Genomic DNA, 111890 nt, shown 5'->3' on the forward strand with positions numbered 1-111890 from the left:
GGCGCGCGGCCTTCGATGATCGCCACAACCCCGCTGCGGGCGATGCCTTCGTGGATTTCAGTGACGCCAAATTCCTTCAACCTTTCAACAACAAAGGCCGCGGTCTTAAAGCAATCCAGCCCCAGTTCGGGATGCTGATGCAGATGGCGGCGCCAGGTTTTCATCTCTTCGGCAGAGGCGGCGATGGAATTTACGATAGGCATGGAAATCTCCCGGTGGTCTTTGCGCGCACCATGCCCCTGACACAGCCTGCGCGAAAGCCCCAAGGATGCATTTCCCGCCGTTGCATCGCGCATTGCGCAAATCGGCGGCAGCGCCCTGCTGGACTCCCCCGCGCCAATCCCCCACATCTGTGCCACGCCAGACAGGAGAGCCCGATGACCGATCTGATCCACGATCCCAAAGGCGGCATGCCCCGCCTGCTTGAAATCATGCGCCGCCTACGCGACCCCGATGGCGGCTGCCCATGGGATCTGGAACAGGACTTCGCCTCCATCGCGCCCTACACCATTGAAGAGGCCTATGAGGTCGCCGACGCCATCGAACGCGAGGCATGGGACGAGCTGAAGGGAGAGCTGGGCGATCTGCTGTTCCAGTCAGTGTTCCACGCGCAGATGGCCAGCGAAAAGGGCATATTCACCTTTGACGAGGTGGCCGACACCATGTCGGACAAGATGGTCGCCCGCCATCCGCATGTCTTCGGCGACGAAACCCGCGACAAATCCGCCGCCCAACAGACCGCCGATTGGGAAAAAATCAAGGCCGCCGAACGCGCCGCCAAAGCGCAAAAAGGCGTGCTAGACGGGGTGGCCATGGGGCTGCCGGCGCTTTTGCGGGCGGTCAAGCTGCAAAACCGCGCCGCGCGCGTGGGCTTTGACTGGCCGGATTCGGGCGACGTTATGGACAAGCTGCACGAAGAGCTCGACGAGATCCGGCAGGCCACCAACAAAGACGAACAATTCGAAGAATTCGGCGACATGCTCTTTGTCGTCGCCAATCTCGCCCGTCATCTCGACATCGACCCCGAGGCCGCACTGCGCGCCGCCAACACAAAATTCACCCGCCGTTTCAAATACATCGAAGACGCGCTCGCCGCTCAAGGTCGCAGCCCGAACGACAGCGACCTGACAGAGATGGACCGGCTTTGGGACGCTGCGAAACAGGCGGAAAAATCCTGACTGAAAAAATCGACTGTTGACCGAACACTTTTTGTCAGGTTTACAGGCGCCAATCTAAATATCAGGAGAACAGACATGTTTCTGCGCGCCACCACAGCTCTGACCCTCGCGGCCATCGCCGCCCCGGCTCTCGCCCAAGAGGTCAACGTCTATTCCTACCGCCAGCCCGAGCTGCTGGCGCCGCTGACAGACGCTTTCACCGAAGAAACCGGCATCAAGGTCAACGTCGCATTCCTTGAAAAAGGTATGGTGGAACGCCTGCAGGCCGAGGGCGCACGCTCTCCCGCCGATCTGGTCTTCACCGTGGATATCTCGCGCCTGAACGCTGTGGTCGAGGCCGGCCTGACCCAGCCCGTCACCTCCGACGTGCTGACCGAAAACGTCCCCGCCGCCTACCACGACCCCGAAGGTCACTGGTGGGGCCTGACCACCCGCGCACGCATCGTCTACGCCTCCAAGGACCGCGTGGATCCGTCCGAGGTGACAACCTACGAAGATCTCGCAGACCCCAAATGGCAGGGCCGCATCTGCATCCGCTCCGGCACCAACGCCTACAACGTGGCGCTGGTCTCCGCGATGCTGCACCACCACGGTGAAGAATACACCAAAGAGTGGCTTGAAGGCGTGAAATCCAACCTCGCCCGCAAACCCCAAGGCAACGACCGCGCACAGGTCAAGGCGATCTGGGCCGGCGAATGCGACATCTCCGTGGGCAACACCTACTACATGGGCAAAATGCTCGAAGATGACGAACAGAAAGAATGGGCAAGCGCCGTCAACGTCCTGTTCCCCACCTTCGAAGAGGCCGGCACACACGTGAACATCTCCGGCGTCGCCATGACAGCCGCCGCCCCGAACAAGGAAAACGCGCTGAAGATGATGGAATTCCTGTCCTCCCCTGCAGCACAGGAAGTCTACGCCGAAGCCAACTACGAATACCCAATCGCACCGGGCACCGAAGCGATTGACCTGGTCAAAGGCTGGGGCGAGTACACCGCCGACGACGTCAACCTGATGACCCTCGCCGGACTGCGCGGTGACGCGCTGCGCCTGATCGAAGAAGTCGACTTCGACGGCTGATCGAAGCCACACCCAGAACGACCAAAGGGCGCCTTCGGGCGCCCTTTTTGCATGCTCTCGGTCGCGCGCCCGCCCGCGCCCAGAACGCCCCGCTACACGCTTTTCCTTGGGCAAAATACCTATTCCAGCGGCGCCGCTTAACGCAACAGCAGACATAAAAAACGGCGGCTCCCGTCATGGGAACCGCCGCTGTGTCTGTCTCGACGAAACCGCTTACTGGGCTTCGGAGATGAATTTGACCGCGTCGCCGAAGGTCTGGATGGTTTCGGCTGCGTCGTCGGGAATTTCGATGCCGAATTCTTCTTCGAACGCCATGACCAGCTCGACGGTGTCCAGCGAGTCTGCGCCAAGGTCATCGATGAAGGAGGCCGATTCAACAACCTTGTCTTCTTCGACGCTCAGGTGCTCGACGACGATTTTCTTCACGCGATCTGCGATGTCGCTCATATTCTTTCCTCACAAGTCAAGGGCTTGCGCCCAGATTTGCCCGACCCCAGGGCGGACGTTACTTTGCCCGAAGGGGCGGCTCGATCATCCGGGGACTCCCCCGCGCCGGACAGCGCAAAACGCCAGCCGACATGAAATCTGAGGGGCCTATAGCACAGGCAACGGGGATGGCAAATGCTTTCCCACGCCGCCGGGCCACACCCCCTCAGAGGCGATTATAACATGGCCATGCCACCGTTGACGTGCAAGGTCGTGCCCGTCAAGTACCCCGCCTCTGCGCTGGCCAGAAACAGAACGGCTGCGGCGATCTCTTCAGGCGTGCCCATGCGACCCGCCGGGATCTGGCCCAGAATTGCGCCCTTCTGGTCGTCGTTGAGCTTGTCGGTCATCGCCGTCTCGATAAAGCCCGGCGCCACGGCGTTCACAGTGATGCCGCGCGACGCGACCTCGTAGGCCAGCGATTTGGACATGCCGATCATGCCCGCCTTGGCGGCGGCGTAGTTGCCCTGTCCGGGGTTGCCGGTCGCGCCCACCACGGACGAGATATTCACGATACGGCCCCAGCGGGATTTCATCATGCCGCGCAGCACGCCTTTGCACAGACGGAAGGTCGAGGTCAGGTTGACCTCCAGCACACTCGCCCATTCCTCTTCGGACATGCGCATGAACAGGTTGTCACGCGTGATGCCTGCGTTGTTTACCAGGATATCGACCGCGCCCATCGCCTCGACCGCCTGCTTGGGCAGCGCGTTGACGGCCTCTGCGTCGGACAGGTTGCAGGGCAGCACATGAGCACGCTCGCCCAATTCCGCGGCCAAAGCTTCGAGCGGCTCAACTCGTGTGCCCGACAGGCCCACGGTCGCGCCCGCGGCGTGCAGGGATTTCGCAATCTCGCCGCCGATGCCGCCAGAGGCACCGGTGATCAGGGCCGTCTTACCCGTCAGATCAAACATTCTCATCTCCTCTCCGCTTATGCGGTTTATGCCTTCAGGCTTTCGACAGCGGTGGCCACATCTGCAGCACTGCCAATGTTGCGCACGGCTGCGGGTTTGTGGATGCGACGCACCATGCCCGACAGCGCCTTACCTGCGCCGATCTCCCAGAATTCGCTCACGCCTTGGGCCACCATGTACTCCACCGACTCGCGCCAGCGCACGGACCCGCAGACCTGTTCGACCAACAAGGCGCGGATCGTCGTGACATCGCTGACGGCCGAGGCGCGCACATTGGCCACCAAGGGGACTTTGGGTGCGGCGATTTCGACGTCGTCCAGCGCCTCTGCCATCACATCCGCTGCGGGCTGCATCAGGTCACAATGGAACGGTGCCGAGACCGGCAGCAAGAGCGCGCGCTTGGCGCCTTTGGCCTTTGCGATCTCCACCGCCCGTTCTACAGCCGCTTTTGTGCCAGAGATCACCACCTGCGCCGGGTCGTTGTCATTGGCTGCTGCCAGCACGTCACCCTCGGCGGCCTCGGACACCACCTCGCGGACGCCGGCCAGATCCAGCCCCAATACGGCGGCCATCGCCCCCTGCCCCACGGGCACGGCAGCCTGCATCGCCTCGCCCCGCTTGCGCAGCAGGCGGGCAGCATCCGCCACGCTCAGCGATCCCGCCGCCGTCAGCGCGGTGTATTCGCCCAGCGAATGGCCTGCGACATAAGACGCGGCATCAATGGTGACGCCTTCGGCCTCCAGCGCGCGAAGGGCGGCAATGGATGTCGCCATCAGCGCAGGCTGTGCATTGGCCGTCAGCGTGAGGGTTTCGATCTCGCCCTCCCAGATCAGGCCGGACAGGTTTTCGCCCAAGGCGGCGTCGACCTCGTCAAAGACGGCCTTGGCTGCGGGATAGGCCTCTGCCAGATCCCGGCCCATGCCGATGGTCTGGGCGCCCTGCCCGGGAAAGATGAAAGCGCGGCTCATGCCCCTCTCCTTTACGTATCGTCGTCAGGGACTAGCCCTTAACGGTCCCGCCCTTGCGGCGCAACGCGTAGCGCACGCCGCATGTGCAAACACGCGGATTGCAGCAAGCAGTGTTTCCGCTAAGTCACCCCATGCATCTCAAAGCGGAGCCTCGCCATGCCCCTGACCAATTCCCGCAGCCGCTACGGCATGATCACCAAGATTTTCCACTGGACGATCGCCCTGGGGATATTGCTAATGATTCCGCTGGGCTGGCTGGCGGACCGGCTGCCCTATGAGACAGCCGATCAGCTTGCGCGCAAGGCCACGCTGTTTTCGGTGCACAAGACGCTGGGGGTGACGATCTTCCTTGTGGCGCTGGCGCGGATTGTGTGGGCCGTGACACAGACGAAGCCCGCCCCGCTGCACCCGGACCGCCGGGTCGAGACATTCGCAGCCGAGGTGGTGCATTGGCTTCTTTACGGCTCGCTGGTGCTGGTGCCGCTGTCGGGATGGATCGAACATGCGGCCACGGACGGGTTCGCGCCGATCTGGTGGCCCTTCGGGCAGGATCTGTTCTTTGTTCCCAAAAGCCCCGCATTGGCAGAGACCTTTGCCACGCTGCATTTCATCCTGCAGTGGGTTCTGCTGGGGGCTCTGGTCCTGCATGTGGCGGGCGCGCTGAAACACCACCTGATCGACGGTGATGCCACCCTGCGGCGGATGTGGTTCGGCACGACAGAGGCCTCAGGCCCGCATCACGCGCGCCACGGCTGGGCTGCGCCCCTGTTGGCGGGATTTGTCTGGGCGGCCACTTTGGGCGGGGCGTGGTCCTTGGGCTGGTTCGCCCATGACACCGGCGGCACGTCGGCAGAGCTGGCTCAGGTCGAAAGCGACTGGTCGGTGCGCGAGGGCACGCTTTCCCTGTCGGTGGATCAGTTCGGCAAGACCGTCGAGGGCAGCTTTGCCGAATGGACCCCAGACATCGATTTCGATGACAGCACGGACACCGGCGACAAGGGAAGCGTGACAGTGCAAATCGCCATCGGGTCCCTGACCTTGGGCAGTGTGACCAATCAAGCGCTTGGAGCCGACTTCCTCAGCGCTGAGGATCACCCCACCGCAACCTTTACCGCGCCTATTGTACGGACAGAGGATGGCTATATCGCCGAAGGCACCTTGGCGTTGAAAGACCATGAGGTGCCGGTCACCCTCCCCTTCACGCTGACGTTGGAAGGCGATGTGGCGCAGATGGAGGGACAGGCGGTTCTGGATCGGCGCAACTTTAGCATCGGTGACAGCATGACAGATCCCGCGCAACTGGGGTTCGAAGTCATCATTGATGTGGCGCTGACCGCAGAGCGTGCGGGGGACTAATCGGTCTCGACCCGCCAGCCATTGCTCCACCTCGTGATGCGTGCGCCCACGGGCGCGCGCAGCAGTGCCATCATGCTGTCATCCTTGTTCAGCAGCAGGCCGATAGGTCCGTGGAACAACTGGTCCAAGGGGCGTTCCCCCATCGGGCCATAGGCGCACCAGCCGGTTTCCGCATAGGGGCCGCTGCGCACCGGCGGCAGACAGCGCTGCAGCCAGCTGACCCGTGCGCCTGCCGTCAAAATCGCCGGATCGATGAAGGCATTGGCGAGATACCGCGCCTCTTCCTCCAGCGTGTCGACACGACATTTGCCCACGGCCCAGATATGCCCCGCGTGTATGTCGAACGTCTGGGGGACACCGGCGGGGCGCGCATCATCGGCGTGACAGTGCCACAGACCGTCTGAATGATCGCTCAGTTCCACCCACAAACGTTCCGCAGCCATTCCCGGCTGCCCCGAAGGGGCGAATCCGACCTGCACCCGATCACCGGGTTGCAGTAGTGCCAGCTCTGCCTTCGATGGGGTAAAAAAAGTATAGGGCGCCTCTGCCTTTATCGGATCGGTTTCCACCAGATCCCAGCCGGCGCCACCGTTCCAATCCTCACTCGGGTCGATATCAAACATGCCTTCAGCCTCCTGCCCGGCGAAGACACCACCGCAATGAGGCAAAATTCGGCCCTCTCGCGCCGCGATCTGTCGCGGGTTTTAGACGAATGCCCAAAGCCGCCGCACGCAAACAAAAAGGCCCGCAGAAAACTGCGGACCCTTGCTGGCGGATGTCGCCAAACGATCAGTCGGCTTTCATGGCCTCCACAGAAATCGTGACTTCGACCTCGTCGGACACGTAGGGCGCGAATGCACCGACGTTGTAGTCAGACCGGATCAGCGTGGTGGTTGCGTCAAAGCCCGCCCAGGGCTTGTTCGCCATCGGGTGGTCGCCCATCTGGTTAAGCTTCGCGTCCAGCACGACCTCTTTGGTCACGCCATTCAGCGTCAGATCGCCGGTGATGTTGGCGGTGTCTTCGCCGGTCACTTCGATGGAGGTCGAGGTAAAGCTGACCATCTCGTCTTCTGCCGCGCCAAAGAAATCGTCAGACATGAAGTGTGTGAAACGCTCTTCCCAGCCCGTCATCATGGAGCGCACGGGAAAGGAGACCTCGACCGAGGACTGCGCGGGATTTTCCTTGTCCCAATCAATGGTGCCCTCGAAGCCCGAGAACATGCCCATGCCGGTGGAATAGCCAAGGTGGTTATATGTGAACAGGATCTGGCTGTGGCTGGGGTCGAGCGTATACGCCTCGCCCGCCAGTGCGGAGATGGGGGCCAAGGCCAGAACGGTCGCGAAGAATGCAGATTTCATAAGGGTCATCCCGATTGGAGCTGTTGTGAGCCGCAATCTATGACGGGACGGGTTTCAGGCAATCCGGCGTTGCAACACAGACCCTGTTCCAAAACGAACATGACACCACCAGAGTGTGCGAAAATGCGCCGAGTTTACGGTGCGTCCCGCCCGCAAACGATCATTCCCAACCCCAGCAGCAGCATGAACAAAGACGCCCCGAGTTTCATCAGCAAGACGACACCCCCGCCCACTGCGCCCCCCACGATCCAAAGCCCAAAGGCAGAGACAGCCAAAGCCGTCCCCACGCAAACCAGCACCAGCCGCCAGATCAGATTTCCCGCAGGTGTCATATCCCGTGCGAGGGGATGCGCAGTGTGGATGCTGTCAGATGTCATGGTCATGTCAAACGCCTCTTGCTCGAATATGAACAAGCTGCTTTGAGAATAGGCCGCAACTAAGGCACAGGCGGGGCGATCCCGTGCCCTGCCCCGCGTGCCGAACAGGGGCTTGCACCGCGGGGCAATCCGTGTATATGGGGCGTTCCTTCCGCAAACACGGTTGAACCGCGCGGTCTCTCGTGGGTCGGGCGCGGAAGGTTAGCCCGCCCTTTGAAACGCGCCTTGACAAAAATGGAGCGAACATGCCGCTGTACGAGCATGTCTTTATCTCGCGTCAGGACTTGTCCAACGCGCAGGCCGAAGGCCTGGTGGAACACTTCAGCACCGTTCTTTCGGACAACGGCGGTAAAGTCGTCGAATCCGAATACTGGGGCGTGAAGACCATGGCCTACAAGATCAACAAGAACCGCAAGGGCCACTACGCCTTTCTGAAGACCGACGCACCGTCGACGGCTGTTCAGGAAATGGAACGCCTGATGCGTCTGCACGACGACGTGATGCGCGTCCTGACCATCAAGGTCGACGAGCACGAGGAAGGTCCCTCCGTCCAGATGCAGAAAAAAGACGAGCGTGACGGTCGTCGTGAGCGTCGCAACCGCGACTGATCCCAGGAAGGAGTAAAAGACAATGGCTGCAAAACCGTTTTTCCGCCGCCGCAAGGTCTGCCCCTTCTCGGGCGACAATGCACCCAAGATCGACTACAAGGACACCCGTCTCCTGCAGCGCTACGTTTCCGAGCGCGGCAAGATCGTCCCGTCCCGTATCACCGCCGTTTCGGCGAAAAAGCAGCGTGAGCTGGCCCGTGCTATCAAGCGCGCCCGTTTCCTCGCCCTGCTGCCCTACGCCGTGAAGTAAGGAGCGACTGACATGCAAGTTATCCTTCTCGAACGCGTGGCCAAACTGGGCCAGATGGGCGACGTCGTCGACGTTAAGCCCGGCTTCGCACGTAACTACCTGCTGCTGCAGGGCAAGGCGCTGACCGCCTCCAAGGAGAACATCGCCTCCTTCGAAGCCCAGAAAGCCCAGCTCGAAGCGCGCAACCTGGAAACCAAGAAAGAGGCCGAAGCATTGGCCGAGCGTCTTGGCGGCCAGCAGTTCGTCGTGATCCGTCAGGCGTCCGACGGCGGCAACCTCTACGGCTCCGTCACCACCCGTGACGCCGCTGACGTGGCAACCGCCGAAGGCTTCTCGATCGACCGCAAGCAGGTTCTGATCCGTCAGCCGATCAAGGAACTGGGTCTGCACGACGTCGAGGTGCACCTGCACCCCGAGGTCATGGTGACCATCGCGCTGAACGTGGCGCGTTCCCCCGAAGAAGCCGAGCTTCAGCAATCCGGCAAGTCCATTCAGGAACTGGCCGCTGAAGAAGAAGCACAGGCAGAATTCGAAGTGTCCCAGCTGTTCGACGACATGGGCTCTGCCGCGTCCGATGACGAAGGCGACGCTCCGGCGGCTGAAGAAGCCTCCGAAGAGAACTGAGTTTCTCGAAAATCTTTTGAAAAGGCCGTCCTTCGGGGCGGCCTTTTTTCGTTTGGTCCGTGTCGGCTTTGGGAATTGATAAAGGTCTATGCTTTACCGGTTGATGCATGGGGCGCGCACCGAGGAGATAGCCACACATGCCATTTTTCCGAAAGACGACGTACGATCAACCGATTGAGCGCCGCTACGAACGCCCTGACCTATTGGATATGATCGACGCCACACAGGCCGTGATCCACTTCCGCCCGGACGGGGAAATTCTGTTTGCGAACAAAAATTTCCTCGACGCCTTGGGGTATACCGCCAGCGAGGTTGAGGGCAGCCACCACAGCATGTTCGTCGACGACGAATATCGCGCCTCTGAGGAATACGCCGATTTCTGGAAACGCTTGGGCAGCGGCGAACCGTTTACAAACCAGTATAAGCGAATCACCAAAAACGGTGATCCGATCTATATCCACGCGACTTACTGCCCCGTCCGCGACGATGCAGGTGTGATCCGCCGCGTCATCAAGATCGCGTCAGACATCACCGCGCGTCAGATGGTCATTGACCGCATCAGCGGCGCGCTGACCGCGCTGAGCCACGGGGACCTGTCACAACGCATCCACGGCGAAATGGACCGTGATCTCGAAATACTGGCCCAGTCGTATAACGCTGCCATCGAACAGCTCGCCTCGCTGGTGTCGAAGGTCAAAAACGTGTCCACGACGGTCTACGCCTCCTCTCAGGGGATCAGCACAACCGCCACGAACCTGTCGCGCCGAACCGAAACACAGGCCGCCACGTTGGAGGAAACCGCCGCTGCCATCGAACAGCTGACTTCCAACGCACAATCTGCCGCTGAGAACGCGACAGAGGTGCGCGGGATGGCGAATTCCACAAGTCAAACCGCTGAAAATGGTCGCAAACTGGTCGCCAGCCTGACAGAGGCGATGGAACGGATCGAAAGCTCATCGGACCAGATCGGCCAGATTATCTCTGTGATTGAGGGGATCGCCTTCCAGACCAACCTGCTGGCCCTGAACGCCGGTGTCGAAGCGGCCCGGGCCGGTGAGTCGGGTCGCGGGTTTGCCGTGGTCGCGAGCGAAGTACGCGGCCTTGCACAACGCAGTTCTGAATCCGCGAGTGAGATCAAATCCCTCATTCAAACGAGTTCGCAGAACGTCAAAGCCGGATCGGATCTTGTAAATCGCGCCTCGCATGAGTTTGAGGCCGTCTTCGAAGGCATTACAGGCATCTCATCCAACGTGGAACATATCGCGTCGAACCTACAAATGCAGTCCGATGTCCTGCGCGAGATCAACAGCAGCGTCGCGCAATTGGACACGGTCACGCAGGAAAACGCAGCGACGGTGAATGACATCAGCGGCTCAGGCAAAGAGCTGGAACAGGCGTCAGGCACGCTTGTCGGGGAAGTGTCCTACTTTGCGATCACCCCCGAAGCCGCGCCAGCGATGGAACTGTATCACGACGACATGCGCGCCAGCGGCTAAGAAAAAAGGCTGCCCAAAGGCAGCCTTTTCAAATCGTTGACGGGGAAAGAATTACTCCTCGTCCAGCGCCTCGACAGCTTTCTGCAGCTCGTCTTTGGAGATCTCTTTCTCCGACACTTTCGCCTGCTCAGCGATGTGATCGATGACTTTGTCTTCAAAGATCGGCGCGCGCAGCTGCTGCTGCATTTGCTGGTTCTGGCGCACGAAGTCGAAGAACGCGCGCTCCTGACCCGGGTACTGGCGTGCCTGGTTCATGATCGCTTGGGTCATTTCCTGATCGGTCACTTCGACTTCGGCTTTCTGGCCGATTTCGGCGAGCAACAGGCCCAGACGCACGCGGCGCTCTGCCAGTTTGTTGTGCTCTTCGGTGGGCTCGATCTTTTCGTGATCGTGGCCTTCAACCTCGGGGTTTTCTTCGTGCCACAGCTGGTGCGCGATTTGACCCGCTTCCGCTTCGACCAGCGACGGCGGCAGGTCAAAGGTGACCAGCTCGTCGAGCTTGTCCAGAAGACCACGCTTCATCACCTGACGCGCAGCACCGGCATATTCGGCTTCCAGACGCTCACGAATCTGGCCTTTCAGACCTTCGAGATCTTCCGCGCCAAACTTTTTCGCCAGCTCGTCGTCGATCTCGGCAGCTTTAGGCGCTTTGACTTCTTTGACCTTGCATTCAAACACAGCAGGTTTGCCCGCCAGGTTTTCTGCGCCGTATTCCTCGGGGAAGGTCACTTCGACGTTCTTTTCGTCACCTGCTTTCAGACCAACCAGCTGCTCTTCGAAGCCGGGGATGAAAGAGCCGGAGCCCAGAACCAGCGGGTAATCTTCGGCTGCGCCGCCGTCGAATGCTTCGCCGTCAACTTTGCCGAGGAAGTCGAAAACAACCTGATCGCCGTCTTCGGCGGCGCCGTCTTTGGCTTCGAAATCCTGCGCGGTGGACGCGAGGTTGGCCAACGCTTCGTCAACGGATTCGTCGTCGGCTTTCACAACCAGCTTTTCCAGCTCGACGCCGGACAGGTCGATTTCCGGCACGTCGGGCAGCGCCTCGTAGGACATTTCGACGTTGACGTCGTCGCCTTCTTTCCAGTCCTCGTTGGTCATTTTGACCTCGGGCTGGAGCGCCGGACGATCGCCGGTTTTTTCAAAGTGTTCGTTCATCGCGCCGTCGATGGCTTCCTGCATGGTTTCACCCATGACACGGGGACCGAACTGCTTTTTCAGCAGCGCCATCGGAACCTTGCCCTTGCGGAAACCCTTCATCTCGATGTCGGGCTGGGCTTCTTTCAGTTTGGCGTTGACCTTCTCGTCCAGTTCGGCCGCCGTCACGGTGATGGCGTAGCCGCGCTTGAGGCCTTCGTTCAGCGTCTCGGTGACCTGCATTTTATCTTCCCTCGAATGAAGACGCGCCCCGCGAGGGGGCGCAATTGAATTTGGCACCTTCTATTGCCCGATCCCCTACAGTGCAAGACGATTTGCCGCCGAAGACGGCGGGTTTTCACCGGCAATCGCGGTGTCAAAGGCCCCGTAAGGGGGTTCTATCGCATTTTAGGGAAAAACATGGTGCGGGTGGAGGGACTTGAACCCCCACGCCTTGCGGCGCCAGAACCTAAATCTGGTGCGTCTACCAATTCCGCCACACCCGCATGTCGGCGCTGCTTAGCAAAGCATTTCGGGATGTGCGAGCGAAAAATGCAGGGACTCATAAGGATAGGTTTCACAGAAATTCCGTGACTTTAACCGGACCTTATCGGACACTGGGCGAAAAAACATAAGGCAACCAGAGCAGGACGCCACCCTATGCAATACGATAAGCCCCCGCAGCCTGCGGGCGGGCTTCCCGCGCGCCATCTTGCGCCGGATCAGGCCCTTAATGCACTCCCTTTGGGGACAAACATACTTACGCTCGACGGGGTTCTTCCCGTTGAATACCTGACCCCCGGTGACCGCGTGATCACGCGCACATCTGGCGCGGCAAAGTTGGTCGGCCTGCGCCCGTTTCGCCGCGTCACGGCCACCGTCGGAATAGCTGCGGGCACCTTGGGCAATCAGCGACCCGAACAAGATGCCGTGCTTTGCGCCGCTCAAGAAATTCTGGTGCGGGACTGGCGTGCCAGCGCGTTGTTTGGCGCCTCGCAGGCACTGGTCCCTGTCGCCCGACTGATCGACGGGACCTTTGTTCGCGCATTGGGTTTGCAGGAACTCAAACTGTTCGAACTTGTGTTCGAGCATCCGCAAATTGTCTATGCGGATGGTCTGGAACTGGCGTCTGGCGCGATTGCACGGGCACCTGCATAAGGCGCATTAAAGTGTAGCCAGAACAGCGGGAAGCTGTTCTGGTATATCCTCGGCAATCAGTCCGGGCCCGAAACGCAAGGCCGCCTCGGCATGCAGCCACGCTGCGGTTGAGGCCGCCTGAAGTGGCGGCAGTCCGCGCGCCAGCAGGCCGCAGATGATGCCCGACAGCACATCCCCCGCCCCCGCCGTGGCCAACCACGGGGCATCGCGGTGCCCGTCACCGTTGTGGACGAAACACTGCCCCGTCGAATCGGCAATCACCGTATCGGACCCTTTCAGCAGCACCGTACACCCCGCGCGCACTGCGGCCTGCCGCACCACATCTGTTTTGCTCCTCCCTTCTCTAAGCTGGCTGGACAAGTCGGGAAACAGTTTGGCGAACTCGCCCCCATGCGGCGTCAGCACAACCGCGCCATGCACCATATCGAACAGCGAATCGGGTTTTCGCTGAAACCGTGACAACGCATCCGCGTCCAGCACCGTGGCGCGCTGCGCCTGTAATGCCGTTTTCACCAACTCGCCCGTGGCTGGTCCCAAGCCCAAGCCCGGCCCCAGACAAAGCGCATTGATCCGGGTGTCCTCCAACACTTCGGCCAGGCCAGCGGTCCCATCCAATCCCTTGATCATAATGGCCGTGAGCTGCACCGCATTCTCCGTCACCGCGCGCAGCGGGCATCCAAGCGTGACCAGCCCGGCCCCCACACGCAGCGCACCACGCGCCGCCAGTCGGGCAGCCCCCCCCTGCCCCCGGCGGGCCGCCGACCACGAAAACATGCCCATGATCATACTTGTGCTGATCCGCATGCTTGGACAGATCCGGCAAAATGTCCTGTGTTATTGGCGTTTCGGTCATATTGCCCCCCGATTTTCCGACGCGTCCTGAATATCATCCAACAGGTTGCGGTTTCCTTGCCCGCAAACTGTGTCCGAAGGCATCTCGATCAAGCGCCATGCACGACATGCCGCGCCACCGATTCAATTTCGATTACTTTTTGCGCAACTTGATCAAAAAACAGGACGCGCACATCGATTCAGCATTGCGTCTCCCCCTGCCATCCCCCTACCTGATTGTGACGGCCCATCAGGCATGATCTGCCGATGTCCGACACGGGTAGTGAAGGGGGGAGACCTCATGAAGAAGATCGAAGCGATCATCAAGCCATTCAAACTGGATGAAGTGAAAGAAGCCTTGCAGGATGCTGGCATCCAGGGCCTTTCCGTTGTCGAGGTAAAGGGTTTCGGCCGTCAAAAGGGCCATACGGAACTGTATCGTGGCGCAGAATATGTCGTGGACTTTCTGCCCAAGGTGAAGATCGAGATCGTTCTGGACGATGATCAGGTCGACGCGGCTGTCGAAGCCATCGTTGGCGCGGCCAAAACCGACAAGATCGGCGATGGCAAGATCTTTGTCTCCACCATCGAACAGGCCATCCGCATCCGGACCGGCGAATCCGGCTCTGACGCGCTGTAACCCTTGTTGGTGCGGGCCGCGCGCCACGCACCCCACAACCCAAGAATTTCTGACAGAGAAGGACTGTATAGAATGACCACCAACGCTGATGTTCTGAAGCTGATCAAGGACGAGGACGCGGCCTACGTCGACATCCGCTTCACCGACCCGCGTGGCAAGCTGCAGCACGTGACCGTGATGTCCGACCAGGTCGACGAAGACTTCCTTGAAGAAGGCTTCATGTTCGACGGCTCCTCCATCGCGGGCTGGAAATCCATCGAAGCCTCCGACATGAAACTGATGCCCGATCCCGCATCCGTTTATGTTGATCCGTTCTACGCTGAAAAAACCATCTGCATCCATTGCTCGGTTGTTGAACCCGACACCGGCGAAGCCTACGACCGCGACCCGCGCGGCACCGCGCAGAAGGCAGAAGCCTACCTGAAGTCCTCCGGCATCGGCGACATCTCCTACTGGGGTCCCGAAGCGGAATTCTTCCTGTTTGACGACGTGCGTTTCTCGAACTCGATCAACAAAGTATCCTACGAAGTCGACGCGATCGACGCATCGTGGAACACCGACACCGAGTACGAAATGGGCAACACCGGCCACCGTCCGGGCATCAAGGGCGGCTACTTCCCGGTCAACCCCATCGACGATGGCCAGGACATCCGTTCGGAAATGCTGTCCACCATGAAGCGCATGGGCATGAAAGTTGACAAGCACCACCACGAAGTGGCGTCCTGTCAGCACGAACTGGGCCTGATCTTCGGATCGCTGACCGCCCAGGCCGACGAACTGCAGAAGTACAAGTACGTCATCCACAACGTGGCCCAGGCCTACGGCAAGTCGGCAACCTTCATGCCCAAGCCGATCTACGGCGACAACGGCACCGGCATGCACTGCAACATGTCCATCTGGAAAGACGGCAAGCCGCTGTTTGCAGGTGACAAATACGCAGACCTGTCCGACGAGGCGCTGTTCTTCATCGGCGGTATCCTGAAGCACGCGAAATCGCTGAACGCCTTCACCAACCCGTCGACCAACTCCTACAAGCGTCTGATCCCGGGCTTCGAAGCACCTGTTCTGCGCGCCTACTCCGCACGTAACCGTTCGGGCTGTGTGCGTATTCCGTGGACCGAATCGCCCAAGGCAAAGCGCGTTGAGGCACGTTTCCCCGACCCGTCCGCGAACCCCTACCTGTGCTTCGCAGCCCTGCTGATGGCCGGCCTCGACGGGATCAAGAACAAGATCCACCCCGGCGACGCGATGGACAAGAACCTGTACGACCTGCCGCCCGAAGAGCTGGCCGACATCCCGACCGTTTGCGGCAGCTTGCGCGAAGCGATGGAAGAGCTGCAGGCGGACCACGACTACCTGCTGGCGGGCGACGTTTTCACCAAAGACCAGATCGATGGCTACATCGGCCTGAAAATGGAAGAGATCGAGCTGTACGAACACACGCCGCACCCGGTCGAGTTCGGCATGTACTACTCCTGCTGATCGACGGATCACAGCGACATCAACGGAAGGGCGCCCTTATTTGGGCGCCCTTTTGCGTTGGGCGCGCAGGGAAATACCAAGACTTCTATGGAGTTTGTGCGGACAGAGCTTGCTGCTTTCTTAAAGGTGTTTGGCATGATCGGGGCATTGCCCTTCCATAGGTCCACTCCCCCGCCTGTTTGCCACCGCTGCCGTGATATTGATCACACGGCAAAGCATGCACTTTGCCCCCCATCCCGATTAAAAATACGCGTGATTTGAATGGTTAGAATGCGCCGTATTGCGGGGCTTCCGGCGCGTGAAATGGGCGGTCACAAAGGGGCATCCCTGACCTTCGGACCGCGCCCACCATGTATGCCACCGCCACATTTGTATTCGCCGAATTCAACGCCCCGCGCCTGCCCCGCGTGCTTGATCTGCTCATGGGGATGCTGCGTGCCGACGATGCGGTCCATGGCGAGGTGACATTGGAAACCGAGGCGCGACTGGTCTTTGTCACGGACGGGCTGACGCTGAATTTGTCCCGTACGGAGCAACCGCATCAAAGCGCTGTGACCCTGAGCCTGAAACTGAGGGATAGACGCGCCGCCCCGAAACGGCTCGCGGCGCTGACCTTTGGATTGCTGCAAGCCACCGAGGCGCTGTCCGTGATCTGGCTGGACACCTCTGTGGCCATTCCGCGCAGCATTTTCCTGCGCGATCTGGAGGATTGTCTGGCCGCCAAACCGATCACACCGCGCAGACCGGCACTGGCCTTGCGCCACCGCCGCCCCCCATCGCGACGCATCCGACACAGTGATAAACGCTACGACAGCCATGTCGCCGCCTTCGAGGCGCATCTGCGCCACGCACTGTGCCGATCTGCCAGCTCAGATGAACTGGCGGCCTGTGCGCAATCTCTGCCGATACTGGCGCGCGCTCGCGTGGCGATCACCCATCTGCTTGTCGCCCCGCTTGCGAAAGGATCGCTGGCGTGACGGCAGCCTGTGATCGGCGATAATCCCCCGTTTGCCTTGCGCAATTGGGGATGCGCGCTACTGTCGCAGTACCGCAATGTATCCCGTGGAGACCCCATGCGTCGTATCGCTTCTGTTCTTGGCACCGCGTCCCTGTGCCTGTCCTTCCTGTCCGCGGCTCCGGCCCTCGCCGCCAGCTGCATCACCGAAAAAGGCGCCTTTGGGTCCTACAAGGCAAACCTCGCGCAGCAGGCGCAACAGGCGGGCGTTGGCCAACGCGGGCTGCAAGCGTTGCAGAATGCGCAGCTCTCCTCCATCACATGGCGCTTTGAATCACAGCCCTCGTCCCAGACCGGTGTTTCCTACGGCGATCCCGCGACCTTCCTGGCAAAGCGGACCGGAGGTTCGGCGCAGGCATTTGTGAACGCCGCGCGGTCCAAGCGAAACGCGAACGCGAATCTCTTTAACAGTATCGAGCAGCGTTTCGGCGTGCCCGGGTCGGTCTTGTCCGTCATCTGGGGGCTGGAGACATCTTGGGGCGGCTACCTCGGCAAAACAAAAATCGTCGACGGTGCCGTCACCCTCTCGTCCTATTGCCGCCGCCACCCACGTTTTGAACCCCATGCCGAAGCGGCGCTGATGCTGGTGGACCGTGGCCTGATCACCGCCAACACCCAAGGGGGGCCGTCCGGCGAGCTGGGCCATATGCAATTCCTCGCCGGCAACTGGATGCGCTACGGCGTGGACGCAAATGGCGACGGACGTATCGATCCCTACAACGCGGCAGATGCTTTGGCCTCGGCGGCGAACCTCTTGCGCCAGAACGGCTGGAAGGCCGGACAAGCCTTTGGTGAGGGCACGGCGAATTTCCGTGCGCTTTCGGCATGGAACGACAGCGGCAACTACCAGCGCGCCATCGCCTACGCCGCCCAGCAGGTCGGAAACTAATCTACCAGACCGGCGTGTTTGGCACGCCGGTCCATCTCCCTTTACGAGATCCGGTTTCCAAATTCGGTCAAATGTACACGAATTTACCAGATTTTGCCCAAATCCGAACATGAACGTCCGGCATCCAGATCCTGCAAGGCGCAGAATGCGCTGGTCAGGAGCGTGTCATGAATATTGTCGAGTACCCCTACGCAGGTCTGATTTTGCCGGACAGCAGCCAGCTGGACCCCGGCCCCTATCTGGACAGCGCCGCAGCCGTCTTGGACCGCCTCGACCATATTCCCGGGGCGGTGCCGCATCGCCCCGCCCATGGAAGCAAGGTCTTTGGCCGCCGCTTCGGGATCATCGCGATCCCTGAGGAAGACAGCGACTACGGCCCGCGCATGCTGCTGGAAATCGTGAACACCGACGGGTCTATCCCCACGGATGAACGCGTGGCCACGATTCTGTCTGATGTCGTGTTGGCCTGTCTTGATCACAGCGACGCGGATATTCTCGAATGGTATGCACCCGATGTGCTGCTGGATCGCGAGGACTTTGTCCGCCTGCGCTCCTACGTCTCCCCGCGTCGTATGCCCGACCTTGATCCGGCGATTGAGGATCAGCTGTTTGAAAACGATGCCCTGACCGCATCGCTGGCCGAAACGCTCTACCCCGATGTGGAAGAACCTGCCGCTCCGGTCGAAGAAGATCGCCCCAAGGTCACCGACCGTCTGGCCAAATACCGCATCACCTACGAGCCCGAAGCCCCTGAAAAGCGCCGTATGAGCATCGCAGGGCATCTTCTGACCGGGGTGATCGGGATTCTCTACCTGCCCTTGGCCATCGCGTTGTACATTCTGACGCTTGGGCGCGGTATGGATTTTCGGCTTGTCAGTCAGGCGCTTGTTGTGACGGCTTTGTTCACCGTGCTGTACAACGCGGACCGGCTGAACGGCGTGATGCTGTCCATGACGCACTGACTGATAAGGCATTCCTGAAAAACAAAAAATCGCCCCGAAGGGCGATTTTTGTATGGTGCGGTCGAGAAGACTCGAACTTCCACGGGAGTTACCCCACAGCGACCTCAACGCTGCGCGTCTACCAATTCCGCCACGACCGCACTCTGTCCCAGCTTGGGTAGAGCGGCGTATAAATCAGCCCCCCAGAGATGTGAAGCCAAAAAACGCCCCCATTTCGGATTTTTCGGATCAGGGTGCGCGCGCGTGCTGGCGTTGCGCATTCTGGCCCGAACGACTACATCGCAGGGGCGTCACGCACGAACGATACAGGCAAGGGATTGCACGATGGAATGGAAGATTTCTGACGGTTTGACCCCCTACCCTGATGCGCTGGCCTTTATGGAAGCCCGCGTCGACGCCATCGCCCGTGGCGAGGCGGAGGAATGTGTCTGGCTGCTAGAGCATCCACCGCTGTACACTGCCGGCACCTCCGCCGATGTGGCCGACCTGAAAGACCCCGACCGCTTTCCGGTTTATGACACCAAGCGCGGCGGCCAGTACACCTACCACGGGCCGGGGCAACGCGTGGTGTATGTTATGCTGGACCTGAACAAGCGCGGGAAGGATGTCCGCAAGTTCGTTGAAACACTTGAGGGATGGGTGATCGACACGCTCGCCACCTTTAACCTGACGGGGCATATCCGCTGTGGCCGCGTCGGTGTCTGGATCGAACGCCCTGATCGCCCGCGCACACCGTCCGGCGCGACCGCCGAGGACAAGATCGCCGCAATCGGAATCCGTCTGCGCAAATGGGTCAGTTTTCACGGCATCTCGATCAACGTTGAGCCGGATTTGACGCATTTTAAAGGCATCGTTCCCTGCGGCATCACCGAATTCGGCGTCACCAGTCTGGTCGACATGGGGCTGCCCGTCGGGATGGACGATCTGGACGTGGCGCTGCGCCAATCCTTCGAGGCGCGCTTTCCAGATCCGTCCTGACGACCCGCCCTAGCGCAGGGTCGCGCGGTTGGCGAAAACGTGGGAGAGAATATCCTCGCGCGTCAGACCCATAGCAGCGAGATCCGCATCGGATTTTGACCGCAACGCGGCAATCGCCTCCTTGCGCTGGCGATAGCGACGGTCAAAAGGCGTCTCGAAAATGCGCGACAGCCTTTGACGCAGCGCGGAACCGGTGTTCTGGGCAGAAAACAGATCAACATAAGCCATTTTGATCCCCCCTCGGGATGGTGAGCAGCGACAGGATCAGCGTTACCTTTGCGAGGTGTTGCGCGACAGTCGGGAAACCCTGACCTTTGCCCATGCCCCGAAGGTGCGACCTGATCCGTTAACGGTGTATGAACGCGGGCGCGAAAAAACTGTTCCCGGATACAGATTATCCGGCTGACACGTTGACGTGATACAATTCACGGTAGACTGACCGTTTGACCAAGCGAGGCGCACCCTTGATCAGGCAACATCGCACAGCGACAAGACGCTTGTCGAAACAACACCCCAATTCGCACCATAACCCGCACAAGGTGCGACAAAATGTTTGATCCAGATCAATTCGACGCATGGACGCGCGGGCAGACACCTTCTAAAACGTGGACCGATCACCGGGCGCCCGGCTAGATTCTATCCTCGCGTCCTCGTCTTGAAATTTTAGGAGGCAGACAATGGCAGACGCCGCCATTCACGGCCACGAACATGAAGACAACCGGGGCTTCTTTACCCGGTGGTTCATGTCGACCAACCACAAGGATATCGGGATCCTTTATCTGATCGTGTCGGCGCTGGCCGGCCTGATCTCGGTGACCTTCACCGTTTATATGCGCCTGGAACTGATGGAACCGGGCGTTCAGTACATGTGTATGGAAGGCGCACGTTTCACCGCTGCCGCCATCGAGGACTGTACCCCCAACGGCCATCTGTGGAACGTGCTGATCACGGGCCACGGTATCCTGATGATGTTCTTCGTCGTCATTCCGGCCCTGTTCGGCGGTTTCGGCAACTACTTCATGCCGCTGCAGATCGGCGCGCCCGACATGGCGTTCCCGCGCATGAACAACCTGTCGTTCTGGATGTACTTCGCAGGTACCGCGCTGGCGGTGGCCTCGGTTCTGTCACCGGGCGGCAACGGCCAGCTTGGCTCGGGCGTGGGCTGGGTGCTTTACCCGCCGCTGTCCGTGCGTGAAGGCGGCTACTCCATGGATCTCGCGATCTTTGCGGTGCACGTATCCGGTGCCTCCTCGATCCTGGGCGCGATCAACATGATCACCACCTTCCTGAACATGCGTGCCCCCGGCATGACCCTGTTCAAGGTGCCGCTGTTTGCATGGTCGATCTTTGTCACCTCCTGGCTGATCCTGCTGGCCCTGCCTGTTCTGGCCGGTGCCATCACCATGCTGCTGACCGACCGTAACTTTGGCACGACGTTCTTTGATCCGGCCGGTGGCGGTGACCCGATCCTGTACCAGCACATCCTGTGGTTCTTTGGCCACCCGGAAGTGTACATCGTGATCGTGCCCGGCTTTGGTATCGCATCGCATGTGATCGCGACCTTCTCGCGCAAGCCTGTGTTCGGCTACCTGCCGATGGTCTGGGCGATCATCGCGATTGGTGCCTTGGGCTTTGTCGTGTGGGCGCACCACATGTACACCGTCGGCATGTCGCTGCGTCAGCAGTCCTACTTCATGCTGGCCACCATGGTGATCGCCGTGCCCACAGGGGTGAAGATCTTTAGCTGGATTGCAACCATGTGGGGCGGCTCGATCGAGTTCAAAACCCCCATGCTGTTTGCCATCGGCTTTGTCCTGCTGTTCACCATCGGCGGCGTGACCGGCGTTGTTCTGTCGCAGGCCGGTGTGGACCGTGCCTATCACGACACCTACTACGTCGTGGCGCACTTCCACTACACCATGTCGATGGGTGCCGCGTTCACCATCTTTGCCGGTATGTACTTCTACCTGCCGAAGATGTCGGGCCGCATGTACCCTGAACTGGCTGGTAAGATTCACTTCTGGATGTTCTTCATCGGTGTGAACCTGACCTTCTTCCCGCAGCACTTCCTGGGCCGTCAGGGCATGCCGCGCCGCTACATCGACTACCCGGAGGCATTCGCCACCTGGAACTATGTCTCGTCGATCGGTGCCATGATCTCCTTCTCGTCGTTCCTGCTGTTCTTCGGCATCATTGCCTACACGCTGACCCGTGGTGCGAAATCCACCGTGGCGAACCCGTGGAACGAATATGCGGACACGCTGGAATGGACCCTGCCCTCCCCCCCGCCCGAGCACACGTTCGAGCAGCTTCCGAAACAGGAAGACTGGGACAAGGGCCACGCGCACTAAGCGCCGTGTGACTGAAAATCCAAAAGGCCCCGCCATCCGGCGGGGCCTTTTTTACACCAAGGGCTGATGCGGCGCTTTGACCGTTTGAAGGACGGCGCAGCGAATTTATAACTTCCTCATGCCTTATACTTGGACCACGCCCACCTCTGCGCCCGTTCAGGAACTGCGCCTTTGCCCGCACAACGCCCTGTCGGACAAAGGCTTTGCCGCCATGATTCTCGGGTTCTTTCTGGTCGCCTCGATCCCGCTGATCGCGGTCCTTGGGACGATGGTTCTATGGGGGCTGCTGCCCTTCATCCTCGCCGCGACCGCGGGGCTGTATTACGGGCTGCGCCGCAACAACCAAGACCGGCAAATCCTCGAAACCCTGCGGCTCAGCGCGGATGAGACCGAGCTTTGGCGGCAGAACCCGCGAGGTGATGCGCAGCATTGGCAGGCAAACACCTATTGGGTGACGGTATCCTTGCACGAAAACGGTGGCCCCGTGCCCAATTACGTGACACTCAAAGGCGCAGGCCGCGAGGTTGAAATTGGCGCCTTTCTGTCAGAAGCAGAGCGGAAAGTATTGTATACCGATCTCGTCACCACATTGCGGCGAATAAAGGATGTGTAATGGCTCAGGCACCGGCCACCCCAAAATGGCGCCGCGCGGCATTGTCGATCGCTGCGGGGCTGAACAACACTGGCATGATCAACCGGCTGTCCCCCGTCCCATCGGAACAAGCGGCGATTGATCTGCGCACGGCGTTGCAAGGGCGCGTGCCGCCCCTGCGCAAACAAGTGGTCTTTCTGATTCCATTGGTCGGCCCAGATCAGGTGGGCGATTGGGGGGCTGTCACGGACCGTCTTCGCGCCACGCTGCATTGCCTGCGCGCCCAGAATGACCCCCACTGGCAGGTCATCGTGTGCTGCCAAGTCAAACCGGAGCTGCCGGAGGACCGGCGCATCCATTTCCTGCCGTTCGACGATCCCGAACCGGGCAATGACAAATGGCGCAAGCTGTCTGCCTTGTACAAACAGTTGATGCGGCTCGACACCGGCCCCTGTTATGTCATGTCTTTTGATGCCGATGATCTGCTGCGGCAGGGCGTGGTCAAGGAGATGCTGCGCCGTCAGGCACCAGGCGGCTATCTGGTGCAGTCGGGGCTGGTGATGGATGACAGCACGGGCATCATCGCGCTGGCCGACCAGCGCACGTTGAAGGAACCGATGCGCAAACCCTTCTGGAAGCTGTGCGGCTCCTGCGCGGCCCTTGCTCATGATCCCGATCTGCCGCAATCCGGAGCCTTCCTCGAGGCCATGACCCAGCATGAGCACCGCATGTTCCCCTATTTGGCGCGATTGGCCGGACGGGCGCTCGCCCCTTTGAGCTTTCCTGCTGTGCTGTACGTCTTGAACCATGGCGAGAATTTTGGCGCGCGTCGCGGGCGGGTCAGCTTCAAGACCCGCTTTGTCGAACGGTTCAAGATCGAGGACCGCGACGAACTGGCCACCATCGCCGAGGGGTTCCCCCTGCCGGAAGATGCAGCCGAGAGTGACATGCCCTCTCCCGCGTCTTGAACAAAAACGGCCTCCGAAGGTGCGCTTCGGAGGCCGTCTCATAAATTGTCGCCTCAGCGATCAGGCGGACAAGCGGCCCTTGACCAGCGGACCAACGGCGGCAAAGTCGATCTGTCCGGTGTACTTGCCCTTGAGCACGCCCATCACACGTCCCATGTCGCGGATCGAATCGGCGCCGACCTCGGCCACTGCGTCATCCACCGCCTGCGCCACTTCGGCGTCGGACAGGGGACGCGGCAGGAACTCTTCGATCACAGCGATCTCGGTTTCTTCCCGCTCCGCCAGATCGAGCCGCCCGCCCTCTTCGTAGGTTCTCATGCTTTCACGGCGCTGTTTGACCATGCGGCCCAGAATGGCCAGCACATCGGCCTCTGGCACGCCGTTTTCATTGCCTTCGGCGCGGGCCGCGATATCGCGGTCCTTGATCGCGGCATTGATCAATCGCAGCGTCGACAGACGGGCGCTGTCCTTGTCCCGCATTGCCTGTTTCACGGCCGCATTGACCCGTTCGCGCAATTCCATACCAGCCTGTCTCCGGTGCTGTTGTCACAAAGTCGCAACATACCGTATGGCCGCCCCCCGTGCAACCGCAGCAAAATCTCACCAACCAACTGATATAGTTGTATATTTTAAAACAACCACAGCCCCTTGACCGTGGATGCCTGCCGGATTAGGTTCCGCCGCGTTTGCCCATCAGCCACCGGAGTCGCCCATGTCTGCCGCCAAGTCCGCGCCCACCGCCTGTCTTGCTCTTGCCGATGGGACTTTGTTCTACGGCCATGGTTTTGGCGCCACGGGCCAAGTCACCGCCGAGCTGTGCTTTAACACCGCCATGACGGGCTATCAGGAAATCATGACCGACCCGTCTTATGCCGGGCAGATCGTGACCTTTACCTTCCCGCATGTGGGCAACGTCGGGGTAAACCCCGAAGACGATGAAACCGGCGATCCCGTCGCTGCCGGCATGGTGGTGAAATGGATGCCCACCACGCCGTCGAACTGGCGGTCCGTGCAGGGCCTGTCTGATTGGTTGTCGGCACGCGGCCGCATCGCCATCGGTGGCATCGACACCCGTCGCCTGACCCGCGCGATCCGCCAGTCCGGTGCCCCGCACGTGGCACTGGCCCATGATCCCGAAGGCAAATTCGATATCGAGGCGCTGGTCGCCGCAGCCCGTGGGTTCTCGGGTCTTGAAGGTCTGGATCTGGCCAAAGACGTGACCTGCGCGCAAAGCTACCGCTGGGACGAGATGCGGTGGGCTTGGCCCGAGGGTTACCCCCGCCAGACCGACGCAAAACACAAGGTCGTGGCCATCGACTACGGCGCGAAACGCAACATTCTGCGCTGCCTCGCGTCGGCGGGGTGTGACGTCACCGTCCTGCCCGCTTCGGCGACCTATGACGACGTGATGGCACATAATCCCGATGGCGTGTTCCTGTCCAACGGCCCCGGCGACCCTGCGGCAACGGGCGCTTATGCCGTGCCGATGATTCAGGGCCTGCTGGACAAAACCGAACTGCCGATCTTTGGCATTTGTTTAGGGCACCAGATGCTGGCGCTGGCGCTTGGCGCGCGGACCATCAAGATGAACCACGGCCACCACGGCGCGAACCACCCGGTGAAAGACGTCGAAAGCGGCAAGGTCGAGATCACGTCGATGAACCACGGGTTCGCCGTTGACGGGCAGTCACTGCCCACCGGCGTGATGGAAACCCATGTGTCGCTGTTCGACGGCTCCAACTGTGGCATCCGCATGCAGGATCGTCCGGTCTTCTCTGTCCAGCACCACCCCGAGGCAAGCCCCGGCCCGCAGGACAGCTTCTACCTGTTCGAGCGTTTCGCCGCGTCGATGTGATCCGCTTCAGACCGCTGGACAAAGCGCCCTTCGGGGCGCTTTTTCGTTTTGTTAACCGAGTCGCCAATAGGTCACCACTCAATGGCAGCACATTTAACGGGAGCATTGCGGCGCATCTCCCGCAAAAGCTGCATTTCGTTCTTAATCTATCCCTCGACCGGATGCCCCAGCCTTGCTGACTGCCGTTAACCAACTGGTAACCTTCAAAAAACACGCGCCCGTTCCCGCTTCGTTTCAAATCGGTTAACTGTGCATTAAGCCACAGGGCGCACCATAAGGCATCGTGAGGATTCAGATGCCACAGCTTGCCCCACCTTTCGAAGATGACAGAGCCCCGCTGCGCGATCATCGCGGGCAGCCGGTAAGCCATATTCTGATCGAAAACCGCAAAAGCAGCCCGCGCGTGATGCTGGGCGCTATGGCAGAGGCGCATCGCATCAACCAACCGCTCGCCCGCGTGGTCGAGGCGGAGGCGCTGGCCTCGCCCAAGGATGTGCTGTTGGCGCAGGCCCAGCATTTCGGGGTCATGGTCTTGGACCGCGAGACAACGCCGCCTGCGCCGGATCTGGCCCGACTGCTGCCGGCGGCATTCTGTCTTCAGCATGGGGTTCTGCCTTGGCTGCGGGTGGGCGATACGCTGGTGCTGGCGACGTCCAGACCGGAAGCCTACGATCAGATTGTGCCACTTCTGCCACCCGATATCGGGCCGGTGATGATGGCGCTTGCCTTGGAAGCGGACATTCATGCCGAGATCGGCGCCCGCCACGGCGATGCCTTGGCCCATGCGGCGGAACACTGGGTGCCCGATGACGAAAGCTGTCGTGATCTCAACACTGCCAGCCCGCGCGCCACAGGCTTTGCCGTTCTATGTGGCATGGGCGCGATTGCCGTCCTGATCGCAGAGCCGCGCCTGTTTTTCGCCTGCGCGCTGGCCTTGGCGCTGACCTCGCTGATCATCGGGCAGATCATGAAGGTGGCGGCCTTTGTTGCCGCCCCGCGCCGCCAAGATCGCCAAGTTGCCCGCCTGCCCCGCACAGCGCCCATCGTGTCGATCATGGTGCCACTGTTCCGCGAGCATGAGATCGCCTCGACCCTCGTGGCGCGCTTGTCCCGGCTGACCTACCCCAAGGCGCTTCTGGACGTGGTTCTGGTGCTCGAGGCCACTGATGACACCACCCGAGAGACGCTGCGCCGCACCACTTTGCCCCCATGGATGCGGCGCATCACGGTCCCACCGGGCAGCATTCAGACCAAGCCACGCGCGCTGAACTATGCATTTCATTTCACCCGTGGGCGGATCGTCGGGATCTATGACGCCGAGGACGCGCCCGCCCCCGATCAGATCGAACAGGTGGTGGCGCATTTCGACCGCGCGGCCCCTGATGTGGGCTGTGTTCAGGGGATACTCGACTTCTACAATCCATGCGCCAACTGGCTATCGCGCTGTTTTACCATTGAATACGCCAGCTGGTTCCGCATCCTTTTACCGGGATTGGCACGCATGGGATTTGCCGTGCCGCTTGGCGGAACCACAGTGTTTTTCCGCCGCGAGGCCATTGAACAGGTCAAGGGCTGGGACGCCCACAACGTCACCGAAGACGCAGATCTGGGCATGCGGCTGGCGCGCAAAGGCTGGAAAACAGAGCTGATCCGGTCGGTCACCCGCGAAGAAGCCAACAACAGGTTCTGGCCGTGGGTCAAACAACGCTCACGCTGGCTCAAGGGGTACGGCATCACGTGGTGGGTCCACAGCCGCAGGCCGCGCGCCCTGTGGCGCGATCTTGGGCCGAAACGCTTTTTCGGGTTGCAGGTGCTGTTGCTGGGAACCCTGTTGCAGTTCGCGCTGGCGCCGGTGCTGTGGTCATTCTGGCTGATTGTCGCAGGCTGGCCGCATCCGCTGGACCCCTACCTGACGCGCACCGCGATCCTGTGGCTGACCGGCATTTTCCTGTCGGCAGAGGCATGCACATTTATCCTTGGGGTGGCGGCGCTGGCGCGCAGCCCGCATGCGCGGCTGTATCACTGGGTGCCGACATTGTTCGCCTATTTCCCGCTGGGCACCGCCGCCATCTACAAGGCTCTGTGGGAAACGCTGCACAGCCCGTTCTACTGGGACAAAACCGAACACGGCCATTCTGCCCCCGACCATGTCAGGGCCGACCTGCCGCCGGACACCCATTTGTAGATCAGCCCAGTGTCTCGCGCGTGTCCTGTTTCAGCCGCGTCACAAACGCCACCGAGATATGATCCCGCAGTGCCTGATAGGCGGCATCCTCATTGCGGGCGGCGATGGCATCGACGATGGCCTGATGTTCTGCCAGCGCGTTCTCGCCGCGCCCTTCGGCGGCCAGCGATGTGGTGGCCATCAGCGCCATGGAGCGGTGCACAAGGTCCAGCTGTTGCACCAGAAAGCGGTTGTGCGACGCGAGATGGATCATCTTGTGAAAGCGTCGGTTGGCACGGGCCAGCTCTGCGGGATCGTCCATCAAGGCGCGGTCGTCTTCGACCATGTCATGCAGAACGCGCACCTCTTCTTCGGTGGCGTGACGCGCCGCCAGTCGCGCGGCCAGCCCTTCCAGCTCGGTACGGACCGCATAAAGCTCGGCCATCTGGTTGTGATCAAGGGAGGCCACGATCAGCGATCGCCCGTCGCGCGCCAGCAGGCTTTGGGTTTCAAGCCGCTGCAGCGCCTCGCGGATCGGCGTCCGAGAGACCCCGAACCTGTCGGCCAGCTCGCTTTCAACCAGACGGTCCCCCGGTCGGTATGTGCCGGAATCAATCGCTTCGAGGATCAGCGCATAGGCATCCTTCTGGGGGGGCTTCGGCTGGGCCATGCGGTCTCCTTGTTCGACGCGCCCGAGGTTAGCCTGTCAAATCCCCCGACGACAACCCGCGATCAATTGCGCATCCCGCACAACGTGGCCTATATCGCTGATATGGAACAATTTGATCGCCTGCGCACATGGGTCTTTGACCTCGACAACACGCTTTATCCGCCGCATATGCGGCTCTTTGACCAGATCGAGGCCAAGATGACCCGCTATGTGATGCGGGCCGCAGGGGTCAATGCCGCCGAGGCCGACCACCTGCGCCAGCTCTACTGGATGGAGCACGGCACCACGCTGGCCGGTCTGATGAAAAACCACGGCATCGATCCCGACGCCTATATGGAAGAGGTGCATGACATCTCGTTTGACGTGCTCGAGGCCGATCCATATCTGGCGCAGCAGATTGCCAAGCTGCCCGGCCGCCGCATCGTCTACACCAATGGCAGCGCCCCTTACGCGGCCAAAGTGCTGGAAGCGCGCGGTCTGGCCGCAGCGTTTGACGCGATCTACGGGGTCGAAAGCGCGGCCTACGTGCCCAAACCGCAGGCGCAGTCCTATGACCGGATCTTTGACCTTGCAGGCGTTGCGCCAGACACTGCTGTGATGTTCGAGGATGACCCGCGCAATCTGGCGGTGCCCCACGAACGCGGTATGGTCACGGTGCATGTCGCCCCCGAACCCGCCCCGGCGCCTCATATCCATCACCACACCAGTGATCTGAGCGATTTCCTCGGGCGGGTGCTGACGCGTCTAGGGCTGTAGACCTGCCAAGGCGTCGCATTTCCCCCGCCACCACCGCGCCCTACATATCCCCGCAAGGAGAGCGATCATGGATTATGACATCACGATCTCGGGCGGGGGCATCGCCGGACTGACCGCAGCGGCCGCCTTTGCCCAAGCGGGATTTTCGACGCTGGTGGTGGATCCTGCCCCGCCGGTGACCGACCGCGACGCGGATGGATCGGACCTGCGCAGCACCGCGTTTTTGCAACCGGCGCAAGGGTTTCTTGCGGACATCGGGCTGTGGGCGCGGCTGGCGGATCATGCCACGCCACTGCAGACGATGCGTATCGTTGATGCGGGCGGCCCCGAGCCTGAGCCGCGCGTGACCAAGGATTTCGACAGCGGCGATATCTCCGACAAGCCCTTCGGGTGGAACCTGCCGAACTGGCTGCTGCGGCGGGAAATGGCTGCTCAGCTTGGCGATCTCGCGGGCGTGGATTTCCGCCCCGGCACGGCCACCACCGCGCTGTTCACCCGCGAGGGCGAGGCCCGCGTCTCGCTCTCCGATGGCAGCCGTGTCACCACGCGGTTGGTGATTGCAGCGGATGGGCGGAACTCGCCCATGCGGCAGGCCGCCGGGATCGGCGTGCGCACCACGCGCTTTGGACAAAAGGCGCTGGCCTTTGCGGTCACCCATCCGATCCCGCACAACAATGTCTCGACCGAGATCCACCGCACCGGCGGTCCCTTCACGCTGGTCCCCCTGCCCGACCATGACGGGATGCCATCCTCTGCGGTGGTCTGGATGGATGACGGCCCCAAATCGACGCAGCGCATGCGCCTGACAGAGGACGCCTTTGAGGCAGAGATGTCCGAGCGCGCATGTCACGTCCTTGGACCGCTCAAGCTGGCCTCGCGCCGGACAATCTGGCCCATTATTGCACAGGAGGCGGAACATCTGACCGGCCAGCGGCTGGCGCTGGTGGCAGAAGCCGCCCATGTGGTCCCACCCATCGGGGCGCAGGGGTTGAACATGAGCCTCAAGGATATGGCCACGTTGCGGGATCTTGCGGTGGCATCGCCGGTTAGCTTGGGCGATGCCGCCATGCTGGACGCTTACGCGCGGGCGCGCCACGCGGATATCCGCGCCCGTGTGGCGGGGATATCCGCGCTCAACCGCATCAGTCAGATGTCGAGCCAACCCTTGCGGGACATGCGCGCCAAGGGGCTGGATGCGCTGTACGCGATGGCGCCTGTGCGCCGTTCCTTGATGAAACTGGGGCTTGGCGCGGGGGATTGACCCCGCGCCCGCTGGGTCACAGGACTTGATCAACCACGGCCTTGAGCCGCGCGATTGTGCCGTCCACATCATACAGCTTGTCCAGACCGAACAGCCCGATGCGGAAGGTCGAAAAGCCCTCAGGCTCATCCACCGCAAGCGGGACGCCCGCGGCGATCTGCATGCCCTTGGCGGCAAAGGCCTTGCCCGATTTCACCTCCGGATCATCGGTGTAGCACACCACAACGCCCGGCGCGGCAAAGCCATCGGCTGCGACGCTTTTGACACCCTTTGCGGCGAACAACTCGCGCACGCCGTTGCCCAAGGCCCATTGCGCCTCTTTCAGGCGGGTAAAACCATAGTCGCGGGTTTCGGCCATGGCGTCGCGGAAATCCCGCAGCCCGTCGGTGGGCATGGTCGCGTGATAGGCATGGCCGCCGTCCTCATAGGCGACCATGATCTGGCGCCATTTCTTGAGATCGACAGCGAAACTGTCCGATGTGGTCTCGTCGAGCCGCGCAAGCGCACGCTCCGACATCATCACCAGACCGGCACAAGGCGTCGAGGACCACCCCTTTTGCGGGGCGGAAATCAGAACATCCACGCCGGTTTCCGCCATATCGACCCAGACACAGCCCGACGCGATGCAATCGAGAACCATCAGCGCGCCGACCTTATGCGCCGCCGCTGACAGACGTTTGATATAGTCGTCGGGCAGGATCATCCCGGCAGAGGTTTCCACATGCGGGGCAAAGACGATGGCCGGGCGGGTCTCGGCGATTTTGGCCTCGACCTCTTCGATCGGGGCGGGCTGGAACGGCGCGTCGGGCGCATTGCCGGTCTGGCGCGCCTTCATCACCGTGGTGGTGCCGCCGAAATTCCCTGCCTCGAATATCTGCGACCAACGGTAGGAGAACCAGCCATTGCGCACGACCAGAACATCGGCCCCCTGACCGAACTGGCGGGCGACCGCTTCCATCCCGTAGGAGCCGCCGCCGGGGACCACGGCCACGGCCTGTGCGGCATAGACCTCGCGCAGCATTTCCGAGATGTCGCGCATCACGGTCTGGAACGCGGCGGACATGTGGTTCAGCGAACGGTCGGTAAAGACGACAGAGAATTCTTCCAACCCGTTTGGGTCAACGGTTTCGAGCAAAGCAGACATGCGGTGTCCTCCTTCTTTGGGCATCGACCTACCCCAGCAGGCGCCCCATGGCAAAGGCATAGGATCAGATCAAATCGATCGGTCCGGCGCGCCGTTCCTCGGACAGCATGACATTGGCCTCAAGGTTGCCCACCCCCGGCAGGGTCATGATCCGGCGCCGCAGCACCCGTTCGAAATCTGGGATGTCGCGGGCGACCACGCGCAGGCGGTAATCAAACAGGCCCAAGACATGCTCGACGATCTGCACCTCCGGGATAGCAGAGACCGCGCGCTCGAAATCCTCAAGGCTGACGCGGCCCTTGGTGGCCAGTTTCACGCCCAGAAAGACGGTGACCCCGAAGCCCAGCGCCTCGGTATCCACATCCAGCCGCGATTCGCGAAACACGCCCGCATCACGCAGCCGCTTGATCCGTCGCCAGCAGGCGGGTTGGGACAGCCCGAGGTCCCGGCCCAAGGCCCCTGCCGATGCGCCGGCATCCTGTGCCAGCGCGCGGATCAGCGCACGGTCGGTGTCGTCCAGCGTGATCATAGCGGCAGCGCCTCCGTGTCCTTGACGCGGGCCACATGCATCAGCGCCTCGATGTCATTGATATGTGGCAGGCTCAGCAGGCGGTCCCGATATAGCTGCTGATAATGCGCCATATCCCGTGCGATCACCGCCAGACGCACATCGGTCTGGCCCAGAAAGGTCTGGATCTCCAGCACCTCGGGGACGTCGCGCGCTGCTGCGATGAATTCGTCAAAGGCGCGCGATTGGGTTTTGTCCAACGTCACCCGCAGCGAGACCTCGACCTCCCAGCCCAAGGCGGGCCAGTTGATCACACCGCTGACCCCGCGCAAGATCCCCTTGTCACGCAGGCGTTCCAACCGGCGCGTCAGGGTCGACGCCGTCACCCCGGCACGATTCGCCAGTTCAGAGGCGGCCATATCGGGGTCTGTCTGGTAGTGGCGCAGTATGCGCCGATCCGTGTCATCAAGCATGAAATCTCCGACAACATCCAATCTGACGAATGATATCTCCCCTAATGCGCAAAATTACCAAAATATTGCAACCACTCTCTCGTTCCCCGCGCCTAAATTGCAGGCAATGAACAAACGGGCCGGACCGGCCCCAAGAGGAGAAAACCGATGCGTGTGTATTACGACCGCGATTGCGACGTGAACCTGATCAAGGACAAGAAAGTTGCCATTCTGGGCTATGGCTCGCAGGGCCACGCACACGCGCTGAACCTGCGCGACAGCGGCGCCAAGAACCTTGTGGTTGCTCTGCGCGAAGGCTCTGCCTCCGCCAAGAAGGCCGAAGCCGAAGGCCTGCAGGTCATGGGCATCGCAGAAGCCGCCGCATGGTGTGACGTGATCATGTTCACCATGCCCGACGAACTGCAGGCGGAAACCTACAAGAAATACGTCCACGACAACATCAAGCCCGGCGCGGCGATTGCCTTCGCTCACGGCCTGAACGTGCACTTCGGCCTGATCGAGCCCAAAGAAGGCGTCGACGTCATCATGATGGCCCCCAAAGGCCCCGGCCACACCGTGCGTGGCGAATACACCAAAGGCGGCGGCGTGCCCTGCCTCGTGGCGGTGGACACCGACGCGACCGGCAAGGCGCTGGAAATCGGCCTGTCCTACTGCTCGGCCATCGGTGGCGGCCGCTCGGGCATCATCGAAACCAACTTCCGCGAAGAATGCGAAACCGACCTCTTCGGCGAGCAGGCGGTTCTGTGTGGCGGTCTGGTCGAACTGATCCGCTGCGGCTTCGAGACACTGGTCGAAGCAGGCTATGCGCCGGAGATGGCGTACTTTGAATGTCTGCACGAGGTGAAGCTGATCGTGGACCTGATCTACGAAGGCGGCATCGCGAACATGGACTACTCCATCTCCAACACCGCCGAGTACGGCCAGTACGTCACCGGCCCGCGCATCCTGCCCTACGAGCAGACCAAGAAAGCGATGAAAGAAGTCCTGACCGACATCCAGCAGGGCAAATTCGTCCGCGACTTCATGCTGGAAAACGCGGTTGGCCAGCCCACGCTGAAGGCATCGCGCCGCGCCAACGACGAGCACATGATCGAAGAGACCGGCGCCAAGCTGCGTGGCATGATGCCCTGGATCTCTGCCGGCAAGATGGTCGACAAAGAAAAGAACTGATCCTGAATTCAGGATGTTTGCGAAGGGCGCCCCACAACGGGCGCCCTTTTGCGTCTGCGGATGGATTGCGGTGCCTGCGGGTCGGGGATAGGCACGCGCCATGACACCGGATATCACGCCCCGAAGCTGGGCCATGGTCGGCGTTCTGGGGTTTGTCTGGGGCGCCACTTTCATCTTCGTCGATATGGCACTGCGCGGGCTGCCCCCCTTCTGGGTGGCCGCTGGACGCACCACATTCGCGGCCCTGCTGACCTTTGTGGTCTGGCGCGCATCGGGCGGGCGGCTGTTCCTGACGCCTCAACGGTCCTGGGGCGCGCTGTGTGCTGTGGGCGTGTTGTCGACGGCGATGCCCTTCATGTTGCTCAGCTGGGGGCTGCAATATGTCACCTCCGGCTTTGCCGGGGTCAGCATGGCGGCGGTGGCGCTGATCGTGCTGCCCATGGCGCATTTCTTTTTGCCCGGAGAACGCATGACCCTACGCCGCCTTCTGGGCTTTGCCGTCGGGTTTGCCGGTGTGGTGGTGCTGATCGGGCCACAGGCGTTTGCCTCCAGCGGGGATCCGATGGAGCATTTGGGCCGTCTGGCCTGTCTGGGCGCGGCGGGCTGTTATGCCACCAGCACGGTGACCATGCGTCGCATGCCGCCGGTGGACCCCATCGGCCTGTCAGCGGTTCCCTTGCTGATCGGGGCGTGTTTCGTGCTGCCTGTTGCCTTTTGGCAAGAAGGGACCCCGCCCCTGCCCGATGGCACCACGCTTGTGGTTCTGGCCATTCTGGGGCTGATCCCCACGGCGGCGGCGAACCTGTTGCGGGTGCTGGTCGTGCGCTCTGCCGGGCCGGTGTTCATGAGCCTGACCAACTATATGGTGCCGCTGTGGTCGGTGCTGCTGGGGGCAGTGTTTCTGGGCGAGAGCGTCCCCGCCTCTCTGATCCTTGCCACAGCGCTGATATTGGCGGGGGTTTTCCTGAGCCAATGGGGCGCCTTGCGGCGGCTATTTGGCAAAGGCTGACAGCAAAAAGGGCCCTTGCGGGCCCTTTGGTTTAGATACGCGCGGCGATTACCAGCAGCTGACAAGCACGGTCATATCCGCCGCCAGCGCGGTCATATCCTCAGGGGCCATAACGCTTGCCCCACGACCTGCGGACACTTGAACGCGGTTTGCGCGCAGGAAGTCGAGGATCAGCTCCCCCTTGGCGGCAAAGCTGACATTCTCGGGCAGCACGCGCCCCCCTTCGGTTTCCTTGGGCAGAAGCAGCCCCATGACATGACCGCCCCCGTCGAACACCGGACCGCCCACATCTCCGGGCAGGGCATTCAAAGCCAGCCGTTTGACCGCCTCGTTGCCATCCAGCGCTTTGGTGTCCTCCAACGTGCCAAAGGTCAGCGTGGGCGCGGTCAGAACCCCGCCAAAGCTAAAGCCTGCCACGGCGACCTCGGACTGCAACCGCTGGGTGTCAGTGGTGAACTGCGCCACGCGACGGGGGGACAGACGGTCAACGGGCCGCAGCAAGGCCACGCCCAAACCCGCATCGCTGGCCACGACCTCGGCATCATATGTGCCGTTCAGCGTGACCCGATCACAGCTTTGCACGCTGGCGCTGGAGGCCAGAACATGGCCGTTGCCGTCGACAAAGAAGCCCGAGCCATTGCCCTTGGGCGTGCGCACCTTCAGCCCCGATACCAAATCGACCGCCTGCCCGCTGTCGGACACTTCGCCCGGGTCCAGCACGCCATCAAGCCGTTGATAGCTGTCCTGCATCAGTGCCAGAACACGGCCACGGCGTTCCTCGTCACCGGCGGGCCAGATCAGTGTAAACCCTTTGATCTGACCGTTTTGCAGCCCGACCTCGGTGTGGGACACGATCCGGTCATTGGCACCGGTCAACAAAAAGCCGCGCTGATCGCGCTGGCGCTCACCCTCCAGCGGGACGATTTCCAGCGTCTGCATGATTTCATACAGCCCGTTGAGCGTGCGCGCATCGCCCGGCTGCGAGATCAGCAGCACACGCACCTCTAGGTCAGTGGTCGGCTCGTACAGCGCAAAGGGTGCCTCGTAGCGGTCGAAGGCGACGACATCCAAAGGCATCTGCATGACGATGCCTGCGCGGTTGTCTACGCGGTCGCGCATGCCCAAACCGTCCAGAACCGCATTGTACTGACCCAGAAGCTGCGCGCGCTGCATGGTGGTCAGAACGCCGGTGGCCTCTAGCCCCTGCGCCTGCTGCCATGCGGCCATGGACCGGCGGGTGCCTGCGCCGAACTGCCCGTCGATACGGCCCGCGTAGAAACCGGCCCATTGCAGCGCGACCTGTAAGGCGTCGCGTTCGTCACGCGACAACAGCCGTTCAGAGGCACGCGCCTCTCGTGGGGATTCCGTGTCCACGACCGGCGCGGGCTCTACTACGGGCGCGGGTTCCGCTGCGGGCTCAGGCTCAATCGCGGGCGCTTCGACCGGATCGGGCGTGACCTGCTCCTCAGCCGCGTTGGCGGCCTGGGCGGCCAATGCCTCGGCGGTCAGCTGCTCTAGCGGATCGTCCGTGTCTGTAGCGGCTTGGCCGGTTTGTGCGCCGATGGGAAAGAACTGTCGCCCGTAGACCCGGCTGCTTTCGACGTAGCTGTCTGCCGGGACCGCCCCGGACAAGGCCATCTCGCCAAGGAATGCCTCGGCCTCATTACGGCTGGCAAAGGGGCCAACCGCGATGCCGTACCATCCACCGCCCAGCGAGAAGCCGTTGATATTGTTCAATGTCTGCGAAAACCGCTGAACCGAGGACTGCGCCCCCGACAGCGATGTCCGCGCTTCGACCTGAATATAGAACTGTTCCTGATCCGGCGCGGTCTGCGCCAAAGCGCCCTGCCCGGCGAGCATCATGGCAAAAATAACGGATTTCAAATGGGTCGACATATGCGGCTCGGACCTCTGGTAAAACTTTGCAATCACTAAAGGTATTAACAGAAGTCGCGGGACGTGCACGCGAAAATGACCCTGCGCGCTGATTGACCCCGCGCCTGTTGCCGCCTAATCAGTCGCCAACCGCCCACGAGGGAGCAAGACATGTCAGACAGCCAATCCGCCACCCTGCCCAAACCCAAATCCTTTCAGGAAATCATCCTGCGTTTGCAGACCTATTGGGCCGGAAAGGGCTGCGCCGTGCTGCAACCCTATGACATGGAAGTGGGCGCTGGCACCTTTCACCCTGCCACCACGCTGCGCGCGCTGGGATCGAACGCATGGGCCGCGGCCTATGTGCAGCCCTCGCGCCGTCCCACCGATGGCCGCTACGGCGAGAACCCGAACCGTCTGCAGCATTACTACCAGTATCAGGTGATCATCAAACCCTCGCCGCCGGATCTACAGGCGCTGTATCTGGGCAGCCTCGAGGCCATCGGCATCGACATGACCAAACATGACGTGCGCTTTGTCGAGGATGACTGGGAAAGCCCGACGCTGGGTGCCTGGGGTCTGGGCTGGGAGGTCTGGTGCGACGGTATGGAAGTGTCGCAGTTCACCTATTTCCAGCAGGTCGGCGGCCATGACTGCCACCCCGTCTCGGGCGAGCTGACATACGGTCTGGAACGGCTGGCCATGTATGTGCTTGGCGTCGATCACGTGATGGACATGCCCTTCAACGATCCGCAGTCGCCTATCGCGCTGCGCTACGGCGACGTCTTCCGCCAGACCGAACAGGAATATTCGCGTCACAACTTTGACGTGGCCAACACTGAAAAACTGTTCGAGGACTTCGAAAAGGCAGAGGCGGAATGCGCCGCGATCCTGGATCAGGCACATGTCGACCCCAAGACCGGCAAGCGCATCATCATGGCGCATCCCGCCTATGACCAGTGCATCAAGGCCTCGCATCTGTTCAACCTGCTCGACGCGCGCGGCGTGATTTCGGTCACCGAGCGTCAGGCCTATATCGGGCGTGTGCGCACGCTGGCCAAGATGTGTGCAGACGCCTTTGTCCAGACCGAAGCAGGCGGCCACTCCGCCGAGGCGGCCCCGGCATGAGCGGCAAGGCACTGGTGATCGCGATTGTGGCGGTGTCTTTGATCTTTGGTGCGGTGGTCTACTATTCGCAGATCTACTACTATTATGACCGTGTGCAGGCCACAGGAACGCAAGACGTGATGTTGACCAATGTGGTCACCGGCACGGCCGAGCCGATCCTCTACGACGATTTCCAGGCCATCGACGCCAGCAGCTCTCCGATCCGGTATCGCGCCTGTTTCACCACGTCGATGTCGCTGCCGATGCTGACCGAAACCTACGAGATCTATGAGAACGCGGCCCCGCGCAACGCACCGGGTTGGTTTGATTGCTTTGATGCGGACGCCATCGGGGCCGAGATCGAAGGCGGCGATGCTGTGGTTTTTGCCGGCCAGCGCAACATCGAATTCGGGATCGACCGCGTTGTGGCCATCACCGGCGACGGGCGCGGCTACGTCTGGCACGAGATCAATGAATGCGGTGACAAGGCCTATGACGGCACGCCGCTGGGCGAGGATTGCCCCGCGCAGTAGGGCGATGCTTTCATTTACGGACAGGCTGTGTGGAACCAGACCACGGGTTCGCGCGCTTCTTCTGCAAGCAGCAGGAGAACCCCGATGTCCGAACAAGCCCCGTCTTGGGTCACCCCCGTCATGCGCGCAGGCTACTACGCCCGCGCCGCCGTCTATACCATCGTGGGCGGGCTTGCCTTTATGGCGGCCATTCGCGGCGGTCAGGCGCAGGGCACGACAAACGCCTTGGCCGATCTGCGCAGCGCGCCCTTCGGCGTGGTTGCGCTTTGGGCCATCGCCTTGGGTCTGCTGGCCTATATGGTTTGGCGGCTGGTGGATGCTTTTCTTGACCTTGATGACTACGGCCGTGGGGCAAAGGGCTGGATCGCCCGCATCGGACTGAGTGTCACCGGTCTGATCCACGGCGCGATTGGCGTATCAGTCGCAGCCACGGCGTTGGGTGGCGGCAGCGGCGGCCAAGGCGGCGGCGCACAATCTGCCACGCAGAAAATCATGCAGATGCCCTATGGCCCGTGGCTTGTGGGCGCGGTCGGCGTGATCACCATCGGTGCAGGCGCTTATTACATCCGCAAAGGCTTGGCCGAGAGCTACAAGAAACACATTCGCGTCACCCCCACCACACGCAAGCTCGACCCCGCGATGAAAGCCGGCTGCATCGCCGAAGGCATCGTGGTCGGTCTGATCGGCCTGTCCATCTTGGTGGCCGCCATGACCACCAACCCCAGCGAGGCCGGCGGCGTGGGCGAGGCGCTGCATCAATTGCGCTCCATGAGCTTTGGGCGTGTCCTGTTGGCCATCATGGGTCTTGGCCTGATCGGCTTTGCCGTGGAAAACGCGGTCGAAGGCACCTATCGCACCCTGCCCCGCTTTGACGGTGGCGATGTGATGACGCTGGCCCGCCGCGCCAAGCTCAAGGCCGAGGGCAAACTGCGCGACGCCACCGCCTGATCGCGCACGCGGCCTTGCCCCCTTGGGCCTTCACCGATAGACACCGCAACGAACGAGACACGCGCGCCAGCATTTGGCGCGCTTAGCTGTGGTGAGACGATGCCGGACCTTCTGATCGAACTCTTTTCCGAGGAAATCCCCGCACGGATGCAGGCCAAGGCCGCAGCCGATCTTCAGAAAATGGTGACCGACGGTCTGGTCGATGCCGGGCTGACCTATGCCTCGGCGGCGGCCTTTCACACGCCGCGCCGTCTGGCCCTGACGGTTGAGGGGCTGACCGATCAGTCCCCCACCCTGACAGAGGAACGCCGCGGCCCCAAAGTGAGCGCACCGGACAAGGCGCTCGAAGGGTTCATGCGCGGCGCCGGTGTCACCCGTGACCAGCTGGTCGAGCGTGAGGAAAAGAAAGGCGCGTTCTATTTCGCCACCGTGACGACGCCGGGCCGTCCTGCCGAGGAAATCATCGCGGAGGTTCTGGAACAGACCGTGCGCGGTTTCCCGTGGCCGAAATCCATGCGCTGGGGCGCGGGTAGCTTGCGCTGGGTCCGCCCGCTGCACCGCATCCTGTGCATCCTGACAGATGAAGAAGGCGCGCGCGTTGTCGATCTGGACATCGACGGCATCACATCGGGGCGCACCACCGAAGGGCACCGTTTCCTTGGCGCGACGCCTTTTGATGTCACCTCCTTTGATGACTACAGCACCAAGCTGAAACAGGCGCATGTGATCCTGTCCGCCGAGGAACGCCGCCAGCACATCTGGAACGACGCCACCAACATGGCCTTTGCCCAAGGGCTGGAGGTCGTCGAAGACGCAGGCCTTCTGGCCGAGGTCGCAGGGCTGGTGGAATGGCCCGTGGTGCTGATGGGCGACATCGCCGAGGATTTCCTTGGCCTGCCGCCCGAGGTGCTGCAAACCTCGATGAAAGAGCACCAGAAGTTCTTTTCGGTGAAGAACCCGAAAACCGGCCGGATCGAAAAATTCATCACCGTCGCCAATATGGAGACCACCGACAACGGCGCGACCATCCTTGCGGGCAACCAAAAGGTGCTGGCAGCGCGTCTGTCGGACGCCAAGTTCTTTTGGGAAAACGACCTGCGCGTGGCCAAGACCGAAGGTCTGGGCGCGTGGACGGACCGTCTGTCGAACGTGACCTTCCACAACAAGCTGGGCAGCCAGAAAGCGCGGATCGACCGCATTGCCACGCTGGCAGAGACCCTCGCGCCGCAGGTGGGTGCGGAGCCCGCGCTGGCCCGTCAGGCCGCCGAAGTCGCCAAGGCCGATCTCTCGTCGGAAATGGTCTACGAATTCCCCGAATTGCAGGGGCTTATGGGCCGCTACTACGCGCAGGCCGCGGGTCTGCCCGATGCGGTGGCCGAAGCCTGCCAAACCCATTATTCGCCGCTGGGCCCGTCCGACGACGTGCCCACCGCGCCGGTGTCCGTCGCCGTGGCGCTGGCCGACAAGCTCGACACGCTGACAGGGTTCTGGGCCATCGACGAAAAGCCGACCGGCTCCAAAGACCCCTTCGCCCTGCGCCGCGCGGCCTTGGGCGTGATCCGCTTGGTGCTAGCGAATGATTTGCGGATTGCCCTGACCGAGATGTTGCGCACGGGCCTGTCCGGCAATGGCGCCAACGACGATGCGGTTGCGGCAGACCTCCTCGCCTTCATCCACGACCGTCTCAAGGTTCACCTGCGCGCCGAGGGCGTCAGCCATGATGTGATCGACGCCTGCCTGTCGATGGACGGCAACGATGACCTGACCTTGCTGGTCAAACGGGCACAGGCGCTTGCCGCCGTGATGGCCACCGAGGACGGCAAAAACCTTGTCCAAGGCTTCAAACGCGCCAACAATATCCTGTCTCAGGCCGAGGCGGCCGACGGTGTCGAATACTCCTTTGGCGCGGATGTGAAATTCGCCGAAACGGACGAGGAACGCGCGCTCTTCGCCGCGCTGGACGCGGCTGACGCCAAAATCGCCCCCGCGATGAAGGCCGAGGATTTCGCCGCCGCGATGGAGGCAATGGCCACCCTGCGCGCCCCGATTGATGCGTTCTTCGAGGCGGTTCAGGTGAACTCTGACAACCAGATCGTGCGCCGCAACCGTCTGAACCTGCTGTCGCGCATCCGTCAGACCTGTCTTCTGGTCGCGGATCTGACCCGGATCGAGGGCTAAGCCCCCGCCCGACACCATCGGAAAATGCCGCGCGATTCCGTCGTGCGGCATTTTTTGTGTCACACCTCAGGGGCGCAAAGGGACAGCTTGTCACATCAGTGTCACCCGCTATGCTCCGCGCGAATGACGACAGGTGCTGCGGTGCAGAAAATACCCGATCCCAACGCGGGCGTGACGCTGATCACCCCTTCGGCCAAGATGGCGACACCCACCCATGGCGGGCGGGCCAAATGCCTGCAGCGTCTGGTGCGGTTGGATCTGCCCGTGCCGCGCACCGTGGCACTGTCCTTTGATACGGTGCATGCGATTGCCGCCGGACAATTGCCCGACATTGCACAGATGCTGCAGTCCTTTGACGGCAATGCCCTGCTCTGCGTGCGCCCCTCCTCCGAGGATCCCGATTGGGGCGGCCCGAGCGCTGTGCTCAACATCGGGATGAACGACGACCGGCTGGCGATCCTGTCGCGCGACATCGGGGACGAGGCCGCCGCCGCCCTGTATCTGCGGTTTGTGCAAGCTTATGCGATCCATGTGGCGCGGCTTGACCCCGACCAATTCGACGAGATCGAGGACACCGGCCGCGCTGGCTTGCGCACAGCCTTGCTGGCCTATGAGGATGAGGCCGAGGAACCTTTTCCCCAAGACCCCGCCGTGCAACTGCGCGAGGTGCTGCGGTCCATGGCGCGCGCATGGGAAGGCACGACAGCACGGCTACTGCGACAGGCCAAAGGCGCGCCGGTGGATGCGGGTCTGGGCCTTGTGGTGCAGGAAATGGCGCTGGGTCTGGGGCGAGGCGAATGCGGCTCCGGCGTGTTGCAGTTGGTCAATTCGGAAACCGGCCAGCCGCTGCTGACTGGCCGGTATCTCAGCCAAAGTCAGGGGCGGGACGCGCTGCGCCAACGCCATCGCAGCCTGTATCTGGAACGCGACCCGCGCGGGGCATCGCTGCAGGACGTGGCCCCCGAGGCCTTTGACAAGCTGCTGGCCTATGCGGATCTCATGCGCCAACGCCTGCGCGAGGAAATGCAGATCGAGTTTACGATTCGTGAGGGGGCCGTGCATATTCTGGACGGCGTGCGGGTCGAACGCTCGGCCCGCGCGGCTGTGCGCATTGCGGTGCGTCTGGCCCAAGACGGGATTATTTCCCGCCCCGAGGCTGTGATGCGCATTGAACCCCGCGCCCTGTCGGAACTGCTGCATCGCCAGATTGCCACAGGCTCCGAACGCGATGTGATCGGACGGGGGATCGCGGCCAGCCCAGGGGCAGCCACGGGGCGGATCGTCTTTTCCTCGGCAGAGGCGCAGGCCAGCGCCGCACGGGGCGAGGCCTGCATTCTGGTGCGCCGCGAAACATCGCCGGAGGATATTCGCGGCATGCACGCCGCCGTTGGCGTGCTGACAGAACGCGGTGGCATGACCAGCCACGCGGCGGTGATCGGGCGTGGGCTTGGCCTGCCCTGTGTCGTCGGCGCGGCCCGCATGGGCTTTCAGGTGCAGCAGAAAACGCTGGTGGGGGAACGCGGGCGCATCTTCCACGAGGGCGACGTGATCACCCTTGATGGCACCTCGGGCGAGGTGTTGCTGGGCAGCCCCGAAACCATCGAGGCCACGCTGGACGATGCCTTTCAAACGCTGATGGGCTGGGCCGATGCGGCGCGTGACATCGGCATCCGTGCCAATGCGGACACCCCCGCCGATGCGGCCACGGCGCGCCGGTTCATGGCGCAGGGCATCGGCCTATGCCGCACGGAACATATGTTTTTTGATAGCGAGCGCATCACCCCCATGCGCGAGATGATCTTTGCCGACACGCCAGAGGATCGTCAGGCCGCGCTTGCGGTGTTGCTGCCCATGCAGCGCGCCGATTTCACCGAGCTGTTCCGCATCATGGAAGGTCTGCCGGTCTGCATCCGGCTGTTCGATCCGCCCTTGCATGAGTTCCTGCCGCACACCCGCGCCGGTCTGCGTGATCTGGCCGAGGCTCTGGATCTGCCGGTGTCCGATGTGACCCGCCGCGTCGAGGCGCTGACCGAATACAACCCGATGCTGGGTCTGCGCGGCGTGCGACTGGGCATCACGGTGCCGGAAATCTACGACATGCAGGCCCGCGCGATCTTTGAGGCCACGCTGGACGCCTCGCGCGATGGCGCACCCGTGGTGCCCGAGATCATGCTGCCGCTTGTCAGCGCCAAACGCGAGGTGGAGCTGCTGCGCGCCCGGATTGATGCGGTGGCCGCCGCCGTGCGGGCCGAACGCGGGGCCAGCTTTACCTTCCGGCTGGGCGTCATGGCAGAGACCCCCCGCGCCTGCCTGCGCGCCGACGAGATCGCCCCCCATTGTCAGTTCCTCTCCTTCGGGACCAACGATCTGACGCAGATGACTTATGGGCTGTCGCGCGACGATGCGGGGCGGTTCATGTCTGATTACGTCCAACAAGGCGTCTTTGCCGAGGACCCGTTCCACCGGCTCGATATCGACGGTGTCGGAGAGCTGGTCGCCGCCGGTGTGCGGCGTGGACGGGCGGCAAATTCCGGCGTGACCCTGTCGATGTGCGGGGAACATGGTGGCGACCCCGAATCTATCGCCTTCTGCCGTGAGATCGGCATGGATTACGTCAGCTGTTCGCCGTTCCGCGTGCCCGTGGCCCGGCTTGCCGCCGCCCAACTGGCGCTGCGCGAAGCCGCCATGCAAAAAACGCATGAACGCTAAGCATAGCCTGTCAAAGCATTTTTCAGGGTAAAAGCAACCTTTGGGCGGATATACGCCCAATTTAACAAGACATTTGCCCGGGCAACGTTTACCGATTGTCACAAATTTTGTACAAACCGCGCCGTTCTGACGCTTTCTGCCGGCTCAGAGCGTGATTTTTCTTGACAGAGACCGCTGCTATGTTTCGTGACGTCCTTCGTGCCTTTGGCTTTGCTGCCATGCTTGCCGCCCCTGCCCTGACCGCCCATGCCGACCCCGCGCGCAAAGCGCAAACGCTGGTTTCGCTGGAAACCAAAGCGCTGGCGCGGACCTCGCCCGAGCATCTTCAGGGGCTGGTAACGCCCGTATCCGCCGGGGCAATCGTCGGCGCGGGCCGCATCCAGTACGACCGCAACTGGCTGGCCGCGCAGCCCGTGGCCCACGGCGGCTCTGAATGGGAATGCCTGTCCGAGGCGCTCTACTTTGAAGCACGTGGCGAGACCGTCAAAGGCCTGTTCGCCGTGGCAGAGGTCATCATGAACCGCGTGGCGTCCTCGCGCTTTCCGAATTCTGTCTGTGGCGTGGTCAATCAGGGCACGGGTCGCAAATTCGCCTGCCAGTTCACCTACACCTGTGACGGCCAGCCCGAAAACATCCACGAGCCGCGCAGCTGGACCCGTGTGGGCAAGGTCGCCCGGCTGATGCTGGACGGCGCGCCCCGTCCGCTGACCCAAGGCGCCACCTTTTACCACACCACCGCCGTGCGCCCCAATTGGTCCTCTGCCTTTACCCGCACTGCAAGCATCGGCGACCATCTGTTCTACAAAAACCCACGCTAAGCTGTTCAAATCAAGGCAGTTTGCGCCCAACTGTGCGCTTTCTGCCCACGTCAGGGCGTTTTCGACCTGTGCTGGCTGCGATGCTCCCCTATGGTGGCCGCAATTCGCGACCCACGAAGGAGCCTGACTATGGCCTCTGAAATCCGCCTCGCCTTTGCGCACCCCTCTGAACGCGCCATCGCCACCGCTGGCGATGCCCCCCGCGACCGTATCAGCCTGCGCGATCACATCGTCGAGGTCGAGATCGGCGCCTTTCAGGCCGAGCGGGGCACAAAGCAACGCATCCAGTTCAATGTCGTGGTCGAGGTCGCGCCCTTTACAGGTGCGCTTGACGATGATGTGGACCGCATCCTGTCCTACGACCGCGTCACAGAGGCGATTGCCTTTGAACTGGCCGCCGAGCGCCTGAACCTGCTCGAAACACTGGCCGAACGCGTGGCGGAACGTATCCTGCTGGAACCCCAAGCGCTGCGCGCCTTTGTGCGCATCGAAAAGCTCGACCGTGGTCCCGGCGCGCTGGGGGTCGAAATCGTGCGTGCGCGCGCCGATGTGGCAGCCCATTTGAACGCCTTGGCCGAGGAAACCGCATCGGAACGGCCGCGCCCGCGTGTGGTCTACCTGTCCAATGATGCCATCGACCACCCAGATCTTGGGCAGTGGATCGACGCGTTGCTTGCACGCCGCGCGCCGGTGGTTTTGTGCTGCGGCCTGCCGCCCGAGGCACCCTTGGACACCGGCCACCGCATGACGCAACGGCGCGTTGACCTGCTGGCGATCGAACAAAACGCTTGGCGATTGGCGTCGCGCGATGCGCGGTGCAAGGTCGTGGCCACCCGAACCGAGCTCGACTGGGGCATGCGCAACGGGCAGACCTGCGTCTGGGCACCGTCCAAGATCGTACTGGATTCCACCGATGGCCCCATGGGCGCGGTGCGCGACAGCGCCGCCCTGACCACGTGGTTCGCAGCCGAGATGGAGGCCAGCGACCTGCTGTTCATCGGCGCGACCCTGCCGGATCTGCAAGATACCGCCGGACGTGCCGTCGCCCCGGGCCAGCCCCTGTTCCCACAAGGGGATCAGGGTTGAAAACCCGCCATGAATGGGCCACAGAAACGTGATGAAACGCTACTATCGGCCCATCGTCCGCTTTGACGCCGCTCGCCCCGAAACCGCTCTGCCGCTGGCGGGCGGTGCGGGGTGGTTGTCACAGGCCATCTGTTTCCAGCGCGGCGGTGCTGCGCAAACCGTAGAGGCGCAGGATATTCCCGCAGACTGGCAGGACAGGTTGACGGCGCAGCGTCCGCCGCTCGCCGGTCTGGCTTTGGATCGCACCCGTGTGATGGGCATCCTCAACGTGACGCCGGACAGTTTTTCGGACGGCGGCAGCCTGCATTCCGCCGCCGCAGCCCTGCGCCGCGCCGAGGACATGGTCGAGGCTGGCGCAGATATTCTGGACGTCGGCGGGGAAAGCACCCGGCCCGGTGCGCAGACCGTCCCCATCGCCGCCGAGATCGCCCGGATCGAGCCGGTGATCCGCGCCATCGCCAGCGATATCACCGTGCCCATCTCCATCGACACGCGCAAATCCGCCGTGGCAGAGGCCGCAGTGACCGCCGGTGCGGGGCTGGTGAATGACGTGTCCGGCTTCACCTACGATCCGATGCTGGCGCATTACTGCGCGCGCGAGGGGCTGCCGGTCTGTGTCATGCACACGCTGGGCCCACCCGAGACGATGCAGGACAATATCGCCTATGACGATGTGCTGCTGGACGTGTTTGATTTCCTCGAAACGCAAGTGCAGATGCTGGTCGATCTTGGCCTGTCGCGAGGGCAGATCGTGGTCGATCCCGGCATCGGTTTTGGCAAGACCATCGATCACAACCTGACGCTGTTACGCCATGCCGCGCTGTTTCACGGGCTGGGGTGTCCGGTGCTGGTCGGCGCGTCACGCAAGGGGTTTATCGGAACAATCACCGGGGCATCGCCCGCTGTCGAACGGGTGCATGGCTCTGTCGCCGTGGCGCAGGCCATGGCCGCGCAGGCCATCCAGATCGTGCGCGTGCATGACGTCGCCCCCACGGTGCAGGCGCTCGTCATGCACCGCGCAATTGAAACTGGAGATTTGTCATGACGCGCAAGCTGTTTGGCACCGACGGTGTCCGTGGCACCGCAAACATTCACCCCATGACCGTCGATATGGCGGTGTCGCTGGGCGCGGCTGTGGGCCGTCACTTTCGCAACGAACACGGTGGCGTCCATCGCGTTGTGATCGGCAAGGACACCCGCCTGTCGGGCTATATGTTCGAAAATGCCCTGACGGCGGGGCTGACCTCTACGGGCATGAATGTCTTGTTGCTTGGCCCCGTGCCGACACCGGCGGTGGGTCTTTTGACCGCATCCATGCGCGCCGATCTGGGCATCATGATCTCTGCCAGCCACAACCCCGCCGAGGACAACGGGATCAAGTTCTTTGGCCCCGAAGGGTTCAAACTGTCCGATGCGGTCGAAGCCGAGATCGAGGCCTTGGTGGCCGCCGGCGTAAAGCCCGCGCAGCCACAGAACATCGGCCGCGCCAAGCGGATCGAGGACGGGCGCTTTCGCTATCAGGAACGGGTCAAGGGCACGCTGCCCTCTGGCCTGCGGCTTGACGGGATCAAGGTCGTCGTCGATTGCGCCCATGGCGCCGCCTACCGCACCGCACCCGAAGTCCTGTGGGAGCTGGGCGCAGATGTGATCCCTGTGGGGACCGACCCAAACGGGCTGAACATCAACGCCGATTGCGGCTCGACCAAACCGCAGATGGCGGCCGACACCGTGCGCGCCCACGGAGCCGATCTGGGGATCTGTCTGGACGGCGACGCGGATCGCATCATTCTGATCGACGAGACAGGCACCGTGGTGGACGGCGACCAGATCATGGCGCTGCTGGCCGCGCGTTGGGCCGATGAGGGGCGTCTGGCCGGTGGCGCACTGGTGGCCACCGTGATGTCGAACCTCGGTCTGGAACGGTTCATGGACAGCAAGGGGCTGCGGCTGGAACGCACTCAGGTCGGCGACCGCTATGTCGTGGAACGGATGCGCGAGGGTGGCTTTAACCTCGGCGGCGAGCAATCCGGCCATATCGTGATGACCGATTACGCCACCACCGGCGACGGGCTGATGGCGGGGCTGCAATTCCTGCGTGAAATGGTGCAGTCCGGCAGCAAAGCCTCCGAGCTGACCCGCAGCTTTACGCCCGTGCCGCAGTTGCTGAAAAACGTACGCTTTGCCGCTGGCGTGGCACCGCTGGACGCGGCGCGCGTTCAGGCGGTGATCAAGGATGCCGAGGCCAAGCTGGTCGGCCAAGGGCGGTTGTTGATCCGCAAATCGGGCACCGAGCCGCTGATCCGTGTCATGGCAGAATGTGAAGACGACGGGCTGCTCAATCAGGTTGTCGACGATATCGTGGCAGAGGTCGAACAGGCCGCAGCACCGGCATCGTGAAACAGGGGCCTGCGGGCCCCTTTTTCATGCCCGACGGCGACGGAACGGCCTGCGCAGGGTGATCCACAGATTGCGCAGGAACCACGACAGCACGCCGACTATTCCCCAGCCCGCGACAAAGCCGGTTCCGGCGAATGTCGCCCCCTCGAACGTCGCGGGCACCGCCGGTTCAAACGCCTCGCGTGCGCGGGACCAGATCTGGCGATCGCCCAGATGTGTGGCAAGCTTGGCGCGCATAAAGGGGCCTGCGTTCTGCAAGGCAGACAGATCCTCTGAGAGGTCCTCGAACCGGGTGATGTCGGCCGCCATATTCGCCGCCTGTGTCTTGGCCAGCGGCCCCTCGGCGGCCAGGGCCCCCAGATACAGCGGCAGCGACAGGCCTGCCGCACTGGCATCCGCCTCGTAGCGGGTGATCTGCCGCGACAGCTCGTCCACCGCGCCGCCCAATCGCTGCATGTACTGTTGTGAAAACTCGGGGAATTGCGATGCGCCCAGCGCGCCGGTCAACCCGGCCCCCAGTGCCAAGACCCGTGTGATCATGCCCTGCCCCTTGGTTCGTGATCGCCCTGTCCCTGACTGCCATGCCGCATCGCAGCTGACAAAGAAAAACCGCCGCGCCGGTTCCCCTGCACGGCGGTTTCATCCAAATCACAGGCGCGCTTAGCCCTGCGCGGCCTTGCCGTAGATCTGCGCGATCTTCAGCACCGCCTGTTCGGGCGGCAGCTCCTCGCTTTCGCCGGTGCGGCGGCTGGTCAGCTCGACCACGCCGTTTTTCAGCCCACGCGGACCCACGGTGATGCGCCACGGCAGACCGATCAGATCCATCGTCGCGAACTTGCCGCCCGCGCGTTCGTTGCGGTCGTCATACAGCGGCTCCAGCCCCAGCGCGGTGAGCGAGGCATAAAGCGCCTCGCAGGCGGCGTCGGCCTCTGCGTCGCCTTGCTTGAGGTTCACGATCCCGCAGTGGAAGGGGGTCACGCCCTCGGGCCAGATGATGCCCTTGTCGTCATGGCTGGCCTCGATGATGGCCCCCAGCAGGCGCGACACGCCGATCCCGTGCGAGCCCATGTGCACCGGCACCTGTGCGCCGGTCTGGTCCTGCACCACGGCATTCATCGCCTCGGAGTATTTGGTGCCAAAGTAGAAGATCTGGCCCACTTCGATGCCACGTGCGCTGCGCTGACGCTCTGCCGGGACATCCGCCCAGACGGCTTCGTCATGGGTCTCGTCCGTGCGCGCGTAGCGGCTGGTGAATTCCTCCAGCACCGCCTGACACTGCGCCACATTGTCGAAATCGATCTCGCGGTCTCCGAATTTCAGATCGGTGATCTCGCTGTCATAGAACACCTCGGATTCGCCGGTCTCTGCCAGCACAAGGAACTCATGCGTGTAGTCGCCGCCGATGGGGCCACCGTCCGCGCGCATCGGGATCGCCTGCAGCCCCATGCGTTCGTAAGTCCGCAGATAGCTGACCAGATGCCGGTTGTAGGCGTGCAGCGCGTCCTCTTTGGTGAGGTCAAAGTTATAGCCGTCCTTCATATAGAATTCGCGGCCCCGCATCACACCGAAACGCGGGCGGATCTCGTCGCGGAACTTCCACTGGATCTGGTACAGCGTCAGCGGCAGATCCTTGTAAGACCGCACGTAGGAGCGGAAAATATCGGTCACCAGCTCTTCGGCGGTGGGGGTGAACAGCATGTCGCGGTCGTGGCGGTCGGTGATGCGCAGCATTTCCTGACCATAGGCGTCATAACGGCCGCTTTCACGCCACAGGTCCGCCGCCTGAATGGTCGGCATCTGGATCGGGATGTGACCCGCCTTGGCCTGTTCCTCGTGGATGATGTCCTCGATCTTGCGCAGCACCTTAAAGCCAAGCGGCAGCCAGGAATAGATCCCTGCGCTGGCCTGTTTGATCATGCCGGCGCGCAGCATGTAGCGGTGCGAGACGATCTGCGCCTCGGCAGGCGTCTCCTTGAGAACGGGCAGGAAGTAGCGAGACAGGCGCATGGGAACCTCTGGTATATGTTTCCGGCGGTTTTGCGGGATTAGGGCGCGTTTGGCAAGGTGGGGCGCGTCAGGCCGCTTCGATCAAACGGGGTTCCCAAACGAAGCAAAACAATCCAAAGTTGAGGTGACTTGTTCGGAATTGGATTTTATCATGGCTCGTGTGTTTTATACTTATGTTTGGGGTAGATCAGCTGGAACTGGTGGCCCCCTAATTTTCACCGACAAAGCCAACAGAACCAAAGCCATGCGGAAAGTTGACGAAGGGGATTTCGTCTTCGCGGTGGCGAGCAGAAAACCAGCTGATCCAACCGTCGTCATTCCTGAAGACTTGAAGGGCCGCGTTATCAACGCGTGGCAAGTCAGCAAAACGGCCGCAGATAGTGCAGAATATGGACTAAAAGCAGAGAACTCTTGGGATGCAGACAGCGATGGGAACTATAAATTTCCCTATGCTCTTCAGCCAATTAGGTACTGGCTCATTCAACCTATGCCGGTCTTTAAGGAGCTAGCCGGGTACAGTACGCAAACCCACACGCAAGAAGCCATATCGACAGTACAGGAGGTCGAGGGTGTTCTTGCGGAGAGCTTCATGGATCTTCTTCTAACTTCAGCGCGTGAACTTCCAGTCCAGCTTCCCAAGCAAAAGGTTCTGGATGGACGGATCAAGCAACTGGCGCAGAAACATCCCTTTGTAAAACAGGGCTACACTGTTCTCCCACCGAAAGCACAATTGAACAGCATCTATGTAGCAACTCTCGGCAAAGGTGGAAAAAACCTCAAAATCGGTCATTCTGCAGACCCGGCCAAGCGAGTTGCAGACCTCAACAAATACCGACTCAGTTCCGAAAAGCAGTGGATTTTGACCGTCTCACAACCAATCGGCGATGTCGAAGAAGCCATCGCGATGGAACGTTATCTCGGGCAATTTTTTGCCTCCCATCGCACTGAGCGAAACAACAATGAAATTTTCATCAACCTAGACGCCATGGACGTTGCGCTAGAGATCGCCAAGGCGAAAACAACTGTCAGCTAGAGCATCTAACGAATGCTATGCGCGAAGCTTGACGCCCTCTTGCATCGGAATGCGGCACGGGCGAAACAGGGGCAACATCAGGAGCGCGCGCCATGGCTTTGCCGGTCAGAGAACAACTGAAATACTGGGGGATCGCCTTTGTGGTCCTGTCCGTCGTGCTGTGGTTTCTGGGCGATGTTCTGCTGCCGTTCGTGTTGGGCAGCGCGATTGCCTATGCCTTTGACCCCGTGGCCGACAAGCTGGAGGCCTGGGGGCTGAGCCGTGCTGCCGCGACGGCCGTGATCACCGTGTCCTGCATCGTGATCTTTATCGTGATCCTGCTGCCTGCGGGCAAGCTGATGATCGACCAGCTCACACAGCTCTTTGCCATCGCGCCCGACCTGTTCAACGATCTGCGCAGCTTTCTGACCGAACGCTTCCCCACCTTGATGAGCGAGGGCGGCGCCCTGCATTCGGCGCTCGCCTCCATCGGGGATACGATCAAACAAAAGGGCGGCACTGTGGTGGAGACGGCGCTGACCTCTGTCGGGTCGCTGCTCAACGTGCTGATGCTGTTTTTGATCGTTCCGGTTGTGACCGTCTACATGCTGCTCGACTGGGACAAGATGACGGCCAAGGTCGACGATCTGGTGCCGCTGGATCACAAGGGCACCATCCGCCATCTCGCCCGCGAGATCGACAAGACGCTGGCGGGCTTTATCCGTGGCATGGGGTCAGTGATGGTCATTCTGGGCACCTATTATGCGGTGCTGCTTTGGGCGGTTGGCCTGCAATTCGGTCTGGTGGTCGGGGTGATCGCGGGGCTGCTGACCTTTATTCCTTACGTCGGTGCGATTGTGGGCGGCGGTCTGGCCATCGGTCTGGCGCTGTTCCAGTTCTGGGGCGAGTGGTGGTGGATCGTTGCGGTCTGGGCCATCTTCCAATCCGGCCAGTTCATCGAGGGCAACATCATCACACCCCGTCTGGTGGGCGATTCCGTGGGGCTGCATCCGGTCTGGCTGCTGCTGAGCCTGTCGGTCTTTGGCGCCTTGTTCGGCTTTATCGGGCTGCTGGTGGCGGTGCCTGTTGCCGCGGCCTTAGGCGTCATCGTGCGCTTCCTCGGGCAGCAGTACAAAAGCTCGAAACTGTACCTGGGCTATGCCGGTCAAAGGGCGCCGGGCGATCAATGAGCACACCGCAGCAGTTGCCGCTGCCCCTGCCCGCCCGCGAGGCGCTGGGGCGCGAGGAATTCTTTGTCAGTGAGGCCAACGCAATTGCGGTGGCGCTGGTCGAAGGCTGGGAAAACTGGCCGGCGCGCAAGATGGTGCTGTGTGGGCCACCGGGGTCCGGCAAGACGCATCTGGCGCATGTCTGGGCGCGACTGGCGCGGGCGCGGTTGATCTCGGCGGAACACCTGCCGGGCGCGCAGATCCCTGAGCTCGCCAATGGCGCGGTCTGTGTGGAGGACATCGAAGCCATAGCAGGCAACCGCCCCGCCGAAGAGGCGCTGTTCCATTTACACAATCTGGCCTTGGCACAAGGCCACGCGTTGCTGTTGACCTCGCAGCGGGAGCCTGCGCATTGGCCGCTTGAGGTGGCCGATCTCAAAAGCCGTGTTATGGGGGCGCAGGTGGCCCGCCTGTCCGAACCCGATGACGCGCTGCTGACCGCGCTTCTGGTCAAGCTGTTCTCGGACCGGCAAATCCTGCCCGCGCCGGATGTTCTGGCCTATCTCGCCCGACATATGCCGCGCAACTATGCCACGGCGCGCCGTGTGGTAACCGCGCTGGATGCGGCATCACTGGCCCACCAACGCAAAGTGACGCGCAACATGGCAGCGAGCGTGCTGTCGACCCTTGCGCCCTAGCGCTCCGGGCGGCCCCCGCTTGAGCCTGCCGTGCAAATCGTTACCAATACGAGGCAGCCTCCGCCCCTACGACGGAAACTGTCATTAAGCCGTCGCATTCTCAAAGGCATAAGCCCCCTATGACCCAAGCTGATTTTCTCAAAAGCCCGCTGCCACCCGCTCAGGAATTCCCGGATCTCAACCTGTCCGGACCGGGGCGCTTCTACAACCGCGAGCTGAGCTGGCTGGGGTTCAACTGGCGCGTTCTGGAAGAGGCGGAAAACCCCCGCGTACCGTTGCTGGAGCGGGTGCGGTTTTTGTCGATCTCGGCGGCCAATCTGGATGAATTCTACACCGTGCGCGTGGCAGGCCTGCGCGAGCTGGCCCATGCGGGCAACCACACCCCCGCCGCCGATGGGCTGACCCCGGCAGAGCAATTGGTGCTGATCGACGAGGATGCCCGCCGCCTGATGGCCGAACAGCAGCGCGTCTTGGGCGTCCTAAAGGACCAGCTTGCCGCCGAGGGCATCCACGTCGTCACCCGCAAAGAGCTGACCGAGGCCGACCGCAGCCATCTTAACGAGGCCTACCTCAATCAGGTCTTTCCCGTGCTGTCGCCGCTGGCGATTGATCCGGCGCACCCTTTCCCGTTCATCGCCAATATGGGCTACTGTCTGGCGCTGCAACTGGAGCGCAACCGCGACAAACGCCCCCTACAGGCGTTGCTGCCGATCCCCGCACAGATCGACCGCTTTATGACGCTGCCGTCCGAGGCGGGCACCCACCGGTTCATCCTGCTCGAAGATGTGGTCTTGCTGCATATCGATTCGCTCTTCCCCGGGTACAAGGAAAAGGACCACTTCGGCTTTCGCGTGCTGCGCGACAGCGATCTCGAGGTCGAGGAAGAGGCCGAAGATCTGGTCCGCGAATTCGAGGTCGCGCTAAAACGCCGCCGCCGTGGCGAGGTGGTGCGTCTGACCGTCAGCACCGGCGCGCCCAAAGGGCTGCGCGAGATCGTCATGCGTGAACTGCACGTCACCCCCGACGAGGTGATCGAACTCGACGGTATGGTGGGCGTGGCTGCGACCAAGGAGCTGGTGCTCGACGCGCGCCCCGATCTGCTGTGGCCCACCTTTACCCCGCGCGTGCCGGAACGGGTGCAGGATCACGACGGCAACATGTTCGACGCGATCAAGCAAAAGGACATGCTGCTGCACCACCCCTACGAGACATTCGATATGGTGGTGCGGTTTCTGGCGCAGGCGGCGCAGGACCCCAACGTGGTGGCGATCAAACAGACGCTCTATCGTACGTCGCGGAACTCTCCGATTGTCGAGGCGCTGTGCGAGGCGGCAGAGGACGGCAAATCCGTCACCGCTCTGGTCGAGCTGAAGGCGCGTTTCGACGAGGCCGCCAACATCCGCCAGTCGCGCAGGCTGGAACGGTCGGGGGCCCATGTGGTCTATGGCTTTCTGGATTGGAAAACCCACGCCAAGATCAGCCAGGTGGTGCGCCGCGAGGGCAACAAGCTGGTCACCTACACCCATTGGGGCACCGGGAACTACCACCCGATTACGGCCAAGATCTATACCGATCTGTCGTTCTTTACCTGTGATGCCGCACTGGGGCGGGATGCGGCGAAGCTGTTCAACTACCTGTCGGGCTACGCCATGCCGGAAGGTCTGGAAAATCTCTATATCGCGCCGCATTCGCTGAAATCCGGCATGATCGAGATGATCGAGAAAGAGATCGAACACGCCAAGTCAGGCAAACCGGCGCAGATCTGGATCAAGATGAACTCGCTGATCGAACCGGACATGATTGACGCGCTGTATCGGGCCAGCCAGGGCGGCGTGCAGGTGGACTGTGTGATCCGCGGCATCTGCGGCTTGCGCCCCGGCATCAAAGGTCTGTCGGAGAACATCCGCGTCAAAAGCATCGTGGGCCGGTTTCTGGAACATTCCCGCATCGCATGTTTCGGCAACGGACATGGCCTGCCACATGCGAAATCGCGGGTCTTTATTTCCTCGGCCGACTGGATGGGGCGCAACCTGAACCGTCGCGTCGAAACCGGCGTGGAGATCATGAACGCTACGGTGAAGGCTCAGATCGTGTCGCAGATCATGGCGGCCAATCTGGCAGATACGGCGCAAAGCTGGGTCATGGAACCCTCGGGGCAGTTTGTGCGCCATCAGGTGCCCGCGGGCCAGTTCGCGTTTAACTGCCACCGTTTCTTTATGGAAAACCCGTCGCTGTCGGGGCGCGGCTCTGCCGGGGCCAAGGACGTGCCCAAGCTGACCCATACGGACGACTAATCTCTCTCCGAGATTATTACGTTAGATCAAGGCGGTATCCCAACAGGGTTACCGCCCCTTTTACATCTGCGGCACGGGTGTGGCCCCCTGCCCCAATGGTGCCGTGAAATGACCTCTGAGGGGCCGCAAATCGTTAAATGGAGATTAATGGCTGGGGTGCAATTTCCCTCCTGCACACACCAGTGGCGCGGACGGGTTGAAGCCCAACACGGTCCGCAACGTCAGAAAGACGGTTCTGAAACGCCGGATGACAATCCGGCCCCCCGGGCGCAAAGGCGCCAAGAACCGAAAGGCGAAACTCATGTCGAGTATTCTTACCAACAACGGGGCCACAGCTGCCCTCCAGACCCTGAAGAACATCAACCGCGCGATGGGCAACGTTCAGGAACAGATCTCCACCGGCAAGCGCGTGAACTCCTCCAAGGACAACGCAGCGGTCTGGGCGATCTCCAAATCCATGGAATCCGATGTTGCAGGCTTCAAGAAGGTCTCTGAATCCCTGTCGCTCGGCCAGGCCACCGTGTCCGTGGCCCGTCAGGGTGCGGAAACCGTTGCCGACCTGCTGACCGAAGTGAAAGAAAAGATCGTCTCCGCTCAGGAAGAGAACGTCGACCGCGAGAAGATCCAGACAGATATTGCCGCCCTGCGCGACCAGATTGGCGCCGTTGTGAACGCATCGCAGTTCAACGGCCAGTATATGCTGCAGAACACCGGCACCGAAGAAAACAGCGGCGGTATCAACGTTCTTGCCTCCATCGACCGTTCGTTTGACGGCGTGACCTCGACCGATATCCGCGTCTCCAAGGAAGACCTGACCACCACCGCAGCAGCGGCAGGATCCGTCAGCGTCGATGCAAGCCTTGGCAACACGGTTGTGGCGGGCGAAACCAATGACATCGCCACCTTCGTCGAAGACACCGCAGGCGGTCTGGCAACCGGGAACACCTACCAGTTCACCTCCGGCGGCAACCTTGGTCTGTCGGCAGACGTGGCCTATGTTGCGCGCGAAGGCGACACGTTGGATGATGTCACCTCCGGTCTGGTCATGAAGCTGAACGCACAGGCCATCGAAGACGGAATCGACGTGACCTTCAAACAAGGTGACACAACCGGCACCATCGCCATGACCAACAACACCGCAGCAGACATCGCTGTGGCCGGTGGTGAATTCCAGCAATCCGCGCTGGACGGGTCCGAGAATGACGGCACCATCGGTGGCCGCCTCGAGGTTCTGGCCGATATCGACGTCTCCACCCAGGATGGCGCTGACGCCGCTCTGGCAGTGATTGACGGTCTGATCGACGTGGCCATCGACTCTGCCGCGGCCTTCGGTTCCTCTGAAATGCGTCTGGAAACCCAGTCCGACTTTGTGTCCGGCCTGACCGACGCACTGACCTCCGGCATTGGCACATTGGTCGATGCTGATATGGAAGAAACCTCTGCACGACTGCAGGCACTGCAAGTCCAGCAACAGCTGGGCATTCAGGCGATGTCTATCGCCAACAGCGCGCCGCAGACCCTGCTGAGCCTCTTCCGCTAACGAGATAAAGCGCCCCGAGGGCGCGCGCCGGATGCGTGAAAAACTCCGCAACCGGCGCAGACCTCGGGGAGCTTTCTTCGCCCCTAAGGGACGAAGAGATATCCGCCCCAAAAGACGGGCGGTTCGCAGGCCACACCCGTGGATCTGCACGTGTCAGAAGGCGCTTTCGAAGCCGTACATGCGGCAAAACCCCCGGCGTAAAACGCCAAACAAATGGAAGCGAACAAAATGTCCAGCATTCTTACCAACCCCGGCGCAATGACTGCTCTGCAAACCCTGAAGTCGGTGAACTCCAACCTCAACGATACGCAGAACATGATTTCGACAGGCAAGCGTGTGTCCAACGCCAAGGACAATGCCGCTGTCTGGGCCATCTCGAAGAACATGGAATCCGACGTCGCCGGTTTCAAAAAGATCTCCGAGAGCCTCTCGCTGGGTCTGGCAACGATCGACGTGGCGCGCAAAGGTGCGGAAACCGTCACCGAGCTGCTGACCGAGGTCAAAGAGAAAGTCGTCGCCGCTCAGGAAGAGAACGTCGACCGCGCGAAAATCCAGACAGACATCGAAGCGCTGCGCGATCAGGTGGCTGCGGTTGTCAACGCATCCCAGTTCAACGGCCAGTATATGCTGAGCCACACCAGCGACGCCGCTGACTCTGGCAGCATCAACGTTCTTGCCTCGATCGACCGCGACTCCAGCGGCACTGTCACCTCTACCGACATCAATGTGTCCAAAGAAGACCTTGGCCAGTCCGCCGCTGTCGCGGGCACGGTTTCTGTCGATGCAGGCACCGCCGCAACCGTCAACGTGGGCGACAAAGCGACCGTTGCCACCTTCCAAGAAGACACTGCCGGTGGCCTGTCCGCAGGCAACACCTACCAGTTCACCACCGGTGGCGCGATCGGCTTGACCGCTGATGTGGCCTATGTCGCACGGGAAGGTGACGAACTGGGCGATGTTACCGCTGGTCTGGTCATCAAGCTCAACAAACAGGCCACCGAGGACGGCCTGAACATCACCTTCTCGCAAGGGGCCACCGCGGGCACCATCGAGATGACAAACGACACCGATGCCAACATTTCGGTTGTGGCGAGCGACTTCCAGCAGGCCGCTTTGGATGGCACCCAAGCGGATGGCACCATTGGTGGCCGACTGGAGGAGCTGTCGAACATCGATGTGACCACTCAGGATGGTGCTGATGCGGCTCTGGCTGTGATTGACGGCCTGATCGACATTGCCATCGACTCGGCAGCATCTTTCGGTTCGTCGCAGATGCGTATCGAAACCCAGACCGACTTTATCACCGGTCTGACCGACGCGCTCAGCTCCGGCATCGGCACCTTGATCGACGCTGATATGGAAGAAACCTCTGCCCGTCTGCAGGCACTGCAGGTGCAGCAGCAGCTGTCGGTGCAGGCTCTGTCCATCGCGAACAGCGCGCCGCAGTCCCTGCTGTCGCTCTTCCGCTAAGAGTAGCGCGCGTCCTGATGGGCGCTTTGGAGACGCAATGCATGGCCCGCCTCCGGCGGGCCATGTTGCGTTTCACCACCCGCTATCGGGTGCAATCGCAAAAACACGGCGCGTCAAAAGACCCAAATCGGGTCAAGCGTATAACCCCATGTGATAAATCTCGTTTCTTGACGCCCCTGCCCACCGCACATAATGGTCAGGTAATGGGAGACGCCAAATGAACAGTCACGACGACAGCCACGGCCACTGGGACCCCTTTGGCCGCCCCTTGTTCAACGATCCCCAGGCGCGCGCACTCAGCCGTGTAGGTGTTGTGGATATGGGGTCGAACTCTGTTCGGATGGTGGTGTTCGATGGCGCGGCCCGCAGCCCTGCCTATTTCTTTAACGAAAAGATCATGTGTGGCCTGGGCGAAGGCATGAACCAAACCGGGCATCTGAACCCCGAAGGGCGCGAACGTGCCATGGCGGCAATGCGGCGGTTCAAACTTCTGGCTGACGGAATGGAATTGTCGGACATGTCGGTGGTGGCCACGGCAGCCATGCGCGACGCCACCGACGGCGCCGAATTCCGGGCCGAGGTGGAGGCCGAGACAGGGCTGACCATCCACGTGGTTGACGGCGCAGAAGAGGCCCGGCTTTCCGCGCAAGGTGTGCTTTTGGGCTGGCCCGGGTCCTACGGGCTGGTGTGCGATATCGGCGGCTCCTCTATGGAACTGGCCGAAATTGGCGATGGCCGCGTGGGGCGGCGCATGACATCGGCGCTTGGCCCGTACAAATTGATGGATATCGACGGCGGGGCCAAAGGGCGCGCAGACCATATCAAAAACGAGCTCTCTGCGCTGGCGAATTACATGGGCACCCAGCGCGACCGCCTGTTTCTGGTCGGCGGCAGCTGGCGCGCCATTGCCCGCATTGACATGCTGCGCCGGGACTACCCCCTGCATGTCTTGCACGAATATCGCATGAGTGCCGAAAACGTCCGCGATACCATCACCTTCCTGCAAGACAACGACCACGACAAACTGCGCAAGGCGGCGGGCGTGTCGTCGACCCGAATGTCGCTGGTGCCCTATGCGGCCGATGTCCTGCAGGGGGTGATCGATTGTTTTGAACCCTCGGACATCGCGATTTCCAGCTACGGGATCCGCGAAGGGCTGTTGTATGAACAAATGCCGCAGCAGCTCCGCGACCGCGATCCGCTGATCGAGGCCTGCCGCGTGGCCGAAGCGCGCGACGCCCGCCTGCCCGGCTTTGGTCGGCAGCTTTACGAATTCGTCCTGCCCCTGTTTGGCGAGATTTCCCCCGCGCGCAAACGCCTGATCCACGCGGCATGCCTGCTCCATGACGTCAGCTGGCGCGCGCATCCCGATTACCGGGCCGAGACCTGTTTCGACAACGCGACGCGGGCGAACCTTGGCGGCTTGAAACATTGGGAGCGGGTCTACCTCGGGCTGTCCTTATTGCACCGCTACAAGAACAAGCGCGAAGGCACCCGGTTTGCCGACATGTACGACCTGCTCGACAAGGCCCATCAGGACGAGGCGGAGGTTCTGGGCAAGGCCATGCGGTTCGGCGCGATGCTGTGGACTTTGGAGGCGACCGCCGGACATGCGCGGCTGTCTTGGGATGGCAAGCGTTTGTCACTGGCCTTGGACAGCGACATGATGGCGCTTTATGGCGAGGTCGGTCGCGCCCGCTTCAAATCCTTGGCGCAGGCCTTGGGTGCAGAAGACTACGGTGTCGAAGCGGCCTGAAGGGCCGTTACAGCTCGATCTCTTCCGGCGTCTCACCCACCGGCGCGTCTGGCGCCGGCGGCGTCTTACGGCGGATCACGATGTCCCCGTTATCGCGCATTTCAGGAGGATGGTAGGCTGACCAGTCCTCGACCTCCTCTAGAATATCGCGCAGGGCGGGACCCATTTCTGTCAGAAAATCCTGCATCATCGGCTGGAATTCCCGCATCGCCCCCTGCAGCTCGTCCAGTGTCGGCTCCATCTCGGACATCAGCCCGCGAAAGAACAAGCGTGCCCCTTCTTGCATCAGGTCAAATCCCCCGTCGTCGTCTTGGGCGGCGAGAGGTGACGCGATCAAAAGGCACAGGGCTGCGTGGCGTATCATACACCAAAGGTAACGCCGCGCAGCCAAACCGCAAGGGCGGCGTTCAGATCGACAGATCCAGCGTCACCGGAAAATGGTCCGAGGCGTCAAGCAGCGCCTTGCGCAAGGCGTCATCCTGCCAACACTGCGGGTCGTCGAACGGGTGCCAGATCCGCCAACGTGGCATATGCCGCCTGCGCAGGCCATCAGACACCATGATGTAATCCAAAAGGGCCTGCAGGTACCGCTGCTCATGTTCTAGATAGAACCGCGCGGTCGTTGGCTGGGCGCTGATCCGGCTGACCAAGGCGCGCGAAGCATGCGGATCATACAGCGCATGCGGCGGCTGGCCGAGGATAATCTCCACCGAAGACTTGCCAAAGAGATGTTCGAATTCATCCAGCCCCGGACCGTCGTTGAGATCCCCCAGAACGATCACCTCCTCCCCCGCTTCAAGCAAGCTGTCGATCCTGCGCCGCAGCCAGACCGCCTGCGCCAATTGTTTGCGCCGGTTGGCGATGGACAGGCGCAACACATCCTCGGGCGACTTTGCGCCATGGGGGGCTTTGGATTTCAGGTGCGCACCGATCATGCGGAATTCGGCGCCATCCACCGTCTTTGCCTGCAGCTCTAGCGGTGGTTTGGAAAACCGCACCGCATCGGGCGCCGCGTCCACATCCAGATCAATCGCGAAGACATCGTCGAACCGCGGTGCATCCGGCCCCGCGCCGGGATCATGGGTCACGGACAACACAGCCGGATCGTACATCAGCGCGATTTCCTGCTGCGTGTCATTGGTAAAGCCGGTCACCACCGCCGAGGTCCGCAGGCCAAATTCCTCTGCGAAACGGGACAGTGCGCGGGTGGACGACCGCCGCGCGGAGGTATCGGGGGCCTCGATCACCATGACAGCGTCGGCATCCATGGCACGGAACACCTGCGCCAAGGCGGTGATTTGCTGGCGGCGTGGCAGTTTGCGCCGCGCGGTGATCACATCGTCAACCAGCAACGCCCCGTCATCGTCAAACAGAGCGTCGAACCATTCCACGTTATAGGTTGCGATCCGCACCGATCAGGCTGCCGTCCGGGTCGAGATTTCTTCCCAAGCGCGATTGATGTCGGCCATGCGCCGCTCCGCGATTTTGAGCGCCTCTTCCGGCACGCCACGCGCGATCATCGTATCAGGATGGCTGTCGCGCACCATCTGCCGCCAGTGTTTGCGGATGTCGGGCAGCGGCGTGTCAGGTGTCACCCCAAGCACCGTATAGGGATCGGATGCGCAATCGGGCACCCAACGGGCGCGCAGGCTGCGAAACCGCATCTCGTCCATCTCGAAGGCCTCGGCCACACTGGACAAAAACGCATCCTCCGCCGGATGATACCGGCCGTCGGCCATGGCGATGTGAAACAGGCCTTCCATCACGTCGCACAGAACGCTGTGGTTGTCGTCAAACATTTTGCGGATCCGGCGGGCGTAGTCCTCGAACCCGGCCACATCCTGACGGGCCAGATTGAACACGCGGGCGGCATTCTCTTCCTCTTCGGGGGCGATGCGGAACACCTCGCGAAAAGCCGTCACCTCCGCACGGGTCACAAGCCCGTCAGCCTTTGCCATCTTTGCCGACAGGGCGATGACCGCGATGGTAAAGGCCACCGTCCGCTCTGGCGGGGTGCGCATGCGTTCGAACAAATGGCTCAGCCCCTCGCCCGAGGTAAGCGCCGCCAATGCCTGCGTTATGCGTGACCAAATCGACATAGACCCATATTACCGCGCCGCAGCATGGGTGTCAGGACGTGAAATGTAGAATTTTCGGGAGAACTGTTTACCGCAGCTTAGGGAAGGTGGCGCTCAGGACAGAACGGTGACCCGATCCAGCTCGCGGATTTCGGCACGCAGCCCGGCTGTCCCGTTGGTAAAGCTCACCATCGGCGCATCCAGATATGGCGCCAGCAGGGCCTTGAGCTCATCTGCGCGCGGGTGCCGCACCTCCAGCCCGGTCAGTGCCACGTCGTCTCCGGCAAGGCTTTTGCCCGGCGGCACGGGCACATGCCACTGGATCAGCGCCGGAAACAACCCGTCAAAAGGCAGCAGACCGTCCTCTGGCACAGCCATGGTCCAGCTTAGCCCACCGCGCGTCAGATGCACCGCCCGCCCCGCCATGGGCAAGGCCGCAATGGCCGCATCGATATCGTCGACCGTACAAACCCACTTATCCAACCGCGCAGGGCCCGTAAAATGGTCCAGCCCGAACCAGCGCGCCCCCTCGACCGGCGGGCCAGAGGGATCGATTGCAATGGCTTCGAGATACAGAGCCGGGTTCAGTCCCATCAACTGGTTATGGGTGCCAAACCTTGGATGGGCGCCGCCCCCGCCCATGGTCCGCCCTAGCGTGTGTTCCACATGGGCGATCGCCTCGGCCAAAGTTTCGCCCAGCACAGCGATGTGATCCAGTGTCAGTTTGACCATTCGTTAACCTTCATGAAGCCAAGGAACGATATGTGCGCTTTGCGCCGCTGCAAAGCGCAAAAGTTGCGTTTTCACGTTGAAAATTGCGCCAAACACCCCATTTTGCCACAGAACAATTACACCCAACGGGAGGATACTGGATGCTGCTTCGCGCGCTGGACCGTTTTTTCAGCCACGAGGCGTCAGGGGGCATATTACTGATGCTCTCGGCGATAGCTGCGATGATCGTGGCGAACTCGGGACTTTCTTCGATCTACGATGGCGTGCTTGGCAGTTATTTTGCCGTCACGATCAACGGCGACGGCCTTGAGAAACCGCTGATCCTGTGGATCAACGACGGTCTCATGGCGATTTTCTTCTTTCTTATCGGGCTGGAGCTGAAGGCCGAACTGCTGGAAGGCAAGCTCAAGAACCCCTCGGACGTGGTGCTGCCCGGTGTGGCGGCGATTGGTGGCATGGCCCTGCCCGCGCTGGTGTATCTTGCGTTCAACTACAGCGACCCCGCGACCGTCAATGGCTGGGCGATTCCTGCGGCGACCGACATTGCCTTTGCCCTTGGCGTGCTGGCGCTGGTCGGGGACCGTGTGCCGTCCTCGCTAAAAGTGTTCCTGCTGACGCTGGCCATTCTGGACGACATGGGCGCGATCGTAATCATCGCCCTGTTCTATACCGCCGAGCTAAAGGTCAATTACCTGTTCATGGCGCTGATCCCGCTGGCGGTCATGTGGTATCTGAACCACAAGCGCGTGCACCGCTACGCCCCGATTCTGATGCTGGGCGTCATTTTGTGGGTGCTGGTGCTGAAATCCGGTGTTCACGCGACATTGGCCGGTGTGGTCACGGCGTTCTTTGTCCCGCTGAAGGACAAGTGGGGCAAATCCCCGCTGCATTCGCTGGAACATAACCTGTCCCCTTACGTGCTCTATGTGATCATCCCTGTCTTTGCCTTCGCCAACGCGGGCGTTGTGCTGCAAGGCATGTCGCTGAGCGATCTGGCCGCACCGCTGCCCTTGGGCATCGCCTTGGGTCTGATTGTGGGCAAGCAGTTGGGCGTCTTTGGCTGTACGTGGTTGATGGTCAAACTGGGATGGGCACGCATGCCGCATGGCGCGACATGGGCGCAAATCTACGGCATCGCTTGCCTTGCGGGCATCGGCTTTACCATGTCGCTGTTCATCGGCTCGCTCAGCTTTGATGATCCGATCCTGATGAACCAGGTCCGCCTTGGCGTTTTGGGTGGCTCTATCGTGTCGGGCATTCTGGGCTATCTGGCCCTGCGTCTGTCCACCGCGCCGGACGCAGAGCCCGAGTCGCTGGCCGCCGAATAAACCCGTCTATGCGACGCAAAAAACGCGGCCTCGTGAAAACGGGGCCGCGTTTCGTTTGAATCGCTGGATGATCTTAACCGCGCGCGGAGCGGATCAGTTTCAGGATGTCCTGTGCTGCTGCGGGAATGTTTGTGCCGGGACCAAAGATCGCCTTCACCCCTGCGTTGTACAGGAAGTCATAGTCCTGCTGCGGGATCACCCCGCCACAGATCACGATGATATCCTCGGCCCCGGCGTCTTTCAGCGCCTTGACCAGTTGCGGGGCCAGCGTCTTGTGGCCCGCCGCCTGCGACGAGATCCCGACCACATGCACGTCGTTGTCAATGGCGTCCTGCGCCGCCTCATCCGGCGTCTGGAACAGCGGGCCCACATCCACGTCAAAGCCGATATCGGCAAAGGCGGTGGCAATCACCTTGGCCCCGCGATCATGGCCATCTTGTCCCATCTTGACCACCAGCAGACGCGGGCGGCGGCCCTCTTCCTCGGCGAAGGTTTCGATGGATTTCTGAATGGCGGCAAAGCCTTCGTCCCCCTCATAGGCCGCACCATAGACACCGGCGAGGGTCTTGACCTCTGCCCGGTGGCGTCCGAATTGCTTTTCCATTGCCATGCTGATCTCCCCCACGGTGGCACGGGCGCGCGCCGCTTCGACTGCGGCCTCCAACAGGTTGCCGCCCTCAGCGGCACGGCGGGTCAGCTCGTCCAGCGCCGCCTGACAGGCGGTCTCGTCACGGGTGGACCGGATCTGCGCCAGCCGCGCAACCTGCGCCTCGCGCACTTTGGCGTTGTCGATATCGAGGATGTCGAGATCCTCTTCCTTCTCCAGCCGGTATTTGTTCACCCCGACAATCACATCGGTGCCCCGGTCGATGTCGGCCTGACGGCGGGCGGCGGTCTCTTCGATGCGCAGCTTGGGCATGCCGGATTCGACGGCGCGGGTCATGCCGCCCATCTCGTCGACCTCTTCGATCAGCGCCCATGCCTTTTCCGCCAGCTCGTTGGTCAGGCTTTCGACGTAATAGGACCCCGCCAGCGGATCGACGACATTGGTCACGCCGGTTTCTTCCTGCAGCACCAACTGCGTGTTTCGGGCGATGCGGGCGCTGAATTCTGTCGGCAGGGCGATAGCTTCGTCCAGCGCATTGGTGTGCAGGCTTTGAGTCCCGCCCAGCACCGCCGACATCGCCTCGTAAGCGGTGCGGATCACGTTGTTGTACGGGTCTTGCTCGGCCAGCGACACGCCCGACGTCTGGCAATGGGTGCGCAGCATCTTGGAGCGCGGGTTCTGCGCGCCCAGATCGGTCATGATGCGATGCCACAAAAGGCGCGCGGCGCGCAGCTTGGCAATTTCCATGAAAAAATTCTTGCCGATGGCAAAGAAGAACGACAGCCGGCCCGCGAACTTGTCGATGTCCATGCCCGCTTCCATGGCGGTCTTCACGTACTCCTTGCCGTCCGCCAGCGTAAACGCCAGCTCCTGCACAAGGTTCGCCCCCGCCTCCTGCATGTGGTAGCCGGAAATCGAGATCGAGTTGAATTTGGGCATCTGGTTCGACGTGTAATCGATAATGTCCGAGATGATCCGCATCGATGGCGCGGGCGGGTAGATGTAGGTGTTGCGGACCATGAACTCCTTGAGGATGTCGTTCTGAATGGTGCCGGACAGCACGCTGCGGTCATGGCCCTGCTCCTCGCCGGTGACGATGAAATTCGCCAGCACCGGAATCACTGCCCCGTTCATGGTCATGGACACCGAAACTTTGTCCAAGGGAATGCCGTCGAACAGGATCTTCATGTCCTCGACGCTGTCGATGGCCACACCAGCTTTGCCCACATCGCCTTCGACGCGGGGGTGGTCGCTGTCATAGCCACGGTGCGTCGCCAGATCGAAAGCGACCGAGACCCCCTGCTGCCCTGCGGCGAGCGCCTTGCGGTAAAAGGCGTTCGATTCCTCGGCGGTGGAGAAGCCTGCATATTGACGGATCGTCCACGGGCGGCCCGCGTACATGGTCGCCTTCACGCCACGGGTGAACGGCTCCTGCCCCGGCAGGCTGCCCATATGCGGCAGCTCTGCGGTGTCTTCGGCGGTATAGACCGGTTTGACGGCGATCCCTTCGAGGGTGTCCCACGTCAGGTCGTCCACCGACCGGCCACGCAGTTCTTTCTCAGCGGTTTTGCGCCAGTCCTCGGGCAGCTTTGTCATTGTCTTGTCCTCTCCTCTGCGGCGTCTGTGGCGAAGTGTTCTTCGTCCGTGTCAGGGCCGCCCCTGATATCAATGTGGCCAGACCATCCGCCCCTGCGCGCAGCCAGAACAGATCGTCGACATAAGCCTCGCGCAGATGCGCGGATTGTTGGGCGTCAAACGGCATGTACCGCCCTTCTTGTGCGCCCAATGCGCCCGCCTGCCCGCCCCGCTGCAAAAGCTGCTGCCGCAGGGTGTTTGCATCCTTTGACGCGTTGCGTTGCTCGGACGTGGCCTTCGGGACATCTCGGTCTGTCACCGCAGAGAGCCACAGATCGGGACGGCTGGCGCAATCGTCGAACAATGTCACCATAATAGCGGTCTGCGGACAGGCCTGCGCGAGATCCGTGATCACATGCCGCCACGTCCTGTCGCCTTGCCCCAACGTCGCGATCCGTGCGGCATCGGGAACATCGACCCCGCGATCAATCAGATAGGCCAGCAGCGACGCCCACCACAGATCCAGCGCGCGGATCTGCAAGACAATCGCGTCCACCGGACCTGTGACAGCGACCATCTGCCCAAGACGCGGACCCGCATCCAGATACAGCGCCCCCTCGCGCAGACATTTGCGCGGCATACCGAGCATGTTTTCGTCGGAAATTAGCAAGATAGGAGTTTGCACATCGCGGATCTGCGCTGCCAGCCGATCCGCTGCCGCGGGGTCGCCCCCCATCGCGTCATGTAGTCGTCCATCGCGGGTTTGACGCGGTCCCCAAACCGTCACCCCGAGGGACTTCAGCGTGCCGCGTTGAGCGCGGCAAAAGCTCTGCAGGCTTGTCGTCGCCGTGCGATGCGCCCCCACATGCAAGATCAGTCCCATCGCCGCAGCCACCCCTGACAGTTGCCCGACCACCCCACTGTGATCGCTTTGCATCGGGGCCGAGTATCCGGCGCAGCCCTTTGGCATCCTGTTAAAGGTAAAATTTTCATTGGGCGTCTTGTCGCAGCCCTGTGCGGCTGCGGCCCAAGAGTTTATATAGAGCTTTATGAAAAGGTTCTTCGCTTTGAGCGGGCTTTGCGCCCAGATGTTGCTGGCCGCGCCTGTTGTAGCCGCCGAAAACGATCCCGTTGTGGACATTGTGGTGCCGGCCGCCGACACCACGCTGGAAGACTGGCTGTGGGTCAAACGCCCCGTTGTGGTCTTTGCCGACAGCCCAAACGACCCCAGATTTCGTGAACAGATCGAACTTTTGCTCGACCGTCCCGATGCGCTGGACGACCTCGATGTGGTTGTGATCACCGACAGCGACCCCGCCGCGCGCAGCGCGGTGCGGCAGGCCCTGCGGCCACGGGGCTTTGCGCTGGTGGTCTTGGCCAAAGACGGCACCATCGTCACACGCAAGCCGCGCCCTTGGTCGGTGAGAGAGATCAGCCGCTCCATCGACAAGTTGCCGCTGCGACAGGACGAGCTGCGCAGCCAATAATCCGCGCGCCCTAGATCGTGCCCCGCATAAAAAACAGCAGCCGATTTGGGCGATGCAACATCATAAAGGCGTTGGCCGCAGGATCGTAGATCGCCAGCGTGTCCGGCGTCGTCAGCGCGTAATAGGCGTCGATCTGGAACTGGTCGTCCATGCATTCCATCGCCGGTCCGATGAAGCTGGAAATCAGGCCGACGCCCTCTTCGAGACTGATCGACATCACCTGTTCGGACACCTCGTTCGGCGTCGCGTCCGTCACGTCGAAGGCGACAACCCGCCCCTGTTTGATCAGGCGCAGCCCCGCGCGCACATCGGACACCACAGCCACCGGACGCCGCGTGCCCTGCGAGACCAGCTGAAAAATCGCCGCCGTACATTGCCCTTGGGATTCGAAACGCAGCGTTTTGCTGATGTAGAAATAGCTCGCCAGTTCCTCGCGCAGCGTCTCTTCGCGGTCGAGCGGACCACACCCGGCAAGCAGCAACAGCGCGCTCAGCAGCACGACCCGCAACGGCAATATGGCATAGACAGACATCATCGTAGGCAGTGCTGACAGAAAACACTTTAGGAAAGGTTGCCTGCCTCATGCGGCATCCTCGGCCCCAAGGGCCGCCCGCCGCACCATGATAACCCCGCCGATCACAAACAACAGCGCATAGCCGCCAATGCTGCCTTGTCCGACGGTCAGAACGCCTGCGTAGACCAGCGCAAACACCAGCCCCATCACCGCCAGAACGATGACAGGTCCAAGCAGGTAGTAGCCCCAACCGAGGTCGAGGTTCAAAAGCAACCCCATCAGCGTCAGATACAGCCCATAGCCCAGCCCCAGCGCGAGGATCGCCACCGACAAGGCGGTGCCAAAGATGAACCACGTCGCACCGTCAGAGGGCACAGCCGTCCAAAAGCCCATCGCCGCCACACCGCTCAGCACCAGCCCGGCCACAAAGGCCAGCGCGTGCATGAGCCATATGGCGGCGACGTGGCGCATTTTATTCAAATTCCATGATCACATCGTCCACCGCGAGGCTGTCACCGGCGGCGGCGTTGATCTTGGCCACGATGCCCTTTTTCTCGGCCCGAAGGATGTTTTCCATCTTCATCGCCTCGACGGTACACAGCGCTTGGCCTTCCTGCACCTCTTGGCCCTCTTCGACGTCGACCTTTACGATCAACCCCGGCATCGGGCAGAGCAGCAGCTTGGAGGTATCGGGCGGCAGCTTTTCGGGCATCAGACGCGCCAGTTCCGCCTGACGCGGGCTGCGCACGTTGACCTTTAGATCCGCGCCACGGGTGCGCAGGCGGAAGCCTTGGGTGATCTTGTCGACCTTCAGCACCAGCGGCGCGCCCTCGACGGTCATCCGCGCAAGGCTGTTGCCGGGGGTCCAGTCCCCTTCGACCCGCAGCGCTTGGCCGTCCGCAAAACGCACCGTGGCCCCGTCGTGATCCGCGTCAATGCTGACGTCGAAATCAACGCCCTGCAGCGCCACGTTCCAGTCGGTGCCGACGCGGCGTTCGTGATTGCCCAAGGTGCCGGTCACGCGGGTGCGCCGGATCTCGGCCACACGGTTCATGGCCGCAGCCGCCGCCGCCACATGGCGCAAATGCGCATCGTCCAGCATCACGCCCTCGAACCCGTCGGGGTATTCTTCGGCGATAAAGGCCGTGGTCATCTCGCCCGAGATGAACTTCGGGTGATCCATCACGGCTGCCACGAATGGCAGGTTGTGACCGATCCCCTCGACCTCGAAACTGTCGAGCGCGTTGCGCATCACCTCGATCGCAGCCTCGCGCGTGGGGGCCCAAGTGCACAGCTTGGCGATCATCGGGTCGTAGAACATCGAGATCTCGCCGCCCTCGAACACGCCTGTGTCATTGCGCACGATCCCCTCGCCCAAGGGGCCCTCGGCGGGTGGGTTGTAACGCGTCAGACGCCCGATGGAGGGCAGGAAGTTGCGATACGGATCCTCGGCATACAGGCGGTTTTCGATGGCCCAGCCGTTGATTTTGACGTCATCCTGCATGATCGTGAGCGGCTCGCCATTGGCCACGCGGATCATCTGTTCCACCAGATCCACGCCGGTGATCAGCTCCGTGACGGGATGTTCCACCTGCAAACGTGTGTTCATTTCAAGGAAGTAGAAATTCTTGTCACCATCGACAATGAATTCCACCGTACCGGCGCTCGCGTAACCCACAGCCTTGGCCAGTGCCAACGACTGCTCACCCATGGCGCGGCGCGTCTCGGGATCAAGGAAGGGCGACGGCGCCTCTTCGACGACCTTCTGGTTGCGGCGCTGAATCGAACATTCGCGTTCGTTCAGCCAAACGCCATTGCCATGGGCATCGCAGAGCACCTGAATTTCAATGTGGCGCGGCTGGGTGACGAATTTTTCGATAAAAATGCGATCATCGCCAAAGGAATTCGCCGCCTCGTTCTTGGAGCTTTGAAACCCTTCTCGCGCCTCATCGTCGTTCCACGCGATGCGCATGCCCTTGCCGCCGCCCCCGGCAGAGGCCTTGATCATCACGGGGTAGCCGATCTCGTTCGAGATCTTCACCGCTTCTTCGGCATCCTCGATCAGGCCCATATAGCCGGGCACGGTCGACACACCGGCCTCCTGGGCAATCTTTTTCGAGGTGATCTTGTCGCCCATCTTTTCGATCGCGCCTTTGGGCGGGCCGACAAAGGCCACGCCTGCGGCCTCCAGCGCTTCGGCGAATTTGGCGTTCTCGGACAAAAAGCCGTAGCCGGGATGGACCGCCTGCGCGCCGGACTGTTTGATCGCGTCCATCACCTTGTCGATGACGATGTAGGATTGATTGGCGGGTGGCGGGCCGATGTGGATCGCCTCGTCCGCCATCTCTACGTGCAGCGCGTTCTTGTCGGCATCCGAATAGATCGCGACGGTCTGGATGCCCATCTTGCGCGCGGTCTTGATGACACGGCAGGCGATTTCGCCCCGGTTGGCGATCAGGATCTTGTTAAACATTTCGGTCCCTTTTTCTCCCTCGTGTCGTGTGACACGTCTAGTGCACGCGAAAACGCCGCCCGACCCGAAGGGGTCGAACGGCGTTCGCACATAACAAATTGGGCAGACGTTACGCCTGCACCAAAAACTGGATCAGTTGCACAGCTGCGGGGTGATGTCGTCACACACAACGCCTGCCGCGCCGCCGATGGCCGCGCCTGCTGCAACGTTGCTGCCCGTGGCTGCGGCGCCGGCTGCACCGATGCCCGCGCCCAATGCGCCGCGCTCCAGGTCAGTGCCTTCGCAAGCCGCAAGGCCAAGTGTGGATGCCGCTGCAAATGTAAGGGCAAGAATACGCATGATATGTCCTCTCTGTTCCGAGCCATCGCTCGCCGGTCGAATGTACCGTTGAACGTGGCAAGCGCCAGAAAGGTTCCCGCGCTATGGCAGTTCTCTGCCAAATTTTCGAAAAAATCGCCGTAAACCCGCCGACGGTTGCGAATATCAGCAGCGCGAGGGGTATTGCGAACACTGGCCGATGCTGTCCGCGGCGTCGCTGCGATGCAGGACGGGTTTCGGTGTGCTGGCCGCCCGCGTGACTTCGCGCTGCGAAGCCAAGAGGTTCGCGCAAGACGCAAGGACCGCGAAGGCCGAAACCGCAAGGGATAGTCGTGCGTAGCGCATATGGATGCCTCTGCTGCCTGCCTGTCCCCAAAGGATATGCCAGAACCGCGCGAAATCCACGGAAAAACAACCGCTCCGGCGTTCTCGCGCAACGGCAACGCCGTAACCGCCCGGCGGGGCGATCGTTCCGGGGACACGGCCGACCGCCCCTTCTTGGGGGAAAGAACAGGGGCGGAACGAAAGACGGAATGCAGCCGAAGCCCCTGTACTGAACCCAGATTTGCAAACCCCAACCGTTCTGCATAGCAGCATTTGCCAACCCCGGCAGGATCGGCAGCGTGCCGCGCAAAAGTGGAAGGGATCGGCAAATCCACGCGCATCACTTTTCCCACGGCTCCGCTTCTTCGAAGGCCTCTGGGAAAGACGCGCGCGCGGCGGTCTCGTCGATGATCAACATCGCCTCGTAGTCGGTGGGATCAAAGGTGTCGGGGTCGTAGGGCAGCACCTCGCGCCCGAACAGCCAGGACAGACGTCCCGCGTCCAGATTGCCGCGCTCAAACGGCTGGTCGCCAAAGTAGTGCCAGAGCGCCGACATAAAGACCCAGTCGGCCTTGCGGTCGGGCGGACGGCGGTCGCGGTAGCGTTCGCGCCGGATGATCTCGGTCGCGCCCTTGGGATTGGCGCGGCGAACCGTGAATTGGAAATCAGTCCCCGGAAGACGCCCGGGGAAGCCGCGATGCTTCAGCATACCCGGCCCTTTCTGTTGGGGGCCGTTGCAGCCGTGCTCGATAGGAATGTCGGGACGAGAGCGAACCCCCGCCCCGATAGGGTCTTACTTGTACTTGCCGGTGTACACGGGCTCGACCGAGATGGGCTCGGGATCGACCACAACGTACTCTTCTTCTTCCTGCTGTGCGCAAGCTGCGAGGCCTGCGACAACCGAAAGCATAGCAAGAAGCTTGATGCTCTTGGACATCTCTTACTCCTGTCAAAATTCGGGGTTGCGGATGATCCCGCCCCCCGTTCCGTGGTGCCGATTGCTGATTTGCAATCGAGTGACAGGATAACGCCTGACTTTGGGAAAAGATACGTACCCGCGATAAGTGAGTTGGGCTGTGACGTGGAAGACGCATAACGTTGTCCACAGCCACGGTGACCCGCAACATATTGTGGATTCATCAGAAAGCCTCCCAAATACAGAGTCCTTCCACAACCGTGTAACTCTCGAAAAACTGGCGTACCATCGGCGTCATCTCGCCGAAATCGACAGGCTCGGCCATGAGGGTCAGCACGATGCGTTCGGGGGTTTGCCCTGCTGCGATCAGCCGCGGCACCGCATCCTCGGCACACAGGCGCTGCATGTCATCGGCGACGAGCGCATAGTCGATTTCCGCGTCAGAGAGTTGCGGCGCGACATAGCGCACGCGATACAGCGGTGCTTCGTCAATGTCGTCGTGAAACGCCACCTCGATCCCGCTGGTCGAAAGGATTTGCGCCGATGCGCTGCCTGCGCTCACGCCCAGCGCAGCGACAATCATAAAGCAGCCCCGACACAGTCGTCCGAAGACGCCCGCTCCTCCCGCCGGGGCCGCCATCGCGGCAGGCGCACCTGCCACGTTGTGTTCGTTTGCCATGGTCATGCGTCCCTCCGCGCCCAAGCCGACCACCGGGCGCGCCGCGCCGGATCGTCAAGAAGGGTTTGGATCTGAGACTCGATACCGTGAGGAATGCGACCATTTACGCGCCCGCCAGCGGTAACATCCAAACCCGCTCCGGTAAAGCAAATTTGAACAGCAGGGGCAAAGCCGCGCAACCCCTGAAGGGCGCGCCACATGTCCTGCCGGATCTGGCGCGCGAGACGGGCGGGCCGCAGATCATCAAACCGCGCGCTCGCGGCAATATCGAATTGCGCAGGCCATTGGCGCGTCAGCAGGTAACGCCCCTCCCCGCGCGCCTCGATCCAGCCGCCCCGCAATTGTCTGATCTGCTGATCCGCCACGTGCCTGATCCCTTACAACGGAATGTTGTCGTGCTTTTTCCACGGGTTCGACAGCTGCTTGCCGCGCAGCATGGCAAAGGCCTTGGCCACGCGCCGCCGCGTGGATTTCGGCTGGATCACCTCATCGATAAAGCCCCGCTCTGCCGCCACAAAGGGATTGGCAAACCGGTCTTCGTATTCCTGCGTATGGGCCGCGATCTTGTCGGCATCTCCCAGATCGGCGCGATGGATGATCTCGGTCGCGCCCTTGGCCCCCATCACAGCGATTTCAGCGGTGGGCCAGGCATAGTTCACGTCGCCGCGCAGGTGCTTGGACGACATCACATCATAGGCGCCGCCATAGGCCTTGCGGGTGATCACCGTGACCTTGGGCACCGTCGCTTCGCCATAGGCGAACAGCAGCTTTGCACCGTGTTTGATAACCCCGCCGTATTCCTGCGCCGTCCCCGGCAAGAAGCCCGGCACATCCACCAAGGTCAGGATCGGGATTTCGAAACAGTCACAGAAGCGCACAAAACGCGCGGCCTTGCGGCTGGAATCAATGTCCAGACAGCCCGCCAGCACCATCGGCTGGTTGGCCACAACGCCCACGGTCTGCCCTTCGAGGCGGATGAAACCTGTGATGATGTTGCCCGCGAAATCCTTTTGGATCTCGTAGAAATCACCCTCATCCGCGACCTTCACGATCAGCTCCTTCATATCATAAGGCGCGTTCGCGTTATCGGGGATAATCGTATCCAGCGATGTCTCGATCCGGTCCACATCGTCAAAGAAGGGGCGCACGGGCGGCTTTTCGCGGTTGTTGAGCGGCAGGAAATCGACCAGACGGCGCACCTCGGCCAAAGCCTCTACATCGTTTTCAAACGCCCCGTCCGCGACAGAGGATTTCTTTGTATGGGTGGCTGCGCCCCCCAGTTCCTCGGCGGTAACGACCTCGTTCGTGACGGTTTTCACCACGTCGGGGCCGGTGACAAACATGTAAGAGCTGTCTTTTACCATAAAGATAAAGTCGGTCATCGCAGGCGAATAGACCGCCCCGCCCGCACAGGGCCCCATGATCACAGAAATCTGCGGCACCACGCCAGAGGCCAGCACATTGCGCTGGAAAATCTCGGCATAGCCTGCAAGCGCGTCAACGCCCTCTTGGATGCGGGCACCGCCGGAATCGTTCAGACCGATCACCGGCGCGCCATTCTGCATGGCCATGTCCATGATCTTGCAAATCTTTTGCGCGTGGGTGGCAGAGACCGATCCGCCCAGCACCGTAAAGTCCTGCGAGTAGACATAGACCATGCGGCCATTGATCGTGCCCCAGCCGGTCACCACGCCGTCGCCGTAGGGGCGGTTTTGCTCCATCCCGAAATCGGTGCAGCGGTGCGCGACGAAGGTGTCATATTCCTCGAAAGAGCCCTCATCCAGCAACAGCTCGATCCGTTCGCGCGCGGTCAGCTTGCCCTTGGTGTGCTGCGCGTCGATCCGCTTTTGCCCGCCCCCGAGGCGCGCGCTTTCGCGGCGATCGTGCAATTCCTGAATGATGTCTTTCATCGCAAAGGCCCCTTTTGGTTCACCGCGAACATACAGGCTGGGCAGGGCTGCTCAAGCACTTCCTCGCAAATTTGCAAACTATGAAAATACGACACGAAGCTAATTGCAAATTAGAAAAGTATATATGCCTGCGACACGTAATTCGTGGACAAACCGCCCCTCGCGCACTACCGATCCCGCATGAGCATAGCACAGCCTGCGCGGTTTCTCGACCGCAGTACCCCGCCCCATATCATGACACTGGTCCTGCTGGCCGGCATGTCCGCGTTGGTAATGAACATCTTTGTTCCCAGCCTGAAGATCATGGCCGATTGGTACCAGACCGATTACGCCACGATGCAGCTTGCCGTATCGCTTTACCTTGGGGTGAACGCCGCGCTGCAGCTGGTGGTCGGCACGCTGTCCGACCGGTTCGGGCGCAGACCCGTCATTCTGTGGGGCATGGGCATCTTCATCGCCGCGACCATTGGCTGCGCACTAGCCCCTACGGTCGGGATGTTCTTGTTTTTCCGAATGGTGCAATCCTCTGTGGTGGTGGGCATGGTGCTTAGCCGCGCGGTGGTGCGCGATCTTTACCCCCCCGATCAAGCGGCCTCGATGATCGGCTATGTCACTATGGGCATGTCTCTGGTGCCGATGATTGCCCCCATCATCGGCGGGGCCTTTGCCGAAATCTTTGGCTGGCATGCAAACTTCTGGCTGATGGGCGCGATCGGGCTGCTTATCATGGCGCTCGCTTGGCGCGATCTTGGGGAAACGGCCGCCCAATCGGGGCTGACATTGCGTCAGCAGTTTGCAAACTACCCCGAGCTTTTGCGCTCCCCGCGGTTTTGGGGCTATGCGCTGGCCAGCGCCTTTTCCTCGGGCGCGTTCTTTTCCTACGTCGGCGGCGCGTCCTTTGTCGGGATCGAGGTGTTTGGCCTGTCCACCGCAACACTTGGCTATTTCTTCGGTGCGCCCGCCGTAGGTTATGCGGCAGGCAACTATATCTCGGGGCGCTATTCAGCGCGGATCGGGATCAACACAATGGTCCTGTCGGGGGCGATTATCGTGTCCGCAGGCATGGCGACGCTGGCGGCGCTGTTTGCCGCAGGCTGGCAGTCCGAGTGGATCTTCTTTGGCTTCATGACCACCGTAGGCTTGGGCAACGGCATGTGCATCCCCAATGCCACCGCTGGCGCATTGTCGGTGCGTCCGCATCTGGCGGGCACCGCCTCGGGCCTTGCGGGTGCAATCATGCTGGGCGGCGGTGCTGCGCTAAGCCAGATGGCGGGTACGATGCTGACACCGGACACAGGCGCATGGCCGCTGCTGTGGATGATGCTAGGCACCTCGCTTGCCTCGATTTGCGCCATCGGTCTGGTCATCTGGCGCGAACGACAGATCAGAGGGCTGGACCTCGCCTGAGCAAAGTTGCAAAACATTATGCAAACTCCGCTAAGGTGCAAAGATGGCCACGCAAAAACTGTATGCCGGCGCGAAGCTGCGCGATATTCGCAGCCGCCTCGGGCTGACGCAAAAGGATTTCGCGGCCAAGCTGGGGATCTCCCTGCCCTATCTCAACCAGATGGAAAACAACAACCGCCCCGTGTCGACGACGGTGGTTCTGGCCTTGGCGCAGGAGTTCGGGTTTGACGTCACCGAACTGGGTCAGGGCGACGCAGAGCGTCTGGTAACCGACATGCGCGAGGCTTTGGCCGATCCAGTGTTTGGCGAGGCCGCGCCCCAACTGGCCGACCTTCGGTTGACGGCCTCTAACGCGCCGGTCCTGGCGCGCGCCTTTCTGGCGCTGCACCGCGCCTACCGACAAACCCACGAAAGGCTTGCCTCGCTGGACGAGGCGCTGGGGCGCGAGGGGTCGCAACTGCAGCCCAGCCCGTGGGAGGAAGTGCGCGACTTCTTTCATTACTGCGACAACTACATCGACGCCGTGGACCGCGCCGCAGAACGCTTTGCCAGCCAGATTGCCACCGAAAGCGACCTGCGCAGCGGCGTCATTGCCCGGCTGGAGGCCGACGGCTGCGTGGTACGGTTTTCGCAGACAGCGCCGATGCGCACCTTTGACGTCACCCGTAAGGAACTGACGCTGTCCTCGCTCTTGCCGGTGGAAACGCAGACCTTTCAACTGCTGGTGCAGATCGCGCTTCTTCGGCAAAATCAACTGCTGGATGCGACGCTTGATCTGGCGCGCTTCCAATCGGACGAGGCCCGCGCCATCGCCAAGCTGGGGTTGGCCAACTACTACGCCGGTGCGGCGCTGATGCCCTACAGCGCGTTTCTAAGCGCGGCGCAGGACACGCGGCATGATCTGGAATTGTTGGCGGCCAAATTCGGCGCCTCGATCGAACAGGTCGCCCACCGGCTGTCCACCCTGCAGCGCCCCGGCGCCAAGGGCGTGCCGTTCTTCTTTGTGCGCGTGGATCAGGCCGGGACGATCACCAAGCGGCATTCGGCCACGCGGTTGCAATTCGCGCGCTTCGGCGGGGCCTGTCCGCTGTGGAACGTGCACCGCGCCTTCGAGACGCCGGGTCGCTTCCTGCGGCAGTTGGCGGAAACCCCTGACGGCGTGCGCTATATCTCGCTGGCCCATGACGTGTCCAAATCCGGTGGCCATTTTGGCGCGCCGGTGCGCCGCTATGCCATCGCTTTGGGATGTGAGGTGCGCCACGCGCAGGCGCTGGTCTATGCGGATGGGATGGATGTGAACCGTGCCTCGGCGTTTGAACCCATCGGAATTTCCTGCCGGATTTGCGAGCGGACGAACTGCCATCAACGTTCTGTTCCGCCATTGGAAAAACGCCTGACCACCACACCGCATTTGCGCGACGTGCTGCCCTATCAGCTGGACTGATCGCAGGGAAAGCGTGCCGCCAGATCGGCCATCAGGGCGCGATCCATATCATCTAACGGACCGAAGGCCCGCGGGCGAAAGCGCAAGCGAAACGCTGCGAGAATGTCCTCTGGCGTCCCGCGATAGCCAAACCGTCTTGCGTCCCTGTAGAAATCGCCGCCCTGCCCCGCCTGCGGCCAGACGGACAGCCCACGCCGCGCCAACCGCTGCCAATCAAAGCGCGGGCCGGGATCGATCTTGCGCCCTGTCGCGATATCGGAATGGGCCAGCACACGCGACGCAGGGATCGACCAGCGCGCCATGATCTCGCCAAGCAACACCTCCAGCACAGCCATCTGAGGTTCGGGAAAGGGGTGCGTGGCAGGGTTGGCAAGCTCAATCCCGACGCTGCGGGAATTCACATCCGCGCACTCGCCCCAAGCCCCGCGCCCTGCGTGCCAAGCGCGATCCTCCTCTCGCACCATCTGCCACAGCCGCCCGTCCTCTGCGATCAGGTAGTGGGCCGAGACCTCGAACGCGGGGTCGCACAGACGATCCAAGGCAGCCTCGGCGCTGGTCATGGCCGTGTAATGGATCAAAACGCAATCCGGCGCGGAACACCCGCGCCGGTCGCCAAAATTATCAGATGCGTGCCAGATCGGCTGCACGGGCAGGCTTAGCCCCGCGCGGCGCGGAACGGCGCCGGGTTCCAGCCGCAGGCGTAGCCGTCGCCGTCAGGGTCCATGCCCTTGCGATCACGCTCAGGCCCGCCCAGCGCGAGGAATTCCTCTTGCGCCAGATCGGCAGAGGCAAACGCCCCACAGGATTGCGCGTATTTGGTTTCTGCGCGGAAGGACGAGCGGTTGTACAGCGGCGTGCCAACAGGGTTGGTGGTCTGCAACGCGTAGGCCACGATATTGGGTCGGCTCGATCCGGGGCGCGCAGGCAGATCGGTCGGCTGGATCACCTGATACTGGGCGCGGTTCTGGGCGATCAGCGCCGCATCGGCCTGAATGTCCCGCTGGGCGGACACCGCGTCAAAATCGTTCTCGCCCGAAATGCCGCGTGCGTTTTCAACAACTTCCGGTGCGGGGTTCGAGGGTGAAGCATTCACCGGCGCCTCGCCGGAATTCAGCGCCGCCGCCGCCTGACGTGCGATGTCATCGGTGCTGGAGGCCGCCGGATCGCCGTTCAACTGCGCCTCGCGCGCCTCGCGGTAATCGTCGTAGTTGCCAAAACCCACGCCCTGTCCGGTGTCCACAACGCCCGCTGCGCTGTCCGGCACAGAATGTGTACAGTTCGCCAGCGCCACCAGCGCGACACCACAAAGAAAAATCCGCATGTCCTCAGCCCCATAGAAATGGGGGGCGCGGTTTTCCGCACCCCCATCCTTTTTCAATGCCTTACCACCATTTTGCAGGCTTGGAAACAAAGCCTGCAGCCTGTTCCAGCGCATAGGCGGTATTCAGCAGATCACCCTCTTCCCACGGGCGGCCAATCAGTTGCAGCCCAAGCGGCAGCCCCTGTTTGTCGAGGCCCGCAGGCACAGCCACACCGGGCAGACCGGCAAGGTTCAGCGTCACGGTAAAGACGTCGTTGAGGTACATCTTGACCGGATCTGCGTCCTTCATCTCGCCGATGCCAAAGGCGCTGGAGGGCGTTGCAGGCGCAAGGATCGCATCCACGCCGGCAGCAAAGACATCTTCGAAGTCTTTCTTGATCAGCGTGCGCACTTTGCGCGCCTTGTTGTAGTAGGCGTCGTAGAAGCCTGCGGACAGCACGTAGGTGCCCACCATTATGCGGCGCTTGACCTCGTCACCGAAACCTTCGGCGCGGGTCTTTTCGTACATCTCGGTGATGCCATCACCGGTGCCCAGCGCAGCGCGGAGGCCAAAGCGGACACCGTCATAGCGCGCAAGGTTCGACGAGGCTTCGGCCGGGGCGATCACGTAGTAGGTCGGCAGCGCGTATTTCGTATGCGGCAGCGACACATCGACGATTTCCGCACCGGCGTCCTGCAGCATCTTGCGGCCTTCGGCCCAGATGGAGGCAATCTCGTCGGGCATGCCGTCGACCTGATATTCGCGCGGAATACCGATCTTTTTTCCGCGGATGTCGCCGGTCAGCATGGCTTCGAAATCCGGCACTGCCAGATCGGCGCTTGTCGAATCCTTCGGGTCATGTCCCGCCATCGCCTGCAGCATGATGGCCGCGTCGCGCACGTCCTTGGTCATCGGGCCTGCCTGATCCAGCGAGGACGCATAGGCCACGATCCCCCAGCGCGAGCAGCGCCCGTAGGTCGGCTTGATGCCCGTGATGCCGGTAAAGGCCGCAGGCTGACGGATCGAGCCGCCGGTGTCGGTGCCGGTGGCGCCCAGACACAGGTCCGCCGCAACCGCCGCCGCAGAGCCGCCCGAAGACCCACCCGGTGTCAACGGCGTGTCGTCGCCCTCACGCCGCCACGGGTTGATGGACGCCCCGTAGCAGGTGTTCTCGTTCGAACTGCCCATGGCGAATTCATCCATGTTCAGCTTGCCCAGCATCACCGCGCCGTCATTGAACAACTGGCTGGTGACAGTGGATTCATATTCGGGCTTGAACCCTTCGAGGATGCTGGACGCTGCCTGCGACGGCACGCCCTTGGTGCAGAACACATCCTTGATGCCCAGCGGGATGCCGCACAGCGACGGCGCATCACCGGCCTTTATCCGGGTGTCCGCAGCGGCGGCCTGCGCGCGCGCGATGTCTGCAGTCTGGTGGACAAAGGCGTTCAGCGCACCGGCGCCGTCGATGGCCCCCAGACAGGCATCGGTCAGCTCGGCCGAGGTCACATCGCCCTTGCGCAGCGCGTCGCGCGCCTCGGAGATTTTCAGTTTTGTCAGATCGCTCATCACTCGACCACCTTCGGCACGGCAAAGAAACCCTCGCGCGCATCGGGCGCGTTTTTCAGGACCTTGTCCTGTATGTTGCCATCGGTCACACCATCGGCGCGCCGCTTCAGACGCATCGGGGTGACGGACACCATCGGCTCGACACCGTCGACGTCGACTTCGCCCAACTGCTCGATGAAGCCGAGGATATCGTTAAAGGCATGCGCCAGTTCGGGCAGCTCGTCCTTGTCCACCTTGATCCGCGCGAGCTTGGCAACGCGGGCGGCGGTCTCGATGTCGATCGACATTGGGGGGCCTCATTTGCGAAAAATATCTTGGGGCCGCTTTACCGCCCCATGCCGCCAGTCGCAAGCCTATGGGCCATCCGGCGTGCCCCGAATGCAGCAGACCGTAGGGCGGGGCTGTGCCCCGCCTTCCCCCCGCTCGCCACATTAACTATAGTCCGGCAAAACACGCATTGGTGGCAGGGGCAGAACGATCATGGCAGGCGGCACGACGCGCAAACCCACGGCAAAGAAACCGGCCAGGGCCCCGCAGCAGGCCAACATTCTGATTGTGGGGCAAAACGGGCGTCTCGCCTATGAGGCGCTGACCTTTGCCGCCTCGCGTGCGGCCATGTCCCCCAACGACGGGTTCAAGCTGTATGTGGCCGAACCCGAACCCAACGACAAATGGCCCAATGACCCCACCATCCGCGACGGCGATATTCGCGCAGCACTTGAGGGGTTTGGCGCGGAGATCATCCGCTTCCCCTCGCATCACTTCGGCCATGCCTACCCCTATGGCAACAAGATCGAGGCGCTGTTTGCCCTGCCCAAAGGCGAGCCGTTCATTTTCTTCGACACCGATACACTGGTGCTGGATGATCTGGCCTCTGTCCCGTTTGATTTCGATCGCCCCACCGCATCCATGCAGCGCGAAGGCACTTGGCCAAAGCTGGAACTCTACGGCCCCGGCTACGCCGAGACCTGGGGCGCGCTATATGACAAGTTCGGGCTGGATTTCGACAGCAGTCTCGACCTGTCGCAGCCTGACGAATACTGGCAGCGTTACCTGTATTTCAATGCGGGCTTTTTCTTTTACAAATGCCCGCATGCCTTTGGTCAGCGGTTTCTGGACTATGCGCTGGCGATCCGCGACGACGCCCCGCCCGAACTGGTCTGCCAAAGCTTTGACCCCTGGCTCGATCAGGTGGCCCTGCCACTGGTCATCCATTCCTTTGGCGGCGGGCGCGACACGCTGCCTGCAGGGCTTCTCGACGGATCTGTGACGTGTCACTACCGCACGTTGCCTTTGCTTTACGCCCGCGAAAGCGAGACTGCGGTGCGCGTGCTCGAAGATGTCACCGCCCCCAATCCGATCAAGAAACTGCTCAAACAATATGAGCCGTTCAAACGGATGATCTATCAGGGGCGGGGTCACAAAGTGCGCGCGCTGTTCGACCAGACCGACCTACCGCGCCGCGAACAAACCATTCGCAACACGATCAAGCGCGAGGGGTTCTGGATGCGGTGAACCTGTCAGGCCACCGCTGCGCGCCCCTGCAAACGGGCAAACACCGCTGCAATTACCAGCGTCATGCCGACGTGTCCGACAAAGGACGACTGCGTATAGGCGCCAAAGCCCATCATGAAATCGCGCCCGACGATCTGGGCCAGAAACCCTTGGGCGATGAACCACAGGGCAACCCCGGTGATGGCCCCGGCCGTGGTCCAGCCCCTAGGCAGCACACGCCACGCCGCCCAGACAAGCGCTGCAAACCCGACCACGCCCAACGCCACATGCAGCGCAAAGGCAATCGGATAGCCATAGCTCAGGCCCAGCAGCTGCTTACCCAGCCCCATGACCAGATTGGCAGGTTCCAGCGTGACCCCGAACAGCCACGGCGAGATCAGCCACGCATAAAGCTCGAAGGCGATTTGCCCGAGGGCTCCGGCAATCAAAAGCGGGCGGATCGGGGGGACGTATGTCATGGGCTGTCTCTTTGCTGATAAGGTGGCCGTTGTGGTCACGCTTGAAAGCTGCGCTGCCTCATAGGCGATTTCCAGCCAGATCGCGCAAACGTTGATTGTTGTCAGAGGGCTGGCAGAAATAGGGCCCTCAGCTCAGCCCTGACAAAGTTCCAACACGTCTTCGTGGTGGGGTGGCCATTGGCACGGCTTGTCGGCCTTCCAAAGCTCCCCTAGGGTCAAGCCGAACGCACTTTGGGAGGACCACCATGAGCGACGGCACAACCACACCCGGTTTTGACACACTGCAAATTCACGCAGGGGCGCGGCCCGATCCCGCGACCGGCGCACGTCAGACGCCCATCTACCAGACCACAGCCTATGTGTTTCGCGACGCCGAACATGCGGCCGCGTTGTTCAATCTCCAAGAGGTCGGCTACATCTATTCGCGCCTGACCAACCCGACGGTCGCCGCACTGCAGGAACGCATGGCCACGCTCGAAGGCGGCGTTGGCGCGGTTTGCTGCTCGTCCGGTCATGCGGCGCAGATCATGGCGCTGTTCCCGCTGATGGGTCCGGGGCTGAATATCGTGGCCTCCTCGCGCCTCTATGGCGGCACGATCACGCAATTCAGCCAGACCATCAAACGCTTTGGATGGTCCGCCACCTTTGTGGATTTTGATGATCTCGACGCGGTCGAAGCAGCCATCGACGACAACACCCGCGCGGTGTTTTGCGAAAGCATCGCCAACCCCGGCGGCTATATCACCGACCTCGACGCGATTTCTGCGATTGCCGACAAGGCGGGCGTGCCGCTGATTGTCGACAACACCTCGGCCACGCCATATCTGTGCCGCCCCATCGAACATGGCGCCACGCTGGTTGTGCATTCCATGACCAAATACCTGACCGGGAACGGCACCGTCACCGGCGGTGTGGTCGTGGATTCGGGCAAATTCGACTGGTCGGCGAGCGATAAATTCCCGTCCCTCTCGGCCCCGGAGCCCGCCTATCACGGGCTGAAATTCCACGAGACCTTTGGCGGGCTGGCCTTCACATTCCACGGCATTGCCATCGGTCTGCGCGATCTGGGCATGACCCTGAACCCGCAGGCGGCGCATTACACCCTGATGGGGATCGAAACCCTGTCCTTGCGGATGGAAAAGCACGTGGCCAACGCACGGGAAGTCGCTGGCTGGCTGCAAACCCATGACGCAGTAGAGGCCGTGACCTATGCCGGGTTGGACAGCTCCCCCTATCACGACCGCGTCGCGCGGATCTGCCCCAAGGGCGCGGGCGGGCTGTTCACCATCGCGCTAAAGGGCGGCTACGACGCCTGCGTCAAATTCGTCGATTCGCTGGAGATTTTCAGCCATGTGGCCAACTTGGGCGACACGCGCAGCCTTGTGATCCACTCGGCATCCACCACGCACCGGCAACTGACCGAAGACCAACAGATCGCCGCTGGCGCCGCGCCAAACGTTGTGCGCATCTCCATCGGCACCGAGGATCCCGCGGATCTCATCGCCGATCTGACACAGGCGCTGGCCAAAGCGGCCGGGTGATCCACCGCGTAGGTCGGGGATTTTCCCCGACCTGCCCCCCTGCCTTACTGCAGGATCTCGAACACCATCGTGACCTCGGAGCGCACTGCCGTCTCGCCCACGGCCACCGGCACAGACCGCGCGTCAGCCGCCTCCAGCATCATGGGTTCCGCCATTTTGCGCACCGGCCCTTCGGGTTGCGCTGTGCCGCTATCACGGATGCTGACGACACGGCCCACACGCACCTCTGCGGCCTCGGCGAACAGCTTGGCCTTGTCCATCGCGTCACGCACGGCGGCGGTGCGCGCTTCGGCCCGCAAGGGCGCATCATCTTGCAAACTAAAGCTGATCCCGCCAAGGCGTGTCGCCCCCTTGCCCAGAACCGCGCCGAGAATATCGCCCAGCTTGTCCATATCGCGCACGCGAATATCGATCATGTTGCGGGCGAAATAGCCGACAAAGATCTGCTCGTCGCGTTCACGGTTCCATTTGGTCTCTTCGGTCACCGACAGATCCCGGGTCTGGATGTCCGCGTCTTCCAGACCAAGGTCGGACAGCTCGGCGATGATCGCTTCGACTGCGGCACTTGTCGCATCCATGGCCGCCTGCGCGCTCTCGCCCCGCCCTTCGGCGCCCAAAGACACCGTCGCCATATCCGGAACTGCCGTCACACGGGATTCGCCTGTGACAGTCATCTGCGCAACATCCTGTGCGCGGACAGGCAGTGCCGCCCCCGCTGCGAGAACCGCACAGGCGACTGCTGCCAGAACCGGACCGGTGAACCTTTGTGAAATGCGCATGCTGTGCTCCTTTTCCTTGAGCCCTCGTATCGCGCGCCACAGTCGGCCCCGCCCGCCCCGCTGGCAATCCCTGCCCACAGGACATTCTTTTCCTCGGCAAAGACTTGCCGTATATTCGCGACGACTGGGATTTATCCCTCCCCCGAGCATGGCAGGACTGGTAAGACCCCCGGCATGGTACCGAATTTCGCGCTCGCCCTTTCGTTCGAAGGCATCGGCCTTCTGCGTCGCATTGGCCCGTCCTGGGCCCTGATCGACGAAGTCCCCATCGACCATCCCGATCTGGATGCGGCGGTGCTTGCCATGCGCGATCGTGCCATGGCGCTCGACCCCAAGGCTGTCGACATCGCTCTGGTCATTCCCAACGAACAAATTCGTTATCTGGACCTGCCGGATACGGAAGAGGATACAGACAGCGCCATTCGCACTGCGCTGGACGGGGCCACGCCCTATCCGTTGGACCAACTCGTGTGGGACCACGCCCGCAGCGGTGGACGTTTGCAGATCGCCGCCGTGGCGCGCGATACGCTGGACGAGGCCGAAAGCTTTGCCCGCGATCATGGATTTTTGCCGCTGTGCCACCTCGCCAAGGCGGAGGCTGGCAATTTCGACGGCGCGGTGTTCTTTGGCAAAACACAGGAAGCGCGGCGCAATATCGACCGCCCTGCCCGCGCGCTGGAAATCGTCGCCGCCACGCCCGACGCCTTCAAGCCTGCGCAACCCCAGCCCAAGCCGGACCCGAAACCCGAGGCGCGGGTTGACGCGCCCGAGCCTGCGCCAACCGAGACCCCCGAACCGGAGATTGTGCCGGAAGAGCCTGCGCTGACCCAGATCGCCGAACCGGCGGCTGTGCTGGAAGGGCCCGCAGAGCAGGAGGTTGCCGTAGACGCGTCAGCCCCCGTTGATCCACCGATCGCACCGACGCCCGCCCCCACGCTGACCGAGGACGATCAACCCGATCTATTCGCACAACCATCGCCCAAGGACGCCCTGCCCGAGCAGCAGGAGCCTGAGCCCGCGGCACCGGAACCTGTACAAGACATGTCGTTTGCCGATGTGCTTGATCAGCTTGACGAGACGCCGGATGAACCGGCCCCGAAACTGTCGTTCACTTCGATCCGCGCGACGTCGGCGCAACCCGTACCGGACGCGCCGCGCCTGAGCATTGATGCATCGCGCTTCACGGCCTATCGCGACGAGAAACCTGCCGGTTCGCCAGATGAACGAGCTTCAGCGAAGGCGCCCGCACTGCGCGCAGAGCGTACGGACAATGACACTGGCGCCGCGCCCAAAGTGCAGCCAGCGGCGACTTCGGCCAGTGCCGCGCCAGAACTGGGGGCGCCGAGCCGCCAGAGCACAGCGTCCGTGCCGCCCGCTCCCGAACCTGTTGTTGCGCCGGACAAACCCATTGTTCCTCCGCAGCCTGTGCCAGAAAGTCCAACAGTAGAGGCCCCGACAGCGCCGGACATAACGGCTGTCGGAGCCCGGGCGGTCCCACGCGCCGATGGGCCGTCACCGCTCGTCCGGCTGGCCGCAATGCGTCGGCCCAGCATCGAAGGGCCCGCGCTTGCGCGGCCCAAGACACCGCACGCTTTGCCGCCGCAGCCGACCTCGTTCAAACCGCTGTCCCCGGTGGAAAAAGATGCACCGACGGAGACCAGAAACGCCGCGCGGCTGGCCGCAGCCTTGGCCGCAACGCCGGTTGATGACACCGAAACGCCCAAGAAACCCAAAGCCATAGCACCGCCCGAAACAGCGACCGAAAAGGACCGGCTGACCGTTTTTGGTGCGCGCGCCAAGCCCGAGCGCCGCAAGCCCCGGTTCTTGGCCCTGTATCTGACAGCGGCCCTGATCCTGTTGCTGCTTGGCATCGGCGCGTGGTCCACGGTGTTTCTTGACGACGGGCTGGCGCGCTTCTTTGGCCCCCGCGACGAGGCGGAAACCGTCGAAACCGCGACGGCCGAGGCGGAAGAGATCGAGGATCTTGAAGATGCTGGAGAAGAGCTTGCCGCGCTGGACATCGCACCCGCGCCGCAGCCGGCGGTGCCGCTGACCCAGCCCGCGCCCGCCCCCGTCGGACGCGTGCTGACGGAGGATGAGGCAGCCACGCTGTATGCGGCAACGGGCATCTGGCAACGCACACCCGATGCGCCGCTGACCCCGCCCAGCGACGCGGTCGAAGGGGTTTATGTGGCCTCTATCGACCCGTCGGTGCAGGTCTTCGATGCGGTGGCTTTGCCGCGTGCGCCCGGCAGCACGACAACGCTCGCGCCAGCGGACCCCGGCCTGCCGCCGCCCGCTGGCATGACCTTCGACATCGACGAACGCGGGCTTGTGCGCGCCACACCGGAAGGTGCGCTGACACCGGATTATCTGCGGGTCTATGCCGGACAGCCCCCCGTGGTGCCACCCCTGCGCGGCGGTGGTGCCACGCCAACGCCGGTCTCCAACGTCCAGCCAGACGCAGATGAGGCGGACGAAACTGCGGTCGCCACGCCCACCAGCCCGCTGGCCGCCTTCCGGCCCGAAGCACGTCCCGATGACATCATCGAACAGCGCGAACGCGCCACGCTCAGCGGGATCTCACGTCAGGAATTGGCGGCCATCCGCCCCCAGCTCCGCCCGCAAACGGCGCAGGAACAGGCAGAGGAAAGCGACCCACAAGCGAATGCCACAGATCAAGCGGTAACAGCGTCGCTGCAACCGGTCAGCCGTCCGCGCAACATCGCCGCCATCGTCGAACGCGCAGAGGAACTCCGCCCCACAGCTCCGGTGCAAACGGCCGCCGTGGCCCCGCGCACTGTGCAGCCTTCGGTCCCGTCCAGCGCGTCTGTCGCCACGTCGGCCACAGTGCGCAATGCGATCCGGCTCAACCGGATCAACCTGATTGGCGTCTACGGCACACCGTCGAACCGGCGCGCGCTGGTGCGCATGCCCTCCGGCAAATATCTGAAAGTCAAAGTCGGCGACCGGCTTGATGGCGGGCGCGTTGCCGCCATCGGCGAATCAGAACTGCGCTATTCCAAAAGCGGACGCAACGTGACGCTGCAGATGCCGCGCGGATAAGCCCGCGCGCCATATCATGTGGCGTTAGAACGGCACATCATCTGCCGCACACAGGAAACGGGCGACGACCTTTTTCGTGCCCGCCTTTTCAAAAGCGACCTCAAGCTTATCGCCCTCAATCCCCTGAACCGTGCCATAACCGAATTTCTGGTGGAACACCCGTTCCCCCATGGAAAAGGCAGAAACCGCTGTAAGATCAATGACCTGCGCGCGGCTTTCACGCGGTTGGCTAACAGGGCGTTCGGTGGAACGGGCCTGCAAACGGCGCCACCCCGGCGAATTGTAAACATTCGCCTCTGCCGCCGCGGTTTCCAGCGTAGAGCCCATGCCACCGGCCGAGCCAAAGCCCCCCGCCCCGCCATACAGCCCCGGCGGGGTCAGCACATCCACATGCTCTTCGGGCAGTTCATCCACGAAACGGGAGGGCATCTGCGACTGCCATTGGCCAAACACCCGACGATTGCCTGCAAAAGAAATGGTGCAGACCTCTTCGGCACGAGTGATGCCCACGTAGGCCAGTCTGCGCTCTTCCTCGAGCCCTTTGACCCCGCTTTCATCCATGCTGCGTTGCGACGGGAACAGACCATCCTCCCAACCGGGCAGAAAGACGGACGGAAACTCCAATCCCTTGGCCGCGTGCAGTGTCATGATCGACACCTTCGCCCCCGCGTCGTCGGTTTCATTGTCCATTACAAGGCTGACATGTTCCAGAAACCCTTGGAGATTTTCAAAGTTCTCCAGCGCCTTGACCAGTTCCTTGAGGTTTTCCAACCGGCCCGGAGCTTCGGGGGTTTTGTCGTTCTGCCACATCTCGGTGTAGCCGGATTCGTCGAGGATGATCTGGGCCAGTTCCACATGGCTGACCTCGGGCTTGCCGGTGGGGCGGGACAGATCCTCGATCACCGCGTCGTCGCCTTCGACAGGCAGTGTAGCGCGGGTCATGCGCCCCCAACGGGCCAGGTCGGTCACAAGCTGGCCCAGCGCCTTGGCGCCTTTGCCCTTGATCGCGCCCTGTTCGATGGCCAGCGCCGCGCCATCTACCAGCGGTACACCATTCTCACGGGCTATGCGCTGGATGGTCTGCTGCGCCTTGTCGCCAAGTCCGCGTTTGGGGGTGTTCACGATCCGCTCGAACGCCAGATCATCCGAAGGCGAGACCACGACCCGGAAATAGGCCATGGCATCGCGGATCTCCATCCGTTCGTAGAATCGCGGCCCGCCGATCACGCGATAGGGCAGACCGATGGTCAGAAAGCGGTCCTCGAACGCGCGCATCTGATGCGAGGCCCGCACCAAAATGGCCATTTCGTCAAGGTTGAACGGACGCATCCCGCGCGTGCCGTTCTGCATCGATTCGATTTCCTCACCGACCCAGCGCGCCTCTTCCTCGCCATCCCAGTGGCCGATCAGGCGGACCTTCTCGCCCTCGCGCGCCTCGGTCCACAGCTCCTTGCCCAGACGGTTGGCATTGCCCCGGATCACGCCAGAGGCCGCCGCCAGGATATGCGGGGTCGAGCGATAGTTCTGCTCCAGCCGCACCACATGGGCGCCGGGAAAATCCTTTTCAAATCGCAGGATGTTGCCCACTTCGGCACCGCGCCAGCCATAGATCGACTGGTCGTCATCCCCCACGCAGCAGATGTTTTTATGCCCAGATGCCAAAAGCCGCAGCCACAGGTACTGTGCCACGTTGGTATCCTGATATTCGTCCACCATAATGTAGCGGAACCAACGCTGGTATTGTTCCAGAATGTCGGGATGGTCCTGAAAGATCGTGACCATGTGCAACAAAAGATCGCCGAAATCGCAGGCATTCAGCTCTTTGAGGCGGGTCTGGTATTCCGCATAAAGACGCGGACCCACATGATTGTACGCGCCCGCATCGGCGGCTGGCACCTTTTCGGGGGTCAGCGCGCGGTTTTTCCAGTCGTCGATAATGCCCGCCAGCATGCGGGCGGGCCAGCGTTTGTCATCAATGCCATGGGCCTGAATAAGCTGCTTGAGCAGGCGCAGCTGGTCGTCAGTGTCCAGAATCGTGAAGTTGGATTTTAAGCCGACCAGTTCCGCATGCCGACGCAGCAGTTTTACGCAGATCGAGTGGAAGGTGCCCATCCAGGGCATCCCTTCGACCACCTGCCCCAGCATCTGCGCGATGCGGGACTTCATCTCCTTGGCGGCCTTGTTGGTGAAGGTCACGCTGAGGATTTCATTCGGGCGAGCGCGCCCTGTATGCAGCAGATGCACCACCCGGGCGGTCAGCGCCTTGGTCTTGCCGGTGCCCGCCCCTGCAAGCATCAGCACAGGCCCGTCGAGCTGTTCGACGGCGGCGCGCTGTGCGGGGTTCAGCGTATCCAGATAGGGCGCGGGCCGCGCGGCCATAGCACGGGCGGACAGCGAAGAGGCCTCGAAGGCGTCGAATTCGTCGTAACTGCTCATGGGCGCAATCTAGCGCCTCGGCATCGAAAGGAAAAGATGCGTTCGCGGAATGTTCTGCAGTTTTCCCCCAGCCAAGCGGGGACCTGTACCGCTTGGCGGGGTGTGCGTCTTATGCCGACAACAATGCGCCGGATGTCAGCCCGACGCCGCGTCGGCGGGCGCTTTGGAACACCGGTTTAGGCTTGGGCTCTGCGGGCTTTGGCATTGCGTAATGTTCCAGCGGGCCGTGAGCGGGCGGGGCGCTGTGTGTCACGGTCTCCGCAACAGGCTGGGCCGCACGCAGGGCTGCGGCGTGGTCCATCGCCCGCTGGCGTGCGATTGCGCGGGCTTGTTCCAGCCGCACCTCTTCGGCGGGTTGCGTCTTTGCAGCAGACGTTTGGGCCGCGCGGGCGCGGTGGTGTTGTTCCAGCATCTGACGGGCCGCTTCCAGACGGCTGGCCGTATCGCCCGTAGCGACGTCATGCTGCTGCGCCTCGGCCGCGCGCTGAGCCGCCAGCGCCGGATGCACCTTAAGCACCGGAAAGCCGTCCGCCTGGGTCTGCGCGGGTTTGGCCGCAGGTGCCTGTTGTTGTACGGCTTCCGGTTTTGCCCCCTGCCCGGCCAAGGCCGCCTTGGCCATGCGCGCGATCTGGGCCGGTGCGCAGTCGTGTTCCATCACACCGCACAGGCTGCTGATCCGGTCGCTCCACTGATCGGCCACCGCGTCCGGCTGATCGGCCAGCATCAGGGTCACCACCTTTGGATTGCGGCGCATGGCCATGGCGGCGATGTCGCTTGCGTGCCGGCCCGCGCGCACCTCATCCAGAACCAGCACATCCACCATGGCGCGGCGCAGACAACATTCCACCACACCCAAACTGCCAGAGCCGGTGACGTGAATGCCCGCCTCCAGAAAGGCGATCTGCAGCAGATCAAGGCGGTCCGGGCGGCTGTCGAGAAACAGGGCGTGCATGGCTTTCTCCGATCAAGGGTGTTTCCCCAAAATGAGTCGAAGGCGCTTAAAATATGTTGAACATTCGCCTGAAATGCTGCGCAAACATGTATCCAAGAATTTGCAAACCTTGCGTCAGCCTTCTATTAATTTGCAAAGGCCCCTTGCGCTGCGTCGCGGCGACAATAAAAGTAATTTTGTTGCGCACCTTGCGAAAAATCTTGCGCCAGAGGACAGATATAAATGCCCGAATTCGAGAAAATTCTCGTCGCCAACCGTGGCGAAATCGCCATCCGCATCATGCGGGCCGCCAATGAAATGGGGAAAAAGACGGTTGCCGTCTTTGCCGAAGAGGACAAGCTGGGCTTGCACCGCTTCAAAGCGGATGAAGCTTATCGCATTGGCGAGGGGCTGGGTCCGGTTCAGGCCTATCTGTCCATCGACGAGATCATCCGCGTTGCCAAACAATGCGGCGCTGACGCGATCCACCCCGGTTATGGTTTGCTGTCGGAAAACCCCGATTTTGTGGACGCCTGCGCCGCCAATGGAATCACCTTCATCGGCCCCAAGGCAGAAACCATGCGCGCCCTTGGTGACAAGGCCAGCGCCCGCAAGGTCGCCATTGCCGCCGACGTGCCGGTCATCCCCGCCACCGAAGTGCTGGGCGACGATTTTGACGCCATCGCCAAAGAGGCCGAGGAGATCGGCTACCCGCTGATGCTGAAGGCCAGCTGGGGCGGTGGTGGCCGCGGCATGCGCCCGATCAACGGCCCTGAGGAGCTGAAGGAAAAGGTGCTTGAAGGGCGCCGCGAAGCCGAAGCCGCCTTTGGCAACGGCGAGGGCTATCTTGAAAAGATGATCACCCGCGCGCGCCACGTCGAGGTGCAGATCCTCGGCGACAAGCAAGGCAACATCTACCATCTGTACGAACGGGATTGTTCGGTGCAGCGCCGAAACCAGAAGGTCGTCGAACGCGCCCCCGCCCCCTACCTGTCCGAGGCACAGCGCGAAGAAATCTGCGAGCTCGGCCGCAAGATCTGCCAGCACGTGAACTACGAATGTGCCGGCACCGTCGAATTCCTGATGGATATGGAAACGGGCAAGTTCTACTTCATCGAGGTGAACCCGCGCGTTCAGGTGGAACACACCGTCACCGAGGAAGTCACCGGCATCGACATCGTTCAGGCGCAGATCCTGATCGCCGAGGGCAAGTCGCTGGCCGAGGCCACCGGCAAGGCATCGCAATATGACATCCGTCTGATGGGTCACGCGCTGCAGACGCGGATCACCACCGAGGACCCGACCAACAACTTTATCCCCGACTATGGCCGCATCACGGCCTACCGTTCGGCCACGGGCATGGGCATTCGTCTTGATGGTGGCACGGCTTATGCAGGCGGCGTGATCACGCGGTATTACGACAGTCTGCTGGTCAAGGTCACTGCCAAGGCGCCGACCCCCGAACAGGCGATCAAACGGATGGACCGCGCCCTGCGCGAATTCCGTATCCGTGGCGTGACCACCAACATCGACTTTGTCATCAACCTGCTGAAGCATCCGACGTTCCTGTCGAACCAGTATTCGACCAAGTTCATCGATACCACGCCGGATCTGTTCGACTTCAAACAGCGGCGCAACCGTGCCACCAAGGTGCTGACCTACATTGCGGATATCACCGTGAACGGCCACCCCGAGGTGCAGGGCCGCGCCATGCCGCACCCTGATCTCAAACCCGCCAAGGCCCCGCAGCTGCGCACGGACACACCCGCCTATGGCACCCGCAACCTGCTTGAAGACAAAGGCCCCAAGGCCGTTGCCGACTGGATGCTGGAGCAAAAGCAACTGCTGATCACCGACACCACCATGCGCGACGGACACCAGTCCCTGCTGGCGACGCGGATGCGTTCGGTGGACATGATCGGGGCCGCGCCCGCCTATGCGCATAACCTGCCACAGTTGTTCTCCATGGAATGCTGGGGCGGCGCGACCTTTGATGTGGCCTATCGCTTCTTGCAGGAATGCCCGTGGCAGCGCCTGCGTGATCTTCGCGAACGCATGCCCAACCTGATGACACAGATGCTGCTGCGTGGCGCGAACGGGGTCGGCTACACGAACTACCCCGACAACGTGGTGCAGTTCTTTGTCAAACAGGCCGCCGAAACCGGTGTGGACGTGTTCCGCGTGTTCGACAGCCTCAACTGGGTCGAGAACATGCGCGTCGCTATGGATGCGGTGCTCGACACGGGCAAGATCCTCGAAGGAACGGTGTGCTACACCGGTGACATGCTGGACCCGGATCGGTCGAAGTATGACCTGAAATACTACGTGGCGATGGCCAAGGATCTGCGCGACGCCGGTGCCCATGTCATCGGTCTGAAAGACATGGCGGGCCTACTCAAGGCCAATGCAGCCTACGCGCTGGTCAAGACACTGAAAGAAGAGGTGGGCCTCCCCGTCCACTTCCACACCCATGACACATCCGGCGCCGCAATCGCCACCATCATGGAAGCCTCGCGCGCAGGCGTCGACGTGGTCGATTGCGCCATGGACGCGCTGTCGGGCAACACCTCGCAGCCGACGATGGGCTCTGTGGTGGAATCCTTGCGCTTCACCGAACGCGACACCGGCCTCGACATGGGCGCGATCCGCGAGCTGTCGAACTACTGGGAAGCGGTCCGCGGCCAATACGCGGCGTTTGAATCGGGCATGCAGGCCCCGGCCTCCGAGGTCTATCTCCACGAGATGCCTGGCGGCCAGTTCACCAACCTCAAGGCGCAAGCACGGTCGCTGGGGCTGGAAGAGCGCTGGCACGAAGTGGCCCAGACCTATGCCGACGTGAACCAGATGTTCGGTGATATCGTGAAGGTGACGCCGTCGTCCAAGGTCGTGGGTGACATGGCGCTGATGATGGTGTCGCAGGGTCTGACCCGCGCGCAGGTCGAAGACCCCAAGACCGACCTGTCTTTCCCCGATTCTGTGATCGACATGATGAAGGGCAGCCTTGGTCAGCCTCCGGGCGGCTGGCCTGCCAAGATCCAGAAAAAGATCCTCAAGGACGAAAAGCCGTTCACCGAACGGCCCGGCTTGAAAGCCGCGCCCATCGACATCGAAGAAAAGCGTGCAGAGCTGCAAAAGACCCTGCCCGATGTGGACTTCGATAACGAGGATCTCAACGGCTACCTGATGTACCCCAAGGTCTTTACCGACTACGCGGCGCGTCATGAAACCTACGGGCCGGTGCGGGTGCTGCCGACGCGGACGTTCTTTTACGGGATGGACGCGGGTGAGGAGATCACCGCAGAAATCGACCCGGGCAAGACGCTGGAAATCCGCCTTCAGGCGGTGGGCGAAACCCAGGATGACGGCGAAGTCCGCGTGTTCTTTGAACTCAACGGCCAGCCGCGCACCATCCGCGTCCCCGACCGCAAGGCAAAGGCCTCCAGCGCCGCGCGCCCCAAGGCCGAGATTGGCAACGCCAACCACATCGGCGCGCCGATGCCGGGGGTTGTGTCCTCAATCGCGGTCAAGCCGGGCGACAAGGTCAAGGAAGGCGATCTGCTGCTGACCATCGAAGCGATGAAGATGGAAACCGGCCTGCACGCGGAACGCGACGGCGTTGTCAGCGCTGTGCATGTGGCCGCCGGTGGCCAGATCGACGCGAAGGACCTGTTGGTCGAGCTGGAGTGATCCCGCTTCATAGCAAACGAAAGGCCCGCCCTCCCCGGCGGGCCTTTTGCTTTGACGCGGCATGCGGCCCGTTTTCGCCGAAACGGGCGGGTTCTGCACCACTTGCTTTCCTGCAGAAGGCCGCGGGTGTTAGCTGGGCGAAACCAAACGGTCCGAGCGCCCCATGCCTACACGTCTTTTGATACCGTCCCTTGTGGTCGCGGCGCTGTGCGCCAGCCCCCTGCCCGCCCAAACCACCCAGAACACGCCGCAGCTGACCCGTGCCATAGCTCAGGCGCGGGCCAGTCTTGATATGGTGTTGCAGCGTCTGGCTGACGGGGATGGCGCCTATCACCCCGCGCTGAACCTCAAGGTACGGGTGGAGGTGCACAACTTCGACGTGGATCATGAATCGCTTTGGGTCGAGGGGCTGTACCGCGAGAGCGACGGCTATCACGGACGGCTGGCCACCGCGCCCGGCTATCTGCCCGGTGCGCAGCTTGGCGACGAGATCCGCTTTGCCGCGGACCAGATCGTCGACTGGTCGGTCCTCAGCGATGACGGCCGGATGTACGGCCATTTCACAACGCGCGCGCTGATCGCGCAGATGCCAGCGGAGGAGGCAGGCGAAATACGCGATCTTCTGTCGGCCACGCCCATCCCCGACATCTGGCGCTAAAGGGGGCTTTGGCACGGCGCTAGACTGCGCCACAGACACAGGAGGATACGCCATGACTGTTCTGAAACTAAGCTCTGCCGAGATGGTCGCCCGCGCCCGCGCACGCATCACCGAGATCAGCACAACCGAGGGCATTGCCCTGCTTGACGATCCCGATGTGGTCTTTGTCGACATCCGCGATGTGCGCGAACGCCAAAGGCAAGGCTACATTCCCGGCGCACTCCACGCCCCACGGGGCATGATCGAATTCTGGGTCGACCCCGACAGCCCCTATCACAAGCCGGTCTTTGCCGCCCAGAAACGCTTTGTCTTTCACTGCGCCTCTGGCTGGCGGTCGGCATTGACCGTGGCGACCCTGCAGGACATGGGGTTCGACGCGGCCCATCTGGCCGAAGGATTCGTGGGCTGGAGCGATGCAGGCGGCCCCATCGAAAAGGATAACTGATGAAACTTGCCTATTTTGCCTTTCTTGTCCCTGAATATGACGAGGGCATCGCCTTTTTCAGCAAAGCGTTGGGATTCGAGCTTTTGGAAGATACCGACATGGGCGGCGGCAAACGGTGGGTGCGGGTGGCCTCCCCCAGTGGCGAAAGCGTGCTGCTGGCCCGCGCCACGGGCGCGCAGCGCGATGCAATCGGTCAACAGGGCGGCGGGCGCGTGTGGCTGTTCCTTCACTCGGACGATTTTGCAGCCGATCACGCGCGTCTGACGGAACACGGTGCCACCTTCGAGGAATCGCCGCGCCATGAACCCTATGGCACCGTTGCAGTGTTCCGCGATCCATGGGGCAACCGCTGGGATCTGATCCAGCCTGCGGGCCAGTAAAATAAGGCCCATCGCAGGCGGAGTGAAAAAAATTCCAAGGGGGCTGTTTTTTCCGCTTGCAGCGATCTGCAGGCAGCCTTATACGCCCCTCCACACCAACTGGTAAGCGGGCGTAGCTCAGGGGTAGAGCATAACCTTGCCAAGGTTAGGGTCGGGCGTTCGAATCGCCTCGCCCGCTCCAATTGGTGAAAGCCGGGTCACACCGGCACGATGACAGACTGGTTTGCGGGCGTAGCTCAGGGGTAGAGCATAACCTTGCCAAGGTTAGGGTCGGGCGTTCGAATCGCCTCGCCCGCTCCAGTCGTCAATCTTCTTCCTATAGATTCTGCCGCACCGCAACCACACTGCGGGAAAAGCGCGCTGCGCCCCCTTTCGGCGCGCGCGCGACGCGCCTATAACGCGCCGGCAGAACAGGAGACCGCAATGCGCCGCGCCACCGTCACCCGCAAGACCGCAGAAACCGCCATCAGCGTCGAGATCAATCTCGACGGCAGCGGCACCTATGACAACCAGACCGGCGTGGGTTTCTTTGACCATATGCTGGACCAACTGTCGCGCCACTCGCTGATCGATATGACGATCCGCGCCGAAGGCGATCTGCACATCGACGATCACCACACTGTTGAGGACACAGGGATCGCGCTGGGTCAGGCACTGGTCCAAGCGCTTGGCGACAAACGCGGAATCAACCGCTACGGGGCCTGCCTGCTGGCAATGGACGACGCATTGGTGCGCAGTGCGCTGGATCTGTCGGCGCGCCCCTTTCTGGTGTGGAACCTTGATATGCCGACCGCAAAGATCGGCACGTTCGACACGGAGCTGGTGCGGGAATTCTTTCAGGCGCTCAGCACCCATGGGGGCATCACCCTGCACGTCGACAGGCTGAACGGTTTCAACAGCCACCATATCGCCGAGGCCGCGTTCAAATCCGTCGCCCGTGCGCTGCGTGAGGCCGTGGAGCCCGATCCGCGCAAATCCGATGCGATCCCCTCGACCAAAGGCGCGCTTTGAGCGCCAACCGCGGCGGGTCATAGACCCGCCCTACGCACCGTTCGCTTAGAAAGACCCCAAATGCTCACAGCCATTATCGATTACGACAGCGGCAACCTGCACTCCGCCGAGAAGGCCTTCCAGAAAATGGCCACCGAGACCGACGCCGGACGCGTTGTTGTCACCTCGGACCCTGATGTGGTGGCCAAGGCGGACCATCTGGTACTGCCGGGGGATGGGGCCTTTCCCGCCTGTGCAAAGGCCTTGCGGGCCTCGGGGTGTTTTGACGCCATGCTGGATGCGGTTGAAAACCGCGGCCGTCCCTTTCTGGGCATCTGTGTCGGCATGCAGTTGATGGCGCGCGAGGGGCTGGAATACACACCGACCCCGGGGCTGAACTGGGTCGACGGCGTGGTGGAACAGATCACGCCGGCGGACCCGACCTTCAAGGTGCCGCATATGGGTTGGAATGATCTGGTGATCGACAACCCGCATCCGGTCTTTGACGGGATCGAGACGGGCGAACACGCTTATTTCGTCCACAGCTACCAGATGCGCATGGATGATCCGGCGCAGCGTCTGGCCCATGTGGACTACGCCGGGGATGTCACGGCGATCGTCGCCAATGGCACGCGGATCGGGCTGCAATTCCACCCGGAGAAAAGCGCCCATGCGGGGCTGCGCATGATCGCGAATTTCCTCGCGTGGCGACCATAACGAGATAACACACGAAAGGCCGAGGCACATGCCCCGGCCTTCTTGCCGCTTGGATGCGGTGAGTTTTGGTTACTGGATCCGCGCCCAGGTCTGGTTCTTGCAGATCAGCCCGCCCGCGACACAGCCCGACAGCTGCAGGCGGTTGCCGTTCAGCGCCATCTTACCAAGGAAAATCCGATCCTTGGCCGGTTGCCAAACCTTGCCTTCGTATTTGCCGCCACCCTGAGGCTGCATGTTGATCACCAGCGTCTTGCCGATGTTGGGCGATTTGTATTCGCCGCTGTTGTTGAAGGTGCGGGTGATCTTGCCGCAGACCTTACCGCCACCACAGGGGGCCATTTTCACATGGGCGTAGCTGCCCTCGTCAGGTTGCGTCTGCCAGACCCCCTCCACCGGATCTGCAAGCGCGGCACCTGCTGCAAAGACTGCGGCAGCTGCAAAAGCCAAAAATTTCATCACGTCGTCCTCCCTTTGACTGTTTGACATCTTGACGCCCGTTGCCCCTTGCGTTCAACCGTTGCGCAAAGGGCAACAGGCGATGTCACGCTACGTCATATGGCGTGGGGGACCCGCCAGGCGCCAAAGACAGGCTCGGAAAGGCTCTTGATATGATCCTCTACCCCGCAATCGACCTAAAAGACGGCGCGGCTGTACGTTTGCTGCGCGGCGACATGGACAAGGCAACCGTGTTCAACGATGACCCCGCCGCACAAGCGATGGAGTTCGTGGCCCAGGGCTGTGAGTGGCTGCATCTGGTGGACCTGAACGGGGCCTTCGCCGGAGAGCCGGTCAACGGTGCCGCGGTGGAGGCGATCCTAAGCCAGACCAAAACGCCCGCGCAGCTCGGCGGCGGTATTCGCGACATGGCCACGATCGAGACATGGCTGTCCAAGGGGCTGGCCCGCGTGATCCTTGGCACGGTCGCGGTGGAAAACCCCGATCTGGTGCGCGAGGCGGCCCGCGCGTTCCCCGGCAAAATCGCGGTTGGCATTGATGCCCGTGACGGAAAGGTGGCCACCAAAGGCTGGGCCGAGACGACGGACGTGGATGCGACCGATCTGGCCCGCTCCTTCGAGGACGCAGGCGTTGCGGCGATTATCTACACAGACATCAACCGCGATGGTGCCATGCAGGGCCCGAACGTCGACGCCACAGCGGCGCTGGCCCGTGCGGTCCAGATCCCCGTCATCGCGTCGGGCGGCGTGTCCTCCCTCGCCGACCTTAAGGCCTTGCGCGATTGCGGCGCAGGGTTGAACGGCGCAATTTCCGGCCGCGCCTTGTATGACGGCGCCCTCGACCTCAAAGAGGCCTTGGCCGCCCTGCGCGACTAAGTCTTCAGGGTTTGGCGGCTTTTTCCGTCAAACCCTTCAGCGCCTCGGTGATCTTGCCGACGCTCTCGGTGCTCTGCTCCGCATTGACGCTTTCCAGCATGGCATCCACTTCCTGATAGATCAGCCAAGTTTTATCTTCTTCGGTAAAGACCAAAACACGCAGCGGCAGCACGACACCTGCACGGATATTCTCTTGCAGGACCGGTGTGCCCAGTTTCGGGTTGCCGAAAATCAGAAGCTCGGCGTCGTCCAGATCCATATCGACGCTGTCCGCCCCGCCCGCATGATCGACGCGCGCAAAGACCGTAGCCCCTGCCTCGGTGACTGCGGCCTCTAGCCGGTCCATCACGTCTGATACGGATCCCTCGGCCTCGACCCAGTTGAGCTTGTCATCCGCCTGCGCTGCGGTGGCAATAGTCAGTGCGACACCAGCGGTGGCGCTCAAAATCCACTTAAACAATGTATGTCTCCCTATGTGTGCCTATGATCGGCCCGAGGTCTCTGATCGGCTCGTGAACGGTAGCCCGCCTGATGCGAAATCAACCCTGCCCCAACCGGTGATTTCCGCCGACCGCAAACAACCGCGCATAGAAAGAATGCATTTCGGCGCGGCTACGCGCACTTGGACACCTGCGGTTGCAAGCACGGCCATGACTGCGCAAGTCATTGAAAGGCAAGGCGCCCCATCCGGTGACGCCAACCTGAACAACGACGGAGAGACACATGACCATCCGCAAGACACTCGTCAGCAGCGCAACCATCGCGGCCCTGTTCGCAGCCCCGCTCGCCCCTGCCTTTGCCCAGGAAGCTGATGTCACCCCGCCCGCAGGCGCCCCCCAAATGATCGAAGATCAGGCCGCCAATACCGAATTCACCGACGCGGAACTGGTTGGTTTCGTCACCGCTGCCAAAGCTGTGGCCGACATTCGTCAGGAATACATGCCCCAGCTCCAGCAGGCCGAAAATGAAGACGCGGCAATGGAGCTTCAGCGGAAAGCCATGGAAGAAATGCAATCCGCCGTCGACGAGACGGAGGATATGAACCTGGCGCTGTACAATGAAATTGGTCAAGCCATGCAGACCGACACGTCTGTCAGCGACCGCATTGCAAAACTGGTGGCCGACGACGCCGACCTGAACGGCGAAGGCTGATTCCATTGCTGTGTCTCGGGGTGATCTGTCGCCCCGAGGCGCAACCAACCCACCAAATTAATTTGCATTTTTCCGTTTAACCTCTGCGTAAGGGTGCAGTGCTAAGGCCTGCAAAGTACCCGCATCCGGAGGCTTTCATGTTTCGCCCAACCATTGGCAGAGCAGTCTTTTCCATCGTCATTCTGGGCGCCATTTTCATGGCCGCACTAGTGTTTATCTACCGCTACACCGAAACCCAGCGTAGCATGCTGGAAGACGAACGGCGCCACGCCGAACAGATGTCGCATCTGCTTGATAAGGTAGACATTCAGTATTTGCAGGCCCGCCGCGCAGAAAAGGATTTCTTGCTGCGACGGGATGAAAAATACGTTCAGCGCCACAGCGAGACCATGGGCAAACTAAGCGCCGCTCTGGACGCGGCTGAGTCGCAATTGACCACGCTGGATATGCCTGACGCTCTGGCAAACCTCGGGGAACTGCGAACGCTTACCGACAACTATGCACAGGCTTTTTCCGATGTAACCGCGTCCGTGCGTAGTGTTGGCTTATCTGAAGAGGACGGACTTCAGGGTGAACTGCGGCAATCGGTGCACGAAATCGAAGAGATTTTAAACACAATCGGGCAGCCAGAAATGCAGGTTAAAATGCTGATGATGCGCCGGCATGAAAAAGATTTCATCATGCGTGGCGATCAGAAATACATCGACCGCCTGAACGCCCGCGTCGAGGAATTTAACGGCTTCCCTCCGTTCTGGTATGACACGCCGGAACAACGCCAAGAGGTCAGCAGATTGATGAACGCCTATCAAACCGCCTTTGTAGCGTTTGCCGCCGAATCGCAAAATACCTCCGCCCTTACAGGCCTTTTGTCAGACCGGTACGCCGCAACTGAACCGGTTCTTGCTGCGATGCGCGATGAAACCACTGCCGAACTCACACGCGTCGGCGAGGCTCTGATACAGAACAACGAGGAGTTGGATCAGCTGACCCTTTCGATGGTTGCGGTCAGTGTTCTGCTGTTCCTAGCCTCCGGTATCATCGTCGCTCGCTCTGTCTCGCGACCGCTCAAAAAGATCGACAAGCAACTGACTGCTATTGCAGCAGGCGACTACACCCTTCAGGCCCCTCGGACGCGCATCCGCGAAGTGTCTGCGATCGCACAAGCGGTTGATAACTTCCAAACCACCATCGAAGAGATCGAGAGCGTGTCCAAAGAGGTGACAGATGTGGTTCGCGCTTGCGCCAAGGGGGATTTCAGCAGACGTCTGGAAACCGAAGCGCATAGCGCAACGATGGCTGCACTCTGCAGCGGCGTGAACGAAATCGGCAGCGTGACAAACCGCGGCCTGCAGGAAACGAAACGCGCCCTTTCGGCCTTGTCAGAGGGTGATCTGACCACCGCCATGCGCGGCGAGTTCCAAGGCGTGTTCGCCGAGATGAAGGATGCGCTAAACAAGACTGCCGAAAGCCTGCGCTTCATCGTCCATCAGATCCAGGAAAGCGGGCATAACATTGATCTCACCACGACAGAGGTCTCCTCCGCCGCTAACGATCTATCCCGACGCACCGAAAGCAATGCAGCCTCGCTGGAACAAACAAATGCAGCACTGCAGCAAATAGCGGACTCCGTTCGCACCACCGCCAACTCGGCCGATTCGCTGCGTATCAGCACCGATGACATGCAAGCCAAAGCGCAGCAGAGCTATCAGGTGATAGATGCCGCAGATCAGGCGATGCAGCAGATCAAGGACGCGTCCAGCGCCATCAATTCTGTCATCTCCCTGATCGATGACATTGCATTTCAGACCAACCTACTGGCGCTGAACGCAGGTGTGGAGGCGATGCGCGCCGGCCAAGCGGGCAAAGGATTCGCCGTCGTCGCCACTGAAGTCCGCGCTCTAGCAGAACGCTCATCAGACGCCGCAAAGGAGATCTCCTCCCTGATCCGCAGCAGCAACACCCAAGTGGACGAGGGTGTGCTTTCCGTCGTGCGCACCGCTGACACCATGAAATCAATCTCACTCTCTATCGAGGAAAACAGCACAAAAATCCGCGAAATCGCCGCAGCCACCCAAGAACAGAACGGCGGAATCTCAGAGCTGAACGCAGCAGTCGGAGAGCTGGACCGCACGACTCAGCAAAACGCGGCGATGTTCGAAGAAATGACAGCGGCCCTTGGATCGCTCAACGGTGAAACCTCGGCACTGACGCAGGTCATTGGGCGCTTTAAACTCGAGAACACGGAAGAGGATAGTTTCGACCAAACGTATGATGTGCAAGAGGACCCGAGGCTCGCCTCCTGACAAACCAAAGATCGGAGTATATGCGTCGTCTCCGCCACGTCTCGCAAAGTTGGGTGTAAACACTCTTTCGCTGCGGTGTGAAACAGGCTACCTCCACCGCCATGTTGAAAACACGCATCATTCCCTGTCTGGATGTGGCCGATGGACGCGTCGTGAAAGGTGTCAATTTCGTTGACCTTATCGACGCCGGCGACCCTGTAGAATCTGCACGCGCCTATGATGCCGCTGGAGCAGACGAAATCTGTTTTCTCGACATTCATGCGACGCATGAAAACCGCGGCACGATGTTCGATGTTGTGACCCGGACGGCGGAACAATGCTTTATTCCACTCACCGTCGGCGGCGGCGTCCGCACCGTCGGTGACGTCCGCGCCCTCCTGCTCGCGGGCGCGGACAAGGTCAGCTTCAATTCAGCTGCTGTTGCAAATCCCGACGTCGTCGCAGACGCTGCAAATCACTTCGGTAGCCAGTGCATCGTTTGTGCCATTGATGCAAAGACGACGGCCCCCGGAAAATGGGAGCTATTCACGCACGGCGGGCGCAAACCAACCGGTATCGACGCGGTCGAGTTTGCGAAAATGATCGCCGCCAAAGGGGCCGGAGAGATACTGTTAACCTCGATGGACCGTGATGGCACCAAAGCAGGCTTCAACCTGCCTATGACACGGGCGATCGCCGACGCCGTCGATATTCCGGTCATTGCCTCCGGCGGCGTGGGCAATTTGGATCATCTGGTCGAGGGCGTGACCGAAGGCCATGCAAGCGCCGTTCTCGCCGCCTCGATTTTCCACTTCGGAACCTACACCATTGCCGAAGCGAAAGCACATATGGCGGCGGCCGGTATTTCTGTACGACTCTGATCACACGGTCTTAACAACCCTCCACTAATAAAGCTATCGGGAAACTCTGGAACGGGTGGGGCATGCTTTCCGACGGCACAGACGTGACAATTCGCGAAACGGACACCGATCACACGGCATGTAATTGCTGCGGCAAGCTCACTACCGTGGTCTCCGGTGTCTTGGATGTGGGGGAGCAGTCGGCAGGCTGGTACACCGTTGGCGTCACTTTGGATGCGCCCAATCACCTTCCTCTCTGCCGCCTCTACATTGGCGATTGGACCGAAACCGCAGGACCGACAGAACGGTGGGGCGTCCGCATCGGCATTGCGCCTGACGGACCACACCTGCTGGATTGGTCAAAGGAGGAACATCAAGAAGCGCAATCCGTCTTTACCCCCTTGAATCGCCAACAGGTGCTTGGCACACCGTTAGAGCCTCAGCTTTGGGAACTTGTGGATCGTATCATGACACAGGACACTCGGCTTTAGCGCGCGAAAGGACCACCATGACGCTCGAAGACCTCGAAAAAATCGTAGCCCAAAGGGCGACCGCCGCACCAGATGAAAGCTGGACGGCAAAACTGCTCGCAAAGGGTCCGGAAAAATGCGCCGAGAAATTTGGCGAAGAAGCGGTTGAGGCGATTATCGAAGCCGTCAAAAACGATCCCGAAAAGCTCGCCTCTGAGGCAGCCGATGTGCTGTTTCACCTGCTTGTGATGCTGCGCGCGCGCAATGTCCCGCTGAAACAAGTGATGGATGTGCTCGCGGCGCGACAATCCCAATCCGGTCTTTCTGAAAAAGCATCGCGGTCTGCGTAATCCTGACGGGACGGTGGGCGGGGCGCCTTTGCGCCTGCGCAAACAGCGCCGTCTCCGTCCCGTTCACAGCTTTGAAGAAATTATGCCGGTGGCAAAGCCCCCCATGCGCAATTCACCAAAATGTCTTTGGTATTCGATCTTCGGGCAACGATCCATAATCACGTCGCAACCAGCCTGCACGGCGCGCGTCGCAGCCTGATCATCCCGAACCCCCAATTGCATCCAGAACGTTCGCAAATTTGGGCAAACCGCCAAAGCCTCGTCCACGATTGGGCCCACGTGCTCGGACCGGCGGAAAATATCCACCATATCGACTGTATCCGGGCAATCCGCCAACGAGGCGCGCACTGTTTGTCCGAACAGTTCCTTACCCGCATGTCCAGGATTGACCGGAATGACGGTGTAGCCTTTCAACGACAGATAGCGCGCCACATAGTAGCTGGGCCGCACCGTGTTCATCGACACGCCCACAACCGCAATCACCTTGGTCCGCGTCAGAACCGTCTTCAGAAACGAGTCGCTGTACTCCATGCCAAAGCCTAACGCGGCTTCAGACAAAGAAAAAGCGCCCGAGCGGGAACTCGGGCGCAGTTACGGAACGAGGGACAGTGAAGGCGTCGCGGGGGTTCCGTCCCCGCGATCCTGAATAGGAAATAGGCACGAAAGCCACAGTTGAAAGGGGTAAGGGGCAGAAAAATCACTTTGCGCTTGACGCGATCCGTTCCTCAGTCGGAACAGTTTTCGGAACATCGATGCTCGAATGCAATCTTTCCGAGGGATCCTCCCCCAGAACGCGTGCGCGCCGCCTTAGGAAAAGCTTACCGAACCCCTGCCACGGCCCCACCGAGGGCGCATCAATGTCTTGGGGAAAACGATCCCGCCACCCCGTCGGCAGCGCAATCCCGCAATCCTCCAAACGCTCCAGCATCCAGACCAACGGAATATTGGCCAAAGGGCGCGCCGCCTGAAACCGGCCAAGCATTCCGCCGATATCGCCATGCGTGCCCCGAAACCAGACCTGTTCCATCACGCCATTCCAGTTGTCAGGCCGCGTCCATTTCACCGGCTCGAAGACCACGCGCGTTTCATCCAGCGCAAGCGCGTGAAACCCGTGTCGCACCGATTGGCCCAGAACATGGCTGTGAAACTGGTGCCGTGGCTCGCTCAGCCGCCACAGAACGGGCCAGCGGAGCCCCAGCGCTTTCACCGTGTCCCACACGCCGACCATCTCGATCTCGGTGCTCTCGTGGCAATGGATGTGCGAGAAGACCTGCGCGCTCTCCCCCTCCGGCGCGTATTGGTACAAACGGTAGATTTGGCGGATATTTCGCTCGGTGGCATGTTCGGCGCGCAGCAAACCGACCCTGTCAATCACACCTGCCAGCGACCGGGCCGCATAAGCGCCACGGGAAAACCCAAGCAGAAAGATCCGATCCCCCACCCGGTAGCGGGACGCCAAGTAGCCGTAGGCGCGCCGGATCTGGCCGTTGATCCCACGGCCCACGATCACATTCGGGGTCATCCGCCAATCCGTCCATTGGATGCCCGGTTCGTAATACAACGACAGCCCGCCGCGGGCCTTGAGCAGCTTATAGGTCAGCCCCGCGTTGCTTTCCCGCCCCTCCCGCAAGGTAGAGGCGGTCCCGTCGAGAATGATAACATGGTCACGGGGACCGCGGCGCGGTTCATAGCGCGAATGGCCGCCCCTGCGATCCCTGCGCAACCACGACAGAAGGCGATCAGACCAGCGCACCATGCCACCCGTCAGCCAAGTTCACCGCCCGCTCCATGGAGAGCGCGATGCCGCGCCTGAGCTGGTAAAATGCATGCAATTCTCCGCAGATGGTTGGCCGGTCTCCAACCTACCGCACCACGCTTCGCCGTCCAGAGCAGGGCCGATAAAATCCGCGTGGTTTCCTTAACGCATCAAAGTGACGATGCGTCGCGCGCCATAGCCGTTAAACGATGTAGCAAGCGCCGTGCTGTAGGCCCCTGCCCCGTGGAAAACGATGAAATCGCCCTCGGTCAGAGTTTCGGGCAGCGCGACCATATCCGGCAGCCGGTCCAGACTGTCACAGGTGGGACCAAAGACAACCTTCGCAACATCACGGCCCGAACGCGGCGCTCCGCCCTGATCGTAGACAGTAAACCGCAACGCGGTGCCAAGATCCCGCCATTCACACAAACCGCCGTAGATCCCATCGTTGAGAAACACAGCATCCGCTTCGACGGCCTTGACCCGCACAGCCAGATCAAAGGCATCCGCCGCCAAGGCCCGTCCCGGTTCACACACAAGCGCCGGTGCCTGAGTGCCGAAGGCCGCCTTGGCGGTCTTCGCGATCCGGTCGAATATTTGCTGAAGGTCGGGCGCGGCGTCTGCCCGATGCGACGGAAACCCGCCGCCCACATTCAACCGGTGCAGAGGTACATCTGCGGCACGGGCGCAGGCCGCACAGGCGGTAATATATTGCGCCCAAGCTGTCGCATCGCAGCACTGCGTGCCGGGGTGGAATGTCATAGAAGCGATGCCACCGCGGGCCGCAACCGCCTGCAACAAGCTCACTGCCAAGTCCGGCGGCGCACCGAATTTCGTGCCGAAATCATAGACCGCTCCGGCCACAGGCAATTTCAGCCGCACGGCAATCTCCTGCCCCGTGATATCCCCCAGCTTATCAAGCTCGCTCATACGGTCGACGGACCATGAACACACGTCATGTGCTCGCCCCTCCTCCACCTCGGGGACCGAGCGGACGGGGTTGTGGTAATGCAACCGCGCCTTTGGCGCGATGGCGCGCACCAACGCCATCTCGCGTGGGGACGCGACATCAAACGCCTCCACTCCAGCCTGAACCAGTGCCTCGATCACCAAAGGTTCCGGGTTGGCTTTGACCGCATAGGTGACTTCGCCGGGGAAGTGGGTCACGAAACGCGCCGCCTGTCGCGCCAAGGCTGCCGGGTCGTAAAAGAACACCGGCTCGTCCAGCTGCTCTCGGGCCAGCCATCGCGCGGGGGTGGTGCATTTTGCGTCTTGTAACATTCGGGGATCTCCTGCCTGCCACCTTCAGCGTCAGATAAATTCCCATCGAAATGAATCGGCACTTCGGGCATATTGCGGGAAATCTCCGGCAAAATGACGAGGCATGGATGCAGATTGACGAAACTGACAAGGCCCTGATCGCCGCGCTGTCTGAAAACGCGCGCCTGCCTGTGGCGGATCTTGCCCGCAGTCTGGGGCTAGCACGTACCACGGTTCAGGCGCGGCTGGACCGGCTGGAACATCGCGGGGCGATTGCAGGCTATACGTTGAAACGGGGTCCGGCATTGCGCCCTGCGCTGCGGGCCACCGTTTTGGTCGCGGTCGCCCCCAACGAAACCGCCACGGTTCTGGCCCGCCTGCGCAGCCTGCCGAATGTGGACAGGGTGCATACCACCTCGGGGCGTTTTGACATGCTTGTCACGGTCCACGCCCATGACACAGAGGCGCTGGATGCCACCCTTGACCGGATCGGAGAGGCCAAGGGCGTCAAGAGTTCCGAAAGCCTGATCCATCTGTCGACCAAGATCGACCGGACGGGCGAGGGTTAAGCCTCAGTCCTTCTCGGCCTCCTCGGGGGCGTATTTCTGGAACAGCGCCGCCTGACTGGCCACAAAGACAAACAGCGCCGCCGTCAGCCCGAAGGTTTTGAAATACACCCAATGTTCGGTGGACATGGTCCGCCAGATCAGCTCGTTCAGGGCCGCCAGCGCAAAGAAGAACCACATCATGCGACGCGTAAAGATCATCCAGCCCTCTTGCGTCAGGGGCATCATGCTTTCCATCAGCGATTGCAGCCAGCTTTCGCCACGGGCAAGGCCAATGGCCAAAGCCGCCCCGAACAAAAGATAGATCAGCGTGGGCTTCATTTTGAAAAAGCGGTCATCGTTGAGCCAGACAGTCAGCCCGCCAAAAACCACCACCAGAACCGCCGTCACCACCTGCATCTTGCTGAGGTGACCGGTCAGCTTCCACAGCGCCGCCGTTGATGCCAGCAGCAGCGGCACAAAACCCGCCGTGACCAGAATGAACCCCTGATATTCGGTCCCGCCAATCACAAAGCTGCGGTCTTTCAGCAGCAGATAGGCCACGAAAAACGCAAGGATCGGCCCATACTCCAAGGCCGCTTTCAGGCCCGGATTGATCGCTTTGCCGGTGTCGGTCTGTGTCACGCGCAGTCTCCCTTTTGTCACCAGATAGGGGTTTCAGCCCGCCAACTCAACGATGACAGCGCCCGCTGCGATCAAAGCCATGAGAGCGATGCGGCGCGGCCCCACCGTCTCCTTGAGCACCAGCCAGCCGATGATCGCCGCAAACACGGTCGAGGTCTCGCGCAGAACCGCCGCCTCCCCCACCTTGTCCAGTCGGGTGGCCAGCATGACCGACCCGAAACTGCCGTAGGCCACCAGCGCACCAATCAGTCCCCGCTGCAACAACGGGCGCAGGGTCACGCCGCGAAACCTGTGCCGCATGACCATCGGCACCAGTAGGGAAAAATCCAACGCGGAAAGAAAGAAGAACCACGCCAGAAAGGTAAACGGGTTGGCCGTCGCCCGAATGCCGTAGGCGTCATAGGTGGTGTACAGCGCGACCATAAAGCCGGTCAGCAAGGCAAAGATCAGCGCAGGGCCCAGCGTGTCCCGTTCCGCTTCGAGAAACAGGAAGTTGTAAACCGCCAGCCCGAAAATCCCCGCCAGCAAGACAAACAGCCCCAGCCATTGCAGGGGGGCAAAGGTCTCGCCAAAAATCAGCCAAGCGCCCACCACGGTGAACAACGGGCCGGAGCCACGCACAACCGGATAGACCACGGTAAAGGCCCCGCGCGAAAAGGCCATCGCCATCAGCACCTTATAGACGAAATGGATCACCACCATGCCGGCGAAGATCGGCCACATATGCGGCTCTGGCCACGGCACCAGAAACACCATCGGCAGCGACAGGCAGGCCAGCCAGCAGTCGATCGACCAGCGGGACAGCCATGGATCGAACCGCCCCTTTTGCAGCGCGCCAAAGATTGCGTGCAACAGGGCCGCGAGCAGCGCCAACCCCAGCGCCGCCTGATGTCCGGCCTCGGTGCCCTCCAGAGATATCAGCCATTCGCTCATGGCGCGCCCCTTTGTCGTAGAATGCCTTTTGGCGGCCTGTGGCGCCGCATACAGCGGTATACCAGCCCTGTCGCCCCGACCAGCCCGCACCATGCAATGCCCGCCTTACACTTCGGAACCCTCGCCCGTGGCAGCTGGTTGGCCTGACAGAGAACTTGGTACGGAGCGCAGGCATGTGGACATCGATTGCGGACGAAATGGGGGGCAGTTTTTCGGTGGTTCCCGCGTCGCTGGCTTTTACCCGTCTGGCTGCCGCGGTCATCTTGTCTGCAATCGTGGGACTGGAACGCGAGCTTCAGGGAAAACCCGCCGGACTGCGCACCCATATTCTGGTCGCTGTCGCGGCCTGCCTGTTTGTGCTGGTGGGGATGGAGCTGTCCGCCATCAGCTTTGGCGACACCGGCGAACAGCGCCACGACCCCCTGCGCATGATCGAGGCGGTCACCGCAGGCGTGGCCTTTCTGGCGGCGGGTGTGATTTTCACCTCTGGCGGGCAGGTCCAGAACCTGACCACTGGCGCGTCATTGTGGCTGTGCGGGGCCATCGGACTTGGCTGCGGCGCGGGCAGTCTGGCCATATCGGCCATGGCCACAGCACTGGTGGTCGTGGTTCTGTTTGTGCTGGGCCAGTTGGAAAAACGGCTTGGCGTTAAGCGAGACGAACAGGTTTAACTGTCCAATCCTGTCAGTGCAGCGGCAAACTCTTCGGGATCGAAGGGCGCGAGATCGTCGATCTGCTCCCCCACCCCGATGGCATGGATCGGCAGGCCGAATTTGTCGGCCAGCGCCACCAGAACGCCGCCCTTTGCGGTGCCGTCAAGCTTTGTCATCACCAGACCAGACACGTCGGCCAGTTGGCGGAACGCCTCTGTCTGAACCAATGCGTTCTGGCCTGTGGTCGCATCCAGCACCAACAGCGTGTTGTGCGGCGCGTCGGGGTCTTTCTTGCGGATCACCCGGACGATCTTGGCCAGTTCTTCCATGAGGTCAGAGCGGTTTTGCAGGCGGCCTGCCGTGTCGATCATCAACAGATCCGCCCCTTCAGCCTGCGCCTTGGTCATGGCGTCATAGGCCAGCGATGCGGGATCGGATCCTTCAGGCGCTGTCAGCACCGGCACGCCCGCCCGTTCGCCCCAGACCTGCAACTGTTCGACGGCCGCCGCGCGAAAGGTATCGCCCGCCGCGATCACAACCGATTTTCCCGCCGCGCGGAACTGGCTGGCCAGTTTGCCGATCGTGGTTGTCTTGCCCGATCCGTTGACACCGACCACCAGAACCACCTGCGGCGTTTTGGGGTACAGCGGCAGCGGGCGCGCCACAGGTTCCATCACGCGGGCGATCTCTTGGGCCAACAACTCCTTGATCTCGCGCGCAGACACCCTGCGGCCCATGCGTCCCTCTGCGATGTTCGACGTCACGCGCAGCGCAGTGTCCACCCCCATATCCGAGGCGATCAACAACTCCTCAAGACTTTCGAGCATATCATCGTCGAGCACGCGACGCGGTGCCTCTGTCGCGCCGCCGCCGACCAGACGGCCCAACAGCGACGGACGTGCCGTGCCTTGCGGTTCGGTTTCCTCAGGCAAGGGCATGGGGTCCAGAACGGCGGCCGGGGCTTGCGGGGCCGGTGCGGGATCGCTGGCGGGCGCCTCTGCAATTGGCCCTTCTTCCGCAGCTGCCTCTTCGACAATGGCATCCAGCCCCTCGTCCAGTTTGGACGAGGATTTGAACAGCTTGTT

General features: G+C 61.7%; 109 protein-coding genes and 4 tRNA genes (2 of these 113 running past the window's edge). 62 read left to right on the forward strand and 51 right to left on the reverse strand.

Going from position 1 to position 111890, the window contains the following annotated elements; translation table 11 throughout:
- Positions 1-203, reverse strand: the 5' end (the start) of a protein-coding gene (locus tag ACN5AZ_RS04845; protein WP_419427734.1) for a M20 aminoacylase family protein. The gene continues 961 nt to the left of window position 1, outside the view; the window shows 203 of its 1164 coding nt (coding positions 1-203); its start codon is at positions 201-203; its stop codon lies beyond the left edge, outside the window.
- 174 nt (positions 204-377) lie between these two features.
- Here ACN5AZ_RS04845 and mazG point away from each other — a divergent pair, with 174 nt between their 5' ends.
- Positions 378-1178: a nucleoside triphosphate pyrophosphohydrolase gene (gene mazG, locus ACN5AZ_RS04850; protein ID WP_419427735.1), complete on the forward strand. Its 801-nt coding sequence runs from the start codon at positions 378-380 to the stop codon at positions 1176-1178.
- 75 nt (positions 1179-1253) lie between these two features.
- On the forward strand, positions 1254-2258 hold the full coding sequence (locus tag ACN5AZ_RS04855) for a Fe(3+) ABC transporter substrate-binding protein (protein ID WP_419427736.1): 1005 nt from the start codon (positions 1254-1256) through the stop codon (positions 2256-2258).
- 213 nt (positions 2259-2471) lie between these two features.
- Here the strand turns inward: ACN5AZ_RS04855 and ACN5AZ_RS04860 are convergent, their stop codons facing one another.
- The 3 genes from ACN5AZ_RS04860 to fabD all read right to left on the reverse strand — a co-directional run bounded on the left by ACN5AZ_RS04860 (position 2472) and on the right by fabD (position 4626).
- Positions 2472-2705, reverse strand: coding sequence for an acyl carrier protein (locus ACN5AZ_RS04860; RefSeq protein WP_183965298.1), 234 nt, complete (start codon positions 2703-2705; stop codon positions 2472-2474).
- Positions 2706-2920: 215 nt separating this feature from the next.
- Positions 2921-3658, reverse strand: a complete 738-nt coding sequence (gene fabG, locus ACN5AZ_RS04865; protein ID WP_419427737.1) for a 3-oxoacyl-ACP reductase FabG — start codon at positions 3656-3658, stop codon at positions 2921-2923.
- A 26-nt stretch (positions 3659-3684) separates the two neighbouring features.
- On the reverse strand, positions 3685-4626 hold the full coding sequence (gene fabD / locus ACN5AZ_RS04870; protein ID WP_419427738.1) for an ACP S-malonyltransferase: 942 nt from the start codon (positions 4624-4626) through the stop codon (positions 3685-3687).
- Between the two features lie 156 nt (positions 4627-4782).
- On the opposite strand from fabD, the gene ACN5AZ_RS04875 reads away from it, so the two are divergent.
- Positions 4783-5982, forward strand: a complete 1200-nt coding sequence (locus ACN5AZ_RS04875) for a cytochrome b/b6 domain-containing protein (protein ID WP_419427739.1) — start codon at positions 4783-4785, stop codon at positions 5980-5982.
- On the opposite strand, the gene ACN5AZ_RS04880 is transcribed toward ACN5AZ_RS04875, so the two are convergent.
- From ACN5AZ_RS04880 to ACN5AZ_RS04890, 3 genes are all read right to left on the reverse strand, one after another.
- A complete protein-coding gene (locus tag ACN5AZ_RS04880; RefSeq protein ID WP_419427740.1) occupies positions 5979-6605 on the reverse strand; it encodes a hypothetical protein in 627 nt (208 codons plus the stop codon). The genes ACN5AZ_RS04875 and ACN5AZ_RS04880 overlap by 4 nt on opposite strands.
- 166 nt (positions 6606-6771) lie before the next feature.
- Entirely contained in the window at positions 6772-7341 is a 570-nt protein-coding gene (locus ACN5AZ_RS04885; protein ID WP_419427741.1) for a YceI family protein, read from the reverse strand.
- A 134-nt stretch (positions 7342-7475) separates the two neighbouring features.
- Positions 7476-7724, reverse strand: coding sequence for a hypothetical protein (locus tag ACN5AZ_RS04890; protein WP_419427742.1), 249 nt, complete (start codon positions 7722-7724; stop codon positions 7476-7478).
- Between the two features lie 239 nt (positions 7725-7963).
- Here ACN5AZ_RS04890 and rpsF point away from each other — a divergent pair, with 239 nt between their 5' ends.
- The 4 genes from rpsF (at position 7964) to ACN5AZ_RS04910 (ending at position 10696) form a co-directional block, all read left to right on the forward strand.
- Entirely contained in the window at positions 7964-8326 is a 363-nt protein-coding gene (rpsF, locus tag ACN5AZ_RS04895) for a 30S ribosomal protein S6 (protein ID WP_419427743.1), read from the forward strand.
- 22 nt (positions 8327-8348) lie between these two features.
- Complete coding sequence (gene rpsR / locus ACN5AZ_RS04900; RefSeq protein ID WP_058310770.1) at positions 8349-8576, forward strand: 30S ribosomal protein S18; 228 nt, start codon at positions 8349-8351, stop codon at positions 8574-8576.
- Between the two features lie 12 nt (positions 8577-8588).
- Entirely contained in the window at positions 8589-9200 is a 612-nt protein-coding gene (gene rplI / locus ACN5AZ_RS04905; RefSeq protein ID WP_419427744.1) for a 50S ribosomal protein L9, read from the forward strand.
- 137 nt (positions 9201-9337) lie between these two features.
- The gene (locus ACN5AZ_RS04910; protein ID WP_419427745.1) at positions 9338-10696 is read left to right on the forward strand and encodes a methyl-accepting chemotaxis protein; all 1359 of its coding nucleotides are present in this window, start codon (positions 9338-9340) and stop codon (positions 10694-10696) included.
- A gap of 51 nt (positions 10697-10747) precedes the next feature.
- Here the strand turns inward: ACN5AZ_RS04910 and tig are convergent, their stop codons facing one another.
- Both tig and ACN5AZ_RS04920 read right to left on the reverse strand, forming a co-directional pair.
- Entirely contained in the window at positions 10748-12073 is a 1326-nt protein-coding gene (tig, locus tag ACN5AZ_RS04915) for a trigger factor (protein WP_419427746.1), read from the reverse strand.
- Between the two features lie 178 nt (positions 12074-12251).
- Positions 12252-12336, reverse strand: a tRNA-Leu gene (locus tag ACN5AZ_RS04920).
- Between the two features lie 154 nt (positions 12337-12490).
- Between ACN5AZ_RS04920 and ACN5AZ_RS04925 the strand changes: the two genes are divergently transcribed.
- Positions 12491-12988 carry a Hint domain-containing protein gene (locus ACN5AZ_RS04925; RefSeq protein WP_419427747.1) on the forward strand — a complete coding sequence of 166 codons (498 nt, stop codon included), beginning with the start codon at positions 12491-12493 and terminating at the stop codon, positions 12986-12988.
- Positions 12989-12994: 6 nt separating this feature from the next.
- Here ACN5AZ_RS04925 and ACN5AZ_RS04930 read toward each other — a convergent pair whose 3' ends face one another.
- On the reverse strand, positions 12995-13792 hold the full coding sequence (locus ACN5AZ_RS04930; RefSeq protein ID WP_419427748.1) for an NAD(P)H-hydrate dehydratase: 798 nt from the start codon (positions 13790-13792) through the stop codon (positions 12995-12997).
- 328 nt (positions 13793-14120) lie between these two features.
- Here ACN5AZ_RS04930 and ACN5AZ_RS04935 point away from each other — a divergent pair, with 328 nt between their 5' ends.
- The 5 genes from ACN5AZ_RS04935 to ACN5AZ_RS04955 all read left to right on the forward strand — a co-directional run bounded on the left by ACN5AZ_RS04935 (position 14121) and on the right by ACN5AZ_RS04955 (position 18807).
- A complete protein-coding gene (locus ACN5AZ_RS04935) occupies positions 14121-14459 on the forward strand; it encodes a P-II family nitrogen regulator (RefSeq protein WP_419427749.1) in 339 nt (112 codons plus the stop codon).
- Between the two features lie 72 nt (positions 14460-14531).
- Positions 14532-15941: a type I glutamate--ammonia ligase gene (gene glnA, locus ACN5AZ_RS04940; RefSeq protein ID WP_419427750.1), complete on the forward strand. Its 1410-nt coding sequence runs from the start codon at positions 14532-14534 to the stop codon at positions 15939-15941.
- A 350-nt stretch (positions 15942-16291) separates the two neighbouring features.
- Entirely contained in the window at positions 16292-16918 is a 627-nt protein-coding gene (locus ACN5AZ_RS04945; protein ID WP_419427751.1) for a hypothetical protein, read from the forward strand.
- Positions 16919-17014: 96 nt separating this feature from the next.
- A complete protein-coding gene (locus tag ACN5AZ_RS04950) occupies positions 17015-17845 on the forward strand; it encodes a lytic murein transglycosylase (protein WP_419427752.1) in 831 nt (276 codons plus the stop codon).
- Between the two features lie 167 nt (positions 17846-18012).
- Positions 18013-18807, forward strand: a complete 795-nt coding sequence (locus ACN5AZ_RS04955; protein ID WP_419427753.1) for a hypothetical protein — start codon at positions 18013-18015, stop codon at positions 18805-18807.
- A 53-nt stretch (positions 18808-18860) separates the two neighbouring features.
- Here ACN5AZ_RS04955 and ACN5AZ_RS04960 read toward each other — a convergent pair.
- Positions 18861-18947, reverse strand: a tRNA-Leu gene (locus ACN5AZ_RS04960).
- A 163-nt stretch (positions 18948-19110) separates the two neighbouring features.
- On the opposite strand from ACN5AZ_RS04960, the gene lipB reads away from it, so the two are divergent.
- Entirely contained in the window at positions 19111-19785 is a 675-nt protein-coding gene (lipB, locus tag ACN5AZ_RS04965) for a lipoyl(octanoyl) transferase LipB (protein WP_419427981.1), read from the forward strand.
- A 9-nt stretch (positions 19786-19794) separates the two neighbouring features.
- Here lipB and ACN5AZ_RS04970 read toward each other — a convergent pair whose 3' ends face one another.
- Positions 19795-20013 (reverse strand): hypothetical protein, encoded by a 219-nt coding sequence (locus ACN5AZ_RS04970; RefSeq protein WP_419427754.1) that lies wholly within the window; start codon positions 20011-20013, stop codon positions 19795-19797.
- A 449-nt stretch (positions 20014-20462) separates the two neighbouring features.
- Here ACN5AZ_RS04970 and ctaD point away from each other — a divergent pair, with 449 nt between their 5' ends.
- The 3 genes from ctaD to ACN5AZ_RS04985 all read left to right on the forward strand — a co-directional run bounded on the left by ctaD (position 20463) and on the right by ACN5AZ_RS04985 (position 23696).
- A complete protein-coding gene (gene ctaD / locus ACN5AZ_RS04975) occupies positions 20463-22136 on the forward strand; it encodes a cytochrome c oxidase subunit I (RefSeq protein ID WP_419427755.1) in 1674 nt (557 codons plus the stop codon).
- A gap of 118 nt (positions 22137-22254) precedes the next feature.
- Entirely contained in the window at positions 22255-22749 is a 495-nt protein-coding gene (locus ACN5AZ_RS04980) for a DUF2244 domain-containing protein (RefSeq protein WP_419427756.1), read from the forward strand.
- Positions 22749-23696, forward strand: coding sequence for a hypothetical protein (locus ACN5AZ_RS04985; protein WP_419427757.1), 948 nt, complete (start codon positions 22749-22751; stop codon positions 23694-23696). The genes ACN5AZ_RS04980 and ACN5AZ_RS04985 overlap by 1 nt, the downstream gene beginning before the upstream one ends.
- A 60-nt stretch (positions 23697-23756) precedes the next feature.
- Here ACN5AZ_RS04985 and ACN5AZ_RS04990 read toward each other — a convergent pair whose 3' ends face one another.
- A complete protein-coding gene (locus ACN5AZ_RS04990) occupies positions 23757-24218 on the reverse strand; it encodes a GatB/YqeY domain-containing protein (protein WP_419427758.1) in 462 nt (153 codons plus the stop codon).
- A gap of 190 nt (positions 24219-24408) precedes the next feature.
- Here ACN5AZ_RS04990 and carA point away from each other — a divergent pair, with 190 nt between their 5' ends.
- Positions 24409-25551, forward strand: a complete 1143-nt coding sequence (gene carA / locus ACN5AZ_RS04995; protein WP_419427759.1) for a glutamine-hydrolyzing carbamoyl-phosphate synthase small subunit — start codon at positions 24409-24411, stop codon at positions 25549-25551.
- Positions 25552-25846: 295 nt separating this feature from the next.
- Positions 25847-27736, forward strand: a complete 1890-nt coding sequence (locus tag ACN5AZ_RS05000; RefSeq protein ID WP_419427760.1) for a glycosyltransferase family 2 protein — start codon at positions 25847-25849, stop codon at positions 27734-27736.
- A 1-nt stretch (position 27737) separates the two neighbouring features.
- Here ACN5AZ_RS05000 and ACN5AZ_RS05005 read toward each other — a convergent pair whose 3' ends face one another.
- Entirely contained in the window at positions 27738-28385 is a 648-nt protein-coding gene (locus ACN5AZ_RS05005) for a GntR family transcriptional regulator (protein WP_419427761.1), read from the reverse strand.
- 102 nt (positions 28386-28487) lie between these two features.
- Here ACN5AZ_RS05005 and ACN5AZ_RS05010 point away from each other — a divergent pair, with 102 nt between their 5' ends.
- The gene (locus tag ACN5AZ_RS05010) at positions 28488-29141 is read left to right on the forward strand and encodes a pyrimidine 5'-nucleotidase (RefSeq protein ID WP_419427762.1); all 654 of its coding nucleotides are present in this window, start codon (positions 28488-28490) and stop codon (positions 29139-29141) included.
- A 67-nt stretch (positions 29142-29208) separates the two neighbouring features.
- Positions 29209-30402: a UbiH/UbiF family hydroxylase gene (locus ACN5AZ_RS05015; protein ID WP_419427763.1), complete on the forward strand. Its 1194-nt coding sequence runs from the start codon at positions 29209-29211 to the stop codon at positions 30400-30402.
- A gap of 16 nt (positions 30403-30418) precedes the next feature.
- On the opposite strand, the gene ACN5AZ_RS05020 is transcribed toward ACN5AZ_RS05015, so the two are convergent.
- From ACN5AZ_RS05020 to ACN5AZ_RS05030, 3 genes are all read right to left on the reverse strand, one after another.
- On the reverse strand, positions 30419-31546 hold the full coding sequence (locus ACN5AZ_RS05020; protein ID WP_419427764.1) for an aminotransferase class V-fold PLP-dependent enzyme: 1128 nt from the start codon (positions 31544-31546) through the stop codon (positions 30419-30421).
- A gap of 64 nt (positions 31547-31610) precedes the next feature.
- Complete coding sequence (locus tag ACN5AZ_RS05025) at positions 31611-32075, reverse strand: Lrp/AsnC family transcriptional regulator (protein ID WP_419427765.1); 465 nt, start codon at positions 32073-32075, stop codon at positions 31611-31613.
- Positions 32072-32527, reverse strand: a complete 456-nt coding sequence (locus ACN5AZ_RS05030) for an Lrp/AsnC family transcriptional regulator (RefSeq protein ID WP_419427766.1) — start codon at positions 32525-32527, stop codon at positions 32072-32074. Before ACN5AZ_RS05030 ends, ACN5AZ_RS05025 begins: the two co-directional genes overlap by 4 nt.
- Before the next feature lie 147 nt (positions 32528-32674).
- Between ACN5AZ_RS05030 and ilvC the strand changes: the two genes are divergently transcribed.
- Both ilvC and ACN5AZ_RS05040 read left to right on the forward strand, forming a co-directional pair.
- Positions 32675-33697: a ketol-acid reductoisomerase gene (ilvC, locus tag ACN5AZ_RS05035; RefSeq protein WP_419427767.1), complete on the forward strand. Its 1023-nt coding sequence runs from the start codon at positions 32675-32677 to the stop codon at positions 33695-33697.
- A 100-nt stretch (positions 33698-33797) separates the two neighbouring features.
- Complete coding sequence (locus tag ACN5AZ_RS05040) at positions 33798-34706, forward strand: DMT family transporter (protein WP_419427768.1); 909 nt, start codon at positions 33798-33800, stop codon at positions 34704-34706.
- 48 nt (positions 34707-34754) lie between these two features.
- Here the strand turns inward: ACN5AZ_RS05040 and ACN5AZ_RS05045 are convergent, their stop codons facing one another.
- Positions 34755-36602 carry a peptidoglycan-binding protein gene (locus tag ACN5AZ_RS05045; RefSeq protein ID WP_419427769.1) on the reverse strand — a complete coding sequence of 616 codons (1848 nt, stop codon included), beginning with the start codon at positions 36600-36602 and terminating at the stop codon, positions 34755-34757.
- A 150-nt stretch (positions 36603-36752) separates the two neighbouring features.
- On the opposite strand from ACN5AZ_RS05045, the gene ACN5AZ_RS05050 reads away from it, so the two are divergent.
- The 9 genes from ACN5AZ_RS05050 (at position 36753) to glmM (ending at position 48357) form a co-directional block, all read left to right on the forward strand.
- Positions 36753-37709 carry a glycine--tRNA ligase subunit alpha gene (locus ACN5AZ_RS05050; protein ID WP_419427770.1) on the forward strand — a complete coding sequence of 319 codons (957 nt, stop codon included), beginning with the start codon at positions 36753-36755 and terminating at the stop codon, positions 37707-37709.
- On the forward strand, positions 37706-38221 hold the full coding sequence (locus tag ACN5AZ_RS05055; protein WP_419427771.1) for a DUF6446 family protein: 516 nt from the start codon (positions 37706-37708) through the stop codon (positions 38219-38221). The genes ACN5AZ_RS05050 and ACN5AZ_RS05055 overlap by 4 nt, the downstream gene beginning before the upstream one ends.
- 84 nt (positions 38222-38305) lie before the next feature.
- Positions 38306-39169: a DUF1206 domain-containing protein gene (locus tag ACN5AZ_RS05060; protein ID WP_419427772.1), complete on the forward strand. Its 864-nt coding sequence runs from the start codon at positions 38306-38308 to the stop codon at positions 39167-39169.
- 99 nt (positions 39170-39268) lie between these two features.
- Entirely contained in the window at positions 39269-41347 is a 2079-nt protein-coding gene (glyS, locus tag ACN5AZ_RS05065; RefSeq protein ID WP_419427773.1) for a glycine--tRNA ligase subunit beta, read from the forward strand.
- A 123-nt stretch (positions 41348-41470) separates the two neighbouring features.
- On the forward strand, positions 41471-44056 hold the full coding sequence (locus ACN5AZ_RS05070) for a putative PEP-binding protein (RefSeq protein ID WP_419427774.1): 2586 nt from the start codon (positions 41471-41473) through the stop codon (positions 44054-44056).
- 179 nt (positions 44057-44235) lie between these two features.
- Positions 44236-44874 carry a cell wall hydrolase gene (locus tag ACN5AZ_RS05075; RefSeq protein ID WP_419427775.1) on the forward strand — a complete coding sequence of 213 codons (639 nt, stop codon included), beginning with the start codon at positions 44236-44238 and terminating at the stop codon, positions 44872-44874.
- A 129-nt stretch (positions 44875-45003) separates the two neighbouring features.
- The gene (locus tag ACN5AZ_RS05080; protein ID WP_419427776.1) at positions 45004-45960 is read left to right on the forward strand and encodes a dihydroneopterin aldolase; all 957 of its coding nucleotides are present in this window, start codon (positions 45004-45006) and stop codon (positions 45958-45960) included.
- Between the two features lie 31 nt (positions 45961-45991).
- On the forward strand, positions 45992-47005 hold the full coding sequence (gene folP, locus ACN5AZ_RS05085) for a dihydropteroate synthase (RefSeq protein ID WP_419427777.1): 1014 nt from the start codon (positions 45992-45994) through the stop codon (positions 47003-47005).
- On the forward strand, positions 47002-48357 hold the full coding sequence (gene glmM / locus ACN5AZ_RS05090) for a phosphoglucosamine mutase (protein WP_419427778.1): 1356 nt from the start codon (positions 47002-47004) through the stop codon (positions 48355-48357). Before folP ends, glmM begins: the two co-directional genes overlap by 4 nt.
- Positions 48358-48381: 24 nt before the next feature.
- Here the strand turns inward: glmM and ACN5AZ_RS05095 are convergent, their stop codons facing one another.
- The gene (locus ACN5AZ_RS05095; RefSeq protein WP_419427779.1) at positions 48382-48897 is read right to left on the reverse strand and encodes a DUF2937 family protein; all 516 of its coding nucleotides are present in this window, start codon (positions 48895-48897) and stop codon (positions 48382-48384) included.
- A 120-nt stretch (positions 48898-49017) separates the two neighbouring features.
- On the reverse strand, positions 49018-50364 hold the full coding sequence (gene proS / locus ACN5AZ_RS05100) for a proline--tRNA ligase (RefSeq protein WP_419427780.1): 1347 nt from the start codon (positions 50362-50364) through the stop codon (positions 49018-49020).
- Between the two features lie 151 nt (positions 50365-50515).
- On the opposite strand from proS, the gene ACN5AZ_RS05105 reads away from it, so the two are divergent.
- The 7 genes from ACN5AZ_RS05105 (at position 50516) to ACN5AZ_RS05135 (ending at position 60303) form a co-directional block, all read left to right on the forward strand.
- Positions 50516-51397, forward strand: a complete 882-nt coding sequence (locus ACN5AZ_RS05105) for a GIY-YIG nuclease family protein (protein WP_419427781.1) — start codon at positions 50516-50518, stop codon at positions 51395-51397.
- A gap of 92 nt (positions 51398-51489) precedes the next feature.
- Positions 51490-52566 carry an AI-2E family transporter gene (locus tag ACN5AZ_RS05110; RefSeq protein ID WP_419427782.1) on the forward strand — a complete coding sequence of 359 codons (1077 nt, stop codon included), beginning with the start codon at positions 51490-51492 and terminating at the stop codon, positions 52564-52566.
- Positions 52563-53243, forward strand: coding sequence for an HdaA/DnaA family protein (locus ACN5AZ_RS05115; RefSeq protein WP_419427783.1), 681 nt, complete (start codon positions 52563-52565; stop codon positions 53241-53243). Before ACN5AZ_RS05110 ends, ACN5AZ_RS05115 begins: the two co-directional genes overlap by 4 nt.
- 119 nt (positions 53244-53362) lie before the next feature.
- Positions 53363-55537 (forward strand): RNA degradosome polyphosphate kinase, encoded by a 2175-nt coding sequence (locus tag ACN5AZ_RS05120; RefSeq protein WP_419427784.1) that lies wholly within the window; start codon positions 53363-53365, stop codon positions 55535-55537.
- A 301-nt stretch (positions 55538-55838) separates the two neighbouring features.
- Positions 55839-57077 (forward strand): flagellin, encoded by a 1239-nt coding sequence (locus ACN5AZ_RS05125; RefSeq protein ID WP_419427785.1) that lies wholly within the window; start codon positions 55839-55841, stop codon positions 57075-57077.
- Between the two features lie 228 nt (positions 57078-57305).
- Complete coding sequence (locus ACN5AZ_RS05130) at positions 57306-58547, forward strand: flagellin (RefSeq protein ID WP_419427786.1); 1242 nt, start codon at positions 57306-57308, stop codon at positions 58545-58547.
- A 217-nt stretch (positions 58548-58764) separates the two neighbouring features.
- Positions 58765-60303: a Ppx/GppA family phosphatase gene (locus ACN5AZ_RS05135; RefSeq protein ID WP_419427787.1), complete on the forward strand. Its 1539-nt coding sequence runs from the start codon at positions 58765-58767 to the stop codon at positions 60301-60303.
- Between the two features lie 7 nt (positions 60304-60310).
- On the opposite strand, the gene ACN5AZ_RS05140 is transcribed toward ACN5AZ_RS05135, so the two are convergent.
- The 4 genes from ACN5AZ_RS05140 to ACN5AZ_RS05155 form a co-directional block, all read right to left on the reverse strand.
- A complete protein-coding gene (locus ACN5AZ_RS05140; RefSeq protein WP_419427788.1) occupies positions 60311-60667 on the reverse strand; it encodes a hypothetical protein in 357 nt (118 codons plus the stop codon).
- Positions 60668-60710: 43 nt separating this feature from the next.
- Positions 60711-61715, reverse strand: a complete 1005-nt coding sequence (locus ACN5AZ_RS05145; protein WP_419427789.1) for an endonuclease/exonuclease/phosphatase family protein — start codon at positions 61713-61715, stop codon at positions 60711-60713.
- 3 nt (positions 61716-61718) lie between these two features.
- Positions 61719-62402, reverse strand: a complete 684-nt coding sequence (locus tag ACN5AZ_RS05150) for a TerB family tellurite resistance protein (protein WP_419427790.1) — start codon at positions 62400-62402, stop codon at positions 61719-61721.
- A 93-nt stretch (positions 62403-62495) separates the two neighbouring features.
- Positions 62496-63113, reverse strand: coding sequence for a VOC family protein (locus ACN5AZ_RS05155; protein ID WP_419427791.1), 618 nt, complete (start codon positions 63111-63113; stop codon positions 62496-62498).
- A 140-nt stretch (positions 63114-63253) separates the two neighbouring features.
- Here ACN5AZ_RS05155 and nhaA point away from each other — a divergent pair, with 140 nt between their 5' ends.
- The gene (nhaA, locus tag ACN5AZ_RS05160; protein WP_419427792.1) at positions 63254-64441 is read left to right on the forward strand and encodes a Na+/H+ antiporter NhaA; all 1188 of its coding nucleotides are present in this window, start codon (positions 63254-63256) and stop codon (positions 64439-64441) included.
- Between the two features lie 73 nt (positions 64442-64514).
- Here the strand turns inward: nhaA and scpA are convergent, their stop codons facing one another.
- Positions 64515-66644 (reverse strand): methylmalonyl-CoA mutase, encoded by a 2130-nt coding sequence (scpA, locus tag ACN5AZ_RS05165; RefSeq protein ID WP_419427793.1) that lies wholly within the window; start codon positions 66642-66644, stop codon positions 64515-64517.
- Positions 66607-67593, reverse strand: coding sequence for a hypothetical protein (locus ACN5AZ_RS05170; RefSeq protein ID WP_419427794.1), 987 nt, complete (start codon positions 67591-67593; stop codon positions 66607-66609). Before ACN5AZ_RS05170 ends, scpA begins: the two co-directional genes overlap by 38 nt.
- 79 nt (positions 67594-67672) lie before the next feature.
- Here ACN5AZ_RS05170 and ACN5AZ_RS05175 point away from each other — a divergent pair, with 79 nt between their 5' ends.
- Positions 67673-68110 (forward strand): DUF4174 domain-containing protein, encoded by a 438-nt coding sequence (locus ACN5AZ_RS05175; protein ID WP_419427795.1) that lies wholly within the window; start codon positions 67673-67675, stop codon positions 68108-68110.
- Between the two features lie 10 nt (positions 68111-68120).
- On the opposite strand, the gene ACN5AZ_RS05180 is transcribed toward ACN5AZ_RS05175, so the two are convergent.
- From ACN5AZ_RS05180 to ACN5AZ_RS05220, 9 genes are all read right to left on the reverse strand, one after another.
- Positions 68121-68645 (reverse strand): hypothetical protein, encoded by a 525-nt coding sequence (locus tag ACN5AZ_RS05180; protein WP_419427796.1) that lies wholly within the window; start codon positions 68643-68645, stop codon positions 68121-68123.
- Positions 68646-68690: 45 nt separating this feature from the next.
- Positions 68691-69068 carry a hypothetical protein gene (locus ACN5AZ_RS05185; RefSeq protein ID WP_419427797.1) on the reverse strand — a complete coding sequence of 126 codons (378 nt, stop codon included), beginning with the start codon at positions 69066-69068 and terminating at the stop codon, positions 68691-68693.
- 28 nt (positions 69069-69096) lie between these two features.
- Entirely contained in the window at positions 69097-71097 is a 2001-nt protein-coding gene (locus ACN5AZ_RS05190; RefSeq protein ID WP_419427798.1) for an acetyl-CoA carboxylase biotin carboxylase subunit, read from the reverse strand.
- Positions 71098-71229: 132 nt separating this feature from the next.
- Positions 71230-71436, reverse strand: a complete 207-nt coding sequence (locus tag ACN5AZ_RS05195) for a hypothetical protein (RefSeq protein ID WP_419427799.1) — start codon at positions 71434-71436, stop codon at positions 71230-71232.
- A gap of 643 nt (positions 71437-72079) precedes the next feature.
- Positions 72080-72448, reverse strand: coding sequence for a hypothetical protein (locus ACN5AZ_RS05200; RefSeq protein WP_419427800.1), 369 nt, complete (start codon positions 72446-72448; stop codon positions 72080-72082).
- 84 nt (positions 72449-72532) lie between these two features.
- Positions 72533-72676: a hypothetical protein gene (locus tag ACN5AZ_RS05205; RefSeq protein ID WP_419427801.1), complete on the reverse strand. Its 144-nt coding sequence runs from the start codon at positions 72674-72676 to the stop codon at positions 72533-72535.
- 202 nt (positions 72677-72878) lie between these two features.
- Complete coding sequence (locus tag ACN5AZ_RS05210; protein ID WP_419427802.1) at positions 72879-73340, reverse strand: DUF6497 family protein; 462 nt, start codon at positions 73338-73340, stop codon at positions 72879-72881.
- Entirely contained in the window at positions 73337-73699 is a 363-nt protein-coding gene (locus ACN5AZ_RS05215; protein ID WP_419427803.1) for a hypothetical protein, read from the reverse strand. Before ACN5AZ_RS05215 ends, ACN5AZ_RS05210 begins: the two co-directional genes overlap by 4 nt.
- Positions 73700-73711: 12 nt before the next feature.
- Positions 73712-75244, reverse strand: a complete 1533-nt coding sequence (locus ACN5AZ_RS05220) for an acyl-CoA carboxylase subunit beta (RefSeq protein WP_419427804.1) — start codon at positions 75242-75244, stop codon at positions 73712-73714.
- A 180-nt stretch (positions 75245-75424) separates the two neighbouring features.
- On the opposite strand from ACN5AZ_RS05220, the gene ACN5AZ_RS05225 reads away from it, so the two are divergent.
- Together ACN5AZ_RS05225 and ACN5AZ_RS05230 are read left to right on the forward strand one after the other, a co-directional pair.
- Positions 75425-76651: a multidrug effflux MFS transporter gene (locus ACN5AZ_RS05225; RefSeq protein ID WP_419427805.1), complete on the forward strand. Its 1227-nt coding sequence runs from the start codon at positions 75425-75427 to the stop codon at positions 76649-76651.
- Between the two features lie 43 nt (positions 76652-76694).
- Complete coding sequence (locus ACN5AZ_RS05230) at positions 76695-78095, forward strand: helix-turn-helix domain-containing protein (protein WP_419427806.1); 1401 nt, start codon at positions 76695-76697, stop codon at positions 78093-78095.
- Here ACN5AZ_RS05230 and ACN5AZ_RS05235 read toward each other — a convergent pair.
- The 4 genes from ACN5AZ_RS05235 to gatC all read right to left on the reverse strand — a co-directional run bounded on the left by ACN5AZ_RS05235 (position 78083) and on the right by gatC (position 81252).
- Complete coding sequence (locus ACN5AZ_RS05235) at positions 78083-78670, reverse strand: N-acetylmuramoyl-L-alanine amidase (RefSeq protein WP_419427982.1); 588 nt, start codon at positions 78668-78670, stop codon at positions 78083-78085. The genes ACN5AZ_RS05230 and ACN5AZ_RS05235 overlap by 13 nt on opposite strands.
- An 80-nt stretch (positions 78671-78750) precedes the next feature.
- On the reverse strand, positions 78751-79416 hold the full coding sequence (locus tag ACN5AZ_RS05240) for a hypothetical protein (RefSeq protein ID WP_419427807.1): 666 nt from the start codon (positions 79414-79416) through the stop codon (positions 78751-78753).
- A 61-nt stretch (positions 79417-79477) separates the two neighbouring features.
- Entirely contained in the window at positions 79478-80965 is a 1488-nt protein-coding gene (gene gatA / locus ACN5AZ_RS05245) for an Asp-tRNA(Asn)/Glu-tRNA(Gln) amidotransferase subunit GatA (RefSeq protein ID WP_419427808.1), read from the reverse strand.
- Complete coding sequence (gene gatC / locus ACN5AZ_RS05250) at positions 80965-81252, reverse strand: Asp-tRNA(Asn)/Glu-tRNA(Gln) amidotransferase subunit GatC (protein WP_419427809.1); 288 nt, start codon at positions 81250-81252, stop codon at positions 80965-80967. The genes gatA and gatC overlap by 1 nt, the downstream gene beginning before the upstream one ends.
- A 193-nt stretch (positions 81253-81445) precedes the next feature.
- Between gatC and ACN5AZ_RS05255 the strand changes: the two genes are divergently transcribed.
- Positions 81446-82480: a hypothetical protein gene (locus ACN5AZ_RS05255; protein WP_419427810.1), complete on the forward strand. Its 1035-nt coding sequence runs from the start codon at positions 81446-81448 to the stop codon at positions 82478-82480.
- Between the two features lie 5 nt (positions 82481-82485).
- Here ACN5AZ_RS05255 and ACN5AZ_RS05260 read toward each other — a convergent pair whose 3' ends face one another.
- Positions 82486-82938 carry a hypothetical protein gene (locus ACN5AZ_RS05260; RefSeq protein WP_419427811.1) on the reverse strand — a complete coding sequence of 151 codons (453 nt, stop codon included), beginning with the start codon at positions 82936-82938 and terminating at the stop codon, positions 82486-82488.
- 245 nt (positions 82939-83183) lie between these two features.
- Between ACN5AZ_RS05260 and ACN5AZ_RS05265 the strand changes: the two genes are divergently transcribed.
- The gene (locus ACN5AZ_RS05265) at positions 83184-84479 is read left to right on the forward strand and encodes an O-acetylhomoserine aminocarboxypropyltransferase/cysteine synthase family protein (protein WP_419427812.1); all 1296 of its coding nucleotides are present in this window, start codon (positions 83184-83186) and stop codon (positions 84477-84479) included.
- Positions 84480-84523: 44 nt separating this feature from the next.
- Here the strand turns inward: ACN5AZ_RS05265 and ACN5AZ_RS05270 are convergent, their stop codons facing one another.
- Positions 84524-85258 carry an SIMPL domain-containing protein gene (locus ACN5AZ_RS05270; RefSeq protein WP_419427813.1) on the reverse strand — a complete coding sequence of 245 codons (735 nt, stop codon included), beginning with the start codon at positions 85256-85258 and terminating at the stop codon, positions 84524-84526.
- 174 nt (positions 85259-85432) lie between these two features.
- Between ACN5AZ_RS05270 and ACN5AZ_RS05275 the strand changes: the two genes are divergently transcribed.
- Complete coding sequence (locus tag ACN5AZ_RS05275) at positions 85433-88324, forward strand: hypothetical protein (RefSeq protein ID WP_419427814.1); 2892 nt, start codon at positions 85433-85435, stop codon at positions 88322-88324.
- A gap of 24 nt (positions 88325-88348) precedes the next feature.
- Here the strand turns inward: ACN5AZ_RS05275 and ACN5AZ_RS05280 are convergent, their stop codons facing one another.
- Both ACN5AZ_RS05280 and ACN5AZ_RS05285 read right to left on the reverse strand, forming a co-directional pair.
- Positions 88349-90760, reverse strand: coding sequence for an ATP-dependent helicase (locus tag ACN5AZ_RS05280; protein WP_419427815.1), 2412 nt, complete (start codon positions 90758-90760; stop codon positions 88349-88351).
- Between the two features lie 109 nt (positions 90761-90869).
- On the reverse strand, positions 90870-91712 hold the full coding sequence (locus tag ACN5AZ_RS05285; RefSeq protein WP_419427816.1) for a hypothetical protein: 843 nt from the start codon (positions 91710-91712) through the stop codon (positions 90870-90872).
- 222 nt (positions 91713-91934) lie between these two features.
- On the opposite strand from ACN5AZ_RS05285, the gene pyc reads away from it, so the two are divergent.
- The 8 genes from pyc to hisH all read left to right on the forward strand — a co-directional run bounded on the left by pyc (position 91935) and on the right by hisH (position 98568).
- Positions 91935-95378 carry a pyruvate carboxylase gene (gene pyc / locus ACN5AZ_RS05290; protein ID WP_419427817.1) on the forward strand — a complete coding sequence of 1148 codons (3444 nt, stop codon included), beginning with the start codon at positions 91935-91937 and terminating at the stop codon, positions 95376-95378.
- Between the two features lie 163 nt (positions 95379-95541).
- Positions 95542-96036 carry a DUF2314 domain-containing protein gene (locus ACN5AZ_RS05295; RefSeq protein WP_419427818.1) on the forward strand — a complete coding sequence of 165 codons (495 nt, stop codon included), beginning with the start codon at positions 95542-95544 and terminating at the stop codon, positions 96034-96036.
- A 52-nt stretch (positions 96037-96088) separates the two neighbouring features.
- Positions 96089-96481: a rhodanese-like domain-containing protein gene (locus ACN5AZ_RS05300; protein WP_419427819.1), complete on the forward strand. Its 393-nt coding sequence runs from the start codon at positions 96089-96091 to the stop codon at positions 96479-96481.
- Positions 96481-96861, forward strand: a complete 381-nt coding sequence (locus ACN5AZ_RS05305; RefSeq protein ID WP_419427820.1) for a VOC family protein — start codon at positions 96481-96483, stop codon at positions 96859-96861. The genes ACN5AZ_RS05300 and ACN5AZ_RS05305 overlap by 1 nt, the downstream gene beginning before the upstream one ends.
- 106 nt (positions 96862-96967) lie before the next feature.
- Positions 96968-97042: transfer RNA gene (locus ACN5AZ_RS05310), tRNA-Gly, on the forward strand.
- 44 nt (positions 97043-97086) lie between these two features.
- A tRNA-Gly gene (locus ACN5AZ_RS05315) sits at positions 97087-97161 on the forward strand.
- A 123-nt stretch (positions 97162-97284) separates the two neighbouring features.
- Positions 97285-97872 carry an imidazoleglycerol-phosphate dehydratase HisB gene (gene hisB, locus ACN5AZ_RS05320; RefSeq protein WP_419427821.1) on the forward strand — a complete coding sequence of 196 codons (588 nt, stop codon included), beginning with the start codon at positions 97285-97287 and terminating at the stop codon, positions 97870-97872.
- Positions 97873-97932: 60 nt separating this feature from the next.
- Positions 97933-98568 (forward strand): imidazole glycerol phosphate synthase subunit HisH, encoded by a 636-nt coding sequence (hisH, locus tag ACN5AZ_RS05325; protein WP_419427822.1) that lies wholly within the window; start codon positions 97933-97935, stop codon positions 98566-98568.
- A gap of 69 nt (positions 98569-98637) precedes the next feature.
- Here hisH and ACN5AZ_RS05330 read toward each other — a convergent pair whose 3' ends face one another.
- Positions 98638-99024 carry a DUF2147 domain-containing protein gene (locus tag ACN5AZ_RS05330; RefSeq protein WP_419427823.1) on the reverse strand — a complete coding sequence of 129 codons (387 nt, stop codon included), beginning with the start codon at positions 99022-99024 and terminating at the stop codon, positions 98638-98640.
- Positions 99025-99176: 152 nt separating this feature from the next.
- Here ACN5AZ_RS05330 and hisA point away from each other — a divergent pair, with 152 nt between their 5' ends.
- Positions 99177-99899, forward strand: coding sequence for a 1-(5-phosphoribosyl)-5-[(5-phosphoribosylamino)methylideneamino]imidazole-4-carboxamide isomerase (hisA, locus tag ACN5AZ_RS05335; protein ID WP_419427824.1), 723 nt, complete (start codon positions 99177-99179; stop codon positions 99897-99899).
- 4 nt (positions 99900-99903) lie between these two features.
- Here hisA and ACN5AZ_RS05340 read toward each other — a convergent pair whose 3' ends face one another.
- Positions 99904-100359, reverse strand: a complete 456-nt coding sequence (locus ACN5AZ_RS05340; protein ID WP_419427825.1) for a DUF302 domain-containing protein — start codon at positions 100357-100359, stop codon at positions 99904-99906.
- Positions 100360-100622: 263 nt separating this feature from the next.
- On the opposite strand from ACN5AZ_RS05340, the gene ACN5AZ_RS05345 reads away from it, so the two are divergent.
- The 5 genes from ACN5AZ_RS05345 to ACN5AZ_RS05365 all read left to right on the forward strand — a co-directional run bounded on the left by ACN5AZ_RS05345 (position 100623) and on the right by ACN5AZ_RS05365 (position 105013).
- A complete protein-coding gene (locus ACN5AZ_RS05345) occupies positions 100623-101051 on the forward strand; it encodes a DUF4168 domain-containing protein (protein ID WP_419427826.1) in 429 nt (142 codons plus the stop codon).
- 137 nt (positions 101052-101188) lie between these two features.
- Positions 101189-103354, forward strand: coding sequence for a methyl-accepting chemotaxis protein (locus ACN5AZ_RS05350; RefSeq protein WP_419427827.1), 2166 nt, complete (start codon positions 101189-101191; stop codon positions 103352-103354).
- A 101-nt stretch (positions 103355-103455) separates the two neighbouring features.
- Positions 103456-104214 (forward strand): imidazole glycerol phosphate synthase subunit HisF, encoded by a 759-nt coding sequence (gene hisF, locus ACN5AZ_RS05355; RefSeq protein WP_419427828.1) that lies wholly within the window; start codon positions 103456-103458, stop codon positions 104212-104214.
- Between the two features lie 83 nt (positions 104215-104297).
- Positions 104298-104684, forward strand: coding sequence for a hypothetical protein (locus tag ACN5AZ_RS05360; RefSeq protein ID WP_419427829.1), 387 nt, complete (start codon positions 104298-104300; stop codon positions 104682-104684).
- 17 nt (positions 104685-104701) lie between these two features.
- Positions 104702-105013, forward strand: a complete 312-nt coding sequence (locus ACN5AZ_RS05365; protein WP_419427830.1) for a phosphoribosyl-ATP diphosphatase — start codon at positions 104702-104704, stop codon at positions 105011-105013.
- A gap of 63 nt (positions 105014-105076) precedes the next feature.
- On the opposite strand, the gene ACN5AZ_RS05370 is transcribed toward ACN5AZ_RS05365, so the two are convergent.
- The 3 genes from ACN5AZ_RS05370 to ACN5AZ_RS05380 all read right to left on the reverse strand — a co-directional run bounded on the left by ACN5AZ_RS05370 (position 105077) and on the right by ACN5AZ_RS05380 (position 108050).
- Positions 105077-105544 carry a CoA-binding protein gene (locus ACN5AZ_RS05370; protein WP_419427831.1) on the reverse strand — a complete coding sequence of 156 codons (468 nt, stop codon included), beginning with the start codon at positions 105542-105544 and terminating at the stop codon, positions 105077-105079.
- A gap of 166 nt (positions 105545-105710) precedes the next feature.
- Complete coding sequence (locus ACN5AZ_RS05375) at positions 105711-106769, reverse strand: DUF2235 domain-containing protein (RefSeq protein WP_419427832.1); 1059 nt, start codon at positions 106767-106769, stop codon at positions 105711-105713.
- Positions 106770-106931: 162 nt separating this feature from the next.
- Positions 106932-108050: an alanine racemase gene (locus ACN5AZ_RS05380; RefSeq protein ID WP_419427833.1), complete on the reverse strand. Its 1119-nt coding sequence runs from the start codon at positions 108048-108050 to the stop codon at positions 106932-106934.
- Between the two features lie 107 nt (positions 108051-108157).
- Between ACN5AZ_RS05380 and ACN5AZ_RS05385 the strand changes: the two genes are divergently transcribed.
- Positions 108158-108598 (forward strand): Lrp/AsnC family transcriptional regulator, encoded by a 441-nt coding sequence (locus tag ACN5AZ_RS05385; protein WP_419427834.1) that lies wholly within the window; start codon positions 108158-108160, stop codon positions 108596-108598.
- A 3-nt stretch (positions 108599-108601) separates the two neighbouring features.
- Here ACN5AZ_RS05385 and ACN5AZ_RS05390 read toward each other — a convergent pair whose 3' ends face one another.
- Together ACN5AZ_RS05390 and ACN5AZ_RS05395 are read right to left on the reverse strand one after the other, a co-directional pair.
- Positions 108602-109219 (reverse strand): inner membrane-spanning protein YciB, encoded by a 618-nt coding sequence (locus ACN5AZ_RS05390; RefSeq protein ID WP_419427835.1) that lies wholly within the window; start codon positions 109217-109219, stop codon positions 108602-108604.
- 33 nt (positions 109220-109252) lie between these two features.
- Positions 109253-110152, reverse strand: a complete 900-nt coding sequence (locus ACN5AZ_RS05395; protein WP_419427836.1) for an EamA family transporter — start codon at positions 110150-110152, stop codon at positions 109253-109255.
- Positions 110153-110325: 173 nt separating this feature from the next.
- Between ACN5AZ_RS05395 and ACN5AZ_RS05400 the strand changes: the two genes are divergently transcribed.
- The gene (locus ACN5AZ_RS05400) at positions 110326-110823 is read left to right on the forward strand and encodes an MgtC/SapB family protein (RefSeq protein WP_419427837.1); all 498 of its coding nucleotides are present in this window, start codon (positions 110326-110328) and stop codon (positions 110821-110823) included.
- Here the strand turns inward: ACN5AZ_RS05400 and ftsY are convergent.
- Positions 110820-111890 carry the 3' portion of a signal recognition particle-docking protein FtsY gene (ftsY, locus tag ACN5AZ_RS05405; protein ID WP_419427838.1) on the reverse strand. The gene runs 24 nt beyond the window's last position, so only the last 1071 of its 1095 coding nucleotides appear in the window; its start codon lies beyond the right edge, outside the window; its stop codon occupies positions 110820-110822. The two genes, ACN5AZ_RS05400 and ftsY, sit on opposite strands and share 4 nt — an antisense overlap.

Origin of the sequence: Sagittula sp. SSi028, assembly GCF_048553715.1 — a bacterium.
GTDB lineage: Bacteria > Pseudomonadota > Alphaproteobacteria > Rhodobacterales > Rhodobacteraceae > Sagittula.

Coding starts and splice junctions, on each gene's coding strand:
- mazG (WP_419427735.1), top strand. CDS start 378: ATGACCGATCTGATCCACGATCCCAAAGGCGGCATGCCCCGCCTGCTT.
- ACN5AZ_RS04855 (WP_419427736.1), top strand. CDS start 1,254: ATGTTTCTGCGCGCCACCACAGCTCTGACCCTCGCGGCCATCGCCGCC.
- ACN5AZ_RS04860 (WP_183965298.1), bottom strand. CDS start 2,705: ATGAGCGACATCGCAGATCGCGTGAAGAAAATCGTCGTCGAGCACCTG.
- fabG (WP_419427737.1), bottom strand. CDS start 3,658: ATGTTTGATCTGACGGGTAAGACGGCCCTGATCACCGGTGCCTCTGGC.
- fabD (WP_419427738.1), bottom strand. CDS start 4,626: ATGAGCCGCGCTTTCATCTTTCCCGGGCAGGGCGCCCAGACCATCGGC.
- ACN5AZ_RS04875 (WP_419427739.1), top strand. CDS start 4,783: ATGCCCCTGACCAATTCCCGCAGCCGCTACGGCATGATCACCAAGATT.
- ACN5AZ_RS04880 (WP_419427740.1), bottom strand. CDS start 6,605: ATGTTTGATATCGACCCGAGTGAGGATTGGAACGGTGGCGCCGGCTGG.
- ACN5AZ_RS04885 (WP_419427741.1), bottom strand. CDS start 7,341: ATGAAATCTGCATTCTTCGCGACCGTTCTGGCCTTGGCCCCCATCTCC.
- ACN5AZ_RS04890 (WP_419427742.1), bottom strand. CDS start 7,724: ATGACCATGACATCTGACAGCATCCACACTGCGCATCCCCTCGCACGG.
- rpsF (WP_419427743.1), top strand. CDS start 7,964: ATGCCGCTGTACGAGCATGTCTTTATCTCGCGTCAGGACTTGTCCAAC.
- rpsR (WP_058310770.1), top strand. CDS start 8,349: ATGGCTGCAAAACCGTTTTTCCGCCGCCGCAAGGTCTGCCCCTTCTCG.
- rplI (WP_419427744.1), top strand. CDS start 8,589: ATGCAAGTTATCCTTCTCGAACGCGTGGCCAAACTGGGCCAGATGGGC.
- ACN5AZ_RS04910 (WP_419427745.1), top strand. CDS start 9,338: ATGCCATTTTTCCGAAAGACGACGTACGATCAACCGATTGAGCGCCGC.
- tig (WP_419427746.1), bottom strand. CDS start 12,073: ATGCAGGTCACCGAGACGCTGAACGAAGGCCTCAAGCGCGGCTACGCC.
- ACN5AZ_RS04925 (WP_419427747.1), top strand. CDS start 12,491: ATGCAATACGATAAGCCCCCGCAGCCTGCGGGCGGGCTTCCCGCGCGC.
- ACN5AZ_RS04930 (WP_419427748.1), bottom strand. CDS start 13,792: ATGCGGATCAGCACAAGTATGATCATGGGCATGTTTTCGTGGTCGGCG.
- ACN5AZ_RS04935 (WP_419427749.1), top strand. CDS start 14,121: ATGAAGAAGATCGAAGCGATCATCAAGCCATTCAAACTGGATGAAGTG.
- glnA (WP_419427750.1), top strand. CDS start 14,532: ATGACCACCAACGCTGATGTTCTGAAGCTGATCAAGGACGAGGACGCG.
- ACN5AZ_RS04945 (WP_419427751.1), top strand. CDS start 16,292: ATGTATGCCACCGCCACATTTGTATTCGCCGAATTCAACGCCCCGCGC.
- ACN5AZ_RS04950 (WP_419427752.1), top strand. CDS start 17,015: ATGCGTCGTATCGCTTCTGTTCTTGGCACCGCGTCCCTGTGCCTGTCC.
- ACN5AZ_RS04955 (WP_419427753.1), top strand. CDS start 18,013: ATGAATATTGTCGAGTACCCCTACGCAGGTCTGATTTTGCCGGACAGC.
- ACN5AZ_RS04970 (WP_419427754.1), bottom strand. CDS start 20,013: ATGGCTTATGTTGATCTGTTTTCTGCCCAGAACACCGGTTCCGCGCTG.
- ctaD (WP_419427755.1), top strand. CDS start 20,463: ATGGCAGACGCCGCCATTCACGGCCACGAACATGAAGACAACCGGGGC.
- ACN5AZ_RS04980 (WP_419427756.1), top strand. CDS start 22,255: ATGCCTTATACTTGGACCACGCCCACCTCTGCGCCCGTTCAGGAACTG.
- ACN5AZ_RS04985 (WP_419427757.1), top strand. CDS start 22,749: ATGGCTCAGGCACCGGCCACCCCAAAATGGCGCCGCGCGGCATTGTCG.
- ACN5AZ_RS04990 (WP_419427758.1), bottom strand. CDS start 24,218: ATGGAATTGCGCGAACGGGTCAATGCGGCCGTGAAACAGGCAATGCGG.
- carA (WP_419427759.1), top strand. CDS start 24,409: ATGTCTGCCGCCAAGTCCGCGCCCACCGCCTGTCTTGCTCTTGCCGAT.
- ACN5AZ_RS05000 (WP_419427760.1), top strand. CDS start 25,847: ATGCCACAGCTTGCCCCACCTTTCGAAGATGACAGAGCCCCGCTGCGC.
- ACN5AZ_RS05005 (WP_419427761.1), bottom strand. CDS start 28,385: ATGGCCCAGCCGAAGCCCCCCCAGAAGGATGCCTATGCGCTGATCCTC.
- ACN5AZ_RS05010 (WP_419427762.1), top strand. CDS start 28,488: ATGGAACAATTTGATCGCCTGCGCACATGGGTCTTTGACCTCGACAAC.
- ACN5AZ_RS05015 (WP_419427763.1), top strand. CDS start 29,209: ATGGATTATGACATCACGATCTCGGGCGGGGGCATCGCCGGACTGACC.
- ACN5AZ_RS05020 (WP_419427764.1), bottom strand. CDS start 31,546: ATGTCTGCTTTGCTCGAAACCGTTGACCCAAACGGGTTGGAAGAATTC.
- ACN5AZ_RS05025 (WP_419427765.1), bottom strand. CDS start 32,075: ATGATCACGCTGGACGACACCGACCGTGCGCTGATCCGCGCGCTGGCA.
- ACN5AZ_RS05030 (WP_419427766.1), bottom strand. CDS start 32,527: ATGCTTGATGACACGGATCGGCGCATACTGCGCCACTACCAGACAGAC.
- ilvC (WP_419427767.1), top strand. CDS start 32,675: ATGCGTGTGTATTACGACCGCGATTGCGACGTGAACCTGATCAAGGAC.
- ACN5AZ_RS05040 (WP_419427768.1), top strand. CDS start 33,798: ATGACACCGGATATCACGCCCCGAAGCTGGGCCATGGTCGGCGTTCTG.
- ACN5AZ_RS05045 (WP_419427769.1), bottom strand. CDS start 36,602: ATGTCGACCCATTTGAAATCCGTTATTTTTGCCATGATGCTCGCCGGG.
- ACN5AZ_RS05050 (WP_419427770.1), top strand. CDS start 36,753: ATGTCAGACAGCCAATCCGCCACCCTGCCCAAACCCAAATCCTTTCAG.
- ACN5AZ_RS05055 (WP_419427771.1), top strand. CDS start 37,706: ATGAGCGGCAAGGCACTGGTGATCGCGATTGTGGCGGTGTCTTTGATC.
- ACN5AZ_RS05060 (WP_419427772.1), top strand. CDS start 38,306: ATGTCCGAACAAGCCCCGTCTTGGGTCACCCCCGTCATGCGCGCAGGC.
- glyS (WP_419427773.1), top strand. CDS start 39,269: ATGCCGGACCTTCTGATCGAACTCTTTTCCGAGGAAATCCCCGCACGG.
- ACN5AZ_RS05070 (WP_419427774.1), top strand. CDS start 41,471: ATGACGACAGGTGCTGCGGTGCAGAAAATACCCGATCCCAACGCGGGC.
- ACN5AZ_RS05075 (WP_419427775.1), top strand. CDS start 44,236: ATGTTTCGTGACGTCCTTCGTGCCTTTGGCTTTGCTGCCATGCTTGCC.
- ACN5AZ_RS05080 (WP_419427776.1), top strand. CDS start 45,004: ATGGCCTCTGAAATCCGCCTCGCCTTTGCGCACCCCTCTGAACGCGCC.
- folP (WP_419427777.1), top strand. CDS start 45,992: ATGAAACGCTACTATCGGCCCATCGTCCGCTTTGACGCCGCTCGCCCC.
- glmM (WP_419427778.1), top strand. CDS start 47,002: ATGACGCGCAAGCTGTTTGGCACCGACGGTGTCCGTGGCACCGCAAAC.
- ACN5AZ_RS05095 (WP_419427779.1), bottom strand. CDS start 48,897: ATGATCACACGGGTCTTGGCACTGGGGGCCGGGTTGACCGGCGCGCTG.
- proS (WP_419427780.1), bottom strand. CDS start 50,364: ATGCGCCTGTCTCGCTACTTCCTGCCCGTTCTCAAGGAGACGCCTGCC.
- ACN5AZ_RS05105 (WP_419427781.1), top strand. CDS start 50,516: ATGGCTCGTGTGTTTTATACTTATGTTTGGGGTAGATCAGCTGGAACT.
- ACN5AZ_RS05110 (WP_419427782.1), top strand. CDS start 51,490: ATGGCTTTGCCGGTCAGAGAACAACTGAAATACTGGGGGATCGCCTTT.
- ACN5AZ_RS05115 (WP_419427783.1), top strand. CDS start 52,563: ATGAGCACACCGCAGCAGTTGCCGCTGCCCCTGCCCGCCCGCGAGGCG.
- ACN5AZ_RS05120 (WP_419427784.1), top strand. CDS start 53,363: ATGACCCAAGCTGATTTTCTCAAAAGCCCGCTGCCACCCGCTCAGGAA.
- ACN5AZ_RS05125 (WP_419427785.1), top strand. CDS start 55,839: ATGTCGAGTATTCTTACCAACAACGGGGCCACAGCTGCCCTCCAGACC.
- ACN5AZ_RS05130 (WP_419427786.1), top strand. CDS start 57,306: ATGTCCAGCATTCTTACCAACCCCGGCGCAATGACTGCTCTGCAAACC.
- ACN5AZ_RS05135 (WP_419427787.1), top strand. CDS start 58,765: ATGAACAGTCACGACGACAGCCACGGCCACTGGGACCCCTTTGGCCGC.
- ACN5AZ_RS05140 (WP_419427788.1), bottom strand. CDS start 60,667: ATGATACGCCACGCAGCCCTGTGCCTTTTGATCGCGTCACCTCTCGCC.
- ACN5AZ_RS05150 (WP_419427790.1), bottom strand. CDS start 62,402: ATGTCGATTTGGTCACGCATAACGCAGGCATTGGCGGCGCTTACCTCG.
- ACN5AZ_RS05155 (WP_419427791.1), bottom strand. CDS start 63,113: ATGGTCAAACTGACACTGGATCACATCGCTGTGCTGGGCGAAACTTTG.
- nhaA (WP_419427792.1), top strand. CDS start 63,254: ATGCTGCTTCGCGCGCTGGACCGTTTTTTCAGCCACGAGGCGTCAGGG.
- scpA (WP_419427793.1), bottom strand. CDS start 66,644: ATGACAAAGCTGCCCGAGGACTGGCGCAAAACCGCTGAGAAAGAACTG.
- ACN5AZ_RS05170 (WP_419427794.1), bottom strand. CDS start 67,593: ATGCCAAAGGGCTGCGCCGGATACTCGGCCCCGATGCAAAGCGATCAC.
- ACN5AZ_RS05175 (WP_419427795.1), top strand. CDS start 67,673: ATGAAAAGGTTCTTCGCTTTGAGCGGGCTTTGCGCCCAGATGTTGCTG.
- ACN5AZ_RS05180 (WP_419427796.1), bottom strand. CDS start 68,645: ATGATGTCTGTCTATGCCATATTGCCGTTGCGGGTCGTGCTGCTGAGC.
- ACN5AZ_RS05185 (WP_419427797.1), bottom strand. CDS start 69,068: ATGCACGCGCTGGCCTTTGTGGCCGGGCTGGTGCTGAGCGGTGTGGCG.
- ACN5AZ_RS05190 (WP_419427798.1), bottom strand. CDS start 71,097: ATGTTTAACAAGATCCTGATCGCCAACCGGGGCGAAATCGCCTGCCGT.
- ACN5AZ_RS05195 (WP_419427799.1), bottom strand. CDS start 71,436: ATGCGTATTCTTGCCCTTACATTTGCAGCGGCATCCACACTTGGCCTT.
- ACN5AZ_RS05200 (WP_419427800.1), bottom strand. CDS start 72,448: ATGCTGAAGCATCGCGGCTTCCCCGGGCGTCTTCCGGGGACTGATTTC.
- ACN5AZ_RS05205 (WP_419427801.1), bottom strand. CDS start 72,676: ATGTCCAAGAGCATCAAGCTTCTTGCTATGCTTTCGGTTGTCGCAGGC.
- ACN5AZ_RS05210 (WP_419427802.1), bottom strand. CDS start 73,340: ATGACCATGGCAAACGAACACAACGTGGCAGGTGCGCCTGCCGCGATG.
- ACN5AZ_RS05220 (WP_419427804.1), bottom strand. CDS start 75,244: ATGAAAGACATCATTCAGGAATTGCACGATCGCCGCGAAAGCGCGCGC.
- ACN5AZ_RS05225 (WP_419427805.1), top strand. CDS start 75,425: ATGAGCATAGCACAGCCTGCGCGGTTTCTCGACCGCAGTACCCCGCCC.
- ACN5AZ_RS05230 (WP_419427806.1), top strand. CDS start 76,695: ATGGCCACGCAAAAACTGTATGCCGGCGCGAAGCTGCGCGATATTCGC.
- ACN5AZ_RS05240 (WP_419427807.1), bottom strand. CDS start 79,416: ATGCGGATTTTTCTTTGTGGTGTCGCGCTGGTGGCGCTGGCGAACTGT.
- gatA (WP_419427808.1), bottom strand. CDS start 80,965: ATGAGCGATCTGACAAAACTGAAAATCTCCGAGGCGCGCGACGCGCTG.
- gatC (WP_419427809.1), bottom strand. CDS start 81,252: ATGTCGATCGACATCGAGACCGCCGCCCGCGTTGCCAAGCTCGCGCGG.
- ACN5AZ_RS05255 (WP_419427810.1), top strand. CDS start 81,446: ATGGCAGGCGGCACGACGCGCAAACCCACGGCAAAGAAACCGGCCAGG.
- ACN5AZ_RS05260 (WP_419427811.1), bottom strand. CDS start 82,938: ATGACATACGTCCCCCCGATCCGCCCGCTTTTGATTGCCGGAGCCCTC.
- ACN5AZ_RS05265 (WP_419427812.1), top strand. CDS start 83,184: ATGAGCGACGGCACAACCACACCCGGTTTTGACACACTGCAAATTCAC.
- ACN5AZ_RS05270 (WP_419427813.1), bottom strand. CDS start 85,258: ATGCGCATTTCACAAAGGTTCACCGGTCCGGTTCTGGCAGCAGTCGCC.
- ACN5AZ_RS05275 (WP_419427814.1), top strand. CDS start 85,433: ATGGTACCGAATTTCGCGCTCGCCCTTTCGTTCGAAGGCATCGGCCTT.
- ACN5AZ_RS05280 (WP_419427815.1), bottom strand. CDS start 90,760: ATGAGCAGTTACGACGAATTCGACGCCTTCGAGGCCTCTTCGCTGTCC.
- ACN5AZ_RS05285 (WP_419427816.1), bottom strand. CDS start 91,712: ATGCACGCCCTGTTTCTCGACAGCCGCCCGGACCGCCTTGATCTGCTG.
- pyc (WP_419427817.1), top strand. CDS start 91,935: ATGCCCGAATTCGAGAAAATTCTCGTCGCCAACCGTGGCGAAATCGCC.
- ACN5AZ_RS05295 (WP_419427818.1), top strand. CDS start 95,542: ATGCCTACACGTCTTTTGATACCGTCCCTTGTGGTCGCGGCGCTGTGC.
- ACN5AZ_RS05300 (WP_419427819.1), top strand. CDS start 96,089: ATGACTGTTCTGAAACTAAGCTCTGCCGAGATGGTCGCCCGCGCCCGC.
- ACN5AZ_RS05305 (WP_419427820.1), top strand. CDS start 96,481: ATGAAACTTGCCTATTTTGCCTTTCTTGTCCCTGAATATGACGAGGGC.
- hisB (WP_419427821.1), top strand. CDS start 97,285: ATGCGCCGCGCCACCGTCACCCGCAAGACCGCAGAAACCGCCATCAGC.
- hisH (WP_419427822.1), top strand. CDS start 97,933: ATGCTCACAGCCATTATCGATTACGACAGCGGCAACCTGCACTCCGCC.
- ACN5AZ_RS05330 (WP_419427823.1), bottom strand. CDS start 99,024: ATGAAATTTTTGGCTTTTGCAGCTGCCGCAGTCTTTGCAGCAGGTGCC.
- hisA (WP_419427824.1), top strand. CDS start 99,177: ATGATCCTCTACCCCGCAATCGACCTAAAAGACGGCGCGGCTGTACGT.
- ACN5AZ_RS05345 (WP_419427826.1), top strand. CDS start 100,623: ATGACCATCCGCAAGACACTCGTCAGCAGCGCAACCATCGCGGCCCTG.
- ACN5AZ_RS05350 (WP_419427827.1), top strand. CDS start 101,189: ATGTTTCGCCCAACCATTGGCAGAGCAGTCTTTTCCATCGTCATTCTG.
- hisF (WP_419427828.1), top strand. CDS start 103,456: ATGTTGAAAACACGCATCATTCCCTGTCTGGATGTGGCCGATGGACGC.
- ACN5AZ_RS05365 (WP_419427830.1), top strand. CDS start 104,702: ATGACGCTCGAAGACCTCGAAAAAATCGTAGCCCAAAGGGCGACCGCC.
- ACN5AZ_RS05370 (WP_419427831.1), bottom strand. CDS start 105,544: ATGGAGTACAGCGACTCGTTTCTGAAGACGGTTCTGACGCGGACCAAG.
- ACN5AZ_RS05375 (WP_419427832.1), bottom strand. CDS start 106,769: ATGGTGCGCTGGTCTGATCGCCTTCTGTCGTGGTTGCGCAGGGATCGC.
- ACN5AZ_RS05380 (WP_419427833.1), bottom strand. CDS start 108,050: ATGTTACAAGACGCAAAATGCACCACCCCCGCGCGATGGCTGGCCCGA.
- ACN5AZ_RS05385 (WP_419427834.1), top strand. CDS start 108,158: ATGCAGATTGACGAAACTGACAAGGCCCTGATCGCCGCGCTGTCTGAA.
- ACN5AZ_RS05395 (WP_419427836.1), bottom strand. CDS start 110,152: ATGAGCGAATGGCTGATATCTCTGGAGGGCACCGAGGCCGGACATCAG.
- ACN5AZ_RS05400 (WP_419427837.1), top strand. CDS start 110,326: ATGTGGACATCGATTGCGGACGAAATGGGGGGCAGTTTTTCGGTGGTT.